The organism is Agrobacterium sp. 16-172Ci, from assembly GCF_053522725.1.
Window position 1 is genome coordinate 57,002 of the sequence record NZ_JBNWBW010000003.1, and the last position, 113,039, is coordinate 170,040.

Genomic DNA, 113,039 nt, shown 5'->3' on the forward strand with positions numbered 1-113,039 from the left:
GCAAGGGACTGGACATCACCTCCGGACAGGTCAGCGGCGACAAGGTCGTCGTCGGCATCAACCGCGCCAAGCTCAACGGTGCAATGGTCGCGCGCGTCTCGAACGACAATTCGATGAACATTACCATTTCGGTCAAGGTCGCCGACCAGATGATCCCGGTCATCGGCGTGACGCTGGCGCGCGATATCGACCAGCTCGCCGTCGGTTCGATCAAGCCGTAAAAGCCATACTCTTCTCAGCCATCGCCAAGCGGGAGCGTCCACCACTCCCGTTTTTCGTTTGCGCTGACAATGCCCGTCTTGTCCGCCTGCTGAAGCCATTCCCGCACGGGCTTGCCTTTTACCTCAAGGTCGGGCGCGATATCGGCAAGCGGTATCAGCACGAAAGCGCGCTCCGTCATGCGCGGATGCGGCACCTCGATGCTTTCCGTTACGAGAGATTCATTCCCATAGGTCAGCACATCGATATCGATGGTGCGCGGCCCCCAGCGCTCCGTGCGCACCCGCTTCATGCCCTTTTCAATGTCGAGGCATAATTGCAGCAGCGCAGGCGCTGAAAGCGAGGTTTCGACCACAGCACAGCAATTGAAAAAATCCGCCTGATCCGTCTTACCCCAGGGCGGCGTGCGGTAAAGGTCGGACACGGCCAGAAGGCGGCAATCGTCACGCGCATCGAGTTCGCGGAGAGCCCTCGCCATGGCGGCGGCAGGATCGCCGATATTGCCGCCGAGCCCCAAGGCGGCGACGGTCATCTTGTCAGGCACGATGTTCAACGCTCACCTGCGCATAATCGAGAATGCCGGGAACCGGCGCCGAGGGTTTGCGTACCGTTATCCTGAGCCAGACGATCTGCGGATAACGGGCGCGAAGCGCCTTGGCGATGTCGTTCGCCAGCGCCTCGATGAGATAACGGCGTTGGCCGACGACGATTTTTTCGATGACGGCGAAAGCCACGCCATAATCAACGGTGTTTTCGATATCGTCGGTTTCCAGCGCATCACCCGCCTCGACTTCCATCTCGGCATCGACGAAAAAGCGCTGGCCTAGCACCTCCTCCTGCTCGAGAAGGCCATGACGGGCGAAAAAAGAACAGTTTTTCAGGATGATGGTATAGCGGCTCATCGCATCGCCTCCATGGCAGGACTGTTTCGCCAGAAAGCCGCGCCACATTCCGGACACGGCATTCGGGCACTCGTTGACTTACGCATCGGCCTTTGCCGACGTTTTGGCAAGAACCGCATCGGCGATTGCCAGCGCATCGCGGGTCGCGGCGACATTGTGCACGCGAAAAATCGAAGCGCCGGCAAGCCGCAGTATCGCGGTTGTCGCAGCCGTTCCGATATCCCGTTCAAGGGCCGCATCCCGGCCCGTCAGCGACCCGATGAAACGCTTGCGCGACGTACCGGCCAGAACCGGCAGGCCGAAGGCGGCAAGTTCGCCGAAACGCGCCATCAGCGCGACATTTTCGCTCTCGTCCTTGGCGAAACCGAAACCGGGATCGAGCACGACGGCGTCACGGGCAATACCCGCATCCTCGGCGATCTCAAGCGAGCGATTGAGGAATACGAACTGGTCGGCGATGACATCGGCAAGCTTCTGCCGGTCGCGGCCGGTATGCATGATGCATACGCCGGCGCGGGTGGCGGCGACCACACCGGCCATTTCCGCGTCCTTCTGCAGGCCGAAGACATCATTGACGATATGTGCGCCTGCCCCGACCGCCAGCCGCGCTGTCGAGGCGCGATAGGTATCGACGGAAATCAGCACATCCGTCTCGCGGCGCAATTTTTCGATGACGGGAAGCACCCGGTCCTGTTCTTCGGCTTCCGTCACCGCGGCCGCTCCCGGCCGGGTGGATTCGCCGCCGATATCGATGATGTCAGCGCCCTCTTCCACACAGGTCAGCGCATGGGAAAAAGCCGCATCGACGGCGAGATAACGGCCGCCATCGGAAAAGGAATCGGGCGTTGCATTGACGATGGCCATAATACGGCCACGCCCATCAAGTTTCAGGGAGCGGCCATGGGCCGCTTGCCACGCGTTGCTGCCGGCTGTTATCACGTAACACGCGCCTTTCGGGAATAACGGAGTGTTATGCCAATTCTTATAAGTTCCGCTCCGCCTATGCAGCAAACCTTTTTCAAGTTCAACCGGAAGGCCGGGTCATGACCAAATCATCACGTGCTCTTTGCGCCGCTTTAGCGGCCGCGGTGGCACTTTCCCTACCCGGATCGGCTTTTTCCGAAACCATCGTCCGCAAGACCTATTCCTATTTTTCGATCAGCGGCAAAACCGCCGCTGACCTTGACCAGCAGCTTTCCAGGCACGGCCCGCTGACGCGCAATACCGGTGCGCGCCATCCAGGCGCCACCGAAATCAAATTCGGCGGCGAGCTCACCTATGTCGAGAAAAACGGCCTTTGCAGCGTCGGAACGGCCAAAGTGGTGCTGAATACCCGCATTCTCCTGCCGCAATGGAAAAACCGCCGCCGCACCACGGCGGAACTGGCCTTCATCTGGGATACGCTGCTTGCCGATATCAAGCGCCACGAGGAGCGCCACGCGGAAATCGCACGCACCCACGCCCGCTCGCTTGAAAGACAGCTGACGTCGCTTCGCCCGCAGAAAGGCTGCGAGACGCTGCAGGAAATGGTCGGCAAGATCACCCAGACGGTGATGGACGAGCATGACAAGGACCAGATGCGCTTCGATGTGGTGGAATCGAAAAATTTCGATGCCCGCATGACACGGCTTTTGAAAAACCGGCTCGAGCAGGGCCAGAACCGCCGCTGAGCGGTCTTATACCCCATCTCATTCCCTTAACATCAAGCGCGGACATGACGTTACGTCATGTCCGATATCACCCGTGAATTCTCGTGATGGTGCCGTCGCCAAGACTCATTGTACGTTCTTCGTACGGTATCGGACCATTCGGCCAAGCGGCTTGAGGGCTCCAGCCGTCTCCGGTTCTCCCGGTGCGCACTTGAGGGCTCGCAGGTGTTTCCTCCCTCGCCTGCATGCTGCGTACCCGCCTCGCCCCGCTCCCCGCTACCAGGTGAGCGGGGCTTTTTCTGCGTTTAGCAATGACGAAAGATGTCAGCCCTGACGTTCGGGAACATGAACGACGAGACCATCGAGCTCGTCGTTCATCTTGATCTGACAGGAAAGGCGCGAGGTGGGGCGCACGTCAAAGGCGAAGTCCAGCATATCTTCTTCCATCGGTTCCGGGCCGCCGACGCGCTCGGCCCAGGCGTCGTCGACATAGACATGACAGGTCGCACAGGCACAGGCGCCGCCGCATTCCGCATCGATGCCGGGAATGGAGTTGCGCACCGCATTCTCCATGACGGTGGAGCCATTGCTCACGTCGAGTTCATGGGGCGTGCCATCAAAGGCAACGATGGTCAGTTTTGTCATGCCGGAAATCCAAAATGTGATCTAAGAACTGTTCTAAACACATAGAAAGGCCGGTCCGCCTTGGCAACCCGCTTCAAGGGCGCACAGACGCAACCGGCCTTGCAAAATGCCAAATTTGATATGTTGCGCCTCAGCGGCAGAGCTTGAGGATGAAATTTTCGGCCTCGACGATGGTCGCCGCGAGTTTTGCGATCGCCGCGCTGTCATTGCCCTTATCCTCCACCACGGCTGCGGCCGCGGAGACGGCCGAGGCGCCGACGGCCTGCGCAGACCCCTTCAAACGATGGGCCGTCGCCATGACAGCCTTGTCGTCGGCGCCTGCCATTTCATGCAGAGCGGCGCGGGCGTTGCGGCTGAAGAGTTGCAGCACTTCGATCTCCAGATCCTTGTCGCCCATCGTCTGCCGGGCGAGATGATCGAAATCGATCGGTTTTTTACCGGCGGCGGGCGCACCGCCGCAATTGTCGGGAGCTTCGAAAGCAATACTGACCGCTGCCATGGCTGAAATTCCTGTCTCGCCGTTTCCTGTTTCGTGTCACATCTGTGTCGTATTCACGCATCCGGGCCGCTGCTATCGGCTTAAATTACGGCGTGACGCAGGCGAAAATCTTCTGCTATGGTTAATTTATGTTAAACTTATGCGAAACAAGGCGTTCAGCGTGAAACTCAGGTTTAAAAACTGTTAAAAAGCCGACACTTCGCCACCGCCGCAAATCCGCATTAATTGTTTCGAACACCTAAATGTGTCACTACGGTACTGCCGTTCCCACGAGGCTTAAGCTCAAGCTTTGTTATTGCGGCACAGTGATGTAATTTCGCCCGAAAGCTGGACCACCAGCAATTCGGGATTTGGTAAATGGCGGAATTGTTCTCTCTTCAAGGGATAATGTTCCGCTGGCATGATGGCGGCAGTCCGCTTGCGGAACGCAAGTGGTCAACGGCATGAAGCCGGGCGTATGTGTAACGAGGCGTAACCGCATGGCGAATAACAAGATCAGCGACTCTGTCGACGAGACTGCATTTCAGGCGTTGGAAGATGCCCTGCAGCTTGGTGCTTTCGAAGAAAAGCCGGAGACGCGGAAAACTGCAGCGCCGAAGCAGCCGGAGGCCAGATTGAAGGAAGCAAGCAGACAGACCCCTGCTCCCGAGGCCGCCCGCGCGCCTGCCGAACAGACGCCCAGATCGCCCAATCTCGAAGCGGCCAATGACGGCTCCAAGCGCAGCCCGGCCATGATCCTGAAATCGCTGGAAGGCGGCTCCATCGGCGGCGCGCTGCGCAACGCCACGATCATGTCGGTCATCTGGGCGCTCGGCGGTCTTGGCATCGCACATCTTCTTTATGGCAACGCGCTGTGGAACATCGGATCGGTCGCCGATCTCACCGCGATCCCCGGCCTGATGGCGATCGTCGTCGGCATCCTCGTTCCCATCATGCTGTTCTTCGCCTTTGCGATCATGATGGCGCGCGCCCGCGATCTGCGCAACGCCGCCCGCTCCATGGCCGAAGTCGCCCTTCGCCTTGCCGAGCCGGAAACGGTCGCGTCCGACCGCATCATGTCCGTGGGCCAGGCGGTTCGCCGTGAAGTCTCGGCCATGAATGACGGTATCGAGCGCACAATCGCCCGCGCGACGGAACTCGAAACCCTCGTGCATTCCGAAGTCAACGCGCTTGAACGCAGCTATGCCGACAACGAACTGCGCGTGCGCAGCCTCGTGCAGGAACTGACCGCCGAGCGAGACGCCATCGTCAATCACGCCGAGCGTATCCGCTCCTCCATCGTCGGCGCGCAGGAACAGATCAAGGAAGAGCTTTCCATCGTCGGTGAAGAGCTTTCGATGCGGATCGCCACCACCGGCGAGGCTTTCGCCTCGATGATCGACACCCGCTCGGCCGCGCTTTTGGAAAAATCGCGCGCCTCGACCGAAGCGATGGGCAGCCTGATCGCCGCCAAGACCGAAAACCTGCTTCAGGCGCTGAATTCCTCCGGCGCGACGCTGTCCAACGAATTCGACATGCGCCTGCACAACCTCACCTCGACGCTGGATGAGCGCGGTGAAGTCCTGCTCGAGCGTTTCGCAATCCATGCCTCGACGCTGGATAGCGGTGCGGAAAGCCTCAACAGCGCGCTTGAAGAGCGCACCCGCCAGCTCAACGAGACGCTGTCCACGCGCACGCTCGAACTCAACCGCAATATCGACCGCGGCCAGCAGATCATCGGCGGTTCGCTGGATACCGTTCTCGACAAGCTGTCCACGACGCTTGAGGAAAAGGGTCTCTCCTTCCGCCAGAGCCTGCAGAGCACGGCGGACGATGCGATCATGGATCTCGACCTTCGCTCCGGCCTCTACGAAGAGCGGATGCAGGCGACGGTCGGCCAGGTCAACTCTGCCTTCGACGAGCATGTCGCGCAGTTCGCCAGCGCCTTCGACCAGCGCGCCGGCAGCCTTGACAGCAAGCTGATGGAAAGCCTCGCCCGCATCAACGAAACCGTTGCCGGCGGCTCCGAAGCGCTCGACACCATGCTGAGCGCCGGTCTGGAACGCATCGGCACCACCATGACCGATCAATCGCTGGCGCTCGCAACCGCGCTTGGCACGGGTCAGGAAATGCTGGAAAGCGCCCTTGAAAGCCGGACACAGGCCTTCAGCGACGCAATCGGCCAGCGTACCGCCGAAATCACCGATGCCTTCACCAGTTCGCACGAGAGGATCGACGCCGTGCTGGCCGAACGCAGCAATGCCCTGTTCGGCGCGCTTTCGGCCAGCCAGAACCGTTTCGACGAAGCGCTCGCCAGCCGTTCGATGGCGATTACCGGCTCCGTCTCCGGCACGGCCGAACGTCTCGCAGCCATGCTCGACGAACGCGCCGCCGCGATCAACAGCGTCGTCGCCGATGTCGAGCGCCGTCTTGCCGAAACGCTCGAAACCCGGGCAGCGGCCATCACCGGCGCGGTTTCCGGCATCGAGGACCGCATTTCCGACACGCTGGAAAGCCGCACGGCCGCCCTGCACGACGTCGTCTCCGGCGCGGAGAGCCGTATTGCCGATACTCTTGACGGCCGCACGGCCGCGCTTTCCAGCGCCATTTCCGGCGTCGAGGAACGCATCGCCGACACGATGGACAGCCGCACGCTGTCGCTCGACATGACCTTTGCCAATGTCGAGGAAAGACTTTCCGAGACGCTCGACAACCGCACCTCTGCCCTCACCGGCATTGTCGCAAGTGCTGAGGAAAAGATTGCCGGCGCGCTCGACAGCCGCACGGCCACCTTCGGAGACGTGGTCGCCGGTGCTGAAACCCGCATCGCGGAAACGCTGGATGGCCGCACCGCAGCCCTCAACGCCGTGGTCTCCGGTGCCGAAGAACGCATCGCCGATGCGCTCGACAGCCGTACCATGGCGCTCGACATGGCATTCTCCGGCGCGGAAGAAAAAATCGCCGAAGCGCTCGACACCCGCACCGCAGCCCTTGGCGAGCTGGTTGCCGGCGCCGAGACCCGTATTGCCGGGGCGCTCGACAGCCGAACCGAGTCGCTGAAGACCGTCGTTTCCGGCGCGGAAGAGCGGATCACCGATGTGCTCGACAGCCGCACCATGGCGCTCGATATGAGCTTCTCCAGTGTCGAGGAAAAGATCGCCGATATTCTCGACGGTCGCACCACAGCGCTGCAGAATGCCGTTTCCGGTGTCGAAGACCGCATTGCCGGCGCGCTTGACAGCCGTACTGCGGCACTCTCGGGCATCGTCTCCGGTGCGGAGGAGCGCATCGCAGACGCGCTCGACAGCCGCACCATGGCGCTCGACATGGCGATTTCCGGCGTCGAGGACCGTATTGCCGAGGCTATGGATGCCAGAGCATCGTCGCTTTCGCTTGCGGCGGCCGGCGTCGGCCAGCGTCTTGAAGCCACCGCATTCACGCTTGAAAACGCGCTTGCCAGCGGCCATGAGCGGCTCGAAACCATGCTCGGTTCGCAGGCTGAACGCATTGCCGGATCGCTGGAGCGCAATAGCGGCCTGATCGAGCAGAGCGTCTCGGGTGCGGCCAACCGCATCGAAAGCGTCGTTGAAGACGGCAGCACCCGTTTTGCCCAGACGGTGGAAGAAGGTGTGTCCCGCCTCGAAAGCAATCTGTCGCAATCGCATGAGGATATTCGCACCGCGCTCGATCAGCGCCAGGCGGATCTTGCCGCGACGCTCAGCTCCGCCACGACCCAGATGGGCGACATGCTCTCCGAACAGGCGATGATGATCGGCACCACGGTCGCCTCCAGCGCCAGCATGCTCGAACTGTCGCTCGAAACCCAGCAGGAAGCGCTGCAGAAGGCGATCGACGGCAGTGCGCAGACGCTGGAAGAGCGCCTGCGCAACAGCGCCGGCGACATCGCCGTCAAGATCGGCGAAGCTGCCCGCGAAATCGGCGGTGCGACGGATGCCCTGTCCTCGAAAATCGAGACCTCCATCGGCAATGTCACCACCCGTCTCGACGAGACCGGCGCCCGTATCGAGACCTCGCTCGATACGTTGCAGGCACGCGTCGGCGGCGATCTGGCCAATGTGAACACCTCGATCGAGGACGCCGGCCGCCGCTTTGCCGAAGCGCTGGAAGACAAGACGGCCGTGTTCGCCCGCGCCAGCGACGAGGCGGCCGAGCGTATCACGGGCATTCTGGACGAACAGACCACGCGTGTCGCAGACACGTTCGAAAACCGGACCAACCGTCTGGCAGAAACCTTCGATACCGGCACGGCCCGTATCGATGAACGCCTCGGCACCATGGACCGGGCGTTGACCATCGGTCTTGAAAACGTCAACCGCACCATTGAAGGCAAGGCGAGCGATCTCGCCGTCAGCCTGCGCGGCGCGGTCACCTCCGCCACCCAGAGCATCGGCGAAGAAGCCGTGCGCTCCACCTCCCTTCTCGCCAAGTCCGGTTCGGAATTCGCAGAACAGGTGCAGGCGCAGAACGAGGCCTTCACCAAGGCCATCGAGGAACGCTCCGGCGAGATCGTCAACCGCATTTCGGATGCGCAGACCCGTCTCTCCGGTCAGGCCGCCGCCGTCGCCCAGACCTTCTCCGAGGCCGGCAACATCATCGTCAACAAGGTTGCCGAGGCTGAAGCCGTCGTTCGCTCTCAGGTCGGCGTCATTTCCGAGACGCTCACCAGTGTCGAATCCGCCCTCGACGCCCGCGGCGAATCCATCCGCTCGGCGCTGGACAGCCGCACCCGCGAACTCAACTCGATGCTGGCCAGCCGCTCCGCCGAGCTTTCGCGCCTGATCGAGGAGAAAGCCAAGCCTGTCGTCGACGAATACGCCACCATCGGCCGCGAAGCCGCCGAAAAGATCGTTTCCGCAGCCCAGCAGAGCGCAGACCTTCTCTCGCAGAGCAACAGCGGCATGGTCGGCATGGTGGAACAGGCGATCAGCGATTATGCCGCTGCCGGAACGGATGCGGCAAGCAAGCTCGTCGCCGCCACCCGCCAGAGCACCGACATGCTGTCCGAAACGCATACGGCCATGGCGGACGCCGTCGAACAGGGCATCGACAAATATGCCCGCGCCGGCAGCGATGCAGCCAACAAGCTGGTGGCCGCCACCCGCCAGAGCACGGATATGCTGTCGCAGACCCATAACAGCATGGCGGAGATCGTCGAACAGTCGGCAACCAACTTCAACTCCGCTGTCGAGCGCGCCGCACAGGGCTTCGGCGCGGCAGACGAGGCATTGAACGCCTCGGCGACGCGCTTCTCCGAATCCGCCTCGCAGGCCGCCGACATGGTGTCCAGCTCCAGCCGTCTGCTCGAAGGAAAGATCGACCGCCTGTCGAATATTTCCGGCCAGACGCTGGCGCAGGTTGCCGGCATCGTCGGCCGTTTCGAGGAACATTCGAAGGTGCTGAGCCAGGCTTCCGAGCTCCTCAATGCCGCACAGTCGAGCCTCGTCGGCACTCTGGAAGAGCGCCAGGACGCGCTGCGCAGCCTGTCGGTCGGCCTCGTCAAGCGTTCCGAGGAAATCGAAAGCGCCATGCGCAACGTCATCGGCGTGGTGGAAACCACGCTCAACGAGGCCGAGGAGCGCTCGCAGAACGTCGCCGGCAATCTGCGCGACAATCTGCAGGCCTCCTTCTCCGATATCGGCCGTTCGCTTGATGAGACCGAACAGCGCGCCCGCTCGGCAGCACAGACCATGCGGGGCGCCCTGCTGTCGGCCGGTCAGGATGCCAGCCGCTCCATTGAAAGCACGTTGTCCGACGCGCAGAAATATTCCGACGAGCTGGTCAACCGCCTGCGTGGCGGTGTCGAATCCTCGCTTTCGGAAGTGGACAATCTTCTCGGCAGCGCCTCGGAAAAATCGAATGCCGCCGCAGCCAGCCTCAAGGAGACGCTGCGTCAGGCCGTCGAGGAGGCCGTGAGCCGCTTTGCCGGTGCGACGGACGAGATCCGCCGCTCGAGCCACGATATCCGCCGCGAACTGGATGCGACCCGTGCGGAACTGAAGCGCGGCGCCTTCGACCTGCCGGAAGAAGCCAAGGAAAGCGCTGCCGCCATGCGTCGCGCCGTTTCCGAACAGATCAAGGCCCTGCAGGATATTTCCCAGCTCGTTGGTCGTTCGACCCACCAAATGGAAGTCTCCGAACCGGTTGCCCGCGCCATCGCCGCAACCCAGCCGGCGGCCGAGCGCCGTGTCGAGACACGTCCGCAGCCGGCAGCTCCGGTTCAGCAGCAGCGCCCGGCCCAGCCGCAGCCTGCTCCCGCACCGGCCGCATTGCGCGGTACCCTGCCGCTTGAGAACCGTCAGGTCGAGAACCGTCAGGCGCCTGCCCCGGCTCAGCCGGGTGCTCCGGCCGGACGCCGCGAAGAAGGCGGCGGCTGGATCAGCGATTTGCTGCGCGGCGCATCGCAGGAAACGCCAGCGGCATCCGCACCACGCGCCGGCGCGGAACAGCAGCCGACCCGTGCGGCCGACACCCGCAATCCGCGCCACATGGTGGAATCGCTGAACTCGCTTTCGGTCGACATCGCCCGCGCCATCGATCACGACGCCTCCGTGGAGTTGTGGCGGCGCTACCAGCGCGGCGAGCGCGACGTCTTCACCCGTCGCCTCTATACGCTGAAGGGTCAGACCACCTTCGACGAAATCAAGCGCAAATATGAGCGGGAAGCGGAATTCCGCACCGCCGTGGACCGCTACATCACCGATTTTGAGAAGCTGCTTGCCGACGTGGCCCGCACCGACCGCGACCGGACCGTGACACAGTCCTACCTCACCTCCGATACCGGCAAGGTCTATACGATGCTTGCCCATGCGGCGGGCCGGTTCAACTGAGCCGAGTGACGCTGAAATGACAAAACCCCGGTCAAGACCGGGGTTTTTCTTTTGGCTCTGCTCGCTGTTTCATCGCTCCTCGAAGACAGCGAACTGAGCGGGTGACGCTGAAATCAAATCTCGAACGTGCCCGAAGCAACGCGCACCGCGTGGCCGCCGATGCGGGCGCGGGCGATTTCGCCGTCCTTGACGTCCATACGCAGGTGGATATGGGACGGTCGTTCCATCTCCACGCCCTGCTCGATCAGCAGAGGATAATGGCCATCGGTCAGGCCATCGAAATGGTGGATGGCGCCGGAAAGGGCGGCCGCGGCGGAGCCGGTGGCGGGGTCTTCTGAAATGCCCATATCTGGAGAGAACATGCGGGCGTGGAACTTCGCAGCGTGATTGACGCCGCCGCGACAGTAGATATAGGCCGCCGTCAGGCGTCCTTCGACCAGAGGGGCGGTGCGCAGCCACAGATTGGCATCGAAATCCATGTCCCTGATGGCGGCGATATTGTGCAACGGTACGATGAGGAACGGTACCCCGGCCGTCCAGATCGACGGCACATGGTTTTCAAAGCCAAGATGCGCCTCGCTGACGCCCAATGCATCGGCAAGCGCGGTGTGATCGAGCGGTAATTCCACGCGGGACGATTTGCGCGGCAGGTCGAATTCCGCGAAGCTGACCGCGCCGGCACGCATCTTCACCGCGCAACGCACCGGACCCACCTGCTCTTCCAGCACGCAGACCATATCGATATCGTCATCGCCCTCGCCGCGATTTCGCTCGGCGATGGCGACCGCCGCGCCAACTGTCGGATGGCCTGCGAAGGGCAGTTCACCCGATGGCGTGAAGATGCGCAGCGAAGCCGCATGGGCCGGATTGCTGGACCTGTTGACGAAAACCGTCTCGGAGAGATTCATCTCCCGCGCGATCGCCTGCATCGTGGCCTGGGGAAGATCATCGGCGTCATACATGACGGCCAGCGGGTTTCCCGCCATTTTCGTCTCGGTAAAGACATCGTAGATATCGTAGTTCAGCGCCACATCCGTCTCCTGCCACTCGTCATTCCGACTGCTTTGGCAAACTGCATCAGGCCGTTCCGCATCGCAACCCTTGTCGGCGGGTGCAAATCAAGAAGCTGTGGACCGGAGCGGTGCGGTCCGCCATCAGGGAACGCCTGCGTCTTCGAAAGGCCTTGTCGCCAGCCGTCGTCTTCATGTACCAAGGGTGCGTCTGGCGGCTTGTTATCGACCTCCCTGTCGAGGTTTAAAGATTTCGAGCCGCTTCAACGGGTTACAGCGCCTTGCGTGGACGGTTTCCGGTCTGCGCGTTGTCGAGGGAAGCGGATGTCGCATTCTACCTATTCACTGTCCTTCGTCGCCTCGGCAACCGAGGAGGCGCAGACGGCGCTGAAAGAGCTGAAAGGCATTTACGGCGATACACCGTTCGAAGAGGCGGAGGTGATCGTCGCGCTCGGCGGCGACGGCTTCATGCTGCAGATTCTCAACGAGACGATGAATTCCGGCAAGCGGGTCTATGGCATGAACCGGGGGTCCGTCGGCTTCCTGATGAATGACTACCGGGTGGACGGCCTGCTGGAGCGCATCGCGGTGGCGAGCGGCAACGATTTCCATCCCCTGCGCATGACGACGACGGATTCCGACGGCGACGAATTCACGGCACTTGCCATGAACGAGGTCAGCCTGTTTCGCCAGTCGCATCAGGCCGCCAAGCTTCGTGTGGAGGTGGACGGCAAGGTGCGGCTGGAAGAATTGATCTGCGACGGCATGATGGTGGCAACCCCGGCAGGGTCGACAGCCTACAATTTCTCCGCCCATGGACCCATCCTGCCGCTGGAATCGCCGCTGCTTGCGCTCACCCCGGTCAGCGCTTTCCGGCCGCGACGCTGGCGCGGCGCGCTTTTGCCGAATAAGGTAACGGTCGATATTCATGTTCTCGAACGCGACAAGCGCCCGGTGAATGCGGTGGCCGACCACACCGAGGTGAAATCCGTTCGTCACGTTCGGATCGCACAATCGCAGGACAGGACGGCCAGAATTCTCTCGGATCCGGATCGTTCATGGTCGGACCGGGTTCTCGCGGAACAGTTCAACAATTGACGCCCACAATCGACAATGGCCATGCAACTGACAAGACCTATCCTCGCTGCCTTTCTTTTCGCCGCCGCCGTGCTTCCCGCGCGGGCGCAGACGGAAGCGATTGACACGCTGCCGGTTTCGGCAATCTTCGTCGTCAGCAGCGGCATGTGGGAAGATCGCAATCTTGAGCCGGTGAAAGGCCCCGACGGGCAGTTGCGGCCGCCGCCTGCCTCGCCCACGCGCGGCTATTACAAGGTCATCGCCATCCGCCAGGGCGACGGCACGGCGAAAATCTACCTGCAGCGAATCGTCTTTACCGCCGATGGGCCGAATCTCCTGGAAAATATCGAGCTGGAAGAATTCAGCCAGATGAAGTCCTATGTCACGGATATTCGCCCCGAAAGCTCGAATGGCGCACCCGCCTCGCCCGGCCTGTTCGTGACCGTCTACCTGAAGACGGACCCGATAGCCAAGGAAGCGGAAAGCTGGACGATCCTGATCGATGAGCTGGGCGAGATGAAGATCGAGAAAGCGTCCAACTGATCGGCCAGATGCGCGGCTCGGGCAAGGTTACGCTTGCAGCGCCTCCGGCCCGACAAGAACCGCACCGAAATGATGTTTCCACAATCTCGCACCGAGTTCACCGCTGCGGTCGAGACTGGAGCCCACCGTAAGCCACGGCAACAGCGTGGGATGCAGCCCCGCATCGAAGAGGGCAAAACCGGCGGCCAGCACGCAGGTATCGGCCTGAATGCCGCAGACCAGCACCCTGTCGAGTTTCAGCGACAGAAGATGGTCGATGACCTCCCGGGGTGGCGCATAACCGTGTTTGACGAATATGCGATCTGCCGCAACAAGCGACTCGTCGTCCCTGCCCGGTTTCCAGCCGAGTTGCCCCTCAAAGGGTGTTACGCTTTCATCATGGCGCTCGACACTGGCGATGCTGGGCATTGTCAGGGCGAGAGCGGATATTTCCGCCACCAGCGCAGCCGGCGGATTGAAGCTTGGCTGGACGTCAACGATATAGAGCGCCTGTTTCATGCTTGTCCTCCAACGAAAAACCCCTCGCAATGGGTTTGCGAGGGGTAATCTTTTTCAATCGACGCACTTGGCGCGTCAGTCGATATCCGCGACTTCCACATCCGCGCCGCCGCTGATGCGATGCGCGAGGGCCGCTTCCATGAACTCGTTCAGATCGCCGTCCAGCACGTTGCTGGGTGCGGTGCTTTCCACGCCGGTGCGCAGGTCCTTGACCAGCTGATAGGGCTGCAGAACGTAGGAACGGATCTGGTGGCCCCAGCCGATATCGGTCTTGGATGCAGCCTGCGCATTGGCCGCCTCTTCCCGCTTCTGCAGCTCCACCTCGTAGAGGCGGGCGCGCAGCATGTCCCACGCCTTGGCGCGGTTCTTGTGCTGGGAACGCTCCTGCTGGCAGGCAACGGCAATACCGGTCGGAATATGCGTGATACGCACGGCCGAGTCGGTGGTGTTGACGTGCTGGCCGCCTGCGCCGGACGAACGATAGGTATCGATGCGACAATCGCTCTCGTTGATGTCGATCTGGATCGAATCGTCGACGACGGGGTAAACCCAGACGGAAGAGAAAGATGTGTGGCGACGCGCATTGCTGTCATAAGGCGAAATACGAACGAGGCGATGCACGCCCGATTCCGTCTTCAGCCAGCCGAAGGCATTGTGGCCCTTGACGAGGATCGTCGCGGACTTGATGCCGGCTTCTTCGCCGTCGTGAACTTCGAGCACCTCGACCTTGAAACCTTCGCGGTCGGCCCAGCGGGTATACATGCGCAGAAGCATGTTCGCCCAGTCCTGGCTTTCGGTGCCGCCGGCACCCGAATGCACTTCGAGATAGGTATCGTTGGTATCGGCTTCGCCTGAAAGCATGGCTTCCACCTGACGGCGGTTCGCCTCGCTCTTCAACGCCTTCAATGCGTCTTCGGCGTCCTTGACGATCTCGTCATCGCCTTCCATCTCGCCGAGTTCGATCAGCTCGATATTGTCCTTGAGCTGCTGCTCCAGCGCCTTGACGCCATTGATGCTGTCGTCCAGCTGCTGGCGTTCGCGCATCAGCTTCTGGGCTTCAGTGGCATCGTTCCAGAGGGTCGGGTCCTCTGCCTTGTTATTCAACCAGTCCAGTCGTCTTATCGCCTGGTCCCAGTCAAAGATGCCTCCTCAGCAGGCTTATGGCCTGCTTGATTTCGTCGACTACGTTCACGATTTCATTGCGCATTTCGCTGGTTCTTCACCTTCATTGAAACTCGTTGCTCAAATAAATGCGGGGGGCGCGGATGTAAAGACCCGCGCCCCCGCCAAACGTCAGGAGTGATATCAATAAAGACCGCCGCCACCGCCGGTGATGGCCTGCTGCGCCTGCGGCGACGTCTTCAGAATGTCTTCCTGCGACATGTATCCGTCATCGCCGATGACAGAGAAGGTGGAAGCAGGACCCGTGCCGGGCTTGAAGGCTTCCATGATGGTGTCGGGCTCGCCCTCGACCGCCGCCATGCCGGTCTTGCGGTTGACGGCGACGAAATTCATGCCGGCAGGTACGATGAACTTGCTTGGCTCCATGTGCTTGGCCGCATCGGAGATGAACTCACCGAATATCGGCGCCGACAGCGAGCCGCCCGTGCCGCCACGGCCGAGAGGGGCCGGCGAATCGAAACCGATATAGAGGCCGGCGACCATGTCCGGCGTGTAACCGACGAACCAGGCATCCTTTTCATCGTTGGTCGTGCCCGTCTTGCCGGCAACCGGCAGATCGACCTTGATCTTGCCCGCCGCCGTGCCGCGCTGCACGACGCCTTCCAGCATCGAGGTCGTCTGATAGGCGGTCATCGGGTCGAGAACCTGTTCGCGATTGTCGACGATGACAGGCTCATCCTGGTTCTGCCAGCTTGTCGCGTTGCAGCCTTCGCAGGCGCGCTCCTCATGCCGGAAGATCGTCTTGCCGTAGCGGTCCTGAATACGGTCGATCAGTGTCGGCTTGATCTGCTTGCCGCCATTGGCGATGACCGAATAGGCCGAGACCATGCGCATCACCGTCGTTTCACCGGAACCCAGCGACATGGACAGAAGCGGCGGCATCTTGTCGTAGATACCGAAGCGTTCGGCATATTCCGCAACCAGATTCATGCCCATATCCTGCGCCAGACGCACCGTCATGAGGTTACGGGATTTCTCGATACCGAGACGCAGGGTCGACGGGCCGGCGGAACCGCCGCCGTAATTCTGCGGCTTCCAGACCTGATTGCCGGAAACGACCTCGATCGGCGCATCGAGAATGACCGACGCCGGCGTATAGCCATTATCGAGTGCCGCCGCGTAGATGAACGGCTTGAAGGAGGAGCCCGGCTGGCGCATCGCCTGTGTCGAGCGGTTGAATTCCGACTGCGCATAGGAGAAACCGCCGACCATGGCCAGAACACGGCCGGTATGCGGGTCCATCACCACCATGCCGCCCTGCACTTTCGGCGGCTGGCGCAGGCGATACTCGTTACCGGAATTGGAAAGCGGCTGCGCATAAACCACGTCACCGGCGGAGAGGACGCCAACCGGAGACTTGGCGGTCGCCTTCTTGCCGGTCGCATCGCGGAAAGCCCAGCGCATGTTTTCAGCGGAGATGTGGCCGCGCGTGCGCTTGTCGCCATCTTCCGTTTCCGTGTCCGGCTGCACGCCGATGTCGACGCCATCGGCAGCGACAGCGAGGACCACAGCGACTTTCCATTCCGGAACGTCGCGCAGGCCCTTGACCTTGGCGAGCGCCGCCGTCCAGTCCCCCGCAGTCTCGATCTTTTCGACGGGTCCGCGGAAACCGCGACGCTCATCATATTGCACCAGACCGTCCTGAAGCGCCTTGCGGGCTTCCATCTGGATCTGCGGATCGAAAGAGGTGCGGACCGAGAGCCCGCCTTCGAGAAGCGCTTCCTCGCCGTATTTCTCGACGATCTGGCGGCGGACTTCCTCCGCGAAGTAGTCAGACGCGAAGATATGCGCGCCACCGCGACGCAGATTGACGCCAAGCGGCTGCTTTTTGGCGTCCGTGGCGTCGGCGACCGTGATGTAGCCATTTTCGGCCATGCGGTCGATCACCCAGTCGCGACGCTCAAGAGCCGCCTTTTCGCGGCGGATGGGATGGTAGTTGGCCGGACCCTTCGGTAGCGATGCGAGATAGGCGGTTTCCGCAATCGTCAGTTCCGTCACCGATTTGTTGAAATAGGTGAGCGCCGCGCCGGCAATGCCGTAGGAATTCAGGCCGAAGAAAATCTCGTTGAGATAAAGCTCGAGAATCTTGTCCTTGGAGTAGGTCTGCTCGATGCGGAAGGACAGAATGGCTTCCTTGAGCTTGCGGTCGATGGTCTGGTCGTTGGTGAGCAGAAAGTTCTTCGCCACCTGCTGGGTGATGGTGGAGGCGCCGACCGGACGGCGGCCGGAGCCAAAATTCTGGATATTGACGAGAATCGCGCGGCCGAGGCCGAAGACATCCACACCCGGATGGTTGTAGAAATTCTTGTCTTCCGCCGAAAGGAAAGCAGCCTTCACCCGGTCGGGAATGGCCTGGATCGGCAGGAACAGGCGTTTTTCATGCGCATATTCCGCCATCAGCGCGCCGTTGCCGGCATGCACGCGGGTCGTCACCGGCGGCTCATAGGTGCTCAAAACTGCGTAATCCGGCAGGTCCTTCGTCACGCCGTGCAAATAAATCGCACCGGCGGCGGCGGCGCACAGGAAGAGCACGCTGGCCAAGCCGAAAAAATATCCAATCAGTCTGATCATACCAAGCTACCGATAATTCGAATCGTAACCATCAACGCCCGACGATTTACGGGCGCATCCTTGCATATCGCGTGCCGTTTTGCACACCATACCTTCGATGACAAGCCGGATACGGCAGCATTCGCTGATATGTTACCGGGCGGTAGGCCCGCAATCGCGCTGCGGACGCTTTGCGGATCGCCACCGAATCCGCTTTCCGAGTAACGCGGCGAATGTGAGTAAAATAGGGCTTCGCCTTCGTAATCGTCCGCAAGACCCAAGAATTGAACAGCTTTTCGGCGGTCAATTGCAGGGCGGCAACAGCATTGCCGCTCCGCCGGCTGCCCTCTCAGCCGCCATTTGCCATGGCCTTGGCGCGGTATCGCCCAACGGCGGTTGCCAGCGTATCGGCCACCTTCTTGCGCCATTCCCCATCGAGAAGCAGCTTTTCGTCTTCCGGATTGGAGAGGAAACCGAGTTCCAGCAGCACCGACGGCACATCGTGGGCGCGCAGCACCATGAAACCGGCGTAACGGTGCGGATTGTTGATGAGCCCCACCTGCCCCTCGAAGGAGGAGACGATGTTTTCAGCCAGCGTCACCGAAAAGGCCTGCGTTTCACGGCGGGTGAAATCAAGAAGAATATCGGCCACTTCCGGCGGCTCGCTGGAAGCAGCGACGCCCGCGATCTGGTCAGACTTGTTTTCGCGCTCCGCCAGTTCCTGCGCCTGCCGGTCCGATGCCCGGTCCGACAATGTATAGACGGTCGCGCCCCGGATGCCCTTTTGCTTCAACGTATCCGCATGAAGGGAAATAAAGAGGTTGGCATTGTTCTGCCGCGCGATGGTCACCCGTTCCGACAAGGCGAGAAAGGTATCGGAATCGCGCGTCAGGAAAGCCTTGATGCCTGGCTCGCGGTTCAGCCGCTCGGCAAGTTCCTTGGCGAAAGTCAGCGTAATGACCTTTTCCTCGGTGCCGGTGGTGCCGCCGGTGGCGCCCGCATCGATGCCGCCATGGCCGGCATCGACAGCGATGACGAATTCCGCTGGCCGCGACGTCTTGTCATCCGGCGTGATCGCGGCAGTCGTCACCGGGGCTGGCGCCTGCCACTGCTGATCCTTCACCAGTTCCGCGAACTTGCCCTTGGTGGTGATTTCCGTATCGAGCACGAAATGGAAAGATTGGCCGTTATCGGTCTTTTTGGTTTCGGCAACCGCCACCTGAACCGGCTTTTTCGCCGTCAGCACGATGCGGGCGCTGTTCTGCCCCATGCTGCCGAAACGGATATCCGAAAAAAGACCGGTCGGCTTCAGGTCGGATGCGGGAAAGCTGAAATTCACCGCCGGAAAGTCCACAACGATGCGGGCGGGCGAATCGAGATAGTGAACGTCGAATTCCGGCTCTTCGGCGAAGTCGAGAACGATGCGCGTGCGCGCCTCATCGCCGATGATCCGCGCCTGATGAACGACGAGCGGCTCCACGGCATGGGCTGCCGGCGCGGCGGAAATAGAGGCGACGACGGAAAATGCCAGAGCCGCCGCAAGCCGCGCGATTCGCGCGCCAAGCCGCCCTCTCCCACCGAATATCGCTGCGTTGCGCGTGAAATTCATGGTCTTCAAGAAATTCCGTATTTCAGTCATTTTCGATAAAGGGCGAGGAAAAACGCCGGCAACAGTGCCGTTTCGACCACGCCGTACGATAGTTTGCGCGTTTGCGCCCCACAATCGCAGGCCTTGGTGAACCAATTGTTAACCCGGAAATTCCACCAATAATATGGCATATTTAGCCAGCCTATTGCTATTATGACAGAGAAAACATACAACACGGATGAGGGTTAAAAGTGTTGACGGGATAGATGCCCGCCGGCTGCCAATCGAAAAAGACGCTGGCGCTGCAAATCGGGCAATCATCTGCCGTCGTTACATTTATCCTGAAACTCGATCAATTCCGGCCGTGGCCGGAGACCTACCCGGTGGCGCTGCCACCGCCGCTCTGAGGAGAGCAAATTCATCGGATCCCAAGGGGTCTATATATTATTGTCGTTCCGCCTGGCCAATGATGTCGCAGCAGTTTTCACATGAACCGGATACCAGGAGCAGGCCAAGCGCCTCGCCGTCGGTCCGGATGCTGCCAGTTTACAGACGCCCGGCAGGAGACTTCATTTCCGGCACATCCTTGAACTCATATGAAAGGCTCGTCCGTGTGGCGGGCCTGTTCTCGTATAAAACAAGGCTGCGCCGAGGAGCACAGCTTACATGGCAGACAAAATGCTTATCGACGCCTCCCACGAAGAGGAGACACGCGTAGTCGTTGTCCGTGGGAACCGGATCGAAGAATTCGATTTCGAATCGGAGCACAAGAAACAGATCCGCGGCAATATCTACCTTGCCAAGGTCACGCGGGTTGAACCCTCGCTTCAGGCGGCCTTCGTCGATTACGGTGGAAACCGCCACGGCTTTCTCGCTTTTGCGGAAATCCATCCGGACTATTACCAGATTCCGCTCGCCGACCGTCAGGCCCTCCTGAAAGCGGAAGCCGAGGATCATCGCCGCAGCGACGATTTCGAATCCGCTGACGCACCCGAGCCCGGCGCCCCCATGATCGACCTTTCGCAGGTGGATCAGCCGGATGTCGGCATTGTTTCCGCCAGCGAAACCACTGAAACGGTCGTCGTGGAAGAGACTGCGCCTGCCGCGGAAGAGGTTTCCGGAGAAGCGGCCGTCGAGGCCGTAGCCGAAGAAGCGCCCGCCGAGGAAGAAAAGCCGAAGAAGCGCACCCGCCGCCCCCGCGCCAAGAAGAAGACGGCAGAAGAAGAAGCCGCAGCGGCCGAGGCCGCCGAAGCGTCTTCCGAAGACGATGGCAGCGCCGGTGGTGAAATGGCCGCCATGGTCGATACCGACACGATTTCCGAGGAAGTCGAGGGTCTTCGCCGCGGCAATGACGATGATGACGACGACGATGACGATCACCACGAAAAGGAAGTGATCGAATCTGTCGGCGCCGAAGACGCCATGGAAGAGGTTCCGGACCGCGTCGCCCGCAAGCCGCGCAAGCAGTATCGCATTCAGGAAGTCATCAAGCGCCGCCAGATTCTTCTGGTGCAGGTGGCCAAGGAAGAGCGCGGCAACAAGGGCGCGGCGCTGACCACTTACCTGTCGCTCGCCGGCCGTTATTCCGTTCTGATGCCGAATACGGCGCGTGGCGGCGGTATTTCCCGCAAGATCACACAGCCGGCCGACCGCAAGCGCCTGAAGGAAATCGCGCGCGATCTGGAAGTGCCGCAGGGCATGGGCGTTATTCTGCGCACCGCCGGCGCAAACCGCACCCGCGTCGAAATCAAGCGCGACTTCGAATATCTGATGCGCCTGTGGGAAAATGTCCGCACGCTGACGCTGAATTCCACCGCCCCCTGCCTCGTTTACGAGGAAGGCTCGCTCATCAAGCGTTCGATCCGCGATCTTTACAACAAGGATATCGGCGAGATCATCGTTTCTGGCGAAGACGGCTATCGTGAAGCCAAAGACTTCATGAAGATGCTGATGCCGAGCCACGCGAAGGTGGTTCAGCCTTACCGCGACATTCACCCGATCTTCTCGCGCTCCGGTATCGAAGCCCAACTCGACCGGATGCTGCAGCCGCAGGTCACGCTGAAGTCGGGCGGTTACCTCATCATCAATCAGACGGAAGCGCTGGTTTCCATCGACGTCAACTCGGGCCGTTCGACCCGCGAGCATTCCATCGAGGAAACCGCGCTGACGACGAACCTCGAGGCGGCGGAAGAAGTGGCGCGCCAGCTGCGCCTGCGCGACCTTGCCGGCCTTGTCGTCATCGACTTCATCGACATGGAAGAAAAGCGCAACAACCGCGCTGTCGAGAAGAAGCTCAAGGATTGCCTGAAGAACGACCGCGCGCGCATCCAGGTCGGCCGTATCTCGCATTTCGGCCTACTGGAAATGTCGCGCCAGCGCATCCGCGCTTCGGTGCTGGAATCGACCACGCAGGTCTGCCAGCATTGCGGCGGCACGGGCCATGTTCGCTCGGAATCCTCCATCGCGCTGCATGTGCTGCGCGGCGTCGAGGAATATCTGCTGCGCAACACCACCCACAACATCACGGTGCGCTGCACGCCGGAAACGGCGCTCTACCTGCTCAACCACAAGCGCGGCACGATCGTCGATTATGAAGGCCGCTTCGGCGTGTCGATCATCATCGCTGCTGACGCCGGCGTCGGTGCGCAGCATTTCGCCATCGATCGCGGTGAAGCCGTCGAAAATCCGGTGAAGATCGAAAGCCTCATCCAGATGCTGCCGAACTTCGTGGAAGAGGAAGACGATTTCGTCGCCGAGGTGGAAGAGGACGAAGACGAGGAAGAAATCGTCAAGGCGCAGACCGCCGAGCCACGCCAGCAGCAGCAGGGCGACAATGGCGAGGAAGGCAAGCGCAAGCGCAAGCGTCGCCGCCGCCGTCGCGGCAAGGGCGGTCAGGGCGAGCAGAACGGCGCGCTCGACGCCCAGTCCGGCGATGCGGAAGGCGATGATGCCGAAGGTGATGACGATGGCGTCGAAACCGATGAAGCCGATGCTGAAACCGAAAACGGTGCAACGGAAGCCGTAACCTCCGAAGAGGACGGCAAGCGCAAGCGCCGCCGTCGCGGCAAGCGCGGCGGACGTCGCAACCGTGCGGAAGACGAGGCTCTCGATGCCGCCGGCTCGGAAGCCGAAGGTGAAAGCGAAGAGGCTTCCGCCGAAGCATCCGTAACCGAAGAGCCGACCGCCGCCGAGGTGGTGGAAGGTGCGGTTGCCGAGGTCGCGGAAGAGGACGTGCCGAAAAAGCCGCGCCGCACCCGCAAGGCGAAAGCCAAGACTGAAACCGAGGAAGCGCCGAAGGCCGAAGCTGTTGAAACGGTGGAGCCGGTGATCGTTGAGGAAACCGTGGTGGACGTCGCGATTGAAGAAGCGGGTGAGGCTTCGGCCGATCTGGCTTCGGAAGCGGAAGCACCGGCCACGGAAGAAAAGGTCCGCGCGAACCGGGGCAGCAATGTCTCGAGCTCGGAGCCGGTGGTCACCTCTTCCGGTTCCTCCACCCCCGCCGATGGCGAGGAGCCGAAGCCCCGCAAGGGTGGCTGGTGGCAGCGCAAGGGCTTCTTCTGAGAGAAGCCACATCCTGAATAAAAGACGCCCGCAACGATGTTGCGGGCGTTTTCTTTTGTCGGCGCAAAGAGCGGTTTTTTGAGCTGCTGACATTTCCTCATTCCTGCGCTTGTCACAGGGATGAGTAGTGGGAAAGGCCAACCCGTCAAACAGACCGCGTCAGCCCGCCATCAACGCGGATATTCTGACCGGTAATATAACCGGCCCCATCAGAGGCAAGGAATGCCACGGTGGCGGCGATTTCCTCGCTCTTGCCGTAACGCTGCATCGGCACGCTCTCGCGGCGCTCCTCCGTCGCCGGCAGGCTGTCGATCCAGCCGGGCAGAACATTGTTCATGCGCACATTGTCGGCCGCATAGGTATCGGCGAAAATCTTGGTGTAGGAGGCAAGGCCGGCGCGGAACACGGCGGATGTCGGGAACATGCTGCTCGGTTCGAAAGCCCAGGCGGTCGAGATGTTGACGATGGCGCCCGCCTTCTGTTTCACCATGACGGGGGCAACGATCCGCGTCGGGCGAATGACGTTCATGAGGTAGACATCGAGGCCGGTGTGCCATTGCTCATCGGTAATATCGAGAATGGAGGCGCGCGGGCCATGGCCGGCGCTGTTGACCAGCACATCGATGCGGCCGAATTTTTCGATTGTCAGATCCGTGAGCCGCTGGAGATCGTCATTGGACTGGTTGGAGCCGGTGACGCCGATGCCGCCCAGCTCCTGCGCCAGCGCCTCTCCCTTGCCGGAAGAAGACAGGATCGCGAGCTTGTAGCCATCCGCGGCCAGACGTTTTGCCACGGCGGCCCCCATGCCGCTGCCGCCTGCCGTTACAATCGCTACTTTTTCTGCCGACATCGCTTTTCTCCTTGTCCTAACCTTAAGGGTGTCCCGCACCACATTGGCCCATCTATAACGGGTTTCAAAGGCGAGTTCGAACCAGAAAGCCTTGCAGCGGCATGCAGAAAAACTGATGCTGGAAATATCAGCCTAAGCTGTTCCCTCTCCCGGATGGGCTTTCCGGCTGTCGGCTGGCGCTTCCTCCCTCTCCTCCAGGCCATAGTTGCGGATCACCTGCGCGATACGCAGCCGGTAATCGGAAAAAACACCGGACCGGCCCAGCGACTGCGCGGCGCGATGCGGCATGGTGTTGCGCCATGCCCTCACCGCCTCCTCATCCCGGAAGAAGGACAGAGAGAGCATCTTGTCCGGATTGCCGATGCTTTGAAACCGCTCGACGGACAGGAAGCCGTCGATGGTTTCCAGCTCAGCCCGCAGGCCTGCCGCGATGTCGAGATAATGCTGCTTCTCGCCTTGAGCCGGCCAGACCTCGAAGATAACGGCGATCATTGTCCGCCTCCGGCGTGCGGAGCGGAGGCGAGACCGAGGAAAAGCCGGTCCTCGCGACGGATGAATTGTTCGCGGCGGGCGAATTCGTAATTTTCCCGCCCTGCAGGATCGGCGGCGAGCCGTGCCCTGTAGGCTTCGTAAGCGGCGAGATTTTCGATGTTATAGACACCGTAGGCAATGGTGCTCGATCCCTCTTTCGGCGCGTAATAACCGATCAGACCAGCCCCGCAGCGCGGTATCGCCTCACCCCATGTGCGGGCATATCGCTCGAAGGCGTCGACCTTGAAAGGATCGATCTCGTAGCGGATGAAACAGGTCAGCATCGTTTGTCTCCTCGTGGTTTGCTCTCTTTTAAGCCATTGCTTTGCATCAATGCTTCGGCTACCATCGAAGCATGAAAGACGGACCTCTGATCGCCAATGTTGCCGCGCTGATCGGCGACCCTGCCCGCGCCAACATCCTGACGGCGCTGATGGACGGACGCGCGCTGACCGCAAGCGAGCTTGCCGAAGCCGCCGGAGTGACGTTGCAGACCGCCAGCGGGCATCTATCGAAACTCTCCGAGGCGCAGCTCCTGAAAGCGGAAAAACAAGGGCGTCACCGCTATTTCCGTCTTTCCGACGAGGATGTGGCGCATGTTCTGGAAGCGTTGATGGGTCTTGCCCAGCGCACGGGCGCAGTCCGCGTCCGCACGGGACCGAAGGACAAGGCATTGCGGGAAGCGCGCATCTGCTACGATCATCTGGCCGGGGAAAGCGGCGTGGCGCTGCTTGCCGCCATCACCGCAAAAGGGCTCGTGACGTTAGGTGACGATCCTGCCCTAACCGAGAACGGACGCGACTTCTTCTCAAGCTTCGGCATCGACCTTTCGTCACTCGAAAAGGCCCGTCGCCCGGTCTGCCTGCATTGCCTGGACTGGAGCGAACGTCGCCATCATCTCGGCGGCGGGCTTGGTGCATCGCTTCTCGAAGCCATGCAGCAGCGCGACTGGCTGCGGCGCGGAAACGGCCGTGTGCTGACCTTCACTGCAAAGGGTGAAAAGGCGTTCAACAGCACCTTCGGCTGCACGCCCGCCTGATTTCCCTTACCTGATTTCCCCGAGCGGATGACCCCGGCTTACTTCAGCCAGCCGGCAATACGTCCAACGGCCTCGGCGATATCCGACACGGAACCCGCATAGGAAATGCGCAGCGCCCTGTGGCCTTCCTCGGGGTCGAAATCCATGCCCGGCGTCGCCGCCACATCGATTTCCGCCAGCATGCGCTTGGCAAAATCCATGCTGTCATTAGAAAAACGGCTGGTATCGACATAGGCGTAAAAAGCGCCATCCATGGGGGATGCCAGCGGCAGGCCGATCTCCGGCAGGCGCGCCATCAGGAAATCGCGGTTGGTGCGATAGCTTTCCCGATAGACATCCAGCTCCTCCGCCGCCGAAAAGGCTGCGGTCGCCGCAAGCTGCGACAGTTCGGGCGCGGAAATATAAAGGCTCTGGGCCAGACACTCGACTGGGCGGACCAGATTTTCGGGCAGCACCATCCAGCCGATGCGCCAGCCGGTCATGCAATAATATTTGGAGAAGGAGTTGATGATCACGGCATTGTCGGTGATTTCAAGCGCACTCGTCTCTTCGCCGACAAAGGTAAGGCCGTGATAAATCTCGTCGGAAATGAAAGCCATGTCGCGGCTTTCGCAGTAGCTCGCAAGCCGCTTCAGCGCCTCACGGCCGGTAACGGTGCCGGTCGGATTGGCCGGGCTTGCCAGAAGCACACCCTTCAGCTTGCAGCCGGCCTTTGTCTCCGCGCGCTCCAGACTTGCCGGGGTCAGCGTATAGCCGGTTTCCGCCGTAACCGGCACTTCCACGACATTGAGGCCGAGAGCCTTCAGAATATTGCGATAGGCCGGATAGCCGGGCCTTGCGATGGCGACATAATCGCCGGCATCGAAAAGGCTGAGGAAAGCGAGGTTGAAGGCTGCGGATGAGCCCGTGGTCACGGCGATGCGGGCCGGATCGATGGCGACCTGGTGGCGCAGCCGATAATGGCCGGCAATCGCCTCGCGCAGCTCACGCAGGCCGAGCGCGTCGGTATAGCCGATCCGCCCATGCTTCAGCGCCGCCTCAGCCGCCGCAAGCGAGGCTTTCGGCGCGGGATGCGAGGGCTGGCCGACCGCCATGGAAATGACGGGGCGGCCCGCCTGCCTGCGCCGATTCGCTTCCGCCAGAATATCCATGGCGTGAAAGGGTTCGACTGCGCTCCGCTTCGACATCGTAATCAAGGGCATGCTCTTTCCTGAACCGTATTTCAGAGACTTGCCGCAGAATCACAATCTTCACAATCATGCGATCATAATGCGGACAAGTATTTTTGCCGTATGGCATTTGGCTTAAAGTAAGGTAATTGCCTTCATAAGATTTCAAGAGGCTCCGGCCGCACAGAATGAGGACCGATATGGCGCATTTTCTCCTTTCCACCCTTCTCGCCAGCGTGACGGCCCTTTCGACGGTATTCGCCTCCCTGCCCGCCCATGCGCTCGACGAGCAGCAGAAGAAGGAAATGGGCGAATTCATCAAGCAATATCTGATCGAGAACCCGGAAATCATGCTCGAGGTTCAGGATGCGCTTGAGCGCAAGCAATATGCGGCGCGCAACGCCAAGGCGGCGGAAGCCGTCGCCGACAACAAGAAGGCCATCTTCGAATCGAAATTCGATCTGGCGCTCGGCAACCCGGATGGCGACGTCACGCTGGTCGAGTTCTTCGATTACAATTGCGGTTATTGCAAACGCGCCATGGGCGACATGGACAATATTCTGAAGAGCGACAAGAAGGTGCGTGTCGTCCTCAAGGAATTCCCGATCCTCGGACCGGAATCGGTTGCGGCCCACCGTGTCTCCAATGCCGTGAAGCTGCTGGCGCCGGCCAAGTATCCCGAATTCCAGCGCACGCTCCTCGGCGGCCGCGGGCGCGCGAATGAGGACAGCGCCATGGAGGTCGCGACCTCGCTCGGTCTCAAGGAAGCCGACATCCGCAAATCGATGGCGGAAAACCCCAATGACGAGCAGGTGCAGGAGACTTACAAGCTGGCAACCAGCCTCGGCATCACCGGAACGCCGTCCTATATCGTCGGCGACGAGGCGGTTTTCGGCGCGGTCGGCGCTGACCCGCTGAAGGAAAAAATCGCCAATATGCGCAGCTGTGGAAAAGCCACCTGCTCCTGATTGCCAAAAAAGCCACTGCATTCCCTGTGAGATGCCTGCCAAGCGGCCGGTTTAGGGCTTGCGGGGGCTTTTCCTTGACGGCTGCGCAGTCTATAGGTGTCGCTGATTTTCTTATGGAAACGTGAATGAGCAACATCATCATCGTCATCAACGGCCCCAATCTCAACATGCTGGGAAAAAGGGAACCGGGTATCTATGGTGGCAAGACGCTGAAGGACATCGAGAATGATTGCCTTCAAGCCGGTGCCGATCTCGGTTTCGCAGTGGAATTCCGCCAGTCCAACCACGAAGGCGTGCTGGTGGACTGGTTGCAGGAGGCGGGCGAGCGGGCGGTAGGCGTCGTCATCAATCCCGGCGCCTACAGCCACACATCCATCGCGTTGCATGACGCCATTCGAGCGATTTCCACGCCCGTCGTGGAAGTGCACATTTCCAACATCCACGCCCGCGAAGAGTTCCGTCACAAATCGATGGTATCACCCGCGGCAAAGGGCATGGTCTGCGGTTTCGGACCATATGGATACATCATGGCGCTTCACGCGCTGAAAAACATCACGGCATAAAAAGAAACAAAGAATAGGGTTTGTCATGTCTGAAAAGAAACAGGGTATCGACAAGGAACTGATCCGCGAACTCGCGAATATCCTCAACGATACCGACCTTTCGGAAATCGAAGTGGAGCAGGACGACCTGCGCATCCGCGTTTCCCGCGCCGCTCCCGCCGCCACGGTCTATGCCGCAGCGCCTGCTGCTTATGCGCCCGCACCGGCAGCAGCCCCCGTTGCTGCACCGGCCGCAGCCGCGCCGGCCGCCCCTGCGGCCTCCGCAGCGCCCGCCCGCAACCCGGCCAACACCGTGTCCTCGCCCATGGTCGGCACGGTCTATCTTTCGCCTGCCCCGGGCGCACGTCCCTTCATCGAAGTGGGTGCAACCGTCAAGGAAGGCCAGACCATCCTCATCGTCGAAGCCATGAAGACCATGAACCAGATCCCGGCTCCCAAGTCCGGCAAGGTCGTGGAAATCATCGTCAACGACGCTCAGCCCGTGGAGTATGGCGAAGCCCTCGTGGTCATCGAATAAAGGCGGTTCAGCATGGTTTCGAAGATCCTCATAGCCAACCGCGGCGAGATCGCGCTACGCGTCCTGCGCGCCGCCAAGGAACTTGGCATTCCGACGGTGGCCGTGCATTCCACGGCCGACGCGGACGCCATGCATGTGCGCCTTGCCGACGAAAGCGTGTGCATCGGCCCGCCGCCCTCGCGTGACAGCTACCTCAACATCCACCAGATCGTTGCGGCCTGCGAAATCACCGGTGCGGACGCCGTTCACCCTGGCTACGGCTTCCTGTCGGAAAACGCCAAGTTTGCCGATATCCTTGACGCGCACGGCATCACCTTCATCGGACCGACCGCCGAACATATCCGCATCATGGGCGACAAGATCACCGCCAAGCAGACGGCGCAGGAACTCGGCATTCCCGTGGTTCCCGGTTCCGATGGCGAAGTGAAGCCTGAAAACGCGCTCGAAATCGCCCGGACGATTGGCTTCCCGGTCCTCATCAAGGCGACGGCGGGCGGCGGTGGTCGCGGTATGAAGGTGGCGAAGACTGAAGCCGATCTGGAAGAGGCCGTTGCGACGGCCCGCTCCGAAGCGGCAGCAGCCTTCGGCAACGACGCCGTGTACATGGAAAAGTACCTCGGCAAACCGCGCCATATCGAAGTGCAGGTTTTCGGCGATGGCGAAGGCAATGCCGTTCACCTCGGCGAACGCGATTGCTCGTTGCAGCGCCGCCACCAGAAGGTGCTGGAAGAAGCCAATTCGCCGGCTCTGACCGTCGAACAGCGCATGAAGATCGGCGAGATCTGCGCGAGCGCCATGCGCAAGCTGAAATATCGCGGCGCCGGCACCATCGAGTTCCTTTATGAAAACGGCGAGTTCTATTTCATCGAAATGAACACCCGTCTGCAGGTGGAGCATCCGGTGACGGAAGCCATCACCGGTATGGATCTCGTGCAGGAACAGATCCGGGTCGCTTCCGGTCAGGGCCTGTCGGTCACGCAGGACGATATCGAATTCCATGGCCATGCCATCGAATGCCGTATCAATGCCGAGGACCCGCGCACCTTCGTTCCCTCACCGGGCACGCTGACCTATTTCCACACGCCGGGCGGTCTTGGCGTGCGCGTCGATTCGGGCGCCTATCAGGGCTACAAAATCCCACCCTATTACGACAGCATGATCGGCAAACTGATCGTTCACGGCCGCGACCGTGACGAATGCATTCGCCGTCTGCGTCGGGCGCTCGACGAATTCGTCGTTGATGGCATCAAGACCACGCTGCCGCTTTTCCAGGATCTCCTTCAGAACGAGGATATCCTGAAGGGCGATTACGACATTCACTGGCTGGAGAAATATCTGGCCGGTGGCGCGTCTCACTAAGACGATATGGTTGGGCGGCGCAGTAGAAATAACGGCATAACGGTCGATATCCTGCTGCGCGCCTATTCCGCCGGCCTGTTCCCAATGGCCGATTCGGCTGACGATCCCGAGCTTTTCTGGGTCGAGCCGGAAATTCGGGGGATCATCCCCCTCAATGGTTTTCACGTTTCCAAAAGCCTCACCAAGGCGATGCGCAGGAAGCCGTTTGAGATTCGCTTCAACACCGCCTTCGAAGCGGTGATGGCAGGATGTGCGGCGGAAGCGCCGGACAGACCAAGCACCTGGATCAATGCCACCATCCGCAGGCTCTATACCGAATTGCACCAGATCGGCCACGCCCATAGCGTCGAGGCATGGGAGGGCGAGGAGCTTGTCGGCGGGCTCTACGGCGTCTCGCTGGGCGCCGCCTTCTTCGGAGAGAGCATGTTTTCCCGCCGCACCAATGCATCGAAGATTTGCCTCGTGCATCTGGTAGAGCGTTTGCGGCAGCAGGGGTTTACGCTGCTCGATACGCAATTTACGACCGAACATCTGAAGACATTCGGGGCAATCGATATTCCGAAGTCGGAATATGCCACGATACTTGAAGCGGCTGTCGACAGGCCGGACGTACCCTTCGAAAAATTGTCTGCGCAAGAAAATCCCCGCTGAAAACAACCTGAGATTTTGCTTGCAACCCTCGAAAACATGACCTATCCGATCATGATATATGGTTTGCCGAGGGATGGCCATGCGCTGGATTGCGGCCTTGTTATTGATGTTGACGCCGGCGGCGAATGTCACCGCTGCCGAACAGCGCCCCAACCCGCAGGCCGGCTGGCGAAGCGAAATTTCCCGAGCCTTGACGGGCGTAACCGGCCGCCCCGAATTCAAGGTCGTGCGGACGAACAAGAAGCAGGTACTCCTTGTTACTTTCCGCGTTGACCCGGCGGGAAAGATGCAGGCTGTTCAGGTCAAAAACATAAGGGATAGCACCTATCAGACAAGAACGGCCGTGAAGAGGGCATTTTCTGAAATCAGGTTCCCCTCACCTCCCGCCGGCGATCAGCCCAACAAGTTCACCGTTCCGATCGTGATCGAGCCTGAACTGACACGGGAGGAAATGATCGAACAACTGGAAAGCAAAAGCAAAGCCCTGGCCGATTTGGCCGAGAAGCTCAGACGCCAGAAATAGGCGCGGTCGTGGGTTAATTACTTGCTTGCCGTTGAGGGAGCGGGAACTTCCGAGTCCTGCTTGCAGCCCGTCAGCCACACGTCGTAGATGGGGTGTTCCACGGCGTTGAGGCCGGGGCTGTCGGCGAACATCCAGCCCGTGAAAATCCGCTTGATCTTGCGGTCGAGGGTGATTTCATCCACCTCGATGAAGGCATCGATCTTCTGCGCTTCCGTCTGGTCGCGGGAATAGCAGACTTTCGGCGTCACCTGAAGCGCGCCGAACTGCACGGTCTCATCGATATAGACATCGAAGGAAGTGATGCGGCCGGTGATCTTGTCGATGCCGGAAAACACCGCCACACGGTTTTCAAGACGAGCAGCATAAACGGGCGAAATGAGGATGACAGCAGAGACCGCTGCAAACAGCGAGACTGTCAGCGCACGCAAAGAACGATCCCGCGTGAATTTCCTCATACGATATGTCTCCAAATATTTGCCTGTGTCGAACCGCCGACCGGATCAACGCCTAAGGGCGGAATGTGGCAAAAACCGGTGAGGCCGGATGCAAGCGCGGCGTTTTGCACAACACCGCGCATCGCAAGATGCTTAGTTGCCGGGGGTCCAGGCGTCGTAGTCGCCGGTCACGCGCGGGCGCTCGCCAGCCACGGCCAACGATCCCTGCGGGCGATAGGCCTTGGAGGAACCGGTGAGGTTCGGCTGATGCGGCTTCTGCCAGTCGCGGGCAACGTAGCTTTCCTGGCTCGGCGGCACGTCGGTGCGGTAATGCATCCAGCCATGCCAGCCGGGCGGAATGGCCGACGCTTCGGCATAACCATTGTAGATGACCCAGCGGCGCGGCATGCCCCAGGAAGTGGTGCCGCCTTCGTAATAGGTGTTGCCCAACTCGTCCTGTCCTACCTTCTTGCCGAAACGCCAGGTATGAAACCGCGTTCCGATCGTCTGGCCGTTCCACCAGGTGAAGATTTGCGTCAGGAGAGTCTTCATTCTACGTTCCTCGGGCTTGAATGCGCCGCAGCGATTTTCCGTGCACGGCACAAGACATGCTTATGCCGCCCCTCACGGCAATTGTCCAGCATTTCGAGATATATCCGCGCTATTTCAGCTTCATCCTGAAGCCTAAATGCCGCTTCTCGAAACCCAGCCGCTCATAGAAGCGGTGAGCGTCCAGCCTGGCCATGTTGGACGTCAGCTGCGCGGCGTTCAGGCCCTGACGGCGGGCTTCGTCCAGGCAATGATTGATCATCACCGCGCCGATGCCGCGACCGCGCATGTCGGCACGCGTCTGCACCGCCTCGATCACCATGGACTTTGCCCCTCGCCCGACGAGCTTGGTCAGGATCGCCGTCTGGAAGGTGCCGACCACCTCGCCATCCAGTTCCGCCACATAGAGCGTTTCGCTCGGCGACGCTTCGATGGCGCGGAAAGCGGCGAGATAATCCGGCTGCGCCGATTCTTCCGCCGTATCGCCGTGGCCGCCGATCTCGTCGGCGGCAAAAATGGCGGCGAGTGCCGGAAGATCGTCTTCGCGCGCCGTGCGGATGATCAGTTGTTGAAGTTTCTCATTCATCGGGTCAGGCTCTTTTCCATAACGACGCCGGGCAGACCCTCGATGCCCGCCATGCGCTCGATTCGGTCGACCTCGACAAATCCGACGCCTTCATAAAAGGCGATTGCGACAGTATTTTTAGGCTCGACTTCCAGCCGCATGATTTCCGCATCCGGAAAACAGGTTTCCAGTTCGGCGAAGAGATCGCGGCCGACGCCCTGCCGCTGAAGGTCAGGCGCGACATAGAGCTGGTGCAGCAGGGCTGTCTTCGCCATCTTGGTGGACATGGAGCCATAGGCCATGCCGCCAATCCGCTTGCCGTCGTCAGCCACCAGAAACTCGCCGCCCTTTTTCTCGATGCGGTCCTTCATGGCCTGCGGCGAATGCCATGCGAGGATCAGCTGGTTGACCTTGTCCACGCCATAGATCGCATCATAGGTCGCGTGCCACGTCGTGGCGAGCAGGTTGCGCACCGGCTCAATGTCACGCAGGCTTGCCGTGCGGATGAAGAACATGATTTGGCTCCGTCTTGAAACAGAAATGCCGGGCGTTGATCCCGGCAGAAGTGATGTCAGTCCCTCGTGCCCGACGTCGTCCTCGGGCCTGTCCCGAGGATCTGAGCACATTGGACCTTGTGGGTCGTTAGATCCTCGAGACAAGCCCGAGGATGACGGATGAGAGCTTTCTGCCTCGATACCTGTGAGCACGAGGCAGCGTCCGCTTACTCTTCCTCGATACCGAGCTTGGCCTTCACCAGCGCCTGCACCGCCTGCGGGTTAGCCTTGCCGCCCGTCGCTTTCATGACCTGACCGACGAACCAGCCGGCAAGAGTCGGCTTTGCCTTCACCTTCTCGACCTGATCCGGGTTGGCGGCGATGATCTCATCCACGGCCTTTTCGATGGCGCCGGTATCGGTCACCTGCTTCATGCCGCGGGCTTCAACGATTTCCGCCGGGTTGCCGCCCTCGTTCCAGACGATTTCGAACAGGTCCTTGGCGATCTTGCCGGAAATGGTCTCGGCCTTGATGAGATCGATGATGCCACCGAGCTGTTCGGGCGAAACCGGCGTCGTCTCGATATCCTTGCCCGATTTGTTCAGCGCGCCGAGCAGATCGTTGATGACCCAGTTGGCGGCAGCCTTCGCATCGCGGCCGGCGGCGACGGCCTCGTAATAATCGGCAATCGCCTTTTCCGAAACGAGGATCGAGGCGTCATAGACCGACAGGCCGAGATCGGCCACGAAACGGGCTTTCTTGTCGTCGGGCAGTTCCGGCAGGTCGACCTTCAGCGCCTCGACGAAAGCATCGTCGAATTCGAGCGGCAAGAGGTCCGGATCGGGGAAATAACGGTAATCATGCGCATCTTCCTTGGAGCGCATGGACCGCGTCTCGCCCTTGCCGGGATCGAACAGGCGGGTTTCCTGATCGATCACGCCGCCATCTTCCAGAATGGCGATCTGGCGGCGCGCCTCATATTCGATGGCCTGACCGACGAAGCGAATGGAGTTGACGTTCTTGATTTCGCAGCGCGTGCCGAAACCTTCGCCCGGACGGCGCACGGAGACGTTGACGTCGGCGCGCATCGAGCCTTCATCCATGTTGCCGTCGCAGGTGCCGAGGTAACGCACGATGGAACGCAGCTTGGTGAGATAGGCCTTGGCTTCGTCAGACGAGCGCATATCCGGCTTGGAGACGATTTCCATCAGCGCCACGCCCGAACGGTTCAGGTCCACGAAGGACATGGTGGGGTGCTGGTCATGCATGGACTTGCCGGCGTCCTGCTCCAGATGCAGACGCTCGATGCCGATTTCGATATCTTCGAAATTGCCCTGACGGTCCGGACCGAGCGAAATGGTGATGGTGCCCTCACCGACGATCGGGTCCTTGAACTGCGAAATCTGGTAGCCCTGCGGCAGGTCCGGATAGAAGTAGTTCTTGCGGTCGAAGATCGAGCGATTGTTGATCTTGGCTTTCAGGCCAAGACCGGTGCGCACCGCCTGCTTCACGCATTCCTCGTTGATGACGGGCAGCATGCCCGGCATGGCGGCATCCACCAGCGACACGTTGGAATTCGGCGCATTGCCGAAGGTGGTCGATGCACCGGAAAACAGCTTGGAATTGGAGAGAACCTGCGCATGCACCTCCATGCCGATCACGATTTCCCAATCGCCGGTGGCGCCGGGAATGAAGCGTTTCGGGTCGGGGGTGCGCACGTCTACAAGGGTCATCTGAAGCTCACGATATACGGGTTCTTTGGCCTTGGTGGGTAGAACAAATGGAGCGCGGGCGCAAGACATCTTGCACCCTCTCACGCCAGGCCCGGGATTTTCGCCGATACAGGATACGCGTTTTTTACGCTTCCCGGTTTCAATTCACGTCATGGTGACGGTCGCTCTCTGTTTCATAGCCTATATCGCCTTCAATCTTTTCGTCTTTCTTGTCTATTGGTGGGACAAGGAAGCGGCGAGAAATGGCGGATGGCGCATCCGGGAAAGCACGCTGTTATCGCTTGCACTCATCGGCGGCAGCCTGGGCGCAATCTCGGCACAACGGCTGCTCCGGCATAAAACACGCAAGGAACCGTTCCGCAGCATCCTGATATCGATCGTGATATTGCAGGTAGGCCTTGTCGCATCGCTCGCCATCATGCCGGACTGGCCGATGCGGCTGGTGGACGCTCTGCAAACTCTGTCTCAGAAAGCCGGCCCATAAAGACCGCTCTCGACTTCGGCCAATTGCTTCTGCAGGCCTACCGACTGCACTTCGCGGTCGAGTTTCGGCGCATAGGAGACGGAGAGCCAGCGGACGCTATAGCCATGGTGGCGGAAAAAGGCGACGGCCGGCTCATTCTGGGCATGGGTTTCAAGCCGGATGGTCTCGAACCCCCTGTCCTCAATCAGCCTTTCAACATCGCCCAACAGGTGGCTGCCGACACCTCTGCGGTGAAAATCAGGATCGATCCAGAAATCGGAAATCGTCTCGTCGAAATGCTCACGCGCCGCCCATCCGGCAACCGAGCCGCCAAACTCCGCCACCCTGATCGCCAGCCATGACGAGCGGGTAAAATTGGAAAAGGCGCTGGCCGCATTGTCGTAAAGGGTCGGGGTGATGCCGAGAGCCGCGGTTGCCTGTCGCCATGCCCTGAGGCCGATGGCCGCCAGAACCTCCGCTTCCTGCTCATGCGCATTGCGAATGACGATCAAGCCGCGCCCTCCATGGCCGTTGAAATTAAACCATTGCCAAGGCGATTCGACCAGCATGGTTTTCTCGCGCCTGGCGGGACTTGACCGCCTCGGCTTTGCCCGCTACCCAAAAGGAGCAAGAACGGAGTTTTTATGTTCGCTCAATCGGAGTCCCGGTAAAGGCCCTGCCCGCAAGTTTCTTGCGCGCCGGGCCATGCTGAAACCGAGCCGGATGCCCTAACCGCACCCGGATTTGCTTTCACGCGTCTATATGACGCCGACCGGACTTCCAAAAATGGACATTTCCCGCGCCGAACAGCGCATTCTTCACCTGCTCGCCCAGGGCGGCAGAATTGAACTCGTTCGAGACGACGCCCACAAAATCGAAAAACTCGCGCTCTACACGCGTGACGGCTGGATTTTCAGCGGCCTCGATCTCCTGACCTTCCGCAAACTGAAACGGAAGAGAGCCATCGCCTCCTCGGGCGGCAAACCCTACCGCATCACGACGCGCGGGCTGGAACTCGTGCGGGGTGAGCTGGACAATCGATAAATAACCGGGCGGCGGCAGCGCTGTCGCCCGGCATTGCGCCAAGAAGCCGCTGCGGCCGTAAGAGCGGGTTATGGCGAGAGCCTGCGCTCTAGCTTCACCTTCTCCAGTTCGACTTTCATGATGTCGGACCATTCCATGCCGCGCCAGACGATCTCAAATCCGCAACGCTCGTAAAGACCGATGGCTGCGCGGTTTCTGGCATGGGTGTCGATGGTGGCAAGCGGCAGGCCTTGCGCGCGCATCCTGTCGAGAAAATGAAGGATCAGGGCTTTGCCGATCCCCTTGCCCTGCCAGTTCGGGTCCACCCAGAGATCGGAAATGTGATGCGGTGCCATATCGCACGCTCCCCAGCCAGCAACAACGCCGTCCATTTCAGCGACGACAATATCACCGGTCGGAGACTTGGCGAAACTCTCGAATTCGCCCCTCACCCGCTCGATGACATCAGGATCGAGATAGCTGTCGTCGAAGGCGTCACCGGAACGCCATGCCGCAAAACCGACAAAGCCGACCGCATCGCGATCGGCTTCGTTCATGTCTCGTAGCTTGAGGCTTTTCACCACCATTTGGCGGGGGTGAACTTGCCGGCGGCCTGCTCGATGGCATGCGCCGTCTTGAACAGCGTCTCTTCCTCGAAAGGCTTACCGATGAGCTGGAGGCCGAGCGGCAGGCCCTTGCCGTCGAGACCGGCCGGAACCGAAAGGCCCGGCAGACCGGCCATGTTGACGGTGATGGTGAAGACGTCCTGCAGGTACATCTTGACCGGATCGGAAGCGAGTTCCTCGTCACCGACTGCAAAGGCGGAAGACGGTGTGATGGGGGCGAGAATGGCGTCGACGCCTTCGTGGAAGACGTTTTCGAAGTCGCGCTTGATCAGCGTGCGGACCTTCTGCGCCTTCAGGTAGTAGGCGTCATAATAACCGGCCGACAGCACATAGGTGCCGACCATGATGCGGCGCTGCACTTCCTTACCGAAACCGGCGGCGCGGCTCTTTTCGTACATGTCGGCAATGTCCTTGCCGTCGACGCGCAGGCCGTAACGGACGCCGTCGTAACGGGCAAGGTTGGACGAGGCCTCCGCCGGCGCGACGATGTAGTAGGCAGGCAGCGCGTATTTGGTGTGCGGCAGCGAGATATCGACAACCTCGGCACCGGCATCGCGCAGCCATTCCACGCCCTTGGCCCAGAGCTTTTCGATTTCTTCCGGCATGCCGTCGACGCGATATTCCTTCGGAATACCGATCTTCAGGCCCTTGAGCGACTGACCGATGGCCTTTTCGTAGTCCGGCACCGGCAGGTCGACGGAGGTCGTATCCTTGGCGTCGACGCTTGCCATGGTCTTCAGCAGGATCGCGGCATCACGCACGTCACGGGCAATCGGGCCTGCCTGGTCGAGCGAAGAGGCATAAGCGACGATGCCGAAGCGCGAGCAGCGGCCATAGGTGGGCTTGATGCCGACGGTGCCGGTGAAGGCGGCCGGCTGGCGGATGGAGCCGCCGGTATCGGTTGCGGTGGCGCCGGCGCAGAGATGCGCGGCCACGGCGGCAGCCGAACCGCCGGAGGAGCCGCCGGGCACCAGCTTCTGGTCGGAACCATTGGCGCGCCATGGGTTGATCGCCGGGCCGTACCAGGAGCTTTCATTGGACGAACCCATGGCGAATTCATCCATGTTGAGCTTGCCGAGCATGACGGCGCCCTGATCCCAGAGGTTCTGGGTAACGGTGGATTCATATTTCGGTTTGAAGCCGTCGAGAACATGCGAACACGCCTGCGTGTGCACGTCACGGGTGGCGAACAAGTCCTTCACGCCAAGCGGAACGCCTTCCAGCTCGCCAGCCTTGCCGGCGGCGATGCGGTCGTCGGAGGCTTTCGCCATGTCGCGCGCCTTTTCAGGCGTCGTCGCCACATAGGCGTTCAGCGCGCCGTTGGCCGCATCGATGGCGGAGAGATAGGCGTCGGTCAGCTCGAGGGCGGAAAATTCTTTGCCCTGCAGCTTTTCGCGGGCTTCGGCAATGGTCAGGCTCGTCAGGTCGGTCATGGTCGGCAACGGCTTTCGAAAATCTCGGAAAAATCAGGCGGCAGAGGCGGTCGCTTATTCGACCACTTTCGGGACCATGAAGAAGTCCCGTTCGGTCGCAGGCGCATTGGCGACAATGTCTTCCGCCTTGTTGCCGTCGGTCACCACGTCGGCGCGTTTTTTCATGTCCACCGGGGTCACCGAGGTCATCGGCTCAACGCCGTCGACATTCACTTCCGAAAGCTGCTCCACGAAACCGAGTATGCCGTTCAGCTGGCCGAGCATATTCTGTGCTTCTTCTTCGCTGACTGCGATACGGGCAAGGCGCGCAACGCGCTTTACGGTGGCGAGATCGACGGACATGGTTCTACTCCGATGGGATATTTCCCATTCGCTATAATCACCATGTCCGTCATTCGCAACGGTAGAAAGCATGTCGCGCCAAACTGTATGGCGGTTTGCGGTCGCGACATGCACGGGCAAAATGTCAGAAGGACAGCGTATCGCCGGCCTTCGGCGTGTGGACGCGCGCTTGCGCCCCTTCCATGCCGGCCACGAACTTCTCCGGCGTCTGGTCGATGATCGGGAAGGAACCGTAATGGCAGGGAATGACATTGCCGAAATTGAAGAAGCGCTGGCATGCGAGCGCGGCGACGGCTCCGCCCATGGTGAAGCGGTCACCGATCGGCACAAGGCCGATATCCGGCTGATGCAGTTCATTGATGAGTTTCATGTCGGAAAAGATGTCGGTATCGCCCATGTGATAGACGGCCGGGCCATCTTCGAAATGCAGCATCAGACCGTTGGCATTGCCGAGCGAATGGGAGACGCCGTCTTCGGTGATCTGGGCGGAGGAATGCAGCGCATTGGTGAAGGTGACGGAAAAACCGTCGAAATGCACCGTGCCGCCGGTATTGCCCATATCGACCTTCGCGACGCCCTTGGCGGAAAGCCAGGCGGCAAGATCGGCATTTGCAAGAACGGTCGCGCCGGTTTCGCGGGCAAGCTGGACGGTATCGCCGACATGGTCGCCATGGCCGTGGGTCAGGAGAATATGGGTGATGCCTTCGGCTGCCGACTTTCCATCCTGTCCGACAAAACCGGGGTTACCGGTGAAGAACGGATCGATGAGTATCTTCGCGCTGCCGTTTTCGAGGCGGAAGGCGGAATGGCCGAGCCAGGTGATTTTCATGGGAAGTTCTCCTTTGTATTGCCGGTATATTATGACATAGGACGGCCTGAACAACCGCACTACCAATATTTAAGAGAGGCGACCATGGCCGCAAATGATGACGAGTACGTGTATGACGAGGCGACCGGTGAATGGCGACCGGCCTCCGAGCTGGCTGCAGAAGCGGCGCGTACGAATGAAGTGCGCGATGCGGCGGGCAATGTGCTGGCGGACGGCGATTCCGTCACCCTCATCAAGGATTTGAAGGTCAAGGGCACCAGCACGGTCATCAAGCAGGGTACCGTCATCAAGTCGATCCGCCTGACCGATAATCCGGAAGAGATCGATTGCAAACATGATGCGGTGAAGGGTCTGGTGCTGCGCACCGAATTCGTCCGCAAACGATAAGGACAACACGCGACATGGCAACACTCACCATTGAGGAACTGGCGCAGGCGCTTCAGCCGGGACAGGCGATTGCCGGCCTCGACCTTGGCACGAAGACGATCGGGCTTGCCATGTCGGACCTGTCGCGGCGTTTCGCAACGCCGCGCCCCGTCATCAAACGGGTGAAATTCACGCAGGATGCGGAAGTGCTGCTGGCCTTTGCCGAAAAGGAAAAAGTTTTCGCCTTCATCATCGGCCTGCCAATGAACATGGATGGTTCGGCTGGTCCCCGCGTGCAGGCGACGCGCGCCTTTGTGCGGACGATGGGCGAAAAAACCGCCCTGCCCTTCATTTTCTGGGATGAGCGTCTTTCGACGGTCGCTGCAGAACGCGCGCTGCTGGAAATGGACGTCTCACGCGCAAAGCGGGCCGAACGCATCGATTCGGCCGCCGCAAGCTTCATTCTTCAGGGCGCGCTGGACAGGCTTTCCGCACTCACCCGCGCGGCCGACTGACGGCCCTGCCACCAGGCCGCAAGCTGCTTTCTCTTGCGGAAGGCGATAATCGCAAAAACGATCAGGCTGTCGACGGCAATGGCGCGTGCCACCAGGGGCGGCAGGCTTTCCGGCGGCAGGCCGAGAATATTGCCGTAAATCTCGAACACCAGATCATGGGTCTGGCGTGTAAGCATGTAGAAGCCGAAGCTCATGTCGTAATAGGAAAGCCAGTACCAGCTGCCCAGCAGCGCAACGGGACCGGCCCAGAGGATCAGAAACCACTTCATGCCGCCTGCCCCCGCACAAACATCGTATCGGGAACGCCGGCAAGCACCGCCCAGCGCACCACGGCCATAAGGCAGAGGTTCAGCGCCGGCGCGTCGATATCCAACGGCAGCATCACAAAAAACGTCATCGTGACGCCTAAAGCTGTCCAGCGGCTCACTTGCGGCTCCCTTATGCGCAGTCATTGCGCATGGTTAACATTTCGTTAATCCACACTGGACCGGCATCCGTGGCGAGGCAAACGAAAGCTGTCATTATGGTTAACGACGGGCGGGCGGCATGTGGAAAAGAACGTGATCGCGTGAACGGCCGGATGCGCCGGGCATTTGCCGGCCCGATGAAAACATGACTGATTTTTTTAATGCGCAGGTCCAGGCGCGACCGTCTTCCGCCTGCGAAACCGGTTCAGCCGTAAACGCCGCGCACCAGCCTTTTGACGGCAGTGGCTATCTTGTCCCAGTCCCGGTCTGATTTCAGCGGTACGCCAGCGAACTGACCGCTGGTCGCAGCGGAAATGACGAGGTGCTGAATGGCAGCGAACAGTACGGCATTGACCGCCGCTGTATCCACCCCCTTCGGCGCCGCCAGCGAACCGCGCATCCGCTCCAGCCACTTGCCCAGCGATTTGGCGCGGGCTTCGGCAAGCTGTCTCACCTGCGGTGAACCGTCAGACACTTCCCAGGCAATGATCTTGCAGACGAGAGGATCGCTGCGTAGCGCATCCATGAAATAAAGCGCCAGCTTTTCCATGAGGTCGCCATAGGTCAAAAGGAACATGCCGCCGGTATCTTCCGGAATGCGATCCCTCACCCAGGAACCGAGGTCCTCGCCAATCGCCTCGATCAGGCCGTCGAGGCCGCCGAAATAACGGTAGATGAGTTGCTTGTCGCAGCCGGCGCGGCGGGCAACGGCATTGATGCCAAAACCCTGAAATCCCTCTTCGGCAAGCAGCGACCGCGCCGCATTAAAAATCGCCTTCTCGGTCTGAGCGCGATCCTTGATGCGTTTTTCCGGTCTGTCGGCTGAAATCGCCTCTGCGGTCGCCAGCATGATTCCCTACCCGTGTTTTGAAAGGCCTCTCTCAACGGGTTAACAAAGCATGAAGGGAAGAACAACGCGGCGGGGCGGATGGACGGAAGGTTTTTGTGGATGAAGGTGACACCATGCGTTTTCAGCCGCTGACATCTCCATAGTCAACCGGGAGATGCCGCTCGATTTCCATGGAATCATGAAGAATGCGACCGATGCCCACCAAATCGGGATTCAACACGCGATAAAGCAACAGATGCCTCGGATATTTAACCAGGCCGGTTTCACTTCTCGCCCTTTCCCGGCTGTAACGGAGATGGTAGCTGCGGACATCGTCTGCCACTTCCGGGCGGAGACTTGTTCCGGAGCGAAACGGATCCCGCGCAACATCACGCAGCGCCGTGACAAGCAATTTTTCGTAGCGTTTTCTAGCTGCGGCCCCAAATGTCGTGTGGGTCCATCCAAGAATTTCAATAATGTCCGATTGCGCGGCTTCGGACAGACGATACTTCTGTCATGCCTTATCAGATTTGGCAAGGCGCGCTTCAGCGTCGCGCCCGAGAGCGGAAATGAAGTCGTCGAGATCATCCTCCGCCACATCCGTAAAACGGCCTTGATCAAGGTCTGCGAAGCCCTGTTGCGCCGCCGCCCTCAAGGCTTCCAATCTGGTCACCTCAAGGCGCTCGCGCCTTTCAATCAATCGTAAGCCCTCGCGCAGCACTTCGCTGGCATTTTGATAGCGGCCAGATTTGACGAGTTCGTCTATGATCTCTTCGTGATGCTGTGTCAGAACGACGTTACGCGTCGGCATCAGAGCCTCCACCAGATATTAGCGACGTCCAACAATACCACCGATTGGCATAATCTGCCAATATTACTCCAGCGCCATGCCGAACCATACGCTGCCCGGCGTTTCGTGGCTTTCGAGGCGTTTGAATCCGCGGGTTTCCCAGAAGCGCATACCCGCATGGTTGCGTTCGCTGGCGCCGAGGTGGATGCCGTAGACGTTGTTCTGTCTCGCCATATCGAGCCAGCGCGACAGAAGCCGGGTGCCGCCGCCCTTGCCCTGCGTGCGCGGCAGGAGGTTCATGTGGATATGGGCCGGAAACGGATCGGTGAGCCAGGCGGGCGTGCGGCGTGGATGGTGGATGAACTGGGCGCGGCGCTGGTCGGCGTCCCATGTCTGCTGATCGCCGCCGGGATCGGGATAAAGGCTGCGCAGATGCGGCCACCATTCCCGCTCCAGCCGTTCTTCGTGCACCGCCGTATCGAGTGCGCCCACGATATAACCGCACACACCTTCCTCATCCTCCGCCACGAAAACGGCATCGGGCCAGAGATGCAGATAGGGCACGGAATAGATATGCCCGACCATGCGGCCATCATTGTAAAGGGCGGTGGCGTCCTGCCCGGCATCGCCGGTGGCAAGGCTTATGGCGTAGAGCGCGTCTTCATCCTCGGCGCGGGCGGAACGGAAGGTCAGCATTGGCGGCCGCCTTCCCTTGCCGCGCATCGATGCGCGAAAGTGTCACGACAGATCAGAACACACTTTACGCCATTGCTGTTTTTCAAATCCGAGACCCCTCCCGCCGGGACTGCAAAACCTTCATCCGCAAGCATCGGTCAAGATGCAGGCGGATAAAGAAGATCGATTATATAATTCGGATCGAAGCGGGAATCGAGCATGCCGTAAGTATGCCGCCAGCCGCCCGCGAGACGGGTCTCGAGGAAGGCATCGGCAATCTTGCCGGCGCCGAGGCGGCAAAGCTCGGCGGCAGCGGCCGCAAGCGCGAACTGCTCCACCAACAGGCGGGCCGCTCCCTCGTCACGTTCGGCAAGGGCGATTGCGGCGCGCAGCACGTCGGTGGTCTTTTTGCCGGCTGCACCCAGATCGCGCTCCAGCGTCTGGAAGACGAGATCGAACAGATCCTTGCCGCGCTGGAGAACCCGCAGCACATCCAGCGCCATGACGTTGCCGGAGCCTTCCCAGATGGCGTTGACGGGCGCTTCGCGATAGTGGCGGGCAATCGGCCGCTCTTCCACGTAACCGTTGCCGCCAAGGCACTCCATGGCCTCATAGATAAGCGCCGGCGCAATCTTGCAGCACCAGTATTTCACGATGGGCGTCATCACCCGCGCATAGGCGGCCTCGGCCGGATTGTTGCGGGCGGCGTCGAATGCGGTCGCCAGCCGGAAGGAGAGCGCAGTGGCCGCCGCCACATCCAGTGCCATGTCGGCGAGAACACGCGTCATGATCGGCTGTGTGACCAGCATCTTGCCGAAAACAGAACGGCCTCGGGCATAATGCACGGCTTCGGCTAGCGAGGCGCGCATCATGCCGGCGGAGGCAAGCGCGCAATCGAGCCGCGTCAGCGTCACCATGTCGAGGATCGTACGGATGCCGCTGCCGGGATCGCCCAGCAGATAACCGAAGGCATCGGTGAATTCGACTTCGGCGGATGCGTTGGAGCGGTTGCCGAGCTTGTCCTTGAGGCGCTGGAAATGCAGGCCGTTCTTTGAGCCATCCTCCAGATAACGCGGCACGAGGAAGCAGCCCATGCCGTCGCCCATCTGGGCGAGCATGACGAAACCGTCGCTCATCGGCGCGGAGAGGAACCACTTGTGACCGGACAGGCGATAGATGCCCTCGCCCACCCGCTCCGCCGTGGTGCGGTTGGCGCGCACATCCGTGCCGCCCTGTTTTTCCGTCATGCCCATGCCAATGGTGACGGCGGTTTTCTGCAGGGCCGGTTTCTGCGAGGAATCATATTTGCGCGAGAGAATCTTCGGCGCCCATTCCTTCTGCACGCGCGGCGAAGCCATGATGGCGGCGACGGAGGCGCTGGTCATGGTGAGCGGGCAAAGATGCCCGGCCTCAAGCTGCGAGGTCAGGTAGAATTTGGTGGCGCGGGCCTTGTGCTCATTGCCGCGCGTATCGGGAGAATTTTCCCAGACGCTGGAATGCAGGCCTGACGACATGGAACGGCGCATCAGCGCGTGCCAGGCGGGGTGGAATTCCACCTGATCCAGACGCTCGCCACGCGGGCCGTGGGTATGCAGCTGCGGCACGCCCTGATTGGCCATGCGCGCCAGCTCCTGCGCCTCATGCGACGTGACGTAACGGCCGAGCTGGTCGAACTCATCCCTTAGATTGCGCGACAGTCCGGAAGTGAGGTCGACGATCAGCGGATCGGAACGATAGGCGTTGATACCGGACCAGAGGCTTGGCTGGTTCAGTTCGGCGAGCGTTTCTTCTGTCCGGGAATTCTGGGTCATCCGCTGCTTCTAGCTGTTTTGTACTGGCGTTGCATAGTGGGGTGATATTGCATAATTCCACCCGCAGGAAGCGATTGAGGCGATTAAACCGCCGCTTTCAGCATTTTTAGGGAATGTCCCTGATTTAGATATCCGGCCCGGCGAATGCCAAACACGTTTCCGGCAAGATCAACGACAGTCCCCAAAAAGCCGCGCAGAAGTTGCGGCAACAACCGGCGGGCATGCGGATAAACGCATTCTCCATAATCTGCGGCCTGACGTGGAACCTGCGGCAGGCTTTTTCGGTTGGCGACTTTGCTGAACGGCTGCACAGGGAGGAGACCATGGAGGCCAGCGTAAGAAAGCTCTTCGAGCGATATGAGCGATTTTTCAATAAGTCTCTCAAGGGTGACATGGATATGGAGGAGGTCGCCTCCCTCTACGCCTCCGACTTCATCGCCGCCTCCCCCGCCGGGGTGACGACCGGAAAGAACGATGACCACTTGAAGCAGGTCATGATGAAGGGTTACGAGCGCTATCGGACGATCGGAACGAAGGAAATGCGGATACGCGACATCCGTATCTCGCCCATCGACGACCATCATTGCCTTGCCCATGTTGCCTGGACGGCGACCTTTGATCGCAAGCGGCAACCGGATGTCGCAATCGACTTCGATGTTCACTACTTCGTCCAGAGGCTGGACGGGGCGCCGAAAGTTTTCGGCTGGGCGTCAGGCGACGAACAGGCGCTTTTAAAGGAACATGGCATCGTCTGACGCCTGCGCCTTCCATGGTCAGGCTGTTGCCTAGAGGGTTGGGGAAAGATCGCCATGTTTTCATTTCAGGAGTTGCGGGCGCTTGCCCCGCGACCATGCAGTCTCTATAGAGCGCAGGACCGAATTCCGCCGCACTCCTGAGGCGTGTTCACAGCGAATGGGAGCGCGCGGATCAGCATTCGGGCGTTCCGGGCATTTTCACGGGAAAATGCGGCGCCCGTCAGGAGGCAAACCGCATGGTCTTCTTCCCCCATCGCCATCTCCTCGGCATCAAGGGGCTTTCCCATCAGGATATTACCCTGCTTCTCGACAAGGCCGACGAGGCGGTGAAAATCAGCCGCCAGCGCGAGAAAAAGACCTCGACGCTTCGGGGCCTGACGCAGATCAACCTGTTCTTCGAAGCCTCGACGCGCACGCAGTCCTCCTTCGAGCTTGCCGGAAAGCGCCTTGGTGCAGACGTGATGAACATGTCGGTCGGCAATTCCTCGGTGAAGAAGGGCGAAACGCTGATCGACACGGCGATGACGCTGAACGCCATGCGCCCGGACGTGCTGGTCGTGCGCCATTCTTCCGCCGGTGCGGCAGCGCTTCTAGCGCAAAAGGTCGCCTGCTCCGTCGTCAATGCCGGCGACGGCCAGCATGAGCACCCGACGCAGGCGTTGCTCGACGCACTGACCATCCGCCGCGCGAAGGGCGAACTGTCCGGCATTACGGTGGCGATCTGCGGGGACGTGCTGCATTCACGCGTCGCCCGCTCCAACATCATCCTGCTCAACCAGATGGGTGCGCGCGTTCGCGTCGTCGCCCCCGCCACGCTTCTTCCTTCCGGTATCCGCGACATGAGCGTCGAAGTATTCCACGACATGAAGGAAGGACTGAAGAACGCCGATGTGGTGATGATGCTGCGCCTGCAGCGCGAGCGTATGTCCGGCTCCTTCGTGCCTTCGGTGCGCGAATATTTCCATTATTACGGTCTGGATGCCGAAAAGCTGAAAGCGGCGAAGGAGGATGCGCTGGTCATGCATCCCGGCCCGATGAACCGCGGCGTGGAAATCGCCTCCGACGTGGCCGACGGTCCGCAGAGCGTGATCGAAAGCCAGGTGGAAATGGGGGTTGCCGTGCGCATGGCGGTCATGGAAACCCTGCTTGTCTCGCAAAATCAGGGTGAGCGCGTATGAGTGCCGTTACCGTTCTCAACAATCTCCGCATCGTCGATCCATCCCGGAATCTCGACGAGACCGGCAGTGTGATCATCGGCGCTGATGGCACCATTCTGGCGGCAGGTAAGGGTGCGCATAATCAGGGCGCTCCCGAAGGGGCGACCGTTCGCGACTGCAAGGGTCTGCTGGCTGTTCCCGGTCTGGTGGACGCCCGTGTTTTCGTGGGTGAGCCTGGTGCCGAACACCGCGAGACCATCGAATCCGCCTCGCGCGCGGCAGCGGCCGGCGGCGTCACCAGCATCATCGTCATGCCCGATACCGATCCCGTCATCGATGACATCGCGCTGGTCGAATATGTGAAAAAGACGGCGCGCGACAAGGCGCTCGTCAATGTGCATCCTGCAGCAGCCCTGACCAAGGGTCTGAACGGCGAGGAAATGACCGAATTCGGCATGCTGAAGGAAGCCGGTGCAGTGGCCTTCACCAATGGTCGTAAGGCGCTCTCCGATACGCTGGTGCTGCGCCGCGCCATGACCTATGCCCGTGAACTCGGCGCTGTCATCGCTCTTGAGACACGCGACAAATATATCGGCGGCGGTGACATGAACGAGGGGCTTTTCGCAAGCTGGCTCGGACTGTCAGGCGTTCCCAAGGAAGCCGAGATCATTCCGCTGGAGCGCGACCTGCGCATTGCAGGCCTGACACAGGCGATCTATCACGCCGCCAAGATTTCCGTGCCGGAATCGGCGGAGGCGATCCGGGTTGCGCGGCAGCGGGGCGTGAAAGCCACCTGCGGCATCTCGATCAATCATCTCACGCTCAATGAAAACGATATCGGCGAATACCGCACGTTCTTCAAGCTCTCTCCGCCGCTGCGCGCCGAAGACGACCGTAAGGCCATGGTGGAGGCGCTGAAGGACGGCACCATCGACATTATTGTCTCCTCGCACGACCCGCAGGATGTCGACACCAAGCGGCTGCCGTTTTCGGATGCGGCGAGCGGCGCGGTCGGGCTAGAAACCCTGCTGGCGGCGGCGCTGCGCCTGCACCACAGCGGCGAAGTTCCGCTGATGCGGCTGATCGATGCGCTTTCCACCCGCCCGGCCAAGATTTTCGGACTGGATGCGGGAACGCTGAAGGTGGGTGCGAAGGCCGATATCACGCTGATTGACCTCGACGAGCCGTGGCTCGTGGCAAAGGAGCAGCTGGTCTCGAAATCCAAGAACACCCCGTTTGAGGATGCCCGTTTCAGCGGCCGCGCGGTTGCCACTTATGTGGCTGGCAAAGCCGTTCATTCCTTGGCATAAGATCACCGACAGAGATCACGCGGCCAGCGCGACAGAGGGGACGTTTGAATGAGTGCTTTGACTGACTGGCAGACGGCGCCTGCCCTTCTCGCGCTTGCAGCGCTGATCGGCTATCTGTTCGGTTCCATTCCCTTCGGCCTCATTCTTACCCGCATGGCGGGGCTGGGTGACGTGCGCAAGATCGGCTCCGGCAATATCGGCGCGACCAATGTGCTGCGCACGGGCAACAAGAAGCTCGCCGCCGCAACCCTGCTGCTGGACGCGCTGAAGGGCACGGCGGCGGTGTTGGTCGCCAATGCGCTCTGGGGTTACGAAGCGTCGCTGGTCGCCGGTTTCTTCGCCTTCCTCGGCCACCTGTTTCCGGTGTGGCTCGGCTTCAAGGGCGGCAAGGGTGTGGCAACCTATATCGGCGTGCTTTTGGGGGCCGCACCGCTGATGATGCTGGCCTTTGCGCTCATCTGGCTCGCAACCGCCTTCATCACCCGCTACTCGTCGCTGTCGGCGCTTTTGGCCATGCTGGTCATTCCCGTCGCCCTCTGGGTGCTCGGACCTGAAAAGACGGCTCTGCTGGTTACGCTGCTGAGTGCGATTTCATGGTGGAAGCACCGCGAGAACATCGCGCGCCTGCTGGCGGGCACTGAAAGCAGGATCGGGCAAAAGGGCTGAGGCCCATTTAAGGATGTGCCATGCCGCATGAGGAAACGACACGGCAGGGCATAGAGCTTTCCGCGCGGCAGCGGGTCGCGTGGCTGAGGCTGATCCGTAGCGACAATATCGGTCCCGTCACCTTCCGCGAACTCATCAATCATTTCGGCAGCGCCGAAAAGGCGCTCGATGCCCTGCCCGAGCTTTCAAGGCGCGGCGGCTCGTCGCGCAGTCCGCGCATCGCGACGCAAGCGGAGGCGGAACGCGAGATCGAAACGGCCGAAAAATTCGGCGCGCGTTTCGTCGGCATCGGCGAGCCCGATTACCCACCTGCCCTGCGGCAGCTGGATGGCGCGCCGCCGCTGATCGCCATGAAAGGATCGGCAGCGACCGCGACAAGACCGAGCATCGGCATCGTCGGTTCGCGCAACGCCTCCATCAACGGCGCGAAATTCGCCGCCATGCTGGCTCGCGATTGCGGCCGCGCCGGCTATAGCATCGCTTCGGGGCTGGCGCGCGGCATTGATGCGGCCGCACACCGGGCAAGCCTTGCAACGGGCACGGTCGCCATGCTGGCCGGTGGTCTCGACCGCCCCTACCCGCAGGAAAATTTCGGGCTTTTGCAGGAGATATATGATCAGGACGGCGCGACGATCAGCGAAATGCCCTTTGGCTGGGAACCGCGCGCCCGCGATTTTCCCCGCCGCAACCGATTGATCGCCGGCGTCTCCCTCGGTGTCGTCATCGTCGAAGCGGCGGAGCGCTCCGGTTCGCTGATAACGGCAAGGCTTGCCGGAGAAGCGGGGCGGCTGGTTTTCGCCGTGCCCGGCTCCCCGCTCGATGCCCGCTGCGAGGGCACCAACCGGCTGATCAAGGAAGGCGCGATGCTGACCACGGGCGCGGCTGATATTCTGGAAGCGCTGCGGCCGCTGATGGAGCCGCAATTGCCCTATGAACGCAAGATCGAGGAACCGAGATCCGACACGGAGATGTCACCACCAGGGGACGACGAGCGCAGCATCATCGCCGCCGCTCTCGGTCCCTCGCCTGTGGAAACGGACGATATCATCCGTCACACAGGTTTTTCCGCTGCAACCGTTCACCTGGTGCTGCTGGAGCTTGATATTGCCGGACGTCTAAACCGGCATGCCGGGGGGCGTGTGTCGCTCTTCATCGCGGATTGACAGCTTGCGCCGTCCGCTCTGGATATCGCCGACTTCGACATAGGCCATCTCGATCAGATAACACAGCATGTCGGCCCCCTCACGGCTTGCGACCTGCCTCAGTTCCGCGAGCATCTGGCGAATGTAAGCCAAGTTCTCTCTGGTCCCTTCATTATCGGCATTATTGTTTGTTGCGTTGGGGACCATATATCTATCCTGCAAAATTTGCCTGAAACGAAGAGCAATAAGTCGATTCAAATGATGTTGCCCATCATAACCAATTTACCAAAGATTGCAATACAACAATAGATTATCCATAGGTTGCAATCACCTTGAAGCGATAAAATCGGCCTTGCCTCTTGACCCGCGCGCATTACCTGTCCATGTCGAAATATAAAGAAGGCGAATTGCGGCATTGCGCCGTGACCCGGCCACGTTAACGGACCAGTTCCAGAGAAAAACAATATGAATGTCGTCGTCGTAGAATCTCCTGCCAAAGCCAAGACGATCAACAAGTATCTTGGCTCGGGCTACAAGGTTCTTGCATCCTTTGGCCACGTCAGAGACCTTCCTGCCAAGGACGGATCGGTGCTGCCCGACCAGGATTTCGAAATGTCCTGGGAGGTCGACAGCGCATCCGCCAAGCGCATGAAGGATATTGCCGATGCGGTAAAATCCTCCGACGGCCTCATTCTCGCAACCGACCCGGATCGCGAAGGCGAGGCCATTTCCTGGCACGTTCTCGATCTTTTGAAGAAGAAGCGCGTCCTCGGCGACAAGCCGGTAAAACGCGTGGTCTTCAACGCCATCACCAAAAAGGCCGTGCTGGACGCCATGGCGAACCCGCGCGACATCGACGTGCCGCTGGTCGACGCCTATCTCGCCCGCCGCGCGCTGGATTATCTCGTCGGCTTCAACCTGTCGCCGGTGCTGTGGCGCAAGCTGCCCGGCGCGCGTTCCGCCGGCCGCGTTCAGTCGGTTGCGCTGCGTCTCGTCTGCGACCGCGAATCCGAAATCGAACGTTTCGTCTCTGAGGAATACTGGAACATCAGCGCACTTCTGAAGACACCGCGCGGTGACGAGTTCGAAGCCAAGCTGGTTTCGGCCGATGGCAAGCGCCTGCAAAGCCGCTCGATCAAGACCGGAGACGATGCGAACCGGCTGAAGGCGCTGCTGGAAGGCGCAACCTATGTGGTCGAAAGCGTCGAGGCGAAACCGGTCAAGCGCAATCCCGGCCCGCCCTTCACCACTTCGACGCTGCAGCAGGCGGCCTCCTCGCGCATGGGCTTTTCCGCCTCGCGCACCATGCAGGTGGCGCAGAAGCTTTACGAAGGCATCGATATCGGCGGCGAGACCGTCGGTCTGATCACCTACATGCGTACCGACGGCGTGCAGATGGCCCCGGAAGCGATCGATGCCGCCCGCCGCGCCATTGGCGAGCAGTTCGGTGGCCGTTACGTGCCGGAAAAGGCGCGTTTCTATTCCACCAAGGCCAAGAACGCCCAGGAAGCGCACGAAGCGATCCGCCCGACCGATTTCAACCGCACGCCGGATCAGGTGAAGCGTTACCTCGATCCCGATCAGCTGCGTCTTTATGACCTGATCTGGAAGCGCGGCATAGCAAGCCAGATGGCCTCGGCGGAAATCGAGCGGACCACGGTTGAGATTCTTGCCAGTAACGGCGGCGAGAAGGCTGGCCTGCGCGCTGTCGGCTCGGTGATCCGTTTCGACGGTTTCATTGCCGCCTATACCGACCAGAAGGAAGATGGCGAGCAGAGCGACGACGGTGACGACGAAGGCCGTCTGCCGCCGATCAACGAGCGCGAGAACCTCGCCAAGCAGAAGATCAATGCCAGCCAGCACTTCACCGAACCGCCGCCGCGTTATTCGGAAGCTTCGCTGATCAAGAAGATGGAAGAACTCGGCATCGGCCGTCCGTCCACCTATGCGGCGACGCTGAAGACGCTGAGCGACCGCGAATATATCGTCGTCGACAAGCGCAAGCTGGTGCCGCATTCGCGCGGCCGGCTGGTGACGGCTTTCCTCGAAAGCTTCTTTACCAAATACGTCGAATACGACTTCACCGCGGCCCTTGAAGAAAAGCTCGACCGGATTTCCGCCGGCGAACTGGACTGGAAGCAGGTGCTGCGCGATTTCTGGAAGGATTTCTTCGCCCAGATCGAAGACACCAAGGAACTGCGTGTCACCAACGTTCTGGATGCGCTGAACGAGGTTCTGGCGCCGCTGGTCTTCCCCAAGCGCGAGGACGGTTCCGATCCGCGCATCTGTCAGGTTTGCGGCACCGGCAATCTTTCGCTGAAGCTCGGCAAATACGGCGCTTTCGTCGGTTGCTCCAACTATCCGGAATGCAACTACACCCGCCAGCTGACCTCGGACGGTTCGGAAGCGGAAGCTGCGGCTTCGAACGAGCCGAAGGCGCTGGGTGCCGATCCGATGACCGGCGAGGAGCTGACGCTGCGCTCCGGCCGTTTCGGGCCCTATATCCAGCGTGGCGACGGCAAGGAGGCCAAGCGCTCCTCGCTGCCCAAGGGCTGGAAGCCTGAGGATATCGACCACGAAAAGGCCTTAGCGCTCATCAATCTGCCGCGCGATATCGGCAAGCATCCGGAAACCGGCAAGATGATTTCCGCCGGCCTCGGCCGCTACGGGCCGTTCCTGTTGCATGACGGTTCCTATGCGAACCTTGAAAGCATCGAGGACGTGTTCTCTATCGGCCTCAACCGTGCCGTGACCGTGATTGCCGAAAAGCAGAGCAAGGGACCGGGCCGCGGCCGCAGCGGCACGCCGGCGGCGCTGAAGGAGCTGGGCGACCACCCCGATGGCGGCGCGATCACCGTTCGCGACGGGCGTTATGGCGCTTACGTCAACTGGGGCAAGGTCAACGCCACCATTCCGAAAGGGCAGGACCCGGCTTCGGTGACGCTGGACGAGGCGCTGGTGCTGATCGCCGAGCGCATCGCCAAGACGGGCACCGGCGGCAAGCCTGCCAAGGGCAGGAAGACAACTGCCAAGAAGGCCGATGGTGACGCCGCAGCAAAGCCCAAGGCGACCAAGGCCAAGGCGGCAACGAAGAGCAAGACGGCCGCCAAGCCGAAGGCAGCGGCCAAACCCAAGAAGGCAGCAGAGTGAGCAAATCGCCGCGTCAGAGACAGGGTTCCGCCAGCGACGGTTTCGGACGCACCGGGCGCGGCAAGCGGGTCAGTGAAGGTGAAGGCATCATCCATGGCGAGGTGCCTTCCCGCGAGGTGCTGCTGAAATTCATCGCCGACCATCCGCAACAGGCCTCCAAGCGGGAAATCGCCAAGGCTTTCGGGCTGAAAGGCGAGAACCGCGTCGTTCTCAAAGCGCTGCTGAAAGAGCTTGAAGCAGACGGCATGGTGCAGAAGAGCCGCAAGTCGCTGACGCGGCCCGGCGGCCTGCCGCCAGTCACGGTCCTCGACATCACCACCCGCGACAAGGACGGCGAATTGATCGGCCGGCCGGCGGAATGGCCGGAGGATCAGGGCGCGGCGCCGGCCGTGCTGATCCGCCAATCCTCGCAGGACCGTGGCAAGAAAGCGCCAGCCGCCGGTCTCGGCGACCGTATTCTCGCGAAAATCTTCCCCTCCAAGGAAAGCACCGGCCCCGCCTACACCGCCCGCGTCGTCAAGCTGATCGACCGTCGCCAAAATGCACTGCTCGGCGTGTTCAAGGAGACGGCCGGCGGCGGCGGACGGCTGATGCCGATCGATCGCCGCGGCGAGGAAATGGTCATCGACCCAGATGGCGTCGGCGATGCCAAGGACGGCGATCTGATCGAAGTGGAAACCTCGCGCAACAGCGGTCGTTACGGGCTGACGCGCGCCAAGGTTCTGTCGGTCATCGGCTCCGTTGCCTCGGAAAAGGCGATCTCGATGATCGCGATCCATTCCCACGGCATTCCGCATATCTTTCCCTCGAACGTTCTTGCCGAGGCGGATGCCGCCAAGGCGGCCAGCATGTCGCACCGCGAGGACTGGCGCGACCTGCCGCTCATCACCATCGATCCGGCCGACGCCAAGGACCATGACGATGCGGTCTATGCCGAGCCCGACACGTCGCCCGACAATCCTGACGGTGTCATCGTCACCGTCGCCATTGCCGATGTCTCCTGGTATGTGCGTTCCGGCTCGCCGCTGGACCGCGAAGCGCTGAAACGCGGCAACTCCGTCTATTTCCCGGATCGCGTCGTACCGATGCTGCCGGAGCGCATTTCCAACGATCTCTGCTCGCTAAAGGAAGGCGTCGACCGCCCTGCCCTTGCGGTGCGGATGATCTTTTCGAAGGAAGGGCGCAAGGCCGGCCATACCTTCCATCGCATCATGATGAAGAGCGCTGCGAAGCTCTCCTACCAGCAGGCTCAGGCCGCCATTGACGGCAAGCCCGACGATAAGACCGGACCGCTGCTGGAGCCGATCCTCAAGCCCCTGTGGCACGCCTATGAGGTGATGAAGCGAGGCCGTGACCGGCGCCAGCCGTTGGAACTTGACATGCCCGAGCGCAAGATCAAGCTGCGCCCCGATGGTACCGTCGACGCGGTCGTCATTCCCGAACGGCTGGACGCCCACAAGCTGATCGAGGAAATGATGATCCAGGCGAATGTCGCCGCCGCCGAGACGCTGGAAAAGAAGAAGCAGCCGCTGGTCTATCGCGTCCACGATGCGCCCACGCTTTCCAAGCAGGAGGTGCTGCGCGAATTCCTCGGCACCATCGGCATTTCCATGGCCAAGGGTGCGGCCATGCGCGCCAATTCCTTCAACGGCATTCTGGCCCGCGCGCTCGATACACCGCACCAGATCATGGTCAACGAGATGGTGCTGCGCAGCCAGAGCCAGGCGATCTACAGCCCGGAGAATATCGGCCATTTCGGCCTCAACCTGATGAAATATGCGCATTTCACCTCGCCGATCCGCCGTTATGCCGACCTGATCGTGCATCGCGCGCTGGTGGGGTCGCTTGGCTTTGGCGAAGGCGGCATCACACCGCAGGAAGAGGCGACGCTGGATGACATCGCCGCCGAAATCTCGACCTTCGAGCGGCGCGCCATGGCAGCAGAGCGCGATACCGTCAACCGGCTGATCGCGCATCATCTTTCCGAACGGGTGGGTGAAGAATTCGAGGGCCGCGTCGGCGGTGTCACCAAGGCGGGACTTTTTGTCGCGCTTCCGCAATTTGGCGCGGACGGTTTTGTTCCTATATCTACACTCGGAACCGACTATTTCCTTTACGATGAGGCCCATCAGGCCCTGACAGGAGAGAAGACGGGCCTCGGATACCAGCTTGGCGATACGGTTCAGGTGCGGCTTGCGGAAGCGGTGCCTTTGGCAGGCGCGCTTCGTTTCGATATGCTGAGCCCGGGGCGCAAGATGCCGGTCGGCTCGCGGTCGTTCCACAAGGCAGGCCGGCGAACGTCGCGTTCTGCCGCAAAGCCCGGGACGCGGCCGCCCAGAAGGCGACGGTAACAAGACCGCTGCAGGCGGTTGAAAAACGGGAGAAGGACTTAAGGATGAGTGCACATCAGGGCTCGGAAACAGTCACCTTCGGAGACGATAGCGCGGAACGGCCGCTTGGCCGCTCGATCATGCGGGGAATGGCCAATCGCTGTCCTGCGTGCGGAAGCGGACGCCTGTTCCGGGCCTTTCTGAAGCCGGTGGACGCCTGTGCCGCCTGCGGCGAAGAAATGCATCACCACCGGTCCGATGACCTGCCGCCCTATATTTCCATCGTCATCATCGGCCATATCGCCGTCGGCGGTTTCATGATGACCGATATGGTGTTTTCGGTTCCCATGTGGGTGCATTTCGCCATCTGGGTGCCGATCACCATTCTCGCCGCACTTTTGACGCTGCAACCCATCAAGGGGGGCGTCATTGGCCTGCAATGGGCGCTGAAGATGCATGGGTTCGACCGAAAACAGCAAAAAGCGCAGATCGACGGCTCGTCTCACTGACGGCGGGCGGGACCTTGCAGGTGACTCAGCTTCCCCGGCGTGCCGAAACGGCGAGCGCGCCCATGCGGCCGCGCGACGCCGCCTCTATCATTCTGTTCGACCGCTCCGGCTCGCAGCTCAGGGTTCTGATGGGCCAACGCAGCAGCGCCCATGTCTTCATGCCGGGCGCTTTTGTGTTTCCCGGCGGCAAACGTGATCCGCGCGACCATGCGTTGCCCTTTTCGGGCGATCTGCATCCCGCCGTCCTCCACAGCCTCACCGCCTCCGCGGCGCGGCGGCTGAGCGCTGCCGGCGCGAGAGCTCTGGCGCTTGCCGCCGCGCGCGAGCTTTTCGAGGAAACGGGCGTGGATCTCGGCTTGAGCACCAGAGGCCCCGATCTTTCCCGTTTCCGATATGTGGCCCGCGCTATCACCCCACCCGGAAATGTGCGGCGCTACGACACGCGATTCTTCTGCTGTTATGCCGACGAATTGCGGCTGGATACCCGGCTAACCCGTGATTCTGACGAGTTGCACAATGTGCAATGGCTTGACATGACAGACCTTTCCGGTCTGAACATGCCGAAAATCACGCGCACGGTTCTCGAAGATGTCACAAAACTCATGATAGGTGATCCCTCATTGCCCTTTGAAAGCCCCGCGCGGCTCTATGTCACGCGCCACGGCCGGTTCATTCGAGACTTTGTATAAAGGCCGTCATGTCACAAATGAAATGCGAAGAAGCGGACGCCATTCACTGGCCCTCACTGATCGCCGCCATTTCCGCCATCAGTGCGGTCGGTGTCGCCATCGGCCTTGGCCTGCCGCTCCTGTCGATCATCCTTGAGAAGCGCGGCATCTCCTCCACCATGATCGGGGTGAATTCGGCCATGGCCGGCGTCGCGGCGATGATGGCGGCCCCCGTGACCACCAAGATCGCCCATGATTTCGGCGTGGCGCGAACCATGCTGTTCGCAGTCGTCATTTCGGCGCTGAGCGCGCTCGGTTTTTATTTCGCCGAGGCCTTCTGGATGTGGTTTCCGCTGCGAATCGTTTTCCATGGCGCCACCACCACGCTCTTCATTCTCTCCGAATACTGGATCAACATGACCGCGCCGCCCAGGAAACGCGGCATGGTTCTCGGCATCTACGCCACCGGCCTTGCGGTCGGTTTCGCGGTCGGTCCGCTACTGTTTTCCGTGGTCGGCAGCGAAGGCATATTGCCGTTTCTGGTCGGCGCGGCGATCATCCTGCTCGCCGCGATCCCGATCTTCATGGCGCGCGGCGAAAGCCCGGAGCTGGACGAAGGACCGAACCACCATTTCGTCCGTTATGTCTGGCTGGTGCCCATGGCGTCCGCGGCGGCCTTCGTCTTCGGTTCGGTGCAGGCCGGCGGCCTTTCGCTGTTTCCGATCTATGCGACGCGAGAAGGCTTCAACGAATCGCAGGCAGCACTCCTCCTCACCGTCATGGGCATCGGCAATATGGTCTTCCAGATACCGATCGGCCTGCTTTCGGACCGGATGAAGGACCGGCGGACGATGCTGGGGCTGATGGCCTTTGCCGGCGTCTGCGGCACGCTGGCGCTGCCTTTCCTGGTGGAAAGCTGGCTTCTGGTGGCGGCCTTGCTGCTGTTCTGGGGCGGGCTGGTCTCCGGAATGTATACTGTCGGCCTCACCCATCTCGGATCGCGCCTGAAAGGCGCCGATCTGGTCGCCGCCAATGCCGCCTTCATCTTCTGTTACGCCGTCGGCACGATTGCGGGGCCGCAGGCCGTGGGCATTTCCATGGACCTTGCCGGAACCGACGGCTTTGCCTGGTCGCTGGCGGTATTTTTCGGGCTTTACGTGATGCTTTATATCGTCCGTTTTGTTTTCCGGGCAAAACAGGCTTGACTTTTCAGGCGCGATACGTAGTTTCGCGCCAGATTTAGCCGAGGTGAGAAGCGCCTGCGGCTTCTCTTTTGTTTAAAGGCAGGACGACCATGGCGAAAGCTACAACAATCAAGATCAAGCTGCTGTCGACAGCCGACACCGGTACCTTCTACGTCACCACCAAGAACAGCCGTACGTTCACGGACAAGATGACGAAGACGAAGTACGACCCGGTTGTACGCAAGCACGTTGAATTCAAGGAAACCAAGATCAAGTAATTTTTTGATCGGTCTCCGACAAAAGCGCGCCCAACGGGCGCGTTTTTTGTTTGTGCCGAAGGAAGAGGCTGCCAACAGCCTCTTCGCGCCCCAGAGCCTTTCCAGACGGCCAATAAGGCCACCTCTCCGCTGCCCCGGAAATTGCCGCCGTCACCGGCAAAGCGCGCGAGCAGCCAAGGGTAAGTCCGACCATCTGGCCTGACGCCCCATCCGCCGCCGCAATCATTCAGATGCTCGGAAGAAGTATCCCAAGGGCTACACATCCGCCCCTGCCCCGTATCACGACCTCGCACATGACGTGAACGGAGACGACCGCAAAAGCCGCTAAGCTGCGACACGCACACCACGAACAGGCAATTTTCTGGAAGAAGGCGGTCGGCCAACGATGCGATTACGGCACGAGGAACCGATTCGGACATCGTCAGCCGACCGACCCCACGATTCAGGAGATGCGGCGGACCTGAGCATCATGGGGCATTCAAACTACGCAATACCAGCCCCTGACGAGCGAAATCGCGACGGCTAAAGCCGCTATCATTCATCATCACAAGACGGATAAACCGCCGGAAGAACTGTTACTCTCAATAGGAGTGTGCGCAGAAGTAAAATAAAAATCAACAAATTCTTAAGCCAGAGATACATCACCTGGGAAACATGGTTAAGTATACAAAGCTGGCACACTATAGTTGCCGGAGAGATTGAATTCAACGTATTTTTCAACTTGAACTCTATTTATATCGCCAATTTGCATCTTTTCATTGCAAAGCGATAAAATACGTCCAAGGTCAATGGCTTGCAGTCTTGCGACGGCCGCCCCGTATTCCCGAACAACTATTTCGCCGGGATATGACGGAGAGATTGCGCAATATTTTATGCAATCCGCCGCTAACGCTCAGGCAGCGGCAGCAACGACGCGGTTGCGGCCGGCGTGTTTCGCCTCGTAGAGCGCCTTGTCCGCCTGCTTCAGGATTTCGTCCGGCGCACCGAAGGCGCCGCTGCTGGTGGCGATGCCGAGGGAGGCGGTAATGCTCAATTCCCGGTCGATGGAACGAACATAAAAAGGCTTGTCCTCGACTATCGCCCGCAGGCGCTCGGCGACGCTTGCCGCAAGCTCCATCGGCGTATCGGGCATGACGACGACGAATTCCTCCCCGCCATAACGGCAGGCGAGATCCGCGCCGCGCACCGTGCTGCGGATGCGTGCTGCAAATTCCCGCAGCACCTCATCGCCGACATCGTGGCCATAGGTATCGTTAACCAGCTTGAAGCGGTCTATATCCGTCATGCAGATGGAGATCGGACGGCCGCGAACGGCGGCACGGTCGAAGAGTATCTTCAGGTGGTTGTCGAGGTAACGGCGATTGTTGAGGCCGGTCAGCCCGTCGACAATGGCGAGTTCCATCGTGTGCTGGAGATTGAGCCGCAGATGTTCGTTGTAGCGCTTGCGCCTGATCTGCGTCAGCGAGCGCGCGACGAGTTCGTTCGGATCGATCGGGCGGAGAATGTAATCATTCACACCGAGATCGAGCGCCCGCGCCACCATATCGTCCGCCCCCTGCTCCGCCACCAGAAGCAGCGGCAGGAAGCGGGTGCGTTCCAGCGAGCGAAGCTGCGAGCACAGCCGTAGCGGATCGTAATTCTCGAAATTGGAATTGACGATGACGAGCTCGAACGGATTGCCCGCGGCCTTGAGCAGCGCCGCCTGCGGCTCGGTGACGGCATCGACCTCCGCAACCGGCTTCAGCGCCCGTACGATACGTTCCTGCGAGCTGGCGCGGCCATCCGCAACCAGCACGCGGCCGGGCGTCTGCATCAGACCATCGCTGCGCAGCATCTCCTCTATGCCGATCTGCCGTGCGGTTTCGGCGCGCAGCCGCAATTCGTCGCTGACGGCCTTGAGGCGCACAAGGCTTTTGACACGGGCGATGAGTTGAAGATCGTTGACCGGCTTGGTGAGAAAATCGTCGGCGCCGGCCTTGAGGCCGCGCACGCGGTCTGACGGCTGATCGAGTGCCGTGACCATCACCACCGGAATATGTGCGGTATTCGGGTTGGCTTTCAGCCTTTCGCAGACCTCGAAACCATCCATGCCCGGCATCATGATATCGAGCAGGATGATATCGACCTGCTCTTCGTCGCAGATCGCCAGCGCCTTGAAACCATCCTCGGCCGTGACGACATCGAAATACTCCGCCAGAAGACGGGCTTCGAGAAGCTTCACATTGGCCGGAATATCGTCAACAACCAGAACTCTCGCCGTCATAACCGTTCCCCAGTCGCCTCACGCATCGCCCAGATAAGTCTTGATGACTTCGATGAACTTCGGAACGGAAATCGGCTTCGATACATAGGCCTCGCATCCGCCCTGGCGAATCCGTTCCTCGTCGCCCTTCATGGCAAAAGCCGTGACCGCGATGACCGGGATGACATGCAACTCGTCATCTTCCTTCAGCCACTTCGTCACCTCCAGCCCCGAGACTTCCGGAAGCTGGATATCCATGAGGATGAGGTCCGGGCGGTGCTTGCGGGCGAGATCGAGCGCTTCCATGCCGTTGCGCGTCTGGATGGTCGTATAACCGGACGCCTCGATCAGGTCGCGAAAGAGCTTCATGTTCAGCTCGTTGTCTTCGACTATCATGACCTGCTTGGGCATGGTGAGCAGTCCCCGTTTCGCTTTGAAACCTTCATCCAGACATATAAGTTGCCAGAGAACCGATTCCATCGTCCATTTGTTGCGCAAGGCTAGAGGGATTTGGTTTCAAAATAGGTAACTTCGGGGAAGAAATGCTGCGCGATACGAAAAACAAAGGCAATGCCGGTCAGGATCCGCAAGAAACGGCAGCCGCCATACTTGGCTGGCTGGCAAACGAACCGGAAATGCTGGCGCGTTTTCTGGCGCTGAGCGGGTTGCAGGCCAATATGTTGCGCCAGGCCATCAACGATCCCGGCTTTCTTGCCGGCCTCACCGATTTTCTGATGAGCCATGAACCGGACCTCATGGCGTTTTGCGCCGCGACCGATACTTCCCCCGAAACAGTGGCGGCCGCCTGGCATCACTTTTCCGGGCCGGGGCTGGATTCAGGCGTGTATTGACGGGTCGCCAGCCGGAGGCGGTCAGCGTTTCAGCAATGTTCGGGCATAGGATTCCAGCACCGCATTCATGCGCGTCTGGTATCCCTTGCCGGTGGATTTATAAGCTTCGACGACGGACTTCTTGACCCTCAGCGTGATCTGCTGCGTCCCTTCCGGCTCCACGAGTTTTGCATTCGCCCAGAAGCGCTCATCCAGTTCGGGAATATCGCTGTAGTCTATCTTCTCGTCAGGCAAGGCTGCCAGTTCTTCAAGGCTCAGTTCTTTTTCGTATTTCTTCGTCATAACGTTTCCTTTCGCGGCGGTTTGCCGGCCGGGCGGAGATGATGCGGGTTTTACCGGCACGATCGGTATGGATGACCGCCAGAAATACTATTCCTTCGATCTGCCCTATGCTGTGATAACGCGTCTCTCCATAGGCCGCGCGCTCATCGACCCATGAAAGAACCGCATCCTCGAAGATTCGAATCGCCGTCTGAAATCCGACGCCATGCTTTCGGATGTTGGACCTGTTTTTCTCTTCATCCCATTCGAACATGCGTAAAAAATCATCTACAATTGTAACTACAAATATGGGTGAAGATCAAATATTTCTCTACGATATGCAAGTTTTCCCATGTAGCGGGGTTTTCATATCCGGGCTTTGTCGCGAACGCCCCTTGAGCCGTTCCCACGGCCGGAGTATGGTCGGCAACGTTCTGGTTTTGTTTTCGGCCCATGTCCACGTCGCAACCCTATGATCCCGGTTTTTGCCGCGACTGTCTGGCCGGCCAGCCAGAGGGGCTGAGGCGTTGCCGCGCCTGTGGCAGCCCGCGCCTTGTTTATCATGCCGAACTCTACGATCTGAGCATCGCCCATATCGACTGCGACGCCTTTTATGCCTCCGTTGAAAAACGGGACAATCCGGAACTGGCCGACAAGCCTGTGATCGTTGGCGGCGGCAAGCGTGGGGTGGTTTCCACCGCCTGTTATATCGCCCGCATTCACGGCGTGCGTTCCGCCATGCCCATGTTCAAGGCGCTGGAAGCCTGTCCTGACGCAATCGTCATCAAGCCGGATATGGAAAAATACAGCCGTGTCGGGCGCGAAATCCGGGCGATGATGCAGGAATTGACGCCGCTGGTGCAGCCGCTTTCCATAGACGAGGCGTTTCTCGATCTTTCCGGCACCGAGAAGCTGCATCACGATCCACCGGCCCGTGTGCTGGCGAAATTTGCTAGGCGCGTGGAAAAGGAAGTGGGCGTGACCGTTTCAGCCGGGCTTTCCTACTGCAAATTTCTCGCCAAGGTCGCGTCCGACCTGCAAAAGCCGCGCGGCTTTTCAGTGATCGGCGAAACGGAGGCGCTGTCCTTTCTGGCGGCACGGCCGGTCACCACCATCTGGGGCGTGGGCAAGGCCTTTGCGGCGACGCTGGAGGCGGACGGTATCCGCATGATCGCGCAGCTGCAGGAGATGGAGGAAAGCGAGCTGATGCGCCGCTATGGCGTGATGGGGCAACGCCTCTTCCGGCTTTCGCGCGGCATTGACGAGCGGCATGTGCACAATAACGACCCCGTCAAAAGCGTCTCTTCCGAAACCACATTCTTCAACGATATTTCCCGCCATGAGGATCTGGTGCCGATCCTGCGCTCGCTTTCCGAAAAGGTTGCCTGGCGGCTAAAGAAGAGCGGCATTGCCGGCCAGACGGTGGTGCTGAAGATGAAGACGGCAGACTTCAAGCTGCGCACCCGCAACCGCAAGCTGGACGACCCCACGCAGCTTGCCGACCGGATTTTCCGCACCGGCCTTTCGCTGCTGGAAAAGGAAACGGACGGCACCAAGTTCCGCCTCATCGGCATCGGGGTCAGCGATCTGCGCGATGCAGGTCTCGCCGATCCGCCCGATCTCGTCGACAAACAGGCGGGGCGCCGGGCTGCGGCGGAAGCGGCGATGGACAAGCTGCGCGACAAGTTCGGCAAGGGCAGCGTCGAGACCGGCTATACGTTCGGAACGCGCAAGTAACAGTTGCGGGATTGTGTGACAGGTCGCGCAATCGTGCGCTCGCCGCCTCGCGCCGGATATATTTTAGATTTTACACAAATTAGTGATGTTGCGAATGAGCGGTCCTTAAACTTCATTAAACTTCGCGTGATTGAGTGAGGCAAGTTTTGTACATGTGGTGTATTGCGTCATGTCCCTCCGCCTCCGTCTTATGGCTGGCATGCTGTCGGCCAGCATTCTTGCCTTTCCGGCGCTTGCCGCTGACAGCAGGTCCCTGCAGATACTGGTATCGAAAAGCGACCAGTCGCTTTCGCTTTATGAGAACGGCGAAATCGTCGCCACCTCGAAAGTCTCCACCGGCAAGGCCGGACATGAGACACCGAGCGGCATCTTCTCGATTCTGGAAAAGCGCAAATACCACGAGTCGAATATCTACTCGGCCGCGCCCATGCCCTTCATGCAGCGGCTGACATGGTCCGGCATCGCGCTGCACGAAGGCAAGGTGCCGAACTATCCGGCCTCGCATGGCTGCGTGCGCCTGCCGTCCAAATTCGCAAAGTCTCTTTTCGGAGACACCCGGACCGGCGTGCATGTCATCATCACCGACCGGCCGGTCTCGCTGCGCTTTGTGCAGCATCCGGCGCTGTTTCAGCCGCGCGACGATGCCGATGACGGCAAGCTGCTTCTCTCGGATGTGGAATTGCGCCCGGCGACTTTCGATGCGGCTTTGGGGACGGTCGAGGTTGCCGTCAATGAAAAGACCCAGGCCCTCAAGCCGGCGGCAAAGACCAGGGAGCCCTCGCCCCTGCGCATTCTCATCACCCGGCGCGGCGAGCGGGAAAAGGTGATGGATATTCAGACCGTTTTGACCCGCCTCGGCTTCGATGCCGGTTCAGCCGATGGTTATGCCGGGGAAATGACGATCAGCGCCATCAATGGTTTCAAGCGCTGGAAGGGGCTGAAAACCACCGGCCCGCTCCTGACCGACGCCTTCGTGACGGCGCTTTATGCCTCGGCCGGTGAGGACCACCCACCGACTGGCCAGATCATGGTGCGGCAGGATTTCAAGCCGCTGTTCGAAGCAGCCATCGACATCAAGGACCCGGAAGTCGCGCTCGGAACCCATTTCTTCGAAGCCGTGTCCGTGGATCGCGCCGCCGGAACTGCCGAATGGAACGGCGTGACGCTGGAAAACCATCTGCCGGCGGCGGCCCGCAAGCGGCTCGGCATCTCCGTTACCGAAGCCCCGGGCGGTTTCGATCAATTGAGCGCCGTGCTCGGCCGCCTCGAAATTCCCACGGAAATACGCAGCCGGATCGAGCAGGAGCTTTCAAGCGGTAGCTCGATCACCGTTTCCGATATCAGTCACCAGCTGGAGACAGGCACTGGAACGGACTTCATTACCGTGACCAAAGAAGGGCCGGTATGAGCGACGTGTGAGGCTTGAGGCCTCACACCAGTTCCACATCGACGACACCGGGCGCGGAGCGCAGCGCAGCGGCGATTTCCGGCGAGATGCGGTATTTCTCCGTCAGCTCCACCTCGATCTCACGGCTGCCCTCATCCTTGATGACGATGAAATAGACCGAGCCATCGCCTTTCGTGTTGAGGTGGCGGGCCACCGTTTTCAGCGGGCCGGAATCGCGCACATAAACACGCAACGCCTTCTGCATCTGCACGGATTTCTCTTCCAGTGACTGCGCCGTCTGGATACGCAGGCCGATACCTTCCGGGCGCTCTTCCGCCTGCACGGTGATGACCAGCGATTTACCGACCTCGAGCAGATCGCGGAACTGGCCGAGCCCTTCGGAAAACAGCACCGCCTCATATTGGCCCGATGCGTCCGAGAAGGTGACGATGCCCATCTTGTTGCCAGTGCGGGTCTTGCGCTCCTGCTTGCCGGTCACGGTGCCGGCCAGACGCCCGGCGGTCGCGCCCTGTTTCACCGCGGCGGAAAAATCCGCGAAATTCTGCACCCGCAGCTTTTCCAGCACGGGGCGGTAGGTATCGAGCGGATGGGCGGTCAGGTAAAAACCGAGCACCTGATATTCGCGCAGCAGCTTTTCGGAGGCGAGCCAGGGCTGGAAGGCGGGAAGGATGAGCTTTTCCGGGCCGCTTCCACCACCAGAGCCAAACATGTCCGACTGGCCGATGGTGCGGTTGTTCTGCGCCATCTGCGCATAACCGATGATGCGGTCCAGCCCGCCGATCAGCTCGGCGCGGTCGCGGCCGAAACAATCGAAAGCGCCGGCATTGATCAGGCTTTCCAGCACACGCCGGTTGATCTGCTTGGGATCGATGCGCAGGCAGAAATCCTCAAGGCTCGTGAACGGCTTGCCGTCGCGTACCTGGACGATGTGCTCCACTGCCCCCTCGCCTACGCCCTTGATGGCGGCGAGCGAATAATAGATGCGGTTTTCACCTGTCTCGAATTGCCGGAACGACGTCTGCACCGACGGTGCCACGACCTCTATGCCAAGGCGGCCGGCATCCTGGCGGAAATCGTTGAGCTTTTCCGTGTTCGCCATATCGAGCGTCATCGAGGCCGCCAGGAACTCCACCGGATAATGCGCCTTCATATAGGCGGTCTGGTAGGACACGATGGCGTAGGCCGCAGCGTGGCTCTTGTTGAAGCCGTAATTGGCGAATTTCGCGAGAAGGTCGAAGATGGTGTTGGCCTGCGGCTTCGAGACGCCGTTCTTGATGGCGCCATCCACGAAACGTTCGCGCTGCTTGTCCATCTCCTCCTTGATCTTCTTGCCCATGGCGCGGCGCAGAAGATCGGCTTCGCCGAGCGAATAACCGGAGAGAACCTGGGCGATCTGCATCACCTGTTCCTGATAGACGATAACGCCCTGCGTTTCCTTGAGCAGATGGTCGATGGTGGGGTGGATGGACTCCAGCTCCTCCTCGCCATGTTTGCGGGCATTATAGACCGGGATGTTTTCCATCGGTCCCGGGCGATAAAGCGCCACCAGCGCGATGATGTCCTCGATGCAGTCCGGCCGCATGCCGATAAGCGCCTTGCGCATGCCGGCACTTTCCACCTGGAACACGCCGATGGTTTCGCCGCGCGAGAGCATCTCGTAGGTTTTGGCATCATCCAGCGGGATCGCCGCGAGATCGACCTTGATGCCGCGCTTGGCAACAAAATCGACGGCCACCTTCAGCACCGTCAGCGTCTTCAGGCCGAGGAAGTCGAATTTGACGAGACCGGCGCTTTCCACCCATTTCATGTTGAACTGGGTGACCGGCATATCCGAGCGCGGATCGCGATACATCGGCACCAGCTTCGACAGCGGGCGGTCACCGATGACGATACCGGCGGCGTGGGTGGAGGCGTGGCGGTAAAGCCCTTCGATCTTCTGGGCGATATCCAGAAGGCGGGCGACGACCGGCTCCTTGTCCGCCTCTTCCTGCAGGCGCGGCTCTTCCTCGATCGCTTTCGACAGGGGTGTCGGGTTGGCCGGGTTGTTGGGCACCAGCTTGCAGATCTTGTCCACCTGCCCATAGGGCATTTCAAGCACGCGGCCGACGTCGCGCAAGGCCGCGCGCGCCTGCAGCGAACCGAAGGTGATGATCTGCGCCACCTGCTCGCGGCCATATTTGGCCTGCACGTAACGGATCACCTCTTCGCGACGGTCCTGACAGAAGTCGATATCGAAGTCGGGCATCGAAACGCGTTCGGGATTGAGGAAGCGTTCAAACAGCAGCGAGAAGCGCAGAGGATCGACATCGGTAATCGTGAGCGCATAAGCGACAAGCGAGCCCGCACCCGAACCGCGGCCCGGCCCGACCGGAATATCGTGCTGCTTGGCCCATTTTATGAAGTCGGCAACGATCAGGAAGTAACCGGGGAACTTCATGCGCGAGATGACGCCGAGTTCGAAATCCAGCCTGTCGCGATAGTCCTGCTCCGTATAGCCGGCCGCCATGCCGAGCGCCGCCAGGCGCTGATCCAGCCCCTCCACCGCCTGACGGCGAAGCTCTTCGGCTTCGGCATGTTCCGCCGCCTCCGGGTCGTCGCTGGCGCCGGTGAAACGCGGCAGGATCGGCCCGCGCTTCTTCAGCACATAGGAGCAGCGCAGCGCGATCTCGACGGTGTTTTCCAGCGCCTCGGGAAGATCGGCAAACAGCGCCGCCATTTCCGCTCGACTTTTGAGGTAATGATCGGGCGTGAGCCGGAACCGGCTGTCATCGGAGACGATGGCGTTATGCGCCACTGCCATCAGCGCATCATGCGCCTCATAGTCGGCCTTGGAAGGGAAAAACGCCTCGTTGGTGGCAACCAGCGGAATATCATGGTCATAAGCAAGGCCGATCATGCGCCGCTCATGGGAACGGTCATAACCGGACTGGCGCTGCAATTCGATATAAAGCCGGTCACCGAAGAGCGACTTTAGCGTCAGCAGCCGTTCCTTCGCCTGGGCAGCGTGACCTTCCTTCAAGGCCATATCCACCGGACCGCCGGACGCGCCGGTCAGCGCGATCAGGCCGGCATTGGAAGCTTCCTCCAGCCATGCACGGGTAATATGCACCGAATGGCCGCTGCCCTCGCCTTCCAGATAGGCACGGCTGACGATATCCACCAGCCGCTCGTAACCTTCGGCATTGGCGGCAAGGAGCACTATGGCGGGAAGTTTCTGAAGGTGGCTGTTATGGTTGCGGCGATCCTCCGCCGCATCCTGCATGTCGATAGACAGCTGGCAGCCGATGATGGGCTGCAAACCTTCATCGCGCGCCTTTTCGGAAAATTCGAGCGCGACAAAGAGGTTGTTTGTATCGGTAATGGCAATGGCCGGCTGACCGTCGGCCACGGCCTTGGACATGATTTTCTTGAGGGGCAAGGCCCCCTCAAGCAGGGAATAGGCGGAATGAACCCGCAAATGGACGAAACCGGGAGTTTTTAGCGTCTCGCCAGAGGTCTCTCCACGCACAACCGCATCGCCCATATCATCATCCTGTCATTCTGAATCGAGGGGGCGATTTTCCGATTTCCGGCGCTCAAAGTCCACCGCTTTGCGGCGTCCATACAGGTTTCTGCGCCGGCGTGCCCTTCACAGGGCGGTGAGGATCACCGAAAAGCTGGCTACGAAGACAGCGATGGAGGCGAAAGCGGCAACGTCACGGATGAAATCAGTCATTGGTCTCTCCTTACTCGTTATGTTCCAACTTTGTTCTCATTTTGTTCGATTGTCAACAGGGTTTTGCTGATATTCCCCTTGCTAATGCCGCAGAATCGCCTTCGGTTCCCGCATGGGAACAGCAAGCCACTGACTCCAAAACGAAAAAACCCGGAGGTAAAAACACCCCCGGGGTTCGGAAAAACTCAAATGAGAAGAACCGGCGTTCTCTGGAGAGCACCGGACGGATCGACTTACCAGCTCAGAAATCGACGATCTTGCCGTCGGTCAGCGTCACACGCCGGTCCATGCGGGCGGCGAGTTCATGATTGTGGGTGGCGATCAGCGCCGCGAGGCCGGATTGGCGTACCAGCGCCTCCAGCGCGTCGAAAACATAATGCGCTGTTTCCGGATCGAGATTGCCGGTTGGCTCGTCGGCGAGCAACAAAAGCGGTGCGTTGGCGACGGCGCGGGCGATGGCGACACGCTGCTGTTCACCGCCGGAGAGTTCCGCCGGGCGGTGCTCACCGCGATGCCCCACCCGCATATAGTCGAGCAGCGCACTGGCGCGCTTGTGGGCTTCGGCCTGTGTCAGACCGGCGATGAGCTGCGGCATCATCACATTTTCCACCGCCGAGAATTCCGGCAGGAGATGATGGAACTGGTAGACAAAACCGATATCGCTGCGACGGATCGCGGTTCGCGTTTCATCCGGCAGGTCATTGCAGGGTGCGCCGTTGATATAGACCTCGCCGGCATCTGGATGTTCGAGAAGTCCCGCCAGATGCAGCAGCGTGGATTTGCCGGTTCCCGAAGGGGCGACCAGCGCCACCATCTCGCCGCTCTTCAATTCGAAATCAGCCTTGCGCAGAATGGAAAGCGACGTCTCGCCCTGACCATAGGTTCTCTCGACGCCAGTAAGCCGCAGCACTGTTTTTTTTGCCATATTGCGAAGCGGTCCTTATTCGTAACGCAGGGCCTGCACCGGATCGAGCTTGGAAGCCCGCCATGCTGGAAAGATCGTTGCCAGGAAAGAGAGCGTCAGTGCCATGATGACAACGGAAATGGTCTCGCTGATATCCATTTCGGCCGGAAGCTGGCTCAGGAAATAAAGCTGCGGGTCAAACAGCACCGTACCGGATATCCACGAGAAGAACTGCCGGATGGATTCCACATTGAGGCAGACGATGACGCCGAGCGCCACACCGGCAAAGGTGCCGACCATGCCGATGGCCGCCCCGGTCATGAAGAAGATGCGCATCACGGAGCCGGAGCTTGCGCCCATGGTGCGCAGAATGGCGATATCGCTGCCCTTGTCCTTCACCAGCATGATGAGGCCGGAAATGATGTTCAGCGCCGCCACCAGAACGATGAGAGTGAGGATCATGAACATCACGTTTCTTTCCACCTGCAGGGCGGAAAAGAAGGTCTGGTTCCGCTGTCTCCAGTCGGTGATATAAATCTGCCGTTCGGCGGCCTGTTCGACCAGCGGGCGGATTCCGTCGACATCGTCGGGGCGGCTGACATAGAGCTCGATGGATTGCACGAGGCCTTCGGCATTGAAATAAAGCTGGGCTTCGGACAGGGGCATATAGATCATCGAGGCGTCATATTCCGACATGCCGATCTCGAAGACGCCGGATATCTTGTAGGATTTGACGCGCGGATTGACGCCCATCGGCGTCACGTCGCCTTCCGGGGAAATGAGGGTAATATCGTCGCCGGCCGTTACGCCGAGCTGGGCGGCAAGCCTTGAACCGACGAGAACACCATCTCCAGCCATGAAGCCGACCAGATCGCCAGTCTTGATGTTGGTGGCGACTTCCTTGACCTTGTCGATATCTTCCTGGCGAACCCCGCGCACCAGAGCGCCGGAGCCCGCCCCGCCGCGGCCGGAGGCGAGCGTCTGGCCCTCCACCAGCGGCAGGGCCATGGTGACGCCGGGAACGGCGGCAAACTTCTTCGCCAGCTCATCATAATTATTGAAGGGCTGGTCGATAGGCTGCACGATCATATGGCCGTTGATGCCGAGAATGCGCGAAATGAGCTCGGTGCGGAACCCGTTCATCACCGCCATGACGATGATAAGCGTCGCCACGCCCAGCATGATGCCGACGAAGGAAAAACCGGCGATGACGGAAATGAACGCTTCCTTGCGCCGCGACCGCAGATAACGCCAGGCCACCATACGTTCAAAAGCGGAAAACGGCCGGGCGGTTTTTGCCCCGGCGGAAACAGCCGCACCCTTGTCAGCCTCGGCTTGTGCCATGTCGTCTCCCTGATCTCAAACTACAAGGCCGGTCTTTTCCGAAAACCGGCCCATATTTCTGCGACATCTGCGTTACGAAACCGGAGCGGACTTCGGGTGAAGCCGCTCCGTCTTCGGCTCGCTCTTATCCGAGCACCCTGTTCATCGCCGCCTCGATCGTCACGGTCTCCCGTTCGCCGGTCTTGCGATCCTTCACTTCGACTTCGCCATTCGCGACCGAACGCGGGCCGACGATGATCTGCAGCGGCACGCCAATCAGATCGGCCGTGGCGAATTTCTGGCCTGCACGGTCGTCCGTGTCGTCGTAAAGAACATCCTTGCCGGCGTTGGAGAGCGAGTAATACAGCTTTTCGCAAGCCGCATCACAGGCAGCATCGCCAGCCTTCATGTTGATGATCACGACATCGAAGGGAGCGACCGAGGCCGGCCAGATGATTCCGTTCTCATCATGCGATGCTTCAATGATGGCGGGAACAAGGCGTGTCGGCCCGATACCATAGGAACCCATGTGGACAGGGTGTTCCTTGCCATCCTTACCCTGCACTTTCGCGCCCATCGGCTCCGAATATTTGGTGCCGAAATAGAAGATGTGGCCGACTTCAATGCCGCGCGCGGAAAGGCGCTCGCCATCGGGAATGGCATTGTAAGCGGCTTCGTCATGCATTTCGGACGTGGCGGCATAATCGGCCGTCCACTCATCGAATACGCCCTGCAGGGCTGCGACGTCGTCGAAGTCGGTGTTTTCGGCGGGAATGGCGCGGTCGAGGAAGCTCTTGTGGCAAAAGACTTCGGATTCGCCGGTATCGGCCAGAATGATGAATTCATGGCTGTGATTGCCACCAATCGGGCCGGTATCGGCGCGCATGGGAATGGCGCGCAGGCCAAGGCGCTCGAACGTGCGCAGGTAAGCAACGAACATCTTGTTATAGGAATGGATCGCGTCTTCCTTGGTCAGGTCAAAGGAATAGGCGTCCTTCATCAGGAACTCACGCGAACGCATGGTGCCGAAACGCGGACGTACCTCGTCGCGGAACTTGAGCTGAATATGGTAGAGGTTCAGCGGCAGGTTCTTGTAGGACTTCACATAGGAACGGAAGATGTCGGTGATCATCTCCTCATTGGTGGGGCCATAGAGCATCTGGCGGTCCTGACGGTCCTTGATGCGCAGCATTTCCTTGCCGTAATCATCGTAACGGCCGCTTTCCTGCCAGAGCTCGGCCGATTGCAGCGTCGGCATCAGAAGCTCGATGGCACCGGAGCGATCCTGCTCCTGGCGGATGATCCTGTTGACCTTGTCCAGCACGCGCTTGCCGAGCGGTAGCCAGGAATAGATGCCAGCCGATTGCTGCCGGATCATGCCGGCGCGCAGCATGAGGCGGTGGGAGACGATCTCCGCTTCCTTGGGGTTTTCCTTCAGGATGGGCATGAAATAACGGCTGAGACGCATGACGGCTTCCATTGATGCGGACGACAGCGCGCAAAGGCGCGGGAATCGCCCCGAATAGAGGGATATTGGCGCCGGATATAGCCGTTTCCGGCCGAGATGAAAACCCGCCATGAAAAGAGCGTTAAAGGCGATTTTGCGGTATTTTCGCGATAGCTAATTCGCGTCAAAACGCTTTGGTCGGAATATTATTCTTGATCCGGTGCGACAAATTGCACCACGGAGAATTTTTTGCCGACTGTAACAAATATGCAAAAAATGAGATGACAAGCATGGGGGTTTGAGCTAGCTTTAGCTTACAAAAGAGGCAGGAAGTTTAAATTCTTGTCATTTTCGCGGTCAGTCTTGGGAGGATCAGATCTTAGGCGCGCTCGTTCGCAGCCCCGGCAACGGTTACAGATCACGCGAAACCTGGAAAACAAGGCTGAAAGGCCTTGTTTTTTTTTGCTTCTACACAAATGACCCCGCCCCCGCCGCTATATTCCGGTAAAATTATGGCGGTGAATCAGGCACTGAGCACGTTCCTGCTGTGTGCACGAGAGATATGACATCCATATGACAGAATCCCGGTCATATCCCCCGGAAACTGCCGCGACCATGGGCTCACCGCCCGTCTGAGTGAGCAAGATGCGCGCGAACGGCGATCACCAGCGCAGCTTTTCAATCGAAAACGGGAATAATTCTCGGCAGGTCATCGAGGCTGACGCCGAACCACCAGGTTCCGCCGTACCACAGCCCACAGATCAGGGCCGAGATTACGGTCGTCCACAAAACGATCCGCCCGCCCCTGAACCTTGATGGCGCACTGGCGACCGTGCCCAGCGCCACATCGCCCTCCTCGTCCTGAGTGCGCAGGCCAATCGGCAGCACGATGAAAAGCACCGTCCACCAGACGATGAAATAAACGGCGAAGGCCGAAAGAAGCGGCATGTGATCCTCCTGCACAATGGGCTTCTTGTAACGCATTCATCCGCAGATCGGAATCACTTCTCCGCAAGAAACCCTAAAAGAAAACAGAAGGGCCGCGCTTTGCGGCACGGCCCTGGAATCAACGGGAAAAAGGCAGACGCCCCGGCCGATTGCCAGTAAGCTCCCGGCTTAGACCTTGGTTACAAATACCGTGACGATCGGCTTCTTGCCCCAGCTCTGGTTGGCGGCGGCACGCACGGCGCGACGCACGGCTTCACGCAGCAGATCCAGATCCTTGCGGCGGGCACGCGGAATGCTTTCTACGGCGCCGAGAACGGCGTCATAAAGCGTGTCTTCCATCGCCTCGTCCTCGTCATCGAATTCCGGCAGGCCGAAAGGCACGACATCGGGGTCGCCAAGGAAGTCATAACGGCTGTCCAGCACGACGTTGACGGCGACGTGGCCGGCGAAGGACAGCTTGCGGCGATTGCTGATGCCCATCTCGTCCATGTCACCGACGAGATTGCCGTCCTTGAAGACGCGGCCATGCGGCACATCGTCAATCACCTCGGCCGGACCGGGCGCAAGGCGCAGAACATTGCCATTGCGAACCTTCGGCACCTGCGAAATGCCAGCCTGTTCGGCGAGCTCCTTCTGCGCCACCAGATGCGCCGCTTCGCCGTGAACGGGCACGACGATCTGCGGCTTCGTCCATTCATACATCCTCAGAAGCTCGTTACGGCGCGGATGGCCGGAGACATGCACCAGCGCCTCATTGTCGGTGACGATATGGACGCCCTGCTCGATGAGGCCGTTCTTGATGTCGATGATCGCCTTCTCGTTGCCGGGGATGGCGCGCGAGGAAAACACCACCGTATCGCCGGAAGCCAGCGCCACATTGCGCATCTCGTCACGCGAAAGCTTGGCGAGTGCGGCGCGCGGCTCGCCCTGCGAACCGGTCAGGATCAGCACCACCCGGTCGCGCGGAATATAGCCATATTCGTCTTCGGCGAGGAATGGCTTGATGCCTTCCATGATGCCGAGATCCTGCGAGACGTTGACGACGCGCTTCAGCGACGAGCCAAGCAGCAGCACCTCGCGGCCGGCTGCTTCCGCGGCCTGCGCAATCGAGCGGATGCGACCGACATTGGAGGAGAAGGTGGTGACGGCCACACGACCCTCGGCGTTTTCGATGATCTGCCGCAGGCCTTCGGAAACCTCGTGTTCGGAGGGCGATACGCCATCGCGCACCGAATTGGTGCTGTCGCACATCAGCGCCAGTACGCCCTCTTCGCCGATGGCGCGGAAGCGGGCCTCATCCGTCAACGGACCGAGCGACGGGGCCTCGTCGATTTTCCAGTCACCGGTGTGGATGACATTGCCGAGCGGTGTGCGGATGACCAGCGACATCGGCTCCGGAATGGAGTGGTTGACGCCGACCGCCTCGATTTCGAACGGGCCGACATTGATGCGGTCGCCCGCCTTGAAGATCGTCACCGGAATTTCGGCACGCGTGCCCTCATAGGCGCGCTTGGCTTCCAGCATGCCGGCGGTGAAAGGCGAAGCATAGACCGGCACGTTGAGGCCGGGCCAGAGATCGTTAAGCGCGCCATAATGGTCTTCATGGGCGTGGGTGATGATGATGCCCTTGAGGTTCTTTTTCTGCTCGGCGATATAGCTGATGTCCGGCAGTACCAGATCGACGCCCGGCAGGTCCGGGCCGGCGAAGGTCACGCCGCAATCCACCATGATCCATTGGCGCTTGCTCTCCGGCCCGTAGCCATAAAGCGCCAGATTCATGCCGATTTCACCCACGCCGCCAAGCGGCACAAAGACCAGTTCGTCCTGTTTAGCCATTGTTTTTCTTATCCATTCACGAAAGCATGCAGGCGACGGCAATTGGCCGCGCCCGCCGCTCTTAAGCATCGGACCTGTTGAACCATCTGATCGACCGGGCCGATGCGGAACCGGTTTTTCACCCTGCTTTTCATGAGCCGCAGGAAAGCTCCAACCCGTCGAAAGCGGTTCGGCGCGGGCCTTCGGGTCGCGCCGTTCACCTCATCCGAAAAACACGTCGCCGGCGGCAATCGAGCGCCTTGCGCCCTCATCCTCATCCAGCAGCAGATAACCATTATCATCAATCCCGACGAAACGCCCGCCAATCGAACGGTCCGGGAAGTTGACGGTGATATGTTCGCCGATACCACAGGCGGCGGCACGCCAGCCAGCCATGATGCCGGCAACGCCCCTGCCCTCGTCCCAATCCCCCAGCACCTCCGCCGTCTCACGGAAAAGATGGGCGAACAATTCGTCGGGCGAGCAAGAAGCCCCATGTTCGGAAAGCATGGTGACGGGGTAAAGCGGATTTTCCGGCTTATGGGCGATATTGATGCCGATGCCGATGACGATGGCGCGTCGGCCATCCGGCAGCAGCTCCGCCTCCATGAGAATGCCGCAGGTCTTGCGGCGTCCGATCAGCACGTCGTTCGGCCATTTGATTTCGAGCGGCTCACCACCCGTCGGCAGCACCGCGCGGATGGCGCGATAAACAGCCAGCGCGAAGGCAAGCGGCAGGGACCCTATACGGTCCATCGGAGCGGGATCGATCAGAAGAAGCGAGGCGTAGAGATTGCCGGGTTCGGAGACCCATGGCCGGCCGCGACGGCCGCGTCCGCCGGTCTGGCGGATGGCGGTGATCCACAGATTGCCGCCATCGCCCGCCCTTGCCTGGGTGAAACATTCCAGATTGGTCGATGGCGTTTCCGCCATCGCCTCGTGCCGGAAGTCATCGATGGACATCCGGCCCGTATGCTTGTGTGTGCTGCTCAAAAGAAGGTCTTCGCCGCAGCAGTGACCGCGTTGCCGAGTGCACCGCCGAAGACGATGAAGGCCACGGTGAAGAAGGCCGAAAGCGCATAAACCACTTTGAGTTCGCCCGAAGGACGCTCGAACTTGTCCTTGGCTTCATCGAACCACATGACCTTGACGACGCGGATATAATAATAAGCGCCGACAACCGAGCCGATGACACCGATGATGGCGAGCGGATAGAGCTTCGCCTCGATGGCTGCGAGGAAGACATAATACTTGCCGAAGAAGCCGGCGAGCGGCGGAATGCCGGCAAGCGAGAACATCAGGATCGTCAGCACAACCGCCATGAAGGGGTTGGAGGACGAAAGACCGGCCAGATCCTCGACAGTCTCGACATTGCCGATTTCCTTGCGGCGCATGGAGAGAATGCAGGCGAAGGTGCCGAGCGTCATGACCATATAAACGGTCATGTAGAGGATGACGCCAGCCACACCGGCTTCGGTGCCCGCAGCGAGACCGACCAGCGCATAACCCATGTGACCGATGGAGGAATAAGCCATCAGGCGCTTGATGTTCTTCTGGCCGATTGCGGCAAAGGAGCCGAGCAGCATGGAGGCGATGGAGATGAACACGACGATCTGCTGCCAGTCGGCGAAGACCGGCTGGAACGCCTCAATGACGATGCGAACGAGGATCGCCATAGCGCCAATCTTCGGCGCAGCCGACAGGAACGCCGTTACCGGGGTCGGCGCGCCTTCATAAACGTCCGGCGTCCACATGTGGAACGGCACGGCCGAAATCTTGAATGCGAGACCGGCGAGAACGAAGACCAGACCGAAGACCAGACCGAGCGAACGGGTTTCCGAGGCCAGAACCTGCGCTATTTCGGTAAAGCCGGTATTGCCGGTGAAACCATAGACCAGCGACATGCCGTAAAGCAGCATGCCGGAAGACAGCGCGCCCAGCACGAAATACTTCAGGCCCGCTTCCGTGGAGCGCAGGCTTTCACGGTTGATGGCGCAGACGACATAAAGCGCCAGCGACTGCAGTTCCAGCGCCATGTAGAGCGAGATCAGGTTGTTGGCCGAGATCATCAGCAGGATGCCCAGCGTCGCAAGAACCAGCAGCACCGGATATTCGAAACGGCCGATGGGTTCGAAACGGCCCTGACCGACGGCCAGGATCATGGCGGTGATGGAGCCGATCAGCGCCAGTACCTTCATGAAGTTGCCGAAGGCATCGGCGATGTAGACACCGCCGAAGGCCACGCCCGAAGCGGGGGCAAAGATGATCCAGAGACCGACGACGAGCAGGAGGGCAACGGCAAGGCCGGTGACCGTCGTTGTCGACTTGTCGCCCGAGAAGACGCCAATCATGAGCAGCGCCAGCGCGCCGACCGCAAGGATCAGCTCGGGCGTCGCAATGTGCAGACTGGCAAAAAGGATTTCAGCGGTCATGTCCAACGGGTCCTGTCGTCAATTCATAGAGAGCGCAACATTTTGCGCCGCCTGCAGTGCAGCCGAATAGTTGTTTACCAGAAGATCGACCGATGCGGCTGTCGCATCGAACACCGGTGCCGGATAGACGCCGAAGAAGATCGTCAGCACAACCAGCGGATAAAGGATGACCTTTTCGCGGGTCGACAGATCGAGCATCGACTTCAGGCTTTCCTTCTCAAGCGCACCGAAGATCACGCGGCGATAGAGCCACAGCGCATAGGCGGCCGAGAGGATGACGCCGGTTGCCGCAAACAGTGCGACCAGCGTGTTGGCGCGGAAGACGCCGATCAGCGTCAGGAACTCACCGACGAAGCCGGAGGTGCCGGGCAGACCGACATTGGCCATGGTGAAGATCATGAAGGCGACGGCATATTTCGGCATGTTGTTGACGAGGCCGCCATAGGCCGCGATTTCGCGGGTGTGGAGACGGTCGTAGACAACGCCGACGCAGAGGAAGAGCGCGCCCGACACGATGCCGTGCGACAGCATCTGGAAGATTGCGCCCTGCACGCCCTGAACGTTGGCGGCGAAGATACCCATGGTCACGTAACCCATGTGGGCGACGGAGGAATAGGCGATCAGCTTCTTGATGTCGTCCTGCATCATCGCCACCAGCGAGGTGTAGATGATGGCGAGAACCGACAGCGTGAAGACGAAGGGGGCGAAATAATCCGAAGCCAGCGGGAACATCGACAGCGAGAAGCGGATGAAACCGTAACCGCCGAGCTTCAGCATGACGCCAGCCAGGATGACCGAACCTGCGGTCGGGGCCTGAACGTGGGCGTCCGGCAGCCAGGTGTGCACCGGCCACATCGGCATCTTGACCGAGAAGGCGGCGAAACAGGCGAGCCACAGCCAGGTCTGCATGCCGGCCGGGAAGCCGTATTTCAAGAGTTCTGTCATGTCGGTGGTGCCGGCCTGCCAGTACATGGCCATGATGGCGAGCATGGTCAGAACCGAACCGAGCAGCGTGTAGAGGAAGAACTTGTAGGAGGCGTAAACGCGATCCTTGCCGCCCCACACACCGATGATGATGAACATCGGGATCAGCGTCGCTTCGAAGAAGACGTAGAAGAGAACCGTATCCAGCGCCACGAAAACGCCGATCATGACGACTTCCAAGAGCAGGAAGGCGATCATGTATTCCTTGATGCGCTTCTCGATCGAATCCCAGCTTGCCAGCACGCAGAAAGGCATGAGGAAAGTGGTGAGGATGACGAAGAGCATGGAGATGCCGTCGACACCCAGATGGTAGGCGGCGATGTTGCCGAACCATTGATGCTTCTCGACCATCTGGAAACCGGGGTTCGAATTGTCGAAACCGATCCAGATGAACAGCGACACGATGAAGGTGAAGACCGTCGTCAGCAGCGAGACATTGAGAATGTTGCGGCGACCATAGGGGCCGTTCTCATTCGTCAGAAGCAGGAGCACCACGCCGACGAGCGGCAGAAAGGTGACCGTTGAAAGAATGGGCCAATCGGTCATCAGAGGGCACTCCCGAGCATCATCCAGGTGACAAGCGCCGCGATGCCGATCAGCATCGCAAAGGCATAATGATAAAGATAACCGGATTGCAGGCGGACCATGCGGTTGGTCACGTCAACCACACGCGCTGCAATGCCGTTCGGTCCATAGTGGTCGATGACGGCGACGTCGCCCTTCTTCCACAGGAAGCGGCCGAGCGCCTTTGCGGAACGTACGAAGAGGAAGTCGTAGAGTTCGTCGAAATACCACTTGTTCAAGAGGAACTGGTAGAGGCCGCGATGGGTCTCGGCCAGACGCTTCGGCGTCTCCGGCGACTTGATGTACATGTACCATGCGGTCACGAAACCAAGCGCCATCGCGAAAAACGGGCTCCACTTCACCCACAGCGGCACGTGGTGGAATTCCTCGAGGATTTCGTTTTCCGGAAGCGTGAACAGGGCACCCTTCCAGAATTCGGCATATTCATGACCGAAGAAATAACCTTCGAAGGCAACACCGGCAAAGATCGCGCCGACGGTGAGGATGAAGAGCGGGATCAGCATGACCATCGGCGATTCATGCACATGGTGCATGACGTCGGCGGAAGCGCGCGGCTTGCCGAAGAAGGTCATGAAGGCCAGACGCCAGGAATAGAAGCTGGTGAACAGCGCGGCGATGACCAAAAGCGTGAAGGCGAAACCGGACAGCACCGAATGGGACGCGTAAGCGGATTCGATGATGACGTCCTTCGAGAAGAAGCCGGCAAAACCGATCATCGTGCCCGGGATACCAACGCCGGTCAGCGCCAGCGTGCCGACAGTCATGGTCCAGAAGGTGATGGGGATATGCTTGCGCAGGCCGCCCATGTAACGCATGTCCTGCTCGCCATCGACGGCATGGATGACCGAACCGGCGCACAAGAACAGCAGGGCCTTGAAGAAGGCGTGCGTGAAGAGGTGGAACACGGCGGCACCATAAGCGCCGACGCCGAGCGCCACGAACATGTAACCGAGCTGCGAGCAGGTCGAATAGGCAATCACGCGCTTGATGTCGTTCTGCACGAGACCGACGGTCGCGGCAAAGAAGGCGGTGATCGCGCCGATCAGCGTCACGACGGTCAAGGCATCATGCGACAGTTCGAACAGCGGCGACATGCGGGCGACAAGGAAGACGCCGGCGGTAACCATGGTTGCGGCGTGAATGAGGGCAGACACCGGGGTCGGGCCTTCCATCGCGTCCGGCAGCCAGGTGTGCAGCAGGAACTGCGCCGATTTACCCATGGCGCCCATGAAGAGCAGAAGGCAGACGCCCGTCATCGCATTTGCCTTGTCCAGATGCATGCCGAACAGGTTGATGACGGTTTCCGAGGAGGCAGCGCCTTCTGCCGGCAGATAGGTTGCGGCCGCAGCAAAGATCGTCTCGAAATTGATCGAGCCGAACAGCACGAACACGCCGCCAATGCCGAGGATGAAGCCGAAGTCACCAACGCGGTTGACGATGAAGGCCTTCATGGCGGCAGCCGAGGCGGATGGCTTCTTGAACCAGAAGCCGATCAGCAGATAGGACGCCAGACCCACGCCTTCCCAGCCGAAGAACATCTGCAGCAGGTTGTCGGAGGTCACCAGCATCAGCATGGCGAAGGTGAAGAGCGACAGATAGGCGAAGAAGCGCGGACGATGCGGATCGTGATGCATATATCCGATCGAATAGAGGTGCACCAGCGTCGAGACGGTGTTGACCACGACGAACATGACGGCCGTCAGCGTATCGATGCGGAACGCCCATTCGACATCGATGCCGCCGGACTGGATCCAGCGAAGCACGGTGACCTTGATCACCTCGCCCGGCTCGCCATGGGCGAGTGCTACGGTGAAGAAGACGATCCAGGACAGGATGGCGACCACGATCATCAGACCGGTGGTGACATATTCGGAAGCTTTGGCGCCGATGGAGCGGCCGAACAGGCCGGCGATCAGGAAGCCGATCAGTGGAAGAAAGACGATAGCCTTGTAGATCATAGCCTTATCAGCCCTTCATCATATTGACGTCTTCGACGGCGATCGATCCGCGGTTGCGGTAGAAGACAACGAGTATTGCAAGACCGATGGCCGCTTCGGCGGCTGCAACGGTCAGAATGAACAAAGCGAAGACCTGGCCGACGATATCGTTCAGGAAGGCCGAAAAGGCCACCATGTTGATGTTGACCGCAAGCAGGATGAGTTCGATCGACATGAGGATGACGATGACGTTCTTCCGGTTAAGGAAGATGCCGAAGACGCCGATCGTGAAGAGGATCGCGCTGACCGTCAGGTAGTGGGAAAGACCGATTTCCATATTCTGTTTCCTTGGATCCGTTCGCGCCTCAGATGCCCTGGCCCGGCTTGACCTTGACCGTGGTGACGGCGGTCTTCGGGTCGCGGCCGACCTGCGTGGAGATATCCTGCCGCTTGATGTCGGTGCGATGACGCAGCGTCAGCACGATGGCGCCGATCATGGCCACCAGCAGCACGAGGCCGGCGAGCTGGAAGAAGTAGACGTAATTGGTATAGAGCACGTCGCCGAGTGCGGCCGTATTGGTACGTTCGGTGACAGGCGGGATCGGCATGGTAATGGACTTGGCCGCAATCGGGTTCAGCATGCTGCCGCCGACCACGACGATCAATTCCGCCGCAAGGATGACACCGATCAGCGCACCGACCGGGGCATATTGCAGCACGCCCGAACGAAGCTCTGCGAAATCCACATCCAGCATCATGACGACGAAGAGGAAGAGCACCGCCACGGCGCCGACATAAACCACCAGCAGGATCATGCCGAGGAATTCGGCGCCCGTCAGCAGGAACAGCGCGGCTGCGTTGAAGAAGGTCAAAATCAGGAAGAGCACCGAATGAACTGGGTTCTTCGATGCGATGACCATGAACGCAGACGCCACGGCGACGAAAGCGAATATATAAAAGAATACAGCGTGCAGACCCATGTTGGTGCCTTCTTGTCCTCATCGGGCAAAGATGGCTCGAAGGCCCCTCACCCGTTTCGTCCCCGCCGGCGAAAACCGCGCAGGCATTTTACTTTTCATCGCTCTCCGGGGCTTCCCCCGGAAAGACGGTTGCGCCTTAACGGTAAGGCGCATCCAGTGCGAGGTTGCGTGCGATTTCACGCTCCCAGCGGTCGCCATTGTCGAGAAGCTTCTGCTTGTCGAAATAAAGCTCCTCGCGGGTTTCCGTCGCGAATTCGAAGTTCGGGCCTTCGACGATGGCATCCACCGGGCAGGCTTCCTGGCAGAAACCGCAATAGATGCACTTCACCATGTCGATATCGTAACGCACCGTGCGGCGGGTGCCGTCATTGCGGCGCGGGCCGGCTTCGATGGTGATCGCCTGAGCGGGACAGATCGCTTCACACAGCTTGCAGGCGATGCAGCGCTCTTCACCGTTCGGATAACGGCGCAGCGCATGTTCACCACGGAAGCGCGGAGAGACCGGGCCCTTTTCGAAAGGATAGTTCACCGTTGCCTTCTGTTTGAAGAAGTGGCGCATCGTGAGCAGGATCGCGCCGACGAACTCCTTCAGGAACAGCGAATTGACGGCTTGGGAGAGGCTTGCCATCTCAGTCTCCAGATTTCTGAGCGAGGAGTACGGACATCAACCGGCCCACCCCGTCAGCTTCAATACGAATGCAACAATAACGACCATGGCGAGCGACAGCGGCAGGAACACCTTCCAGCCGAGACGCATGAGCTGGTCATAACGGTAACGCGGAACGAAAGCCTTGGTCAGCGCGATCATGAAGAAGACCATGCAGCCCTTCAATGCGAACCAGACAATGCCCGGAACCCAGTTCAGGAACCACACATCCACGATCGGCAGCCAGCCGCCCATGAACAGGATCGTCGTCAGGCAGCAGATCAGGACGATCGCAGCATATTCGCCGAGCATGAACATCATGTAAGGCGTGGAGCCGTATTCGACCATGTGACCGGCGACCAGTTCCGATTCCGCTTCCGGAAGGTCAAAGGGCGGACGGTTGGTTTCGGCAAGGCCCGAAATGAAGAACACGATGAACATCGGGAAGAGCGACAGCCAGTGCCAGTCGAGGAACGAGGCCGGCAGGCCGAGCATGGTGCCGAGGCCGGTCTTCTGGGCCAGAACGATGTCCGTCAGGTTGAGCGAACCGACGCAGAGCAGAACGGTGACGATGACGAGGCCGATCGACACTTCGTAGGACACCATCTGCGCGGCAGAACGCAGCGCGCCGAGGAACGGGTACTTCGAGTTCGAAGCCCAGCCGCCCATGATGATGCCGTATACTTCAAGCGAAGAAATCGCGAAGATATAGAGAATGCCGACATTGATATTGGCGACAACCCAGCCTTCATTGAAGGGAATCACGGCATAGGTGGCGAGCGCCAGCGTCACCGCTACCAGCGGCGCCAGAAGGAAAACGGCCTTGTTGGCGCCGGCCGGAATGACAGGCTCCTTCAGAATGAACTTCAGAAGGTCGGCGAAGGACTGGAAGAGACCGAAGGGACCAACGACGTTCGGACCACGGCGCAGCTGCACAGCCGCCCACACCTTGCGGTCGGCAAGCAGCAGGAACGCGATGGACACCAGAAGGCAAACGAGAAGCAGCAGGGACTGGCCGACCATGATCAGCGCGGGCCAGACGTAGCTCCAGAAAAACTGTTCCATAAATCCCCTACCCTTACTCTGCCGCAGCCTGGAAATTGTTGCGGGCCAATGCGGAGCACTCGGCCATGACGGCGGATGCGCGCGCAATCGGGTTCGTCAAATAAAAGTCTTTAACCGGCGAGGCAAACGCCGACTTGTTGAGCGAGCCGCTTTTGCCAGCCAGCGCTTCGATATCTTTGCCGTTGCCGGCGACGATCTCGTCCGTTTCCGCCAGATGCGGATGCGCTACATAGAGCTGGCCGCGGAGCGCCGACAGCGAATCGAACGGCAGCTTCTTGCCGAGAACATCGGACAGCGCACGCAGGATCGCCCAGTCTTCGCGGGCTTCACCCGGTGCGAAACCGGCGCGGTTGCCCACCTGCACACGGCCTTCGGTGTTGACCCAGATACCGGATTTTTCGGTATAGGCCGCACCCGGAAGGATGACGTCGGCATTCATCGCGCCCTGGTCGCCATGGCTGCCGATATAGACGGTGAACTTGGCGCCCTTGTTCGACAGGTCGAGTTCATCGGCGCCGAGCAGGAAGAGAACGTCCATGGAGGCGACCATGTCAGCGGCGGCAACACCGCCCTCGCCCGGCACGAAGCCGATATCGAGACCGCCGACGCGGGAAGCGGCGGTGTGCAGGACAGAGAAGCCGTTCCACTCTTCGGTGACAGCACCTACCGAGGTAGCGAGCTTGGCGGCGGCAGCCAGCACGGCTGCACCATCGGCGCGCGCCAGAGCACCCTGGCCGATGATGATCAGCGGGTTCTTGGCGGATTTCAGCTTGTCGATGAAGCTGTGCGAGCCATTGGCCAGATCGGACAGCGTTTCAGCGCCGGAACCGAGATATTCGTAATTGTAGCGCAGTTCGCCAGCTTCGCCGATTACGCCGATCGGGAAACCGCCGCGACGCCAGCGCTTGCGGATGCGGGCGTTGAGCACGGCCGCTTCGTAGCGCGGGTTGGAACCGACGATCAGCAGGGCGTCGGCCTGCTCGATGCCTTCAATGGTGGAATTGAAGATGTAGCTGGCGCGACCGAGCGAAGGATCAAGCGCAGCGCCATCCTGACGGCAATCGACATTGGCCGAACCGAGCGAAGCGAGAAGAGACTTCAGCGCGAACATTTCTTCGACGGAGGACAGATCGCCGGCAATCGCACCGATCTTGTTGCCGGACGTTGCGGCAACAGCCTGCTTGATCGCGCCGAAGGCTTCGCCCCAGGTTGCGGGCTGAAGGCGACCATCCTTGCGGACGTAAGGCCGGTCGAGGCGCTGCGTCTTCAGGCCGTCCCAGATGAAGCGGCTCTTATCGGAAATCCACTCTTCGTTGATCGCCTCGTTGACGCGCGGCATGACGCGCATGACTTCGCGGCCACGGGTATCGACGCGGATGGCCGAACCGAGCGCGTCCATCACGTCGATAGTTTCGGTCTTGTTCAGTTCCCACGGACGGGCGGTGAAGGCGAAAGGCTTGGAGGTGAGCGCGCCGACCGGGCAGAGGTCAACAACGTTGCCCTGAAGCTCCGAGGTCATGGCCTGCTCGAGATAGGTGGTGATTTCGGCATCTTCGCCGCGGCCGATGAGGCCGAGTTCGGCAATGCCGGCCACTTCCGTGGTGAAACGGACGCAGCGCGTGCAGTGGATGCAGCGGTTCATGACCGTCTTGACGAGCGGTCCGATATATTTGTCTTCAACCGCGCGCTTGTTTTCCGCATAACGCGAACCGGCGATACCGAAGGCCATGGCCTGGTCCTGCAGGTCGCATTCGCCGCCCTGGTCGCAGATCGGGCAATCGAGCGGGTGGTTGATGAGCAGGAATTCCATCACGCCTTCGCGGGCCTTCTTGACCATCGGCGTGTTGGTGAAAATTTCCGGCAATTCGCCGTTCGGGCCGCCGCGAACGTCGCGAACACCCATGGCGCAGGAAGCGGCGGGCTTGGGCGGTCCGCCCTTCACCTCGATGAGACACATGCGGCAGTTACCCGCGACCGACAAGCGCTCATGAAAACAAAAGCGCGGAACTTCGGCGCCAGCCTCCTCGCACGCCTGCAACAGCGTGAAATGATCCGGAACCTCGATCTCTTTACCGTCAACCTTGAGCTTTGCCATGGTTCTACTTACGTCCTGTTGCCTGTTCGTCCCATGTCTCACACGGTCCGCAACAAATCCTTAATCGCGCCCGGCACTCGTATCGTCTGCCAGACGTTTCATGGTGTCGCGAGGCCGGAAAATTCCGGCTCCGCCTGAAGCCTCAATGCTTATTCAGCGGCTTCCAGAACAGCGCCATCATCCATGGCCCTGTAAGTATATTGGTCGATGCGCTTTTCGATTTCCGGACGGAAATTGCGGATCAGCGCCTGTACCGGCCATGCGGCGGCGTCGCCGAGCGCACAGATGGTGTGGCCTTCGATCTGCTTCGTCACTTCAAACAGCATGTCGATTTCGCGCTTCTGGGCATTGCCCTTGACCATGCGTTCCAGCACGCGCCACATCCAGCCCGTGCCTTCACGGCACGGCGTGCACTGGCCGCAGCTTTCATGCTTGAAGAAGGCCGCGATGCGGGCAATCGCCTTGATGACGTCGGTGGACTTGTCCATGACGATCATGCCGCCGGTGCCGAAGGAAGACTTCACTTCGCGCATGCCGTCGAAATCCATGATGGCGTCCTTCATGTCCTCACCGCGAACGATGGGGCAGGATGCGCCGCCGGGGATGACGCCGAGCAGATTGTCCCAGCCGCCGCGAATGCCACCGCAATGGTGTTCGATCAGCTCGCGGAAGGACAGGCCCAGCGCGTCTTCGAAGGTGCAGGGACGCTCGACATGGCCGGAGACCATGAACAGCTTGGTGCCGACATTGTTCGGACGGCCGATGGACGAGAACCATGCCGCACCTCGGCGCAGGATGGTCGGCGCAACGGCGATGGATTCAACGTTGTTGACGGTCGTCGGGCAGCCGTAAAGACCCATATTGGCCGGGAACGGCGGCTTGAGGCGCGGCTGGCCCTTCTTGCCTTCAAGGCTTTCGAGTAGAGCCGTCTCTTCGCCGCAGATATAGGCACCTGCGCCGTGATGGACGTAGATGTCGAAATCCCAGCCGTTCTTGTTGTTCTTGCCGAGCAGGCCGGCATCGTAGCACTCATCGATAGCCGCCTGCAGCGCCTCACGCTCGCGCATATATTCGCCGCGAACGTAGATATAGGCGGTATGCGCGCCCATGGCGAAACCGGCGATCACGCAGCCTTCAATCAGCGTATGCGGATCGTTGCGCAGGATTTCGCGGTCCTTGCAGGTGCCGGGCTCGGATTCGTCGGCGTTGACGACGAGGTAATGCGGGCGGCCGTCATTTTCCTTCGGCATGAAGGACCATTTGAGACCCGTCGGGAAGCCAGCGCCGCCGCGACCGCGAAGGCCGGAAGCCTTCATCTCGTTGATGATCCAGTCACGGCCCTTTTCGATGATCTGCTTGGTGCCGTCCCAGTGGCCGCGCGCTCTCACGCCCTTCAGGGACTTGTCCTTGAGGCCGTAGAGATTGGTAAAGATGCGATCCTGATCTTTTAACATGCTTCACCTCTTACCGCGGCTTCTTGCCGAAGACCCTGATATACTCGGCTTCGCCACCCTTGGCGAGCGCCTCGGCCTGCTTGACCCAGTCATCACGGCCGATACGGCCCTTGAAATTCAGATATCCATCGACCCAGTCGCATTCGGCCTGCTTCCAGCCGGCGATCTGCGCATAGGTGAAGATGCCGAGCTCGTTCAGCGTACCCTCAATCTTGGGGCCTACACCGGAAATCAGCTTCAGGTCGTCGGGCGTTGCGGGCTTTTCGATGCCTGCCGGACGATCCTTGGAATCGAGCGACGGCTTCGCAGATCCCGAAGCTTCCTTTTCGGCGGTCTTCACATTGGCTTCGGCAGCCTTGGGCGCGGTCACCGGCGTCTTCAGCTTCGGATCGGTTTCAGGCGCATCCGTCTTCGGCTTGGCGGCGTTGGAGGGCGGAACCGGTGCGGCGTCCGCAGCCACTTCGGCCGGCTTGTCGAGATTGGAGCGATCCGGCTTGATCTCTTCCGTCAGCGTCGTCAGGCCGCCGACCGGGACCGACTGGTGACGGTCGATCTGCGGGCCGGTCTTGACGGTGTCGCCCTTGCCTGCCTCGAACGTATCGATGATCTCTTCCAGACGCTCGGGCGTCAGGTCCTCATAGGCGTCCTTGAAGATGATGACCATCGGCGCGTTGACGCAGGCGCCCTGACATTCCACTTCTTCCCAGGACAGCGTGCCGCTCTCATTGGTGTGCAGCGGATCGTGGTGGATCTTCTTGCGGCAGACGTCCATCAGCGCTTCCGAGCCGCGCAGCATGCAGGGCGTGGTGCCGCAAACCTGAACGTGGGCGCGCGTGCCGACCGGCTTCAGCTGGAACTGGGTATAGAAGGTCGCCACTTCCATGACGCGGATATAGGCCATATCCAGCATGTCGGCGATTTTCTCGATGGCGGCGCGGGTAACCCAGCCGTCCTGCTCCTGCGCACGCATGAGCAGCGGGATGACCGCCGATTGCTGGCGTCCCTCGGGATATTTCTTGATCGTCTTTTCAGCCCATGCGGTATTTTCCGCATTGAAGGCGAACGCCACGGGCTGGAACTGATCTTCGGCTAGTCGACGAACGGACATACTTCCTCACGCCTTTTCAGTTTAACGTCTCACAACGCGATCTCGCCACCGTGACGAATTCGCAGGCGTAAGCCGCCTTGTCTTTCTGCATGAACACGATGAACTTGCTGCCATTGGGAACCGAGGCCTTGATCTCGTATCCCGACGACAGAAGCTGCTTGATGGTCGAAGAGCCGCCGCTCGACAGCGATATGCCGCCCTCGTCCGTCGCCGTCTGGGCGAGAGCGGAGGCAGACATCGCAGCGAGAAAAGCCGGTATGGCCAGCGGCAGACGCATCAGCGGTCGACCTCCCCGAACACGATGTCGAGGGAGCCGAGCACGGCTGTAACGTCAGCAAGCTGATGGCCCTTGCACAGGAAATCCATGGCCTGCAGGTGTGCGTAGCCCGGCGCGCGGATCTTGCAGCGATAGGGCTTGTTCGAACCGTCTGCGACCACGTAAACGCCGAACTCGCCCTTCGGCGCTTCGACGGCAGCGTAAACTTCGCCGGCCGGAACGTGATAACCTTCGGTGTAAAGCTTGAAGTGATGGATCAGCGCTTCCATCGAACGCTTCATCTCGCCACGCTTCGGCGGAACTACCTTGCCGTCTAGCGACGAGACCGGGCCGATGCGATGCTTGCCGGAGAGAAGGTCGACGCACTGCTTCATGATCTTTACGGATTCGCGCATTTCCTGCATGCGGATCAGGTAACGATCATAGCAATCGCCGTTCTTGCCGACGGGAATGTCGAATTCGAGATCGGAATAGCACTCATAGGGCTGCGCGCGGCGCAAATCCCAGGCAGCGCCCGAGCCGCGCACCATCACGCCCGTGAAACCCCAGGCGAAGGCGTCTTCAAGCGAGACGACGCCGATATCGACGTTACGCTGCTTGTAGATGCGGTTGTCGGTCAAAAGGCCCTCGATATTGTCGAGAACGGTGAGGAACGGGTCGCACCACTTGCCGATATCATCCACCAGTTCCGGCGGCAGGTCCTGATGCACGCCGCCCGGACGGACATAGGCCGAGTGCATGCGGGCGCCGCAGGCGCGCTCATAAAACACCATCAGCTTTTCGCGTTCTTCGAAGCCCCAGACCGGCGGCGTCATGGCGCCGACGTCCATGGCCTGCGTCGTGACGTTCATGATATGCGACAGGATGCGGCCGATTTCCGAATAGAGGACGCGGATCAGCTGACCGCGCATCGGGATTTCGAGGCCAAGCAGCTTTTCGACGGCGAGCGCGAAAGCGTGTTCCTGATTCATCGGCGCGACGTAGTCGAGGCGGTCGAAGTAAGGAACGGCCTGCAGATAGGTCTTGGTCTCGATCAGCTTTTCGGTGCCGCGATGCAGGAGACCGATATGCGGATCGACGCGCTCGACGATTTCGCCATCCAGTTCCAGAACCAGACGCAGCACGCCGTGCGCGGACGGATGTTCCGGACCGAAGTTGATCGTGAAATTGCGGACGTTATGCTCAGTCATTCTAGTGCTCCGCCGAGGTGATCATGGCGATGAATTCGGGGCCGGTCATGTTCTGCGTGGTTTCCGCGAAAGAATAGCTCGAAGGCTTCTCATCCGTGAAAATCTGCGACGCGAACTTGAAACTGGAAGGGTTATCGAAAGCCTGCAGCGAAACGGCGAAATGCTTGCCGTCCTTCGAGCGCCACATCAGCGTGCTGCCGCAGTTCTTGCAGAAGCAGCGCTCACCCCATTCCGACGAGGAATAGACGCCGAGGTTCTCTTCGTTCTCAACGGAGATATCAGCGCATTCGACAGCCAGAAAGGCACCGCCGGACCAGCGGCGGCACATGGAGCAATGGCAAACGCCGAATTCGCGGGCACCGATGACGGCATTGAGGCCGACGGCGCCGCAAAGACATTGTCCATGCTCTGTCGCGGGGGCTTGGCTCATTGCTTGGCCTTTTCGTCACCCGGGAGAACATATTCGGTCCCTTCCCAGGGGGAGAGGAAATCGAAGTTGCGGAATTCCTGTTTCAGTTCAACCGGTTCATAAAGAACCCGTTTCAGCACGTCATCGTAACGCACTTCCACAAAGCCGGTAACCGGAAAATCCTTGCGCAGCGGATGGCCTTCGAAACCGTAGTCCGTGAGGATGCGGCGGAGATCCTTATGGCCTTCGAACGGAATGCCATACATGTCCCAGGCTTCGCGCTCGAACCATTCGGCACCCATATAAACCGAGGTCGAAGACGGTACGCCCTCGTCTTCCGCCACCTGCAGCTTGACGCGTACGCGCAGGTTCTGGCGCGGCGACAACAGATGATAGACAACGTCGAAACGCTTTTCGCGCTGCGGCCAGTCGACACCGCAAATATCGATGATGTTGACGAAACCGCACTGCACGTCGTCACGCAGGAAGGTCAAAAGCGCGATCACGCTTTCAGGCGTCGTGTTCAGGGTCAGCTCGCCATAGGCGATATCAGCCGACACCACGAGGGAACCACGCGCTTCCTTAACGTAAGCAGCAAGATCGTTGAGAGCTTCGCTCATTCTTAATCCGTCCTTTGCCCTTAGCGCTCGATCGTACCGGTACGACGAATCTTCTTCTGCAGCAGAAGCACGCCGTAAAGCAGCGCCTCCGCCGTGGGGGGACAGCCCGGAACGTAGATATCCACCGGCACGACGCGGTCGCAGCCGCGCACCACGGCGTAGGAATAATGGTAATAACCGCCGCCATTGGCACAGGAGCCCATGGAGATGACGTAACGCGGCTCAGGCATCTGGTCATAGACCTTGCGCAGAGCGGGCGCCATCTTGTTGGTCAGCGTGCCGGCGACGATCATCACGTCCGACTGGCGCGGTGAGGCGCGCGGGGCGACGCCGAAGCGCTCCATGTCATAACGCGGGCCGGACGCCTGCATCAGGCCTTCGACGGCGCAGCAGGCAAGGCCGAACTGCATCCACATCAGGGAGCCGGTGCGTGCCCAGGTGATCAGCTCGTCGGTCGAGGTGACGAGAAAACCCTTGTCGGCCAGCTCGTCATTGATTTCCGTGAAGTAGGCATCGTTGCTGCCAACCGGCTTGCCGGTGGAGGGATCGATGATCCCCTTCGGCTGCGGCGCAACGAGCGTGGTGTTGTTCTGGCTCATGCCCATTCCAGCGCTCCCTTCTTCCACTCATAGATAAAGCCGATGGTGAGAACGAGAAGGAACACCATCATCGACCAGAAACCGAACCAGCCCATCTCGCCGAAAGACACCGCCCAGGGGAACAGGAAGGCGACTTCCAGGTCGAAGATGATGAACAGGATCGACACGAGATAAAAGCGGATATCGAATTTCATGCGGGCATCGTCGAAGGCGTTGAAACCGCACTCGAAAGCAGAAAGCTTTTCCGGGTCCGGCGCCTTGTAAGCGACAGCGAACGGCGCAATGAGAAGCGCCAGGCCGATGACGAGAGCGATACCGATGAATATTGCGATCGGAATGTAGGAACTGAGGAGTTCAGTCATGGTCTCTTCCCTGCCCGGCCGGGTGCCGGGCCTGCCTTTGTGACCTTAAGTCTCAAAGAGCGGACAATATGTTGCAACGCCAAAGTCGTTAGCGCAGCCGCGCTCTCTCTGCAAGAGTTTAGGCACCATTTCAAGACACCTGCCGCATTGATTGGCAACAATATTGCCGGAATTGACGCAAATTTGGGCCACAATTCCGACCTAAGCCCCTCAAATACAATAATAATCGATTGAACGACGCAACCGCAAAAAAGTCACACGAATTTTACGTCCGGATGGCGGCGAAGTGACGATATTCGGGAATCGAAACTTGACTAAAAAATGCAGGAAAAATCGCGTTTAAGAAGCCCGGAATCAGGCGCTGGAATCGTCAATAGACGAGCGCGCAAATCGCGCGTCGATCTGTTTTTGAGGAGACATTTCAGGATAGAGAAATGGCGCGAGTGACGGGGCTCGAACCCGCGACCTCCGGCGTGACAGGCCGGCACTCTAACCGACTGAGCTACACCCGCGCACCACAGACATTCATCTGCGTTTTCCGAGGGACAGGATGGCGCGAGTGACGGGGCTCGAACCCGCGACCTCCGGCGTGACAGGCCGGCACTCTAACCGACTGAGCTACACCCGCATCTCCTGACGACAGGAACCAGTCCCGCCGCTCGAACCAGCCTCGGCTGTTCGATGAGCGGCTAACTACGGCGTTCGTGCGGGGGTGTCAAGCAGGTTTCACGACAAAAGAATAAGCTTCTTCATTTTGATCAGGAAAAACCGAAAGGCCTTGGAACGCGATTGCGGCAAACGCCCTGTTTTTCGGGCTTTTCCCAACGAAAACAAAAAACTTGTCCACAGCCGGAGGCTTCCGTAGCGGGATTTCCACATGACCATCACGGCTTCCTCGGTTCCTGTTTCAGGCAAAAAGCCCGCAGTTCCCGGCTTTTTGCCCCCGTCCCCCGGCGACGGAAAATTCTCTCGGCAAAAAAAACAAAAAAACTTCACAAAAGCCCTTGCGGTTTTTTTCCGATCCGCATACATCACGGCCACCGACGCGGCGGACATGATCCGCAAGACGCGAAGGGCGATTAGCTCAGTTGGTAGAGCGCCTCGTTTACACCGAGGATGTCGGGAGTTCGAGTCTCTCATCGCCCACCATTTTCCCAGAAGATTTAAATATCACCCCCTGATACCGAGATTGTTCGTGTTTGCTTTGGCTATGCGATAAGCCCTCCAGTATTCGGAATCATTGCCCCCTGCCCTAACTACGGTCGGTAGAGCGTCGTCACGATTCCCAACCGCTGGAATCGCTTTTCTCCAGTTGCGCCATGCCAAATCGGCACCACTGTTCCAAAATCCGACAACTTGACCACCCCCTGTATCACCCCGCAACATACCGGAAAATAAGGAAGATTCAGACTTTCTAAAGAGATTTCAGGCATTGTTTGCGCACCGTTTCATGATGAACGGTTGAACTGATGGATGAAACCATGTCGATCGACGCGTTTGTAACACTCGCGCTTATTGCGCTGCCTGTTTATATTTTTTTCCGCTGGGTCCAGCAGGACTCGGAAAAACAAGATACTCCCAAAAGCAAGAATTCCATGGGGCGGTGATCCGTTACGATCGATCCGCAGCATTTTCCCGGATGGCTCCGGACGAATCCTTCACAATCCGATATCGAAGCGGCAACGCCGATTTTAACGGCTTGCATCGTCGGGCATCGTGCAAGATCGGGAAACGCGGCCAAGAGGCCCCTCGCCGTACAAAAAAGCCGGGCATAGCCCGGCTTTTTTCATTTGCGGCGCCAATCGGCTCGATCAGTTGATCGCCTTCATATTGACGGTGAAGAACAGCGTTTCGCCGGAAGAATCGTCCACGCCGTCATTGTCGGTCACGGCATAGGCCGTTCCCGCCTTGTCGAAGGTGAAGCCTTCCAGCTTGTCGACGACATAACCGTTGGTCTGGGCCTTGAGGTCAGGCAGGAAGTCATGGGCTTCCTGCTTGGCCACCAGCGGCAGTTCGCCGCCGATCTTGCCCGGCTTCAGGTCCGCGATCGCAACACGGTAGAGCTTCTTGATCTTGGCCTTGTCGCCGATCTGGTTGTCGCGCTCGACGATATAGACATAGTCGCCCTGCGCGGCGATTTCGGAGAGGCCGACCCAGCCTGCCTCGGTCTTGTCGAGCGGGTAACGGACGGCGCCCCACTCCTTGGATTTCGGATTGTAGGAGACCAGCTTGACGAAGCCCTTTTCGTCCGTGCCCCATTCACGCTGCACAGCCATCCACAGCGTCGCGTCGTCGCCCTTGCCGATCATGGTCACGCCTTCGAAACCGAAGCGGGTGTCGCCGGCGAGAAGTTCCTTCGGCAATGCGATCTCGGCCTTGATCTCGCCCTTGGCGTTGACGTTATAGAGCGCGTGCGGAACGAGCTTGGCGCTGTCGCCCTCAGAAGCCAGCCAGAAACCGCCCTTGCCGTCCAGCGTGATGCCTTCGATGTCTAGCTTTTGAGCGGCGATGCCGTCACGCTTGACGCGCAGCACGCTGGTGATGGTGGCGGGCTTTTTCGTCGCATCGATGGTGAAGATCGACGGCTGGTTGCCATAGACCGAGTCGGACACGGCATAGAGAATGCCGGGCTTTTCGGCATCGCCGACCAGACCCGAAAGAGCGCCCCAGCCGATCGGCGCACCATCGACGGTGGCGGAAGCCAGCTGCGGATAGGCTGCTTCACCTTCACCGCGCTCATAGAGCATGACATGCGAGCGGACGCCGCCGTCTTCGATCAGATCGACCTCATTGGCCGTGGCAAGGAGGTTGCGCGACGGGATGGCGACAGCGCCTTCCGGCGAAACGCCCGAAGGCAGGAGCTGCGTCAGTTCCGGCTCCTTGCCGGTGTCCTTGTAGACAGCGACGACAGAGGCGCGCTCCGACAGCACGAAGAAATATTTCTGGTCGCCGAAGGTCGCCGCTTCCAGACCTTCCGGCTCGATGCCCTTTGCCTTGGAGCGCTTTTCCGGATAGTGGCCGATGGCCGCAACCGCGTGTTCGAGCGAGGAGCCGGATTCGTAGACGAGCTTGCCGGTCTTGTCGAAGATGGTAAAGCCGCGCGAACCGCCCTGCCAGTCGCCCTCATTGGCGATGACGATACGGTCGTTGTCCAGCCACTTCACGGCGTCCGGCTCGCGCTTGCGGCCTTCCTGCTTGTCGGTGAACTTCAACTGGCCATCGGTCTTCGTATCGATGCCTTCAAGATCGACCTTGCCGGCGGAGAAATGCGTCTTCACCGTACCGGTCTTGCCGTCGAGAATGACGATATGATTGTTTTCCTGAAGAGTCAGCGCGATCTCGCCATTGGCGTTGATCGACACGAATTCCGGCTCCGGATCCTCAGGAGAAATTTCGGCAAGACCGGTGAGCTCGATCTTCTTCAGCGTCGCGCAATCGGCAACGCCGTCCTTCAGACCGACAGTCACCAGATAACCGGCGGGCATCTGCGGCAGGGCGCCTTCGTTCACCTCTTCATCGCGCTCGTTTTCGATGGCGATGGAGGCGAAGGTCTTGTCTGGGGAAACGGCGACGGAATCGGGCTGGCCGCCGAGATCACAGCTTGCTTCGATCTTTTTGGTAGCAATATCGACCGTCACCAGCTTGCCGGAGGGCTTGGCGCGATTTTTCGACGTATTGACGCCGGCCAGCACCTTGAGACCGGCAACGGCAACGGAGGTCGGTTCGCCTTCGAGCAGCAGCGCGCCGCCGGCCTTGGGAGCCTTGGCGTCGGTGATGTCGATGAAACCGATGCCGCCAAGCGGGCTGTCCGAATATATCAACGTCTTGCCGTCTTCGCTGGCGGTAATGATTTCAGCCGAGGTGACGGACTTGGTGTCCTTGTCCGCGGGAAGGTTTTTCGCCACGGGGAAAGATGCGATGCGGTTGAAAACCGGCTCGGCCGCGGCCGGGATGGCTGCGGACGTGAGCAGCGCGGCGGTCAAAGCCATTTGAGAAAATCGGAACGCCATTTTAATCCCCCTTGGGTCCAGAAATACCCCAAGGCTTCTGCGTTACAGACATGACAGTGGCATGACACTTCCTGACCGCTGAATCAAAAAGCCCGGCCTGGAAGGCCGGGCTTTCGTGTTTATGCCCACATTCCGCGTCGAAAAACGCCGTGTGTCCGGATGGAAGCTACACAGGCGCTTCCCTGCTTTCATTCACATCTTGACCGGGAGAACCCGGCCTGTCCGAAAAGAGCTTTTCGAAACACCGCCCGCTTTTGGCGGCGATGTGACGGCGTCAGGGCGTCAAAACATGTTTCCTCGTGAACCTGAAAAGCCGCCCGCCCGCCGCCGGGCGTTGCGGCTTTCCGGAAACCTTACGAGTTGACGGCGTCCTTCAGGCCCTTGCCTGCGGAAAACTTCGGTACGTTGCGAGCCGGGATATCGACTTCAGCACCCGTGGAAGGGTTACGGCCCTTGGAGGCTTCACGACGGCTGACGGAGAAGCTGCCGAAGCCGGCCAGGCGAATGTCGCCACCGTTCTTCAGTTCGCTCTGTACAGTTTCGAATACAGCATCAACAGCGGAAGCAGCATCTGCCTTCGTGAGACCAGCCTTTTCGGCAACAGCAGAGACGAGCTCGTTCTTGTTCATGTTTCCACCCCTTTCAATGGTTTGAAACGACTCAAATTAAGCCGGCGCAGAATACGTTCGCATCCGCGCGCAGCAACCCAAAAGCGCTGGAATCGCCTGAAAAACAAGGGGTCTGCGTTTTTTTTCACAAAAAAGGCCGACATTTCTGCCGGCCTTCCACATATTCGTGCCAAATTCGCATCACTTGTGCGCAGCTTTACGCCACATGCGCCTTCCGACACCTAAGACATTGAATCTATGCAGCAGCCGTCGCGAAAGGCGATTCCCGCCCCTCGCGACGATGCATTATCAATGCGCGATGGTCTGGCTGCCGTCGTCGACGCCTTCGACGGTTGCGATCACCGGCGTCTCGATGCTGCCGTCCCACTCGATGGGCTCCGGCTGGCGGATAAGGGCGTGCTTGATGACCTCGCCCATCCGCGACACCGGGATGATTTCCATCTCGTTCTTCACATTGTCCGGAATCTCCGCCAGATCCTTGGCGTTTTCTTCCGGGATCAGCACCTTCTTGATGCCGCCGCGAAGGGCCGCAAGCAGCTTTTCCTTCAGGCCGCCGATAGGCAGCACGCGACCGCGAAGCGTGATCTCACCCGTCATCGCCACATCCTTCGAGACCGGGATACCCGTCATGATGGAGACGATGGCGGTCGCCATGGCAACACCGGCGGACGGACCGTCCTTCGGGGTTGCCCCTTCCGGAACGTGCACGTGGATGTCGCTCTTGTCGAAGCGGGGCGGCTCGATGCCGAAGTCCACGGCGCGCGAACGGACATAGGATGCCGCCGCCGAAATGGATTCCTTCATCACTTCCTTGAGGTTGCCGGTCACCGTCATGCGGCCCTTGCCCGGCATCATCACGCCTTCGATGGTGAGCAGCTCACCGCCGACTTCCGTCCAGGCCAGACCCGTGACGACACCGACCTGATCCTCGCGCTCGGCCTCGCCGTGGCGGAACCGCGGAACGCCCAGATAATCCGGAACGTTTGCTGCGGTGACTTCCACGGACTTGACCTTGCCCTTGATGATCTCGGTGACAGCCTTGCGCGCCAGCTTCATCAGCTCGCGTTCGAAACTGCGCACGCCCGCCTCGCGGGTGTACTGCTGGATGACGACCATCAGGGCGTCATCGGTAACCGAGAACTCTTCCGGACGCAGAGCATGTTCCTTGATCGCCTTGGGCAACAGGTGACGCTTGGCGATTTCGCGCTTTTCGTCTTCCGTGTAACCGGCGATGCGGATCACTTCCATGCGGTCCATCAGTGGGCCGGGAATGTTCAGCGTGTTGGCCGTTGTCACGAACATCACGTCGGACAGGTCGTATTCCACTTCAAGGTAATGGTCCATGAAGGTGGAGTTCTGTTCCGGATCGAGCACCTCGAGCAGTGCCGACGACGGATCGCCACGGAAGTCCATGCCCATCTTGTCGATCTCGTCGAGCAGGAAGAGCGGGTTCGCCTTCTTGGCCTTCTTCATCGACTGGACGATCTTGCCCGGCATGGAGCCGATATAAGTACGGCGGTGACCGCGTATTTCCGCCTCGTCACGAACGCCACCCAGCGCCATGCGCACATATTCGCGGCCGGTCGCCTTGGCGATCGACTTGGCGAGCGAGGTCTTGCCGACGCCGGGCGGGCCGACGAGGCAGAGGATCGGACCGCGGATTTTCGTCGCACGGGCCTGCACGGCCAGATATTCGACGATACGCTCCTTGACCTTGTCCAGACCGAAGTGGTCCTGATCCAGGATCTTCTCGGCATTGTTGAGGTCGGCCTTGATCTTCGACTTCTTGCCCCAGGGTAGACCCAGCAGCCAGTCCAGATAGTTGCGCACGACGGTCGCTTCCGCGGACATCGGGCTCATCTGGCGAAGCTTCTTCATTTCCGCCTCGGCCTTTTCCTTGGCCTCCTTGGAAAGCTTGGTCTTGGCGATGCGCTCTTCCAGTTCGGCCATCTCGTCACGGCCGTCCTCGCCGTCGCCGAGTTCCTTCTGGATCGCCTTCATCTGTTCGTTCAGGTAATATTCGCGCTGCGTCTTCTCCATCTGGCGCTTGACGCGCGAACGGATACGCTTTTCGACCTGCAGCACGGAAATTTCGCCTTCCATGAAGCCGAGCGCCTTTTCAAGCCGCTGCTTCACGCTGACGGTTTCCAGCATTTCCTGCTTTTCGGTGATCTTGATCGACAGGTGCGAAGCGACCGTATCGGCAAGCTTCGAATAATCGTCGATCTGGCCGGCAGCGCCGACAACCTCGGGCGAAATCTTCTTGTTGAGCTTCACATAGCTCTCGAATTCAGAAACGACCGAACGCGACAGCGCCTCGATCTCGACCGGATCTTCGGCAGGCTCCTGCAACGGCGTCGCAGTGGCTTCATAGAAGTCTTCACGGCCGGTGTAGCTGTCGATCTGGGCGCGGCCCTTGCCTTCCACCAGCACCTTCACGGTGCCGTCGGGAAGCTTCAGAAGCTGCAGGACATTGGCGACCGTGCCGACCTTGTGGATGGCCTCCGGGGCCGGATCGTCATCGCTGGCGTTGATCTGGGTAACAAGCATGATCTGCTTGTCCGACCCCATGACTTCCTCGAGCGCACGGATGGATTTTTCCCGCCCGACGAACAGGGGAACGATCATATGCGGGAAAACGACAATGTCGCGCAGGGGAAGTACCGGATAGGTACCGCCAGATGCCGCAGACGTGATGTTCGTCATATCATTTCCTTTCCATGGTCCCTTTCGGGACACTTTGCCGGACAGCTTGGGGCATCCGGCACATTCATTTCTCGAGACTGAAAGTGGAGTTTCGAAACACCGATTTCAAGTCGCCGGAACAGACGGCCTTACGCGAAGGCAGGACCGTGAAATTCAACAAAACCCAGCGCCGGCTAATACTACCGACATTTCCGGTTATCCTTGAGGGCTCAGGAACCGGGTCGCCGACGAAATTCACATTTCCGTCATATCGCGCTGCAAATCAGTTGTAAGACTTTATCAGCAAAGCGCAATCCGCTCCAAACGCAAAATCGGGCTTCGCCAAGTTAGGCGCAAGTTTCACACCCGGCGACAACAGAAAAGGCCCGCACGGAGGCGGGCCTTCTGACTTCATCGAAGCACCGGACCGGCCGATCAGGCCGAAACGTTGGTCTTTTCTTCCTGACGATCCGCATAGATGTAGAGCGGGCGTGCAAGGCCGCTGACGACCTCGTCGGAAATGACCACTTCGCGCACGCCTTCCAGCGTCGGCAGTTCGAACATGGTGTCCAGAAGGATTTTTTCCATGATCGAGCGCAGGCCGCGGGCGCCGGTCTTGCGGGTGATCGCCTTGCGGGCGATTTCGCGCAGCGCGTCCTCGTGGAAGGTCAGTTCCACATCTTCCATCTCGAACAGGCGCTGATACTGCTTGACCAGTGCGTTCTTCGGCTCGGACAGGATCTGGATCAGCGCATCCTCGTCGAGGTCTTCCAGCGTGGCGAGAACCGGCAGACGGCCGATGAATTCCGGGATGAGACCGAACTTCACCAAGTCTTCGGGCTCCAGCTCACGCAGCACCTCGCCGACGCGGCGATCGTCTTCCGCCTTGACAGTCGCACCGAAGCCGATTGAGGTCTTTTCACCACGGGCCGAGATGATCTTGTCGAGGCCGGCAAACGCGCCGCCGCAGATGAACAGGATGTTGGTCGTATCCACCTGCAGGAATTCCTGCTGCGGATGCTTGCGGCCGCCCTGCGGCGGAACGGAAGCGACCGTGCCTTCCATGATCTTCAGAAGCGCCTGCTGAACGCCCTCGCCCGACACGTCGCGCGTGATGGACGGGTTGTCCGACTTGCGGGAAATCTTGTCGACTTCGTCGATATAGACGATACCGCGCTGGGCGCGCTCGACATTGTAATCCGCAGCCTGCAACAGCTTCAGGATGATGTTTTCCACGTCCTCGCCGACATAACCGGCTTCGGTCAGTGTCGTAGCGTCCGCCATGGTGAAGGGAACGTCGATGATGCGAGCGAGCGTCTGGGCAAGATAGGTCTTGCCGCAGCCCGTCGGACCGACGAGCATGATGTTCGACTTCGCAAGCTCGACATCGCCATTCTTGGAGGCGTGCGCGAGGCGCTTGTAGTGGTTGTGAACGGCAACAGACAGGATTTTCTTCGCCTGCTTCTGGCCGATGACGTATTCGTCGAGGATCTTGATGATGTCCTGCGGGGTGGGAACACCCTCTCGCGACTTCACCATCGACGTCTTGTTCTCCTCGCGGATGATGTCCATGCACAATTCGACGCATTCATCGCAGATGAATACCGTCGGTCCGGCAATGAGTTTCCGGACTTCGTGCTGGCTCTTGCCGCAGAATGAACAATAGAGTGTATTCTTAGAGTCGCCGCCGTTGCTGCCGCTGACTTTGCTCATATCACTTTCCTTCCAGCACGCCGCAGGTCCGCCAAACGGATCGCGGTCAACTTACCGCCCGCCGATACGGCAGCCCTTGGGGTGCATCGCCGTATCCGCCTCGTTTCCCGGGGTACTAACCGGTATCAGATACATGAGCTGACAACCGGCTGCAACGAATTCCCCATCAAACCAAAGGCCACGTCATAAAAATTCAACATAGCCTTTATATATACTAATATCGCTTTCTGTTGCGGTTGAAAGCCCCGAAATTACTTTTGCGGGTTCAAACAAACGTCAAAAAGCGGCGCGCCTCAATTCGCGGCGGCGCCTTCGATTTCCTGGCGCGAGGTCAGGATCTTGTCGATCACGCCCCAGTCCTTCGCCTCGTCTGCATCCATGAAGTGGTCGCGATCGAGGGTTTTTTCAACCTCTTCGAGCGTACGGCCCGTGTGCTTCACGTAGACTTCATTGAGGCGGCGCTTCATCTTGATGATGTCGCGGGCGTGGCGCTCGATGTCCGATGCCTGCCCCTGGAAACCGCCGGAAGGCTGGTGCACCATGATGCGGGCGTTCGGGGTTGCGAAACGCATTCCCTTTTCACCGGCAGCCAGAAGCAGCGAGCCCATGGAGGCAGCTTGGCCGACGCAGAGCGTGGAGACCGCAGGGCGGATGAACTGCATCGTATCGTAGATCGCCATGCCGGCGGTCACAACGCCACCCGGCGAATTGATGTAGAGCGCGATTTCCTTCTTCGGGTTTTCAGCCTCGAGGAAAAGCAGCTGCGCGCAGACGAGCGAAGCCATCTGGTCTTCCACCGGGCCGGTGAGGAAAATGATGCGTTCCTTGAGAAGACGGGAAAATATGTCGTAGGAGCGTTCGCCGCGATTGGTCTGCTCAACGACCATCGGCACCAGAGCCATGGCGGTATCAACTGGATTTTTCATGTCCGTCCTTTGTCAAACTCTGCCCTTCGCGAAAAACCGCTCCGGAATCACTTCTAACCTTCATACTCCCTACATAGAGTGTCCCTGCCCCGTACTTCAAGACACGAAGCCGCATATCCTTAACGGCTCAACAGCGTTTGCAGGCCTTTCGGGCCGAGGTTGACAGGGCTTTCGGACCGGGCGGCGCCAGCCGGGCCTCTTTCCCCGCTGCCACCATTTTTTTACTATGGCAGGCGACGACGGCAAAAATCGCCCGCCATGCACAGATATAACTTCTCACCGGCAAGAACTCGTTAGTATTTGCTGCCGATACTGGCCAGCGAATTTCCGGTTCCCTTTGGGGAATGGGCCCACCGGGCGAAATGGCAGCTCAACAATTCCAGCGGGCATAACGCACCTCGTGCGAAAGAGCCCGCTTTTATCGCATTATGGCGCAGATAGGATTTTGCAATGCTGGATGCAAAGACGAGCACGCTACTGTGGGCGGCGGAAACGTTCACCCTTGCCGTGCTTTTGGGAACGCTGTGGCTGCACCGCCCTTCCCGCCGGCATAATCTCTTTTTCGCCGCCGGTTTCCTCGCCACGGGCTTCGGCGCTGTCATGGTGGCGTTTCGCGGGGATATTTCCAGTTTTCTGTCCATCCAGGTCGGCAATACGCTCGCACTTTCCGCCTTCGGTTTCTGGCTTGCGGGCCTGCTGTGCTTCGAACAGCGGAAAATCGGCGGCTGGGTCGCCATTCCGGCTCTCCTGTGGATCGCCGGAATGTTCCTGCCGCCCGTGCGTGAAAACATGGTGGCCCGCATCCTGCTTTATCACGCCAGTGCGGCCACGGGTTATTTCATGCTCGCCGGCGTCCTTCTGGCCAGCAAGGCGCGCGCCTCACGCAGCCGCCGGGTTCTGGCCGCGATCCTGATCCTGCAGGCTTTTGCCGGGGCGTTCGTCGCATCCATCGTCATCCCCGTCAATGCCGCCATCCCCAACGCCATTCCCATGACATCGGCGCTTGCCCTCTCCGGCATGCTCGGCTTCACGGCCATCATCATGATCAGCGCCAAAATCATCATGGAGGATACGGAAAGCCGCCTCCATCGCCTCGCCATGACCGATCATCTGACTGGCGTTCTCAACCGGCGCGGCCTGCTGGAGGAGTTCGAGCGTATCAAGAAAAGGTCGCCGGCCTCGAGCCGTTACGTGGCTCTGGTGCTGTTCGATATCGACCATTTCAAGAAGATCAACGACAGATACGGCCACCAGTCCGGCGATGCGGTCCTCGTGCATTTTTGCAATATCGCCCAGCGCGCAATCGGCGATCGCGGCCTTTTCGTCAGGATGGGAGGCGAGGAATTCGCGCTGGTTGCCGAAGTCGAAAGCCCTTCCAGCACGGCGACGCTTGCGGAAGCCATCCGCAGCAATCTGCGCCTTTCGAAGATCAGTTCGCGCGGTGAAGCCATCGAGGTGACCACCAGCGTCGGCATATCGGAAGCCATGATCAAGGACGCCGACCTCAACACGATGATGACGGAAGCCGACCGCGCGCTTTATGCCGCCAAGAAGGCCGGGCGCAACCGGACCGTCATCCATGTCAATTCGGCCAATGTCGTCGTGCCCGCCTCGGACCGTGACGAAAATCCGATGGACAACAATGCCGACCGTCAGGTCGCGGCGCTGAACCGGATATCCGCCATCGCCAGCCGGTAACGATGTAACCACCCAGTGACAGACATAGAATATCCGGAGGGGATTTCCCTCCCTTCCCAAAGCGCCGCGCGCGGAATAGACCATGGGCATGACAGCGACATTTCCGTTTCTCAAAATCGATCCCGCCACCCGCCGCATTTCCCTTGATGCCCGCGACCCGGCTTTCTACAGCGATCCGAACCCGGTCTATGCGGCCCTGCACGCTGAATGTCCCACCTTCTACTGGGAAGAACAGCGGCAATGGTTTTTCACCGGATACGACCACGTGAGCGCGCTGTTGCGCGACCGCCGCTTCGGACGGCAGATCCTGCATGTGGCAAGCCGCGAAGAGATCGGTTTGGCGGAGCCGCTCGACCATGTAAAGCATTTCGATGCTGCCGAGCAGCATTCGCTTCTGGAGCTCGAGCCGCCGGAGCACACGCGGCTGCGCACGCTCATCAACCGCGCCTTCGTTTCGCGGCACGTCGACAAGATGAAGCCGGAAATCGAGGAACTCGCCAACCGTCTGATCGACGCCTTCGAAGCAAATGACGAAACGGAGTTGCTCTCTTCCTATGCCGATATCATTCCGGTGACGATGATCGCCCGCATGATCGGCATTCCCGAGGAGATGGGGCCGCAGCTTCTGAAATGGTCGCACGCCTATGTCGGCATGTATATGTTCAAGCGCACGCCGGAAGACGAGCTGCTGGCCGACAGGGCCGCGCATGAGTTTTCAGACTATGTGCGCAGCGTGATCGCCGAGCGGCGGGCGGAGCCGAAGGACGATCTGCTGAGCCACATGATCCATACGGAGCACAAGGGCCAGTATCTGACCGACGACGAACTCGTCTCCACCACCATCGTGCTGCTGAATGCCGGGCACGAGGCGACCGTGCACCAGATCGGCAATTCCGTGCGCATCATTCTGGAAAGCGGCATCTCCCCCGAGACGCTGTTTAACGACGATGCCGCCACGGAACGCACGGTGGAAGAAACCCTACGCATCTGCGCGCCGGTGCATATTTTCCAGCGCTGGGTTCTGGAGCCCGTCGAAATTGACGGCGTCGCGTTCAGGCGCGGCGACAAGGTCAGCCTCATCCTCGCCGCCGCCAATCTCGATCCGGCAAAATTTTCCGATCCCCTGACCTTCCGGCCGGACCGCAACGAGGGCGCCAACGTCTCCTTCGGCGCCGGCATCCATTTCTGCATCGGCGCGCCGCTGGCAAGGCTGGAGCTCAATCTTGCCCTGCCCCTGCTTTTCAAACGCCTGCCGGGCCTGAAGATCGCCGAGCCGCCCAGGGTCAAGGATGTCTATCATTTCCATGGTTTGGAGCGGCTCGATCTCAGCTGGTGAGATTTAGCCGGTAGAGCACTCGCAAGGATCATCCGGTTTCAGAGCCGGATGACATAATCCTTCCGCGTCGTCTCGACGACCTCCCACGTGCCCGTAAAGCCCGGACGCAGGATAACGCGGTCGCCCGGTCTCAGATCGCGCGGGGCACCGCCGTCTTCGGTCAGGATGGAATGGCCTTCGAGAATGTTGAAATATTCCCATTCCTCATAGACCACCCGCCATTTGCCGGGCGTGGACTGCCAGATGCCGGCATAGATGCCGCCGGGAGCTTCCTCGAGATTCCATGTGGTGAATTTGGGATCGCCGGAAATCAGTCTTTCCGGGGCGGGTGCACCGTATTCCAGCTCGGCGATATCATCGAAGGACAGAAAATTCGTCATGACGTCCCCTGTCCGTCAAATATGGTTGGCCACACAGCTTTGCTCAATTCTGAGCGCTTCGTCAAATAGTCTTGGGCGTCCCGGTTGGGCGTTACCGCCGAGGAAATGAGGCGCCTACTCCATCTTCGTCCAGCCGAAAACCAGCCAGCTGTATTTCGACTTCTTGTCGGGTTCGGCGGTGTACGTCATCTGTATATCGCCGTTCTTCGCGTAGATATCGAGCCGGGGCGCGGTATCCAGCTTCAGCCACAGCGAACTCTTGTCAAAGGACCATGTGCCGCACCAGACGCATGAACCTGAGGGATCGCCGGGTTGATGAAAATTGTAGCGACCGTCCGCGGTGATCTCCAGATAATCAAACGCGGAGTAAAATGTCGTCACCGTTTCCTGGAACAGTGTCGCATCCGCTTCCTGCTGGGCGGCGGGCGCAGTCCTCATATCGCGCGGCGGGCGGCTGGTTGCACCGGTGAGCTTCCATTTTCCGACAAAATCCTGCTGCGTGGGCAAATACTCCGCCTCGGCCTTTGCCGGCGAAACCGAAGCTACGACCTGTATGTCAGCCACACCCGCAACCCCGATCGCAAGGAGAAGGGCGACAATACGGAGCATTCCGGTTCGGGTTTTCATATGGCGTATCTTTCGCGATGGGACGGCGGGGGCCTTCACTCAAATCCGCTGCCGCCGAAAGCACCCTGTTTTCATGGTTCCGGCGGCCGCTCAATCACACTAAAATTTGCTTGGTGTCACGCGGTCACCAGACTCGCATGAGCCGCCACATCAGACCTTGGCGAGCGATTGCTCGAGATCGGCGATGATGTCCTTGACGTCCTCGATACCGACCGACAGGCGAACCACATCCGGCCCGGCGCCGGCGGCCGTCTGCTGTTCCGGTGTCAGCTGCGCATGGGTGGTGGAGGCCGGGTGGATGACGAGAGAGCGAGTGTCGCCGATATTGGCGAGATGGGAGAAGAGTTGCAGCCCTTCCACCAGCGCCTTGCCGGCCGCATAACCACCCTTGACGCCGAAGGTGAAGACGGAGCCTGCGCCCTTTGGCGAATAATGCTGCTGGATAGCGTGGTTGTCGCTGTCTTCCAGCCCCGCATAATGCACCCAGCCAACCTTGGGATGCGCCTTCAGCCATTTCGCGACGGCAAGCGCATTGTCGGAATGGCGCTGAACGCGCAGCGGCAGCGTCTCGATGCCGGTCAGGATGAGGAAGGCGTTGAAGGGCGAGATCGCCGGGCCGAGGTCACGCAAGCCAAGCACACGGCAGGCGATGGCGAAGGCGAAATTGCCGAAGGTCTGGTGCAGCACGACGCCGGAATATTCAGGCCGGGGCTGTGACAGCGCCGGATATCTGTCCGTCGCCGACCAGTCGAAGGTTCCGCCGTCCACGATGATGCCGCCCATGGAGTTGCCATGGCCGCCGAGGAATTTCGTCAGCGAATGCAGCACGATATCCGCGCCGTGTTCCAGCGGCCGCAGCAGATAGGGGCTTGCCATGGTGTTGTCGACAATCAGCGGCAGGCCATGCCGATGGGCAACATCGGCGATTGCGGCGATATCCACGAAAGTACCGCCCGGATTGGCAAGGCTTTCGATGAAGACGGCACGCGTGCGCTCGTCGATCTGCGCCTCGAAGCTGGCCGGATCGGTGGCGTCGGCCCAGCGGACCTGCCAGTCGAAGCCCTTGAAGGCATGGCCGAACTGATTGATCGAGCCGCCATAGAGCTGGCGGGCGGCGACGAAATTGTCGCCGGATTGCAGCAGCGTATGGAAGACCAGCAATTGCGCGGCATGGCCGGACGCGACGGCAAGCGCGGCCGTGCCGCCCTCAAGTGCTGCCACGCGCTCTTCCAGAACCGCCTGGGTGGGGTTCATGATGCGGGTGTAGATATTGCCGAACTCTTTCAGTCCGAACAGGGCGGCGGCGTGATCGGCGTCGCGGAAAGCATAGGCCGTGGTCTGATAAATGGGCGTGGCACGCGCGCCGGTGGTCGGATCGGGTTGCGCGCCCGCATGAACGGCCAGCGTCGAAAACCCGGGATTGCTGCTCGGCATGATGTTTCCTCCAATTGGAATTTCGGAGGGATCATAATGCCTTGCCGCCAAATGATAAGTCCGATCCGTACCAACTATCGCACAATATTGAGACGCGGATACTCAATTGCAGGGCAACGATCCATCACGACTTCCATACCGTAGGCTTCCGCCTTGGCGGCGGCATTGTCATCGCGAACGGAAAGCTGGCCCCAGATTACCGATGGCCGCTCCGGCAGCAAGATCGCCTCCTCGACGATTGCCGACAAATATTCCGGCGCCCGGAAAACGTCGATCATGTCCACCGGCTCGGGAATATCGGCGAGTTTGGCATAGACCTTCTGCCCAAGTATCTCCTTGCCTGCCTGGCCGGGATTGACCGGAAACACACGATACCCCCTGGACAGCAGGAAGCGCATCACGCCGTGGCTCGGCCTGTCCGGGTTGGGCGAAGCACCGAGCAGGGCGATGGTTTTGACATCGGTCAGAATTCTTCTGAGGTAGTCGGGCTCGTAACTATCATGCTGCATGTCAACTTATCCCTTCTGGAGCGTCGCATGGTTTGAAGAATACCAATGCAGCTGCGCCATTTAAAAGCGCCGCGAGCATAGCGTCTCCCGCATAATTCCACCGACACATACCTGACGCTACCGGTTGCGTCCCCCCCTCCATCTAGGAAGGTTCTTCGCTCTCTGGAACCCCTGCACGGCTGAAAAATTGCCGCTGCGGCAGACACCTCGCCGCGCAGCGGAACGGTTTCGCCCACGCAAAATGATTTCACCAAACGCCGGAATGGCGGTTGTACTGACTATTTTTGTCCAGTTTTCAAAACGATGCGAATTGACGCAAATATGGGCCAAAACAACATTAGCGTGCAATTCATGCGCTCTTCGTCTCCTGTTTGTTTTCATTCCGTTCACAGGAAAATTAGAGATACCTAATTTTCAGAAAGTTATTCTGCAAATCAAACTACATACAAGTCTACAACGTTACAGATTACAATTCATGGAAGATATGAAATTGTTTTTCACGCGCACCGTGGTCCGATTGATACATCTTGCGCCCAAAGCGTCACGGCGCACTGCGCACCAATATTTGACAAATTTGGTAGTATTTTCAGTGAAAATTCGCTTCGAGGCGAAACCAGAAGCTGTGCGTCGGACGCTCATGCCTCCATCTGGCGGATGAAATCATGAGCAGAACGTCATATGATCCCGGCGCAAAATCATTCCCCGGCGCCATGACATGCACAAAGCATAAATTTTACGCGCGTTGCAGTTTCCGCGGTGACCACATGCCGTTTGCGGGTGGCTTCCCGGGCGCAAAACGCGTGCTCGAGCAATCGGCAAATGCTTACCGCCCGTACCGAAAATCGATTCCGGTTTTCAAGCCGATGCTGTAGGTTGCCCAAAGTAGCCCGCGAGCGAGTCTCTATTGTGACATTTGACATTCTTCTTCTGGTGCTCCTGGGCGCGATGCTGCATGCCGGATGGAATGCGCTGGTCAAAGCCGGATCCGACAAATCGCTGGACGCCTCGCTGATCGCGGCGGGCGCTGCGGCCTGTTCGCTACCGTTTCTGCCTTTCCTGCCATTTCCCGCGCCGGTCGCCATTCCTTTCCTGATCGCTTCGGCCGTTCTGCAATTCGCCTATTTCCGGCTTGTCGCCGCCGCCTATACGATCGGCGACATCGGCCTTGTCTATCCCGTCATGCGCGGCGTGGCGCCCCTGATCGTCGCGGCGACGAGCAGCCTGTTCCTGAGCGAGATTTTAAGCCCGCTGGCCCTTGCCGGCATCGCCGTCATCTCCGGCGGCATTCTGACGCTCGCTTTCGAGGCGCGGCGCGGTGGCGGAAAGGCGATCATGGTCGCCCTGCTCAACGCCTTCGTGATCGCATCCTACACCTTCGTCGACGGTGTCGGCGCAAGGCTTTCCGGCAACGCAATCTCCTATACGCTGTGGATGTCGCTTCTGCCGCCCGTGCTGCTTTTCGGCTTTGCCTTCTACCAGCGCGGCGTGGGCCCGGTCGCGGACCATGTCCGGCGCAACTGGTGGCGCGGCCTGATCGGTGGCGGCGGCTCCATTCTCTCCTATGGGCTGGCACTTTACGCCATGACCAAGGCGCCCGTCGCCGTGGTTGCGGCGCTCCGGGAAACCTCCATTCTCTTTGCGCTGGTGATCTCCGTGGTGATCCTGAAAGAACGTGCCAGCATCTGGCGTTATCTTGCCGGAGGCATCATTGCAGCGGGCGTTCTGGTGATGCGACTGGGGTAAAACAGGGTCGCCCGGTGAGGTAAAATAATACCCCATTATCAAACCATTGTTTTTGCTATCTTATTTTTGCGACCTTCAGAATCCGTCATATTGACGCTTTCGCCCGCGCACCGTATAAGCGCGCCAGATCGGATTCCAGCCGGAATAGGGTCATTTGCGGTTGCCTTTGACGGCAACCAAACCAAGCAACAAGAAACGCCCGTATGCTCTTTCATAAAGAGGATGACGGGTCCACATTAGAAAGTGAAATCCATGTCTACTTTCGTTCAGAAGCCTGCTGAGGTGGAGAAGAAGTGGGTCATCATCGACGCCGAAGGCCTCGTTGTTGGTCGCCTCGCCACCATCGTTGCAACCCGCCTGCGCGGCAAGCACAAGGCTACCTACACCCCCCACGTTGATGATGGCGACAACGTCATCGTTATCAACGCGGAAAAGGTTGCCTTCACCGGCAACAAGTACTCCGACAAGAAGTACTACTGGCACACCGGTCACCCGGGTGGCATCAAGGAGCGTACGGCTCGCCAGATCATCGAAGGCCGCTTCCCGGAGCGCGTCGTTGAAAAGGCCATCGAGCGCATGATCCCGCGCGGCCCGCTCGGCCGTCGCCAGATGAAGAACCTGCGCGTTTACGCCGGCTCGAACCATCCGCACGAAGCACAGCAGCCCACCGTTCTCGACGTGGCCGCGCTTAACAAGAAGAACGTAAGGAGCGCCTGATAATGGCCGATCTTTCCTCTCTGAAAGACCTCGCCCCGGCATCGGAAGCTTCGGCTCCCGTGCATGTCCGCAAGGTTGACACCCTCGGCCGCTCCTACGCGACCGGCAAGCGCAAGAACGCCGTAGCCCGCGTATGGGTGAAGGCCGGTTCTGGCAAGATCATCATCAACGGCCGCGATTTCACCACGTATTTCGCACGTCCGGTTCTGCAGATGATCCTTCAGCAGCCGATCGTCGCCGCTGCCCGCACGGGTCAGTTCGACATCATCGCCACCGTTGCCGGTGGTGGTCTGTCCGGTCAGGCCGGCGCCGTTCGTCACGGCCTGTCCAAGGCCCTCACCTACTTCGAACCGGGCCTGCGCTCCGTTCTGAAGAAGGGTGGCTTCCTGACCCGCGACAGCCGCGTTGTCGAGCGTAAGAAGTACGGTAAGGCCAAGGCCCGCCGTTCGTTCCAGTTCTCGAAGCGCTAATTGCTTCTCAGAACGGTTCATTCAGAACTTCGAAAGGCGGGGCCTCGGCTCCGCCTTTTTTTATTTTGTCCCCGACGGCATCTTGAATTATTCCCTCAAGGGAATAATATTGCCTCATGAATTATGTCGTCGAGTATACGGACGAATTCGGAACATGGTGGGAAACGCTTGAAGAAAGCGAACACATCAGCATCGACGCTCATGTTCAGAAACTGGAAGAACGCGGCCCTCGACTGCCGTTCCCCTATTCGAGCGGCATTTATGGATCGCGTCACGCGCATATGCGCGAATTGCGAATCCAAAGTAGCGGAAAACCGTTGCGGATTTTTTATGCCTTCGATCCCCGTCGAATGGCGATCCTCTTGATTGGCGGCGACAAGACGGGAGACAAACGGTTTTATGACCGCATGATCCCGATTGCCGACGACCTTTATGACGAGCATCTGGCCGAGCTTGAAAAGGAGAAACACAATGAGCGGTAGGCACAGTTTTGCGCGGTTGCGCAACCGGATGTCGGACGACGCGCGTGTTAAGTCGAAAGCCGAAGCAGATCGTCTGGAAGAAGAAATGGACCTTGCGGATGTTCGCAGGGCGCTGAAACTCTCGCAGGACGAAATAGCGCAGGCGCTGGATATCGGCCAAAGCTCCGTCGCAAAACTGGAAAAGCGCGCTGATATGTATGTTGGGACCTTACGCCGGTTCATCGAGGCGATGGGCGGCGAACTTGAAATCGTCGCGCGCTTCGACGGCCGCGCGATCAAAATTCGCAACTTCGCCGATCTTGCAGAAAAGGCGGATAAATGATGCCCAGCAAAACCATCGACCATGCCTTCACCGCAACGACCCTGACATCGGCCGCCACCGACCCGACCCATGCGGGCGTCCTCTCCTTCATGCGGCGCAAATATACCAAGAACCTCAAGGGCGTATCGACGGCCATCTGGGGCATTCCTTTCGACGCTGCCACCTCCAATCGGCCGGGCGCCCGTTTCGGGCCACAGGCGATCCGCCGCGCCTCGGCGATCTTCGACAACGATCCGCAATATCCTTTCGCGCGCGATCTTTTCGCCCATATGCCGACCATCGACTATGGTGACTGTCTGCTCGACTATGGCAATCACTGGAAAACGCCTGATACGATCGAAAAGGAAGCGCGCCGGATCATTTCCAAGACGGATTACCTGCTGACGCTTGGCGGCGATCACTTCATTACCTGGCCGCTTTTAAAGGCGCATGTGGCCAAGCATGGGCCATTGGCGCTGGTACAGTTCGATGCGCATCAGGACACCTGGTTCGATGACGGCAAGCGCATCGACCACGGCTCCTTCGTGGCCCGCGCCGTGCGCGATGGACTGATTGATCCTGATCGGTCGATCCAGATCGGCATCCGCACCCATGCGCCTGACGATTTCGGCATTCGCATTCTCCACGGTTACGAGGTTGAGGAAATGCGGGCGGGCGACATCGCCTCGCTGATCGTCAAACACACGGCTGGGATGCCCGCCTATCTGACCTTCGATATCGATTGCCTCGATCCTGCCTTTGCGCCGGGAACCGGAACGCCGGTGGCCGGTGGGCCGACCAGCGCTAAAATTCTCTCCGTTCTGCGCGGGCTTGGCCAGCTCGATATTCGCGGCTCGGACGTCGTAGAAGTCGCGCCCGCTTACGACCATGCCGATATTACCGCCATTGCCGGAGCCACCGTTGCAATGTATATGCTTGGCCTGCGCGCCGAACGGCTGGCCAAGGCCGGCTGATAGAGAAACCGGCGCCTGCCAAACTGATTCCGATTACCCTCGCAACCCTTTGAAAAGTCAGGACAAGGACATGACAGCGAAGATCTTCATCGATGGCGAACACGGCACCACGGGTCTGCAGATCCGCACGCGCCTTGCCGGTCGCCGCGATATTGAGCTGCTGTCCATACCCGAGGCCGAGCGCCGCAATGCGGCGATGCGCGAGGATATGCTCAACAATGCCGACATTTCGATCCTCTGCCTGCCGGACGATGCTTCCCGGGAAGCGGTCTCGATGGTGGCCGGCAATAACAATGTCCGCATCATCGATACCTCGACCGCCTATCGCGTTCACCAGGACTGGGCCTATGGCTTTGCCGAAATGGACAAGGAACAGGGCGAGAAGGTTCGTTCCGCCCGTCTCGTCGCCAATCCGGGCTGCTACCCGACCGGCGCGATCGCCCTTCTGCGCCCGCTGCGCGCCGCACGCCTGCTGCCGGACGGTTATCCGGTCAGCGTCAATGCGGTTTCCGGTTACACCGGCGGCGGCAAGCAGATGATCGCCCAGATGGAAGACCAGAGCCGCGATGACGCGATCAGCGCCAATAATTTCCTTTATGGCCTGACGCTCAAGCACAAGCACGTGCCGGAAATGACCATTCATGGCCAGCTCGACCGCGCACCGCTGTTTTCGCCTTCCGTCGGTCGTTTCCCGCAGGGCATGATCGTGCAGGTGCCGCTGTTTGCCGCCGACCTGAAGGAAGGCGCGACCGTGGAAACGATCCATGCGGCGCTGACTGCCCACTATGCGGGACAGGACATCGTCAACGTGGTGCCGCTTGCCGAAAGCAAGGGGCTCGCTCGCATCGACGCCGAGGAACTGGCGGGCAAGGACACGATGAAACTCTTCGTCTTCGGTACGCCGGGCGGCGAACACATCAACCTCGTCGCGCTGCTCGACAATCTCGGCAAGGGCGCATCCGGTGCTGCCGTGCAGAACATGGAACTGATGCTCTCCG

General features: G+C 59.9%; 110 protein-coding genes and 3 tRNA genes (2 of these 113 running past the window's edge). 42 read left to right on the plus strand and 71 right to left on the minus strand.

The window, feature by feature from the left end; genetic code table 11:
- A protein-coding gene (locus ACQZ40_RS05000) for a hypothetical protein (RefSeq protein WP_003521427.1) crosses the window boundary here: on the plus strand, window positions 1–221 show its end. It extends 340 nt beyond the left edge of the window; the window shows 221 of its 561 coding nt (coding positions 341–561); its start codon lies beyond the left edge, outside the window; it ends in the stop codon at window positions 219–221.
- A gap of 14 nt (window positions 222–235) precedes the next feature.
- Here the strand turns inward: ACQZ40_RS05000 and folK are convergent, their stop codons facing one another.
- From folK to folP, 3 genes are all read right to left on the minus strand, one after another.
- Entirely contained in the window at window positions 236–751 is a 516-nt protein-coding gene (folK, locus tag ACQZ40_RS05005; protein WP_448747601.1) for a 2-amino-4-hydroxy-6-hydroxymethyldihydropteridine diphosphokinase, read from the minus strand.
- A gap of 4 nt (window positions 752–755) precedes the next feature.
- Window positions 756–1,121: a dihydroneopterin aldolase gene (gene folB, locus ACQZ40_RS05010; RefSeq protein ID WP_003502532.1), complete on the minus strand. Its 366-nt coding sequence runs from the start codon at window positions 1,119–1,121 to the stop codon at window positions 756–758.
- Window positions 1,122–1,199: 78 nt separating this feature from the next.
- The gene (folP, locus tag ACQZ40_RS05015) at window positions 1,200–1,985 is read right to left on the minus strand and encodes a dihydropteroate synthase (protein WP_220318441.1); all 786 of its coding nucleotides are present in this window, start codon (window positions 1,983–1,985) and stop codon (window positions 1,200–1,202) included.
- A gap of 179 nt (window positions 1,986–2,164) precedes the next feature.
- On the opposite strand from folP, the gene ACQZ40_RS05020 reads away from it, so the two are divergent.
- Entirely contained in the window at window positions 2,165–2,791 is a 627-nt protein-coding gene (locus ACQZ40_RS05020) for a DUF922 domain-containing Zn-dependent protease (RefSeq protein ID WP_448747522.1), read from the plus strand.
- A gap of 303 nt (window positions 2,792–3,094) precedes the next feature.
- Here ACQZ40_RS05020 and ACQZ40_RS05025 read toward each other — a convergent pair whose 3' ends face one another.
- On the minus strand, window positions 3,095–3,415 hold the full coding sequence (locus tag ACQZ40_RS05025; RefSeq protein WP_003502527.1) for a 2Fe-2S iron-sulfur cluster-binding protein: 321 nt from the start codon (window positions 3,413–3,415) through the stop codon (window positions 3,095–3,097).
- A 130-nt stretch (window positions 3,416–3,545) separates the two neighbouring features.
- Window positions 3,546–3,914, minus strand: a complete 369-nt coding sequence (locus tag ACQZ40_RS05030) for an Hpt domain-containing protein (RefSeq protein WP_020810827.1) — start codon at window positions 3,912–3,914, stop codon at window positions 3,546–3,548.
- 479 nt (window positions 3,915–4,393) lie between these two features.
- On the opposite strand from ACQZ40_RS05030, the gene ACQZ40_RS05035 reads away from it, so the two are divergent.
- Window positions 4,394–10,741 carry an apolipoprotein A-IV repeat region-like domain-containing protein gene (locus ACQZ40_RS05035; RefSeq protein ID WP_448747523.1) on the plus strand — a complete coding sequence of 2,116 codons (6,348 nt, stop codon included), beginning with the start codon at window positions 4,394–4,396 and terminating at the stop codon, window positions 10,739–10,741.
- A gap of 113 nt (window positions 10,742–10,854) precedes the next feature.
- On the opposite strand, the gene ACQZ40_RS05040 is transcribed toward ACQZ40_RS05035, so the two are convergent.
- Window positions 10,855–11,772, minus strand: a complete 918-nt coding sequence (locus ACQZ40_RS05040; protein ID WP_065653944.1) for a PhzF family phenazine biosynthesis protein — start codon at window positions 11,770–11,772, stop codon at window positions 10,855–10,857.
- Between the two features lie 303 nt (window positions 11,773–12,075).
- Here ACQZ40_RS05040 and ACQZ40_RS05045 point away from each other — a divergent pair, with 303 nt between their 5' ends.
- Both ACQZ40_RS05045 and ACQZ40_RS05050 read left to right on the plus strand, forming a co-directional pair.
- Complete coding sequence (locus ACQZ40_RS05045) at window positions 12,076–12,849, plus strand: NAD kinase (protein WP_020810264.1); 774 nt, start codon at window positions 12,076–12,078, stop codon at window positions 12,847–12,849.
- A gap of 21 nt (window positions 12,850–12,870) precedes the next feature.
- Window positions 12,871–13,371: a hypothetical protein gene (locus ACQZ40_RS05050; RefSeq protein ID WP_080857006.1), complete on the plus strand. Its 501-nt coding sequence runs from the start codon at window positions 12,871–12,873 to the stop codon at window positions 13,369–13,371.
- A 27-nt stretch (window positions 13,372–13,398) separates the two neighbouring features.
- Here ACQZ40_RS05050 and ACQZ40_RS05055 read toward each other — a convergent pair whose 3' ends face one another.
- From ACQZ40_RS05055 to ACQZ40_RS05070, 4 genes are all read right to left on the minus strand, one after another.
- Entirely contained in the window at window positions 13,399–13,869 is a 471-nt protein-coding gene (locus tag ACQZ40_RS05055; protein ID WP_174039091.1) for a cysteine hydrolase family protein, read from the minus strand.
- A gap of 75 nt (window positions 13,870–13,944) precedes the next feature.
- Window positions 13,945–15,076 (minus strand): peptide chain release factor 2 gene (gene prfB, locus ACQZ40_RS05060; RefSeq protein WP_173999815.1). Its coding sequence is split into 2 segments (ribosomal slippage): window positions 13,945–15,006 and window positions 15,008–15,076, totalling 1,131 coding nucleotides; the frame shifts between segments, so codons are not numbered across the junction.
- Window positions 15,077–15,174: 98 nt separating this feature from the next.
- Entirely contained in the window at window positions 15,175–17,622 is a 2,448-nt protein-coding gene (locus ACQZ40_RS05065; protein WP_065653947.1) for a penicillin-binding protein 1A, read from the minus strand.
- Between the two features lie 328 nt (window positions 17,623–17,950).
- Window positions 17,951–19,210, minus strand: coding sequence for an N-acetylmuramoyl-L-alanine amidase (locus tag ACQZ40_RS05070; RefSeq protein ID WP_271045091.1), 1,260 nt, complete (start codon window positions 19,208–19,210; stop codon window positions 17,951–17,953).
- Window positions 19,211–19,855: 645 nt separating this feature from the next.
- Between ACQZ40_RS05070 and ACQZ40_RS05075 the strand changes: the two genes are divergently transcribed.
- A complete protein-coding gene (locus ACQZ40_RS05075; protein ID WP_078053989.1) occupies window positions 19,856–22,750 on the plus strand; it encodes an Rne/Rng family ribonuclease in 2,895 nt (964 codons plus the stop codon).
- 145 nt (window positions 22,751–22,895) lie between these two features.
- On the opposite strand, the gene ACQZ40_RS05080 is transcribed toward ACQZ40_RS05075, so the two are convergent.
- The 3 genes from ACQZ40_RS05080 to ACQZ40_RS05090 all read right to left on the minus strand — a co-directional run bounded on the left by ACQZ40_RS05080 (window position 22,896) and on the right by ACQZ40_RS05090 (window position 24,415).
- A complete protein-coding gene (locus ACQZ40_RS05080) occupies window positions 22,896–23,600 on the minus strand; it encodes an SDR family oxidoreductase (protein WP_065653950.1) in 705 nt (234 codons plus the stop codon).
- Between the two features lie 132 nt (window positions 23,601–23,732).
- Window positions 23,733–24,092, minus strand: a complete 360-nt coding sequence (locus ACQZ40_RS05085; protein WP_078053991.1) for an antibiotic biosynthesis monooxygenase family protein — start codon at window positions 24,090–24,092, stop codon at window positions 23,733–23,735.
- Window positions 24,089–24,415 (minus strand): NIPSNAP family protein, encoded by a 327-nt coding sequence (locus ACQZ40_RS05090; RefSeq protein ID WP_078053992.1) that lies wholly within the window; start codon window positions 24,413–24,415, stop codon window positions 24,089–24,091. The genes ACQZ40_RS05085 and ACQZ40_RS05090 overlap by 4 nt, the downstream gene beginning before the upstream one ends.
- Before the next feature lie 71 nt (window positions 24,416–24,486).
- Between ACQZ40_RS05090 and ACQZ40_RS05095 the strand changes: the two genes are divergently transcribed.
- Window positions 24,487–25,170, plus strand: a complete 684-nt coding sequence (locus ACQZ40_RS05095; protein WP_078053993.1) for an ArsR/SmtB family transcription factor — start codon at window positions 24,487–24,489, stop codon at window positions 25,168–25,170.
- A 38-nt stretch (window positions 25,171–25,208) separates the two neighbouring features.
- Here ACQZ40_RS05095 and ACQZ40_RS05100 read toward each other — a convergent pair whose 3' ends face one another.
- Window positions 25,209–26,366 (minus strand): pyridoxal phosphate-dependent aminotransferase, encoded by a 1,158-nt coding sequence (locus tag ACQZ40_RS05100; protein WP_003521454.1) that lies wholly within the window; start codon window positions 26,364–26,366, stop codon window positions 25,209–25,211.
- A gap of 173 nt (window positions 26,367–26,539) precedes the next feature.
- Here ACQZ40_RS05100 and ACQZ40_RS05105 point away from each other — a divergent pair, with 173 nt between their 5' ends.
- The 6 genes from ACQZ40_RS05105 to ACQZ40_RS05130 all read left to right on the plus strand — a co-directional run bounded on the left by ACQZ40_RS05105 (window position 26,540) and on the right by ACQZ40_RS05130 (window position 30,920).
- The gene (locus ACQZ40_RS05105; protein WP_443408180.1) at window positions 26,540–27,307 is read left to right on the plus strand and encodes a DsbA family protein; all 768 of its coding nucleotides are present in this window, start codon (window positions 26,540–26,542) and stop codon (window positions 27,305–27,307) included.
- A gap of 125 nt (window positions 27,308–27,432) precedes the next feature.
- Window positions 27,433–27,870, plus strand: coding sequence for a type II 3-dehydroquinate dehydratase (gene aroQ, locus ACQZ40_RS05110; RefSeq protein WP_065653953.1), 438 nt, complete (start codon window positions 27,433–27,435; stop codon window positions 27,868–27,870).
- A gap of 25 nt (window positions 27,871–27,895) precedes the next feature.
- Window positions 27,896–28,387, plus strand: coding sequence for an acetyl-CoA carboxylase biotin carboxyl carrier protein (gene accB, locus ACQZ40_RS05115; RefSeq protein WP_078053996.1), 492 nt, complete (start codon window positions 27,896–27,898; stop codon window positions 28,385–28,387).
- Between the two features lie 12 nt (window positions 28,388–28,399).
- On the plus strand, window positions 28,400–29,746 hold the full coding sequence (gene accC, locus ACQZ40_RS05120; protein ID WP_174035924.1) for an acetyl-CoA carboxylase biotin carboxylase subunit: 1,347 nt from the start codon (window positions 28,400–28,402) through the stop codon (window positions 29,744–29,746).
- A 6-nt stretch (window positions 29,747–29,752) separates the two neighbouring features.
- Window positions 29,753–30,397: a leucyl/phenylalanyl-tRNA--protein transferase gene (gene aat / locus ACQZ40_RS05125; protein ID WP_174035923.1), complete on the plus strand. Its 645-nt coding sequence runs from the start codon at window positions 29,753–29,755 to the stop codon at window positions 30,395–30,397.
- 79 nt (window positions 30,398–30,476) lie between these two features.
- Window positions 30,477–30,920, plus strand: a complete 444-nt coding sequence (locus ACQZ40_RS05130; protein ID WP_448747524.1) for a hypothetical protein — start codon at window positions 30,477–30,479, stop codon at window positions 30,918–30,920.
- A 17-nt stretch (window positions 30,921–30,937) separates the two neighbouring features.
- Here ACQZ40_RS05130 and ACQZ40_RS05135 read toward each other — a convergent pair whose 3' ends face one another.
- From ACQZ40_RS05135 to gatB, 5 genes are all read right to left on the minus strand, one after another.
- The gene (locus ACQZ40_RS05135; protein ID WP_080856277.1) at window positions 30,938–31,375 is read right to left on the minus strand and encodes a DUF2155 domain-containing protein; all 438 of its coding nucleotides are present in this window, start codon (window positions 31,373–31,375) and stop codon (window positions 30,938–30,940) included.
- A 132-nt stretch (window positions 31,376–31,507) separates the two neighbouring features.
- Window positions 31,508–31,906 carry an NADH:ubiquinone oxidoreductase subunit NDUFA12 gene (locus ACQZ40_RS05140; protein WP_003521463.1) on the minus strand — a complete coding sequence of 133 codons (399 nt, stop codon included), beginning with the start codon at window positions 31,904–31,906 and terminating at the stop codon, window positions 31,508–31,510.
- Window positions 31,907–32,015: 109 nt separating this feature from the next.
- Window positions 32,016–32,489: a GNAT family N-acetyltransferase gene (locus ACQZ40_RS05145; protein ID WP_080856276.1), complete on the minus strand. Its 474-nt coding sequence runs from the start codon at window positions 32,487–32,489 to the stop codon at window positions 32,016–32,018.
- On the minus strand, window positions 32,486–32,983 hold the full coding sequence (locus ACQZ40_RS05150; protein ID WP_080856275.1) for a GNAT family N-acetyltransferase: 498 nt from the start codon (window positions 32,981–32,983) through the stop codon (window positions 32,486–32,488). Before ACQZ40_RS05150 ends, ACQZ40_RS05145 begins: the two co-directional genes overlap by 4 nt.
- Before the next feature lie 206 nt (window positions 32,984–33,189).
- Window positions 33,190–34,695, minus strand: coding sequence for an Asp-tRNA(Asn)/Glu-tRNA(Gln) amidotransferase subunit GatB (gene gatB, locus ACQZ40_RS05155; RefSeq protein WP_080856274.1), 1,506 nt, complete (start codon window positions 34,693–34,695; stop codon window positions 33,190–33,192).
- A 151-nt stretch (window positions 34,696–34,846) separates the two neighbouring features.
- Here gatB and ACQZ40_RS05160 point away from each other — a divergent pair, with 151 nt between their 5' ends.
- The gene (locus ACQZ40_RS05160) at window positions 34,847–35,179 is read left to right on the plus strand and encodes a DUF1294 domain-containing protein (RefSeq protein ID WP_065653961.1); all 333 of its coding nucleotides are present in this window, start codon (window positions 34,847–34,849) and stop codon (window positions 35,177–35,179) included.
- Here the strand turns inward: ACQZ40_RS05160 and ACQZ40_RS05165 are convergent.
- Complete coding sequence (locus tag ACQZ40_RS05165) at window positions 35,161–35,670, minus strand: GNAT family N-acetyltransferase (protein ID WP_035217587.1); 510 nt, start codon at window positions 35,668–35,670, stop codon at window positions 35,161–35,163. The two genes, ACQZ40_RS05160 and ACQZ40_RS05165, sit on opposite strands and share 19 nt — an antisense overlap.
- Before the next feature lie 274 nt (window positions 35,671–35,944).
- Here ACQZ40_RS05165 and ACQZ40_RS05170 point away from each other — a divergent pair, with 274 nt between their 5' ends.
- Window positions 35,945–36,202, plus strand: coding sequence for a YjhX family toxin (locus ACQZ40_RS05170; protein ID WP_003521470.1), 258 nt, complete (start codon window positions 35,945–35,947; stop codon window positions 36,200–36,202).
- 68 nt (window positions 36,203–36,270) lie between these two features.
- On the opposite strand, the gene ACQZ40_RS05175 is transcribed toward ACQZ40_RS05170, so the two are convergent.
- From ACQZ40_RS05175 to ACQZ40_RS05190, 4 genes are all read right to left on the minus strand, one after another.
- Window positions 36,271–36,768 carry a GNAT family N-acetyltransferase gene (locus ACQZ40_RS05175; protein ID WP_332909332.1) on the minus strand — a complete coding sequence of 166 codons (498 nt, stop codon included), beginning with the start codon at window positions 36,766–36,768 and terminating at the stop codon, window positions 36,271–36,273.
- A complete protein-coding gene (gene gatA / locus ACQZ40_RS05180; protein ID WP_448747525.1) occupies window positions 36,759–38,240 on the minus strand; it encodes an Asp-tRNA(Asn)/Glu-tRNA(Gln) amidotransferase subunit GatA in 1,482 nt (493 codons plus the stop codon). Before gatA ends, ACQZ40_RS05175 begins: the two co-directional genes overlap by 10 nt.
- A gap of 54 nt (window positions 38,241–38,294) precedes the next feature.
- Entirely contained in the window at window positions 38,295–38,582 is a 288-nt protein-coding gene (gatC, locus tag ACQZ40_RS05185) for an Asp-tRNA(Asn)/Glu-tRNA(Gln) amidotransferase subunit GatC (RefSeq protein ID WP_448747526.1), read from the minus strand.
- Between the two features lie 124 nt (window positions 38,583–38,706).
- A complete protein-coding gene (locus ACQZ40_RS05190) occupies window positions 38,707–39,411 on the minus strand; it encodes a metal-dependent hydrolase (protein ID WP_065653963.1) in 705 nt (234 codons plus the stop codon).
- A gap of 84 nt (window positions 39,412–39,495) precedes the next feature.
- On the opposite strand from ACQZ40_RS05190, the gene ACQZ40_RS05195 reads away from it, so the two are divergent.
- Both ACQZ40_RS05195 and ruvX read left to right on the plus strand, forming a co-directional pair.
- Window positions 39,496–39,798: an alkylphosphonate utilization protein gene (locus tag ACQZ40_RS05195; RefSeq protein ID WP_065653964.1), complete on the plus strand. Its 303-nt coding sequence runs from the start codon at window positions 39,496–39,498 to the stop codon at window positions 39,796–39,798.
- Window positions 39,799–39,812: 14 nt separating this feature from the next.
- Window positions 39,813–40,292 (plus strand): Holliday junction resolvase RuvX, encoded by a 480-nt coding sequence (gene ruvX / locus ACQZ40_RS05200; protein WP_003521476.1) that lies wholly within the window; start codon window positions 39,813–39,815, stop codon window positions 40,290–40,292.
- Here the strand turns inward: ruvX and ACQZ40_RS05205 are convergent.
- The 7 genes from ACQZ40_RS05205 to ACQZ40_RS05235 form a co-directional block, all read right to left on the minus strand.
- Window positions 40,244–40,561, minus strand: coding sequence for a DUF6105 family protein (locus ACQZ40_RS05205; protein ID WP_448747527.1), 318 nt, complete (start codon window positions 40,559–40,561; stop codon window positions 40,244–40,246). The two genes, ruvX and ACQZ40_RS05205, sit on opposite strands and share 49 nt — an antisense overlap.
- On the minus strand, window positions 40,558–40,689 hold the full coding sequence (locus tag ACQZ40_RS05210) for a hypothetical protein (protein ID WP_269314891.1): 132 nt from the start codon (window positions 40,687–40,689) through the stop codon (window positions 40,558–40,560). The genes ACQZ40_RS05205 and ACQZ40_RS05210 overlap by 4 nt, the downstream gene beginning before the upstream one ends.
- A 275-nt stretch (window positions 40,690–40,964) precedes the next feature.
- A complete protein-coding gene (locus tag ACQZ40_RS05215; protein ID WP_125145948.1) occupies window positions 40,965–41,609 on the minus strand; it encodes a TetR/AcrR family transcriptional regulator in 645 nt (214 codons plus the stop codon).
- 121 nt (window positions 41,610–41,730) lie between these two features.
- Window positions 41,731–42,090, minus strand: a complete 360-nt coding sequence (locus ACQZ40_RS05220; RefSeq protein WP_448747602.1) for a type II toxin-antitoxin system RelE/ParE family toxin — start codon at window positions 42,088–42,090, stop codon at window positions 41,731–41,733.
- A gap of 12 nt (window positions 42,091–42,102) precedes the next feature.
- A complete protein-coding gene (locus ACQZ40_RS05225) occupies window positions 42,103–42,399 on the minus strand; it encodes a type II toxin-antitoxin system ParD family antitoxin (RefSeq protein ID WP_125145950.1) in 297 nt (98 codons plus the stop codon).
- Between the two features lie 63 nt (window positions 42,400–42,462).
- Entirely contained in the window at window positions 42,463–43,074 is a 612-nt protein-coding gene (locus tag ACQZ40_RS05230; RefSeq protein ID WP_020808933.1) for a GNAT family N-acetyltransferase, read from the minus strand.
- Between the two features lie 137 nt (window positions 43,075–43,211).
- Window positions 43,212–44,864 (minus strand): acyl-CoA dehydrogenase family protein, encoded by a 1,653-nt coding sequence (locus tag ACQZ40_RS05235; protein ID WP_020808932.1) that lies wholly within the window; start codon window positions 44,862–44,864, stop codon window positions 43,212–43,214.
- A 323-nt stretch (window positions 44,865–45,187) separates the two neighbouring features.
- Here ACQZ40_RS05235 and ACQZ40_RS05240 point away from each other — a divergent pair, with 323 nt between their 5' ends.
- The 5 genes from ACQZ40_RS05240 (at window position 45,188) to dprA (ending at window position 49,915) form a co-directional block, all read left to right on the plus strand.
- Window positions 45,188–45,619, plus strand: a complete 432-nt coding sequence (locus ACQZ40_RS05240) for a DUF6841 family protein (RefSeq protein WP_448747528.1) — start codon at window positions 45,188–45,190, stop codon at window positions 45,617–45,619.
- 236 nt (window positions 45,620–45,855) lie between these two features.
- Complete coding sequence (locus ACQZ40_RS05245) at window positions 45,856–46,797, plus strand: aspartate carbamoyltransferase catalytic subunit (protein ID WP_003521487.1); 942 nt, start codon at window positions 45,856–45,858, stop codon at window positions 46,795–46,797.
- Window positions 46,794–48,086 (plus strand): dihydroorotase, encoded by a 1,293-nt coding sequence (locus ACQZ40_RS05250; RefSeq protein WP_448747529.1) that lies wholly within the window; start codon window positions 46,794–46,796, stop codon window positions 48,084–48,086. The genes ACQZ40_RS05245 and ACQZ40_RS05250 overlap by 4 nt, the downstream gene beginning before the upstream one ends.
- Before the next feature lie 48 nt (window positions 48,087–48,134).
- The gene (plsY, locus tag ACQZ40_RS05255; protein ID WP_065653971.1) at window positions 48,135–48,752 is read left to right on the plus strand and encodes a glycerol-3-phosphate 1-O-acyltransferase PlsY; all 618 of its coding nucleotides are present in this window, start codon (window positions 48,135–48,137) and stop codon (window positions 48,750–48,752) included.
- A gap of 20 nt (window positions 48,753–48,772) precedes the next feature.
- On the plus strand, window positions 48,773–49,915 hold the full coding sequence (gene dprA, locus ACQZ40_RS05260; protein WP_448747530.1) for a DNA-processing protein DprA: 1,143 nt from the start codon (window positions 48,773–48,775) through the stop codon (window positions 49,913–49,915).
- Here dprA and ACQZ40_RS05265 read toward each other — a convergent pair.
- The gene (locus ACQZ40_RS05265; protein ID WP_003521491.1) at window positions 49,868–50,101 is read right to left on the minus strand and encodes a hypothetical protein; all 234 of its coding nucleotides are present in this window, start codon (window positions 50,099–50,101) and stop codon (window positions 49,868–49,870) included. The genes dprA and ACQZ40_RS05265 overlap by 48 nt on opposite strands.
- Window positions 50,102–50,359: 258 nt before the next feature.
- On the opposite strand from ACQZ40_RS05265, the gene topA reads away from it, so the two are divergent.
- The 6 genes from topA to rpmG all read left to right on the plus strand — a co-directional run bounded on the left by topA (window position 50,360) and on the right by rpmG (window position 58,013).
- Window positions 50,360–53,044, plus strand: a complete 2,685-nt coding sequence (gene topA / locus ACQZ40_RS05270; RefSeq protein ID WP_448747531.1) for a type I DNA topoisomerase — start codon at window positions 50,360–50,362, stop codon at window positions 53,042–53,044.
- Window positions 53,041–55,395 (plus strand): ribonuclease R, encoded by a 2,355-nt coding sequence (gene rnr, locus ACQZ40_RS05275; protein WP_448747532.1) that lies wholly within the window; start codon window positions 53,041–53,043, stop codon window positions 55,393–55,395. Before topA ends, rnr begins: the two co-directional genes overlap by 4 nt.
- A gap of 44 nt (window positions 55,396–55,439) precedes the next feature.
- Window positions 55,440–55,883 (plus strand): DUF983 domain-containing protein, encoded by a 444-nt coding sequence (locus tag ACQZ40_RS05280; protein ID WP_059752697.1) that lies wholly within the window; start codon window positions 55,440–55,442, stop codon window positions 55,881–55,883.
- Between the two features lie 62 nt (window positions 55,884–55,945).
- A complete protein-coding gene (locus ACQZ40_RS05285) occupies window positions 55,946–56,572 on the plus strand; it encodes an NUDIX hydrolase (RefSeq protein WP_065653975.1) in 627 nt (208 codons plus the stop codon).
- 17 nt (window positions 56,573–56,589) lie between these two features.
- The gene (locus ACQZ40_RS05290) at window positions 56,590–57,756 is read left to right on the plus strand and encodes an MFS transporter (protein WP_448747603.1); all 1,167 of its coding nucleotides are present in this window, start codon (window positions 56,590–56,592) and stop codon (window positions 57,754–57,756) included.
- A gap of 89 nt (window positions 57,757–57,845) precedes the next feature.
- Window positions 57,846–58,013: a 50S ribosomal protein L33 gene (rpmG, locus tag ACQZ40_RS05295; protein WP_003496403.1), complete on the plus strand. Its 168-nt coding sequence runs from the start codon at window positions 57,846–57,848 to the stop codon at window positions 58,011–58,013.
- An 892-nt stretch (window positions 58,014–58,905) separates the two neighbouring features.
- Here rpmG and ACQZ40_RS05300 read toward each other — a convergent pair.
- The gene (locus tag ACQZ40_RS05300; protein WP_020810655.1) at window positions 58,906–60,276 is read right to left on the minus strand and encodes a PleD family two-component system response regulator; all 1,371 of its coding nucleotides are present in this window, start codon (window positions 60,274–60,276) and stop codon (window positions 58,906–58,908) included.
- A gap of 18 nt (window positions 60,277–60,294) precedes the next feature.
- Complete coding sequence (locus tag ACQZ40_RS05305; protein WP_003521498.1) at window positions 60,295–60,666, minus strand: response regulator; 372 nt, start codon at window positions 60,664–60,666, stop codon at window positions 60,295–60,297.
- A 131-nt stretch (window positions 60,667–60,797) separates the two neighbouring features.
- Between ACQZ40_RS05305 and ACQZ40_RS05310 the strand changes: the two genes are divergently transcribed.
- Window positions 60,798–61,106, plus strand: a complete 309-nt coding sequence (locus tag ACQZ40_RS05310; protein WP_174029321.1) for a DUF3572 domain-containing protein — start codon at window positions 60,798–60,800, stop codon at window positions 61,104–61,106.
- Window positions 61,107–61,127: 21 nt separating this feature from the next.
- On the opposite strand, the gene ACQZ40_RS05315 is transcribed toward ACQZ40_RS05310, so the two are convergent.
- Both ACQZ40_RS05315 and ACQZ40_RS05320 read right to left on the minus strand, forming a co-directional pair.
- A complete protein-coding gene (locus ACQZ40_RS05315) occupies window positions 61,128–61,388 on the minus strand; it encodes a BrnA antitoxin family protein (RefSeq protein WP_003502419.1) in 261 nt (86 codons plus the stop codon).
- Window positions 61,354–61,641 carry a BrnT family toxin gene (locus ACQZ40_RS05320; protein ID WP_448747533.1) on the minus strand — a complete coding sequence of 96 codons (288 nt, stop codon included), beginning with the start codon at window positions 61,639–61,641 and terminating at the stop codon, window positions 61,354–61,356. Before ACQZ40_RS05320 ends, ACQZ40_RS05315 begins: the two co-directional genes overlap by 35 nt.
- 179 nt (window positions 61,642–61,820) lie before the next feature.
- Between ACQZ40_RS05320 and ACQZ40_RS05325 the strand changes: the two genes are divergently transcribed.
- Window positions 61,821–63,104, plus strand: coding sequence for a DNA polymerase IV (locus ACQZ40_RS05325; protein WP_059752691.1), 1,284 nt, complete (start codon window positions 61,821–61,823; stop codon window positions 63,102–63,104).
- 169 nt (window positions 63,105–63,273) lie between these two features.
- A complete protein-coding gene (locus ACQZ40_RS05330; RefSeq protein WP_448747534.1) occupies window positions 63,274–64,512 on the plus strand; it encodes a L,D-transpeptidase family protein in 1,239 nt (412 codons plus the stop codon).
- Window positions 64,513–64,534: 22 nt separating this feature from the next.
- Here ACQZ40_RS05330 and dnaE read toward each other — a convergent pair whose 3' ends face one another.
- The 26 genes from dnaE to ACQZ40_RS05460 all read right to left on the minus strand — a co-directional run bounded on the left by dnaE (window position 64,535) and on the right by ACQZ40_RS05460 (window position 92,463).
- Complete coding sequence (gene dnaE / locus ACQZ40_RS05335; protein ID WP_174039077.1) at window positions 64,535–68,035, minus strand: DNA polymerase III subunit alpha; 3,501 nt, start codon at window positions 68,033–68,035, stop codon at window positions 64,535–64,537.
- A 433-nt stretch (window positions 68,036–68,468) separates the two neighbouring features.
- Window positions 68,469–69,152: an ABC transporter ATP-binding protein gene (locus tag ACQZ40_RS05340; RefSeq protein WP_338810278.1), complete on the minus strand. Its 684-nt coding sequence runs from the start codon at window positions 69,150–69,152 to the stop codon at window positions 68,469–68,471.
- A 15-nt stretch (window positions 69,153–69,167) separates the two neighbouring features.
- Window positions 69,168–70,475 carry a lipoprotein-releasing ABC transporter permease subunit gene (locus tag ACQZ40_RS05345; protein ID WP_003521507.1) on the minus strand — a complete coding sequence of 436 codons (1,308 nt, stop codon included), beginning with the start codon at window positions 70,473–70,475 and terminating at the stop codon, window positions 69,168–69,170.
- Window positions 70,476–70,599: 124 nt separating this feature from the next.
- The gene (gene proS, locus ACQZ40_RS05350) at window positions 70,600–71,922 is read right to left on the minus strand and encodes a proline--tRNA ligase (RefSeq protein ID WP_003521508.1); all 1,323 of its coding nucleotides are present in this window, start codon (window positions 71,920–71,922) and stop codon (window positions 70,600–70,602) included.
- A 657-nt stretch (window positions 71,923–72,579) separates the two neighbouring features.
- Window positions 72,580–72,885, minus strand: coding sequence for a DUF1467 family protein (locus ACQZ40_RS05355; protein ID WP_065653980.1), 306 nt, complete (start codon window positions 72,883–72,885; stop codon window positions 72,580–72,582).
- A 132-nt stretch (window positions 72,886–73,017) separates the two neighbouring features.
- Window positions 73,018–74,685: a ribonuclease J gene (locus tag ACQZ40_RS05360; RefSeq protein ID WP_174039075.1), complete on the minus strand. Its 1,668-nt coding sequence runs from the start codon at window positions 74,683–74,685 to the stop codon at window positions 73,018–73,020.
- Between the two features lie 201 nt (window positions 74,686–74,886).
- Window positions 74,887–75,627: a biotin--[acetyl-CoA-carboxylase] ligase gene (locus ACQZ40_RS05365; protein ID WP_065653982.1), complete on the minus strand. Its 741-nt coding sequence runs from the start codon at window positions 75,625–75,627 to the stop codon at window positions 74,887–74,889.
- Window positions 75,628–75,653: 26 nt separating this feature from the next.
- Window positions 75,654–77,096 (minus strand): NADH-quinone oxidoreductase subunit NuoN, encoded by a 1,443-nt coding sequence (nuoN, locus tag ACQZ40_RS05370; RefSeq protein ID WP_078054275.1) that lies wholly within the window; start codon window positions 77,094–77,096, stop codon window positions 75,654–75,656.
- A gap of 18 nt (window positions 77,097–77,114) precedes the next feature.
- Window positions 77,115–78,626, minus strand: coding sequence for an NADH-quinone oxidoreductase subunit M (locus tag ACQZ40_RS05375; RefSeq protein ID WP_142844881.1), 1,512 nt, complete (start codon window positions 78,624–78,626; stop codon window positions 77,115–77,117).
- Window positions 78,626–80,623 carry an NADH-quinone oxidoreductase subunit L gene (nuoL, locus tag ACQZ40_RS05380; protein WP_065115441.1) on the minus strand — a complete coding sequence of 666 codons (1,998 nt, stop codon included), beginning with the start codon at window positions 80,621–80,623 and terminating at the stop codon, window positions 78,626–78,628. Before nuoL ends, ACQZ40_RS05375 begins: the two co-directional genes overlap by 1 nt.
- Before the next feature lie 7 nt (window positions 80,624–80,630).
- Window positions 80,631–80,939 carry an NADH-quinone oxidoreductase subunit NuoK gene (gene nuoK / locus ACQZ40_RS05385; protein ID WP_003521516.1) on the minus strand — a complete coding sequence of 103 codons (309 nt, stop codon included), beginning with the start codon at window positions 80,937–80,939 and terminating at the stop codon, window positions 80,631–80,633.
- A 28-nt stretch (window positions 80,940–80,967) separates the two neighbouring features.
- Complete coding sequence (locus ACQZ40_RS05390) at window positions 80,968–81,582, minus strand: NADH-quinone oxidoreductase subunit J (RefSeq protein ID WP_003521517.1); 615 nt, start codon at window positions 81,580–81,582, stop codon at window positions 80,968–80,970.
- 136 nt (window positions 81,583–81,718) lie between these two features.
- The gene (gene nuoI, locus ACQZ40_RS05395; protein WP_003496449.1) at window positions 81,719–82,210 is read right to left on the minus strand and encodes an NADH-quinone oxidoreductase subunit NuoI; all 492 of its coding nucleotides are present in this window, start codon (window positions 82,208–82,210) and stop codon (window positions 81,719–81,721) included.
- A 36-nt stretch (window positions 82,211–82,246) separates the two neighbouring features.
- On the minus strand, window positions 82,247–83,293 hold the full coding sequence (nuoH, locus tag ACQZ40_RS05400) for an NADH-quinone oxidoreductase subunit NuoH (RefSeq protein ID WP_003521518.1): 1,047 nt from the start codon (window positions 83,291–83,293) through the stop codon (window positions 82,247–82,249).
- A 13-nt stretch (window positions 83,294–83,306) separates the two neighbouring features.
- Window positions 83,307–85,388 (minus strand): NADH-quinone oxidoreductase subunit NuoG, encoded by a 2,082-nt coding sequence (gene nuoG / locus ACQZ40_RS05405; RefSeq protein ID WP_125145962.1) that lies wholly within the window; start codon window positions 85,386–85,388, stop codon window positions 83,307–83,309.
- 149 nt (window positions 85,389–85,537) lie between these two features.
- Complete coding sequence (gene nuoF, locus ACQZ40_RS05410; RefSeq protein WP_020012329.1) at window positions 85,538–86,842, minus strand: NADH-quinone oxidoreductase subunit NuoF; 1,305 nt, start codon at window positions 86,840–86,842, stop codon at window positions 85,538–85,540.
- A 10-nt stretch (window positions 86,843–86,852) separates the two neighbouring features.
- Window positions 86,853–87,950 (minus strand): NADH-quinone oxidoreductase subunit E, encoded by a 1,098-nt coding sequence (locus ACQZ40_RS05415; RefSeq protein WP_078054017.1) that lies wholly within the window; start codon window positions 87,948–87,950, stop codon window positions 86,853–86,855.
- A 16-nt stretch (window positions 87,951–87,966) separates the two neighbouring features.
- Window positions 87,967–88,227, minus strand: a complete 261-nt coding sequence (locus tag ACQZ40_RS05420; protein WP_065653988.1) for a hypothetical protein — start codon at window positions 88,225–88,227, stop codon at window positions 87,967–87,969.
- Complete coding sequence (locus ACQZ40_RS05425) at window positions 88,227–89,417, minus strand: NADH-quinone oxidoreductase subunit D (protein ID WP_003496461.1); 1,191 nt, start codon at window positions 89,415–89,417, stop codon at window positions 88,227–88,229. Before ACQZ40_RS05425 ends, ACQZ40_RS05420 begins: the two co-directional genes overlap by 1 nt.
- Window position 89,418: 1 nt before the next feature.
- Window positions 89,419–89,847, minus strand: a complete 429-nt coding sequence (locus ACQZ40_RS05430; RefSeq protein ID WP_065653989.1) for a GFA family protein — start codon at window positions 89,845–89,847, stop codon at window positions 89,419–89,421.
- The gene (locus ACQZ40_RS05435; RefSeq protein ID WP_003496465.1) at window positions 89,844–90,446 is read right to left on the minus strand and encodes an NADH-quinone oxidoreductase subunit C; all 603 of its coding nucleotides are present in this window, start codon (window positions 90,444–90,446) and stop codon (window positions 89,844–89,846) included. The genes ACQZ40_RS05430 and ACQZ40_RS05435 overlap by 4 nt, the downstream gene beginning before the upstream one ends.
- Before the next feature lie 20 nt (window positions 90,447–90,466).
- Entirely contained in the window at window positions 90,467–91,051 is a 585-nt protein-coding gene (locus ACQZ40_RS05440; protein ID WP_003521524.1) for a NuoB/complex I 20 kDa subunit family protein, read from the minus strand.
- Entirely contained in the window at window positions 91,042–91,407 is a 366-nt protein-coding gene (locus ACQZ40_RS05445; protein WP_003496469.1) for an NADH-quinone oxidoreductase subunit A, read from the minus strand. The genes ACQZ40_RS05440 and ACQZ40_RS05445 overlap by 10 nt, the downstream gene beginning before the upstream one ends.
- A 435-nt stretch (window positions 91,408–91,842) precedes the next feature.
- A tRNA-Asp gene (locus tag ACQZ40_RS05450) sits at window positions 91,843–91,919 on the minus strand.
- 39 nt (window positions 91,920–91,958) lie between these two features.
- Window positions 91,959–92,035: transfer RNA gene (locus tag ACQZ40_RS05455), tRNA-Asp, on the minus strand.
- 98 nt (window positions 92,036–92,133) lie between these two features.
- Window positions 92,134–92,463 (minus strand): hypothetical protein, encoded by a 330-nt coding sequence (locus ACQZ40_RS05460; RefSeq protein ID WP_448747535.1) that lies wholly within the window; start codon window positions 92,461–92,463, stop codon window positions 92,134–92,136.
- 17 nt (window positions 92,464–92,480) lie between these two features.
- Between ACQZ40_RS05460 and ACQZ40_RS05465 the strand changes: the two genes are divergently transcribed.
- Together ACQZ40_RS05465 and ACQZ40_RS05470 are read left to right on the plus strand one after the other, a co-directional pair.
- Window positions 92,481–92,556, plus strand: a tRNA-Val gene (locus ACQZ40_RS05465).
- Between the two features lie 320 nt (window positions 92,557–92,876).
- Entirely contained in the window at window positions 92,877–93,014 is a 138-nt protein-coding gene (locus ACQZ40_RS05470) for a hypothetical protein (RefSeq protein WP_003502364.1), read from the plus strand.
- A gap of 204 nt (window positions 93,015–93,218) precedes the next feature.
- Here ACQZ40_RS05470 and ACQZ40_RS05475 read toward each other — a convergent pair whose 3' ends face one another.
- The 5 genes from ACQZ40_RS05475 to clpP form a co-directional block, all read right to left on the minus strand.
- On the minus strand, window positions 93,219–95,417 hold the full coding sequence (locus ACQZ40_RS05475; protein WP_448747536.1) for an esterase-like activity of phytase family protein: 2,199 nt from the start codon (window positions 95,415–95,417) through the stop codon (window positions 93,219–93,221).
- 353 nt (window positions 95,418–95,770) lie between these two features.
- A complete protein-coding gene (gene hupB, locus ACQZ40_RS05480; protein WP_003502360.1) occupies window positions 95,771–96,046 on the minus strand; it encodes a DNA-binding protein HupB in 276 nt (91 codons plus the stop codon).
- A 288-nt stretch (window positions 96,047–96,334) separates the two neighbouring features.
- Window positions 96,335–98,752, minus strand: a complete 2,418-nt coding sequence (lon, locus tag ACQZ40_RS05485) for an endopeptidase La (protein WP_078054020.1) — start codon at window positions 98,750–98,752, stop codon at window positions 96,335–96,337.
- 414 nt (window positions 98,753–99,166) lie between these two features.
- Window positions 99,167–100,444 carry an ATP-dependent Clp protease ATP-binding subunit ClpX gene (gene clpX, locus ACQZ40_RS05490; RefSeq protein WP_059752638.1) on the minus strand — a complete coding sequence of 426 codons (1,278 nt, stop codon included), beginning with the start codon at window positions 100,442–100,444 and terminating at the stop codon, window positions 99,167–99,169.
- A 293-nt stretch (window positions 100,445–100,737) separates the two neighbouring features.
- On the minus strand, window positions 100,738–101,370 hold the full coding sequence (gene clpP, locus ACQZ40_RS05495) for an ATP-dependent Clp endopeptidase proteolytic subunit ClpP (RefSeq protein WP_003521529.1): 633 nt from the start codon (window positions 101,368–101,370) through the stop codon (window positions 100,738–100,740).
- Window positions 101,371–101,820: 450 nt separating this feature from the next.
- On the opposite strand from clpP, the gene ACQZ40_RS05500 reads away from it, so the two are divergent.
- The gene (locus tag ACQZ40_RS05500; protein ID WP_125145966.1) at window positions 101,821–103,068 is read left to right on the plus strand and encodes a GGDEF domain-containing protein; all 1,248 of its coding nucleotides are present in this window, start codon (window positions 101,821–101,823) and stop codon (window positions 103,066–103,068) included.
- A gap of 82 nt (window positions 103,069–103,150) precedes the next feature.
- Window positions 103,151–104,404 (plus strand): cytochrome P450, encoded by a 1,254-nt coding sequence (locus tag ACQZ40_RS05505; protein WP_448747537.1) that lies wholly within the window; start codon window positions 103,151–103,153, stop codon window positions 104,402–104,404.
- 38 nt (window positions 104,405–104,442) lie between these two features.
- Here the strand turns inward: ACQZ40_RS05505 and ACQZ40_RS05510 are convergent, their stop codons facing one another.
- From ACQZ40_RS05510 to ACQZ40_RS05525, 4 genes are all read right to left on the minus strand, one after another.
- Entirely contained in the window at window positions 104,443–104,784 is a 342-nt protein-coding gene (locus ACQZ40_RS05510) for a cupin domain-containing protein (protein ID WP_448747538.1), read from the minus strand.
- A 114-nt stretch (window positions 104,785–104,898) separates the two neighbouring features.
- A complete protein-coding gene (locus ACQZ40_RS05515) occupies window positions 104,899–105,411 on the minus strand; it encodes a hypothetical protein (protein ID WP_448747604.1) in 513 nt (170 codons plus the stop codon).
- A 150-nt stretch (window positions 105,412–105,561) separates the two neighbouring features.
- The gene (locus tag ACQZ40_RS05520; protein WP_065653995.1) at window positions 105,562–106,845 is read right to left on the minus strand and encodes an O-acetylhomoserine aminocarboxypropyltransferase; all 1,284 of its coding nucleotides are present in this window, start codon (window positions 106,843–106,845) and stop codon (window positions 105,562–105,564) included.
- 74 nt (window positions 106,846–106,919) lie between these two features.
- Window positions 106,920–107,354, minus strand: a complete 435-nt coding sequence (locus ACQZ40_RS05525; RefSeq protein ID WP_065653996.1) for a CoA-binding protein — start codon at window positions 107,352–107,354, stop codon at window positions 106,920–106,922.
- Between the two features lie 906 nt (window positions 107,355–108,260).
- Between ACQZ40_RS05525 and ACQZ40_RS05530 the strand changes: the two genes are divergently transcribed.
- The 7 genes from ACQZ40_RS05530 to argC all read left to right on the plus strand — a co-directional run.
- On the plus strand, window positions 108,261–109,097 hold the full coding sequence (locus tag ACQZ40_RS05530) for an EamA family transporter (protein WP_080856254.1): 837 nt from the start codon (window positions 108,261–108,263) through the stop codon (window positions 109,095–109,097).
- A gap of 252 nt (window positions 109,098–109,349) precedes the next feature.
- Entirely contained in the window at window positions 109,350–109,814 is a 465-nt protein-coding gene (gene rplM, locus ACQZ40_RS05535; RefSeq protein WP_003502335.1) for a 50S ribosomal protein L13, read from the plus strand.
- Between the two features lie 2 nt (window positions 109,815–109,816).
- Window positions 109,817–110,284 carry a 30S ribosomal protein S9 gene (rpsI, locus tag ACQZ40_RS05540; RefSeq protein ID WP_003521540.1) on the plus strand — a complete coding sequence of 156 codons (468 nt, stop codon included), beginning with the start codon at window positions 109,817–109,819 and terminating at the stop codon, window positions 110,282–110,284.
- 116 nt (window positions 110,285–110,400) lie between these two features.
- A complete protein-coding gene (locus tag ACQZ40_RS05545; RefSeq protein ID WP_020811160.1) occupies window positions 110,401–110,766 on the plus strand; it encodes a type II toxin-antitoxin system RelE/ParE family toxin in 366 nt (121 codons plus the stop codon).
- Window positions 110,717–111,088 carry an XRE family transcriptional regulator gene (locus tag ACQZ40_RS05550; protein ID WP_223215619.1) on the plus strand — a complete coding sequence of 124 codons (372 nt, stop codon included), beginning with the start codon at window positions 110,717–110,719 and terminating at the stop codon, window positions 111,086–111,088. Before ACQZ40_RS05545 ends, ACQZ40_RS05550 begins: the two co-directional genes overlap by 50 nt.
- Complete coding sequence (gene speB / locus ACQZ40_RS05555) at window positions 111,088–112,041, plus strand: agmatinase (protein ID WP_003521541.1); 954 nt, start codon at window positions 111,088–111,090, stop codon at window positions 112,039–112,041. Before ACQZ40_RS05550 ends, speB begins: the two co-directional genes overlap by 1 nt.
- Window positions 112,042–112,111: 70 nt before the next feature.
- A protein-coding gene (argC, locus tag ACQZ40_RS05560) for an N-acetyl-gamma-glutamyl-phosphate reductase (protein WP_065654001.1) crosses the window boundary here: on the plus strand, window positions 112,112–113,039 show its 5' portion. It continues 5 nt past the right edge of the window; 928 of the gene's 933 nt are visible here — the first part of the coding sequence; the start codon lies at window positions 112,112–112,114; its stop codon lies beyond the right edge, outside the window.

Coding starts and splice junctions, on each gene's coding strand:
- ACQZ40_RS05440 (WP_003521524.1), bottom strand. CDS start 91,051: ATGGGCATGAGCCAGAACAACACCACGCTCGTTGCGCCGCAGCCGAAG.
- dprA (WP_448747530.1), top strand. CDS start 48,773: ATGCCGCATGAGGAAACGACACGGCAGGGCATAGAGCTTTCCGCGCGG.
- clpX (WP_059752638.1), bottom strand. CDS start 100,444: ATGAGCAAAGTCAGCGGCAGCAACGGCGGCGACTCTAAGAATACACTC.
- ACQZ40_RS05445 (WP_003496469.1), bottom strand. CDS start 91,407: ATGACTGAACTCCTCAGTTCCTACATTCCGATCGCAATATTCATCGGT.
- ACQZ40_RS05235 (WP_020808932.1), bottom strand. CDS start 44,864: ATGACCCAGAATTCCCGGACAGAAGAAACGCTCGCCGAACTGAACCAG.
- folP (WP_220318441.1), bottom strand. CDS start 1,985: ATGGCCATCGTCAATGCAACGCCCGATTCCTTTTCCGATGGCGGCCGT.
- ACQZ40_RS05020 (WP_448747522.1), top strand. CDS start 2,165: ATGACCAAATCATCACGTGCTCTTTGCGCCGCTTTAGCGGCCGCGGTG.
- ACQZ40_RS05430 (WP_065653989.1), bottom strand. CDS start 89,847: ATGAGCCAAGCCCCCGCGACAGAGCATGGACAATGTCTTTGCGGCGCC.
- accB (WP_078053996.1), top strand. CDS start 27,896: ATGTCTGAAAAGAAACAGGGTATCGACAAGGAACTGATCCGCGAACTC.
- ACQZ40_RS05545 (WP_020811160.1), top strand. CDS start 110,401: ATGAATTATGTCGTCGAGTATACGGACGAATTCGGAACATGGTGGGAA.
- ACQZ40_RS05505 (WP_448747537.1), top strand. CDS start 103,151: ATGGGCATGACAGCGACATTTCCGTTTCTCAAAATCGATCCCGCCACC.
- ACQZ40_RS05525 (WP_065653996.1), bottom strand. CDS start 107,354: ATGCAGCATGATAGTTACGAGCCCGACTACCTCAGAAGAATTCTGACC.
- ACQZ40_RS05365 (WP_065653982.1), bottom strand. CDS start 75,627: ATGTCCATCGATGACTTCCGGCACGAGGCGATGGCGGAAACGCCATCG.
- ACQZ40_RS05375 (WP_142844881.1), bottom strand. CDS start 78,626: ATGACCGATTGGCCCATTCTTTCAACGGTCACCTTTCTGCCGCTCGTC.
- dnaE (WP_174039077.1), bottom strand. CDS start 68,035: ATGGGCGATGCGGTTGTGCGTGGAGAGACCTCTGGCGAGACGCTAAAA.
- ACQZ40_RS05300 (WP_020810655.1), bottom strand. CDS start 60,276: ATGACGGCGAGAGTTCTGGTTGTTGACGATATTCCGGCCAATGTGAAG.
- ACQZ40_RS05085 (WP_078053991.1), bottom strand. CDS start 24,092: ATGATCGCCGTTATCTTCGAGGTCTGGCCGGCTCAAGGCGAGAAGCAG.
- ACQZ40_RS05145 (WP_080856276.1), bottom strand. CDS start 32,489: ATGAATGAGAAACTTCAACAACTGATCATCCGCACGGCGCGCGAAGAC.
- ACQZ40_RS05325 (WP_059752691.1), top strand. CDS start 61,821: ATGTCCACGTCGCAACCCTATGATCCCGGTTTTTGCCGCGACTGTCTG.
- topA (WP_448747531.1), top strand. CDS start 50,360: ATGAATGTCGTCGTCGTAGAATCTCCTGCCAAAGCCAAGACGATCAAC.
- ACQZ40_RS05340 (WP_338810278.1), bottom strand. CDS start 69,152: ATGGCAAAAAAAACAGTGCTGCGGCTTACTGGCGTCGAGAGAACCTAT.
- rplM (WP_003502335.1), top strand. CDS start 109,350: ATGTCTACTTTCGTTCAGAAGCCTGCTGAGGTGGAGAAGAAGTGGGTC.
- clpP (WP_003521529.1), bottom strand. CDS start 101,370: ATGAAAAATCCAGTTGATACCGCCATGGCTCTGGTGCCGATGGTCGTT.
- ACQZ40_RS05315 (WP_003502419.1), bottom strand. CDS start 61,388: ATGACGAAGAAATACGAAAAAGAACTGAGCCTTGAAGAACTGGCAGCC.
- ACQZ40_RS05475 (WP_448747536.1), bottom strand. CDS start 95,417: ATGGCGTTCCGATTTTCTCAAATGGCTTTGACCGCCGCGCTGCTCACG.
- hupB (WP_003502360.1), bottom strand. CDS start 96,046: ATGAACAAGAACGAGCTCGTCTCTGCTGTTGCCGAAAAGGCTGGTCTC.
- ACQZ40_RS05240 (WP_448747528.1), top strand. CDS start 45,188: ATGGAGGCCAGCGTAAGAAAGCTCTTCGAGCGATATGAGCGATTTTTC.
- ACQZ40_RS05205 (WP_448747527.1), bottom strand. CDS start 40,561: ATGAAGTGGTTTCTGATCCTCTGGGCCGGTCCCGTTGCGCTGCTGGGC.
- ACQZ40_RS05140 (WP_003521463.1), bottom strand. CDS start 31,906: ATGAAGACTCTCCTGACGCAAATCTTCACCTGGTGGAACGGCCAGACG.
- folK (WP_448747601.1), bottom strand. CDS start 751: ATGACCGTCGCCGCCTTGGGGCTCGGCGGCAATATCGGCGATCCTGCC.
- ACQZ40_RS05280 (WP_059752697.1), top strand. CDS start 55,440: ATGAGTGCACATCAGGGCTCGGAAACAGTCACCTTCGGAGACGATAGC.
- nuoH (WP_003521518.1), bottom strand. CDS start 83,293: ATGGAACAGTTTTTCTGGAGCTACGTCTGGCCCGCGCTGATCATGGTC.
- nuoI (WP_003496449.1), bottom strand. CDS start 82,210: ATGGCAAGCCTCTCCCAAGCCGTCAATTCGCTGTTCCTGAAGGAGTTC.
- gatC (WP_448747526.1), bottom strand. CDS start 38,582: ATGTCCGTCGATCTCGCCACCGTAAAGCGCGTTGCGCGCCTTGCCCGT.
- ACQZ40_RS05435 (WP_003496465.1), bottom strand. CDS start 90,446: ATGAGCGAAGCTCTCAACGATCTTGCTGCTTACGTTAAGGAAGCGCGT.
- ACQZ40_RS05390 (WP_003521517.1), bottom strand. CDS start 81,582: ATGGGTCTGCACGCTGTATTCTTTTATATATTCGCTTTCGTCGCCGTG.
- plsY (WP_065653971.1), top strand. CDS start 48,135: ATGAGTGCTTTGACTGACTGGCAGACGGCGCCTGCCCTTCTCGCGCTT.
- ACQZ40_RS05460 (WP_448747535.1), bottom strand. CDS start 92,463: ATGTCCGCCGCGTCGGTGGCCGTGATGTATGCGGATCGGAAAAAAACC.
- ACQZ40_RS05135 (WP_080856277.1), bottom strand. CDS start 31,375: ATGAGGAAATTCACGCGGGATCGTTCTTTGCGTGCGCTGACAGTCTCG.
- rpmG (WP_003496403.1), top strand. CDS start 57,846: ATGGCGAAAGCTACAACAATCAAGATCAAGCTGCTGTCGACAGCCGAC.
- ACQZ40_RS05345 (WP_003521507.1), bottom strand. CDS start 70,475: ATGGCACAAGCCGAGGCTGACAAGGGTGCGGCTGTTTCCGCCGGGGCA.
- ACQZ40_RS05510 (WP_448747538.1), bottom strand. CDS start 104,784: ATGACGAATTTTCTGTCCTTCGATGATATCGCCGAGCTGGAATACGGT.
- ACQZ40_RS05075 (WP_078053989.1), top strand. CDS start 19,856: ATGGCAGACAAAATGCTTATCGACGCCTCCCACGAAGAGGAGACACGC.
- ACQZ40_RS05330 (WP_448747534.1), top strand. CDS start 63,274: ATGTCCCTCCGCCTCCGTCTTATGGCTGGCATGCTGTCGGCCAGCATT.
- speB (WP_003521541.1), top strand. CDS start 111,088: ATGCCCAGCAAAACCATCGACCATGCCTTCACCGCAACGACCCTGACA.
- ACQZ40_RS05230 (WP_020808933.1), bottom strand. CDS start 43,074: ATGCTGACCTTCCGTTCCGCCCGCGCCGAGGATGAAGACGCGCTCTAC.
- folB (WP_003502532.1), bottom strand. CDS start 1,121: ATGAGCCGCTATACCATCATCCTGAAAAACTGTTCTTTTTTCGCCCGT.
- rpsI (WP_003521540.1), top strand. CDS start 109,817: ATGGCCGATCTTTCCTCTCTGAAAGACCTCGCCCCGGCATCGGAAGCT.
- lon (WP_078054020.1), bottom strand. CDS start 98,752: ATGACGAACATCACGTCTGCGGCATCTGGCGGTACCTATCCGGTACTT.
- ACQZ40_RS05425 (WP_003496461.1), bottom strand. CDS start 89,417: ATGACTGAGCATAACGTCCGCAATTTCACGATCAACTTCGGTCCGGAA.
- ACQZ40_RS05175 (WP_332909332.1), bottom strand. CDS start 36,768: ATGGTGGTGAAAAGCCTCAAGCTACGAGACATGAACGAAGCCGATCGC.
- ACQZ40_RS05415 (WP_078054017.1), bottom strand. CDS start 87,950: ATGTCCGTTCGTCGACTAGCCGAAGATCAGTTCCAGCCCGTGGCGTTC.
- gatB (WP_080856274.1), bottom strand. CDS start 34,695: ATGACCCTTGTAGACGTGCGCACCCCCGACCCGAAACGCTTCATTCCC.
- ACQZ40_RS05285 (WP_065653975.1), top strand. CDS start 55,946: ATGCGGCCGCGCGACGCCGCCTCTATCATTCTGTTCGACCGCTCCGGC.
- ACQZ40_RS05055 (WP_174039091.1), bottom strand. CDS start 13,869: ATGAAACAGGCGCTCTATATCGTTGACGTCCAGCCAAGCTTCAATCCG.
- ACQZ40_RS05225 (WP_125145950.1), bottom strand. CDS start 42,399: ATGCCGACGCGTAACGTCGTTCTGACACAGCATCACGAAGAGATCATA.
- ACQZ40_RS05500 (WP_125145966.1), top strand. CDS start 101,821: ATGCTGGATGCAAAGACGAGCACGCTACTGTGGGCGGCGGAAACGTTC.
- ACQZ40_RS05210 (WP_269314891.1), bottom strand. CDS start 40,689: ATGACGTTTTTTGTGATGCTGCCGTTGGATATCGACGCGCCGGCGCTG.
- ACQZ40_RS05470 (WP_003502364.1), top strand. CDS start 92,877: ATGGATGAAACCATGTCGATCGACGCGTTTGTAACACTCGCGCTTATT.
- ACQZ40_RS05045 (WP_020810264.1), top strand. CDS start 12,076: ATGTCGCATTCTACCTATTCACTGTCCTTCGTCGCCTCGGCAACCGAG.
- ACQZ40_RS05305 (WP_003521498.1), bottom strand. CDS start 60,666: ATGCCCAAGCAGGTCATGATAGTCGAAGACAACGAGCTGAACATGAAG.
- nuoN (WP_078054275.1), bottom strand. CDS start 77,096: ATGACCGCTGAAATCCTTTTTGCCAGTCTGCACATTGCGACGCCCGAG.
- aroQ (WP_065653953.1), top strand. CDS start 27,433: ATGAGCAACATCATCATCGTCATCAACGGCCCCAATCTCAACATGCTG.
- ACQZ40_RS05245 (WP_003521487.1), top strand. CDS start 45,856: ATGGTCTTCTTCCCCCATCGCCATCTCCTCGGCATCAAGGGGCTTTCC.
- ACQZ40_RS05360 (WP_174039075.1), bottom strand. CDS start 74,685: ATGGCTAAACAGGACGAACTGGTCTTTGTGCCGCTTGGCGGCGTGGGT.
- gatA (WP_448747525.1), bottom strand. CDS start 38,240: ATGACCGACCTGACGAGCCTGACCATTGCCGAAGCCCGCGAAAAGCTG.
- ACQZ40_RS05105 (WP_443408180.1), top strand. CDS start 26,540: ATGGCGCATTTTCTCCTTTCCACCCTTCTCGCCAGCGTGACGGCCCTT.
- ACQZ40_RS05090 (WP_078053992.1), bottom strand. CDS start 24,415: ATGCTGACCTGTTTCATCCGCTACGAGATCGATCCTTTCAAGGTCGAC.
- ACQZ40_RS05520 (WP_065653995.1), bottom strand. CDS start 106,845: ATGCCGAGCAGCAATCCCGGGTTTTCGACGCTGGCCGTTCATGCGGGC.
- nuoF (WP_020012329.1), bottom strand. CDS start 86,842: ATGTTAAAAGATCAGGATCGCATCTTTACCAATCTCTACGGCCTCAAG.
- ACQZ40_RS05355 (WP_065653980.1), bottom strand. CDS start 72,885: ATGCGTTACAAGAAGCCCATTGTGCAGGAGGATCACATGCCGCTTCTT.
- ACQZ40_RS05150 (WP_080856275.1), bottom strand. CDS start 32,983: ATGTTCTTCATCCGCACGGCAAGCCTGCGTGACATTGAGCCGGTGCGC.
- ACQZ40_RS05250 (WP_448747529.1), top strand. CDS start 46,794: ATGAGTGCCGTTACCGTTCTCAACAATCTCCGCATCGTCGATCCATCC.
- ACQZ40_RS05320 (WP_448747533.1), bottom strand. CDS start 61,641: ATGTTCGAATGGGATGAAGAGAAAAACAGGTCCAACATCCGAAAGCAT.
- ACQZ40_RS05080 (WP_065653950.1), bottom strand. CDS start 23,600: ATGTCGGCAGAAAAAGTAGCGATTGTAACGGCAGGCGGCAGCGGCATG.
- ACQZ40_RS05515 (WP_448747604.1), bottom strand. CDS start 105,411: ATGAAAACCCGAACCGGAATGCTCCGTATTGTCGCCCTTCTCCTTGCG.
- ruvX (WP_003521476.1), top strand. CDS start 39,813: ATGGCAACACTCACCATTGAGGAACTGGCGCAGGCGCTTCAGCCGGGA.
- ACQZ40_RS05160 (WP_065653961.1), top strand. CDS start 34,847: ATGGTGACGGTCGCTCTCTGTTTCATAGCCTATATCGCCTTCAATCTT.
- ACQZ40_RS05095 (WP_078053993.1), top strand. CDS start 24,487: ATGAAAGACGGACCTCTGATCGCCAATGTTGCCGCGCTGATCGGCGAC.
- ACQZ40_RS05290 (WP_448747603.1), top strand. CDS start 56,590: ATGAAATGCGAAGAAGCGGACGCCATTCACTGGCCCTCACTGATCGCC.
- ACQZ40_RS05170 (WP_003521470.1), top strand. CDS start 35,945: ATGGACATTTCCCGCGCCGAACAGCGCATTCTTCACCTGCTCGCCCAG.
- ACQZ40_RS05550 (WP_223215619.1), top strand. CDS start 110,717: ATGACGAGCATCTGGCCGAGCTTGAAAAGGAGAAACACAATGAGCGGT.
- ACQZ40_RS05190 (WP_065653963.1), bottom strand. CDS start 39,411: ATGAAAATCACCTGGCTCGGCCATTCCGCCTTCCGCCTCGAAAACGGC.
- ACQZ40_RS05265 (WP_003521491.1), bottom strand. CDS start 50,101: ATGGTCCCCAACGCAACAAACAATAATGCCGATAATGAAGGGACCAGA.
- ACQZ40_RS05035 (WP_448747523.1), top strand. CDS start 4,394: ATGGCGAATAACAAGATCAGCGACTCTGTCGACGAGACTGCATTTCAG.
- ACQZ40_RS05195 (WP_065653964.1), top strand. CDS start 39,496: ATGGCCGCAAATGATGACGAGTACGTGTATGACGAGGCGACCGGTGAA.
- ACQZ40_RS05050 (WP_080857006.1), top strand. CDS start 12,871: ATGCAACTGACAAGACCTATCCTCGCTGCCTTTCTTTTCGCCGCCGCC.
- proS (WP_003521508.1), bottom strand. CDS start 71,922: ATGCGTCTCAGCCGTTATTTCATGCCCATCCTGAAGGAAAACCCCAAG.
- nuoG (WP_125145962.1), bottom strand. CDS start 85,388: ATGGCAAAGCTCAAGGTTGACGGTAAAGAGATCGAGGTTCCGGATCAT.
- ACQZ40_RS05420 (WP_065653988.1), bottom strand. CDS start 88,227: ATGCGTCTGCCGCTGGCCATACCGGCTTTTCTCGCTGCGATGTCTGCC.
- ACQZ40_RS05065 (WP_065653947.1), bottom strand. CDS start 17,622: ATGATCAGACTGATTGGATATTTTTTCGGCTTGGCCAGCGTGCTCTTC.
- ACQZ40_RS05025 (WP_003502527.1), bottom strand. CDS start 3,415: ATGACAAAACTGACCATCGTTGCCTTTGATGGCACGCCCCATGAACTC.
- nuoL (WP_065115441.1), bottom strand. CDS start 80,623: ATGATCTACAAGGCTATCGTCTTTCTTCCACTGATCGGCTTCCTGATC.
- ACQZ40_RS05130 (WP_448747524.1), top strand. CDS start 30,477: ATGCGCTGGATTGCGGCCTTGTTATTGATGTTGACGCCGGCGGCGAAT.
- ACQZ40_RS05070 (WP_271045091.1), bottom strand. CDS start 19,210: ATGAATTTCACGCGCAACGCAGCGATATTCGGTGGGAGAGGGCGGCTT.
- accC (WP_174035924.1), top strand. CDS start 28,400: ATGGTTTCGAAGATCCTCATAGCCAACCGCGGCGAGATCGCGCTACGC.
- ACQZ40_RS05030 (WP_020810827.1), bottom strand. CDS start 3,914: ATGGCAGCGGTCAGTATTGCTTTCGAAGCTCCCGACAATTGCGGCGGT.
- aat (WP_174035923.1), top strand. CDS start 29,753: ATGGTTGGGCGGCGCAGTAGAAATAACGGCATAACGGTCGATATCCTG.
- ACQZ40_RS05310 (WP_174029321.1), top strand. CDS start 60,798: ATGCTGCGCGATACGAAAAACAAAGGCAATGCCGGTCAGGATCCGCAA.
- nuoK (WP_003521516.1), bottom strand. CDS start 80,939: ATGGAAATCGGTCTTTCCCACTACCTGACGGTCAGCGCGATCCTCTTC.
- ACQZ40_RS05215 (WP_125145948.1), bottom strand. CDS start 41,609: ATGCTGGCGACCGCAGAGGCGATTTCAGCCGACAGACCGGAAAAACGC.